The sequence below is a fragment of the Rhodococcus sp. 1R11 genome, assembly GCF_004563845.1.
Classification (GTDB): Bacteria; Actinomycetota; Actinomycetes; order Mycobacteriales; family Mycobacteriaceae; genus Rhodococcoides.
Genome location: NZ_SPNG01000002.1, coordinates 343,922 through 459,264 on the forward strand (window position 1 = coordinate 343,922; position 115,343 = coordinate 459,264).

Sequence of the window (115,343 nt, forward strand, 5' to 3'; positions counted from 1 at the left end):
CGGAGACCGGGCCCAATGCCGCACCCGATCTGTACCGCGCGTCCGTCACCGGCCCGCCCGCCGTGATCGCCCTGCGCAAGAAGTACCGCGACCAGATCATGGTGTTGGCCGCGTACGACCTCGCCGCGACCGTCGAGAACGAACCGGTTCTGCCGTACACGGTGGTGGGAGCCCAACTGTCCGACATGGCAGACGCGGCGCTCACTGCGGCTCTGTCGGTGGCGGTGGCGACCGTGTGTCCCGATGCCCCGTGTCCGACGCGGCTGGCCGTCATCGCCATGGGCAAATGCGGTGCGCGCGAACTCAATTACGTCTCGGACGTCGATGTCGTGTTCGTCGCCGAGCCGGCGGACTCACAGGCGAGTCGGATCGCCGGCGAGATGATGCGCATCGGGTCCTCGGCGTTCTTCGAGGTCGACGCTGCGCTTCGCCCCGAAGGTAAGCGCGGCGAGCTGGTTCGCACGCTCGACTCGCACGTGGCTTACTACAAGCGCTGGGCCAAGACCTGGGAGTTCCAGGCCCTGCTCAAGGCTCGGCCGATGACCGGCGATATCGCCCTCGGCAACGATTACGTCGATGCCGTCAATCCGATGGTGTGGCTGGCCAGTCAGCGCGAGGACTTCGTGCCCGAGGTCCGCGCTATGCGGCGACGGGTCGAGGAGATGGTGCCGACCGAGCTGCGCGAACGGGAGATCAAACTCGGACGCGGCAGTCTGCGCGACGTCGAATTCGCCGTCCAGCTCCTGCAATTGGTGCACGGCCGAACGGACGAGTCGTTGCGCGTACTGGGCACGACCGACGCCCTGACGGCTCTGACCGAGGGCGGGTACGTCGGCCGTGACGACGCCGCGAATCTGACCGCGTCCTACGAGTTCCTCAGGCTGATCGAGCACCGACTGCAATTGCAGCGGATGCGTCGCACACACACCCTGCCGCCGCAGGACGACGAGGAAGCCTTGCGGTGGTTGGCACGCTCGGCGCACATGCGACCGGACGGAAATCGCGATGCGCTCGGTGTGCTCAATGCCGAGATCAAGCGCAACGCGCAGCGCATCCGTCGGCTGCACGCCAAGCTCTTCTACCGACCGCTGCTCGACTCGGTGGTCAAGTTCGACTCGGAGACAGTGCGTTTGACCCCGGACGCGGCGACGCGTCAGCTTGCCGCGCTCGGATACGCGACTCCGCAGAATGCACTGGGCCATCTGCGAGCTCTGGTCGGTTCCGGTACCCGCCGCGGTCAGATTCAGGCTGTGCTGCTGCCGACGTTGCTCGAATGGCTCGCCGACACACCGGATCCCGACGCCGGACTGCTGAACTACCGTCGGCTCTCGGAATCGGCCGGCGAACAGACGTGGTTCCTGCGAGTGCTGCGCGACGAGGGTGCGGTGGCCCAGCGGCTGATGATCGTGCTCGGATCCTCGGCGTACGTGCCGGATCTGCTCATCAAGGCCCCCGAGGTCATCAGGTTGTTCGCCGACGGGCCCACCGGCCCACGCCTGCTGGACGCCGAACCCGAAGAGACCTACCGCGCCATCCTGTCGTCCTCGGCTCGCTACGAGGACCCGGTTCGGGCGATCAACGCTGCCAGGGCGCTGCGACGCCACGAACTGGCCCGGGTGGCCTCGGCCGACATACTCGGCATGCTCGACGTCCCTCAGGTCTGCCGGGCGCTGTCTTCTGTGTGGGCCGCAGTGATCAACGCGGCATTGGCGGCCGCTGTGCGGGCGAGTGAGAAGGAGCGCGGCGAGCCGGCACCGGCGACCCTGGCCGTCATCGGCATGGGACGCCTCGGCGGCGGCGAACTCGGCTACGGAAGCGACGCCGACGTGCTGTTCGTCTGTGAACCGGTGGACGGCGTCGACGAGACCGTTGCGGTCAAGTGGGCCAACACCATTGCCGATCGCATCCGCAAACTGCTCGGAGCGCCGAGCACGGACCCTCCGCTCGAAGTCGACACCGGCCTGCGCCCGGAAGGTCGCAACGGCCCAGTGGTGCGCACGCTGTCGTCCTATGCCGCGTACTACGCCCAGTGGGCTCAAGCGTGGGAGGTACAAGCTCTGCTGCGTGCGCATCAGGTGGCGGGAGATCAGGACCTGGGCATCCGCTTCCTGCTGATGGCCGACAAGGTTCGCTACCCCGAGGGTGGAGTGTCCGCCGACGCCGTCCGTGAAATTCGGCGTATCAAGGCGCGGATCGACTCCGAGCGTCTCCCCAAGGGAGCCGACCCGGCCACCCACACCAAGCTCGGACGCGGGGGACTGGCGGACATCGAGTGGACCGTCCAGCTCATCCAGCTCCGGTACGCACACAAGGTCGAGTCACTGCACAACACGTCGACGCTGCAGTCTCTCGACGCGATCGGTGCCGCCGAGCTGATGAGTGAGACCGACATCGAACTGCTGCGTGAAGCGTGGATCCTGGCGACGAAAGCGCGCAACGCACTCGTCCTGGTTCGCGGTAAGCCGACCGACCAACTGCCGAGACCGGGTGCCGTCCTGTCCGCCGTCGCACAGGTGGCGGGGTGGGAGAACGGCGACGCCGGGGCATTCCTCGACAACTATCTGCGCGTCACGCGTCGGGCCAAGGCAGTCGTGGAGAGGACGTTCGGCGGGCTCTAGTCGCTGCCCGCGGTGACGAAGCCCTGCTCGACCATCCAGTCACGTGCGACGTCCGCGGGTTCCCGGCCGTCGATGTCGACCTGCTTGTTCAACTCCGAAATCGCTTCGTTGGTGAGCGCAGCGGAGATGGGCGCGGTGACCTCGGCTATCTCCGGATAGCGATCCGCGATCTCCTGCCGCACGACGACAGTCGCGTTGTACCGCGGAAAGAACGCCTTGTCGTCCTCGACCACGGTCAGGTTCAGGCCCTTGATTCGGCCGTCGGTGGTGAACACCTCACCGAATCGGCACTGCGAACCGTCCGCTGTTGCCTGATAGATAACGCCGGTCTGCAGAATCTGCACCGAGATGGCGTTGGCGTCGAAACCGTATGTGGCGGCGAGGCCGGGGAGTCCGTCCTGGCGACTGTTGAACTCCGTCTCGACGCACAGCGACGCGGCGGCGGGGTCTCGGTTCACCAGAGCGGCGTAGTCCGACAGCGTGCGCACACCGGTCTCCTGCGCGACCTGCTGATTCATGGCCAGCGCGTAGGTGTTGTCCATCGGCGCGGGATTGACCCAGTCGATGCCGTTGGCCTTGTCCGCATCGCGCACTGCCTCGAACTGTTCCGTGGCATCGGGAATGGGCTTTTCGTTGCCCAGGTAGTTGATCCACCCGGTTCCGGTGTATTCGTAGGCGAGGTCCACCTGGCCGTTCTGCATCGCGAGTCGAACGCTCTGCGAGCCCACGATGTTGGTGAGGTCTCGAACGTCGGCACCGGCTGCGCTGAGAGCGAATTCGAGGATGTAGCCGAGGATGATCTGCTCGGTGAAGTCCTTCGATCCGACGGTGAACTCGGCACCTTCGAGCCCTGCGAGCGGAGTGATGCTGCCGGCCTCGACCGACAACGGCATCGCGCCGCCGGACTGCAATCCGCACCCCGTCAGTCCGAGAGCGGTGGTGGCGCACAGCGCTGCGAGTCGTCGGGTGGTGCGCCGCATCAGCGGAGTCCTTTCGGTCCGAGGTAGGCCTCGGCGAGTGCGCCCAGCCAATCCACCAACAGCGCGAGTGCAACCGCGAGAACGGCACCTACGACGAGAATGAGTGGTTGGTTGAGCTTGTAGCCGGTGTCGATCAGAACGCCGAGCCCGCCTGCTCCGACGAGAAAACTCAGAGTTGCGGTGCCGACGGCGAGCACGAGCGAGGTGCGCAGACCCGCCAGGATGAACGGAACCGCGAGCGGGAACTCGATGCGGCGCAAAATCCCCATGTTCGACATGCCCTGTCCGCGAGCGGCATCGATGTAGTTCGGCTCGACTGTCTGAAAGCCCAGCATAGTGTTGCGCAGAACGGGGAGCAACGAATAGAACGCGATCGGGAGAACGCCGGTCCAGAAACCCGTTGCTCCCGTCCACAGGAACAACAACACCAGCAAGCCGACGGCCGGTGCGGCCTGCCCGATGTTCGCGATACCGATGAACAGTGGAGCGGCTTTGCGATACCCGTTGCGAGTCAACAGAATTCCCAGAGGCACGGCGATGACGAGCACCAACGCGGTGACGACGAAGGTGATCAGCACATGCTCGAGAACCCTGGTAGAGATCGTGCTGATGTTGATCGTCTCGGCCTGCGTCGCGGTGAGGTCTCTGGTCAACGCGTAGACCAACAGAATCGCCACGATCACCAGCACCAGGGCCGGCTGGATGAGAAGACGAATTCGCTCGGCGCGCTTGGCAGTACGCGCGGCATCCTTGGTCTCGTCGCCGGTATCGGCGAGTGTCGTCACGACGGAGTCCCGGCAGCTGCGCGCGGCTCGTCGTGATCGTTCGCGTGTTGCGACCGCAACGACTTGATGGTGTCGATCAGCACGTCGATCGTCACGGTGCCGACGTACTCGCCGCGATTGCCGGTGACGGTCGCCGTCGCATTGCCCTCGGACAACAGAGCTTCCAGCGCGTCCTGCAGGGTGGACTGGGTCGAAACCAATTCTCCCATCGGCACCCCGACGTCACGGAGGCTCCCGACCCCCGCGAGGTGGCGTCGATCCGTCCACCGAATCGGGCGTCTACGGGAATCGACGATGATTCCCCAGGCTTCGGGGTCGGATCCCAGCGCCGAGTTCATCGACTCCACCGAGTCGTCCTCGCCGAAGACCGGTACGTCGGACAGCTCGATGTCGCGTACTCGCATCAACGTCAGCTGCTTCAAAGCGGCTCCGGCTCCGACGAACCCGGCCACGGTGTCGTCGGCCGGGTTGGCGAGCACCGCCTCGGGGGTGTCGTACTGGAGGATCGTGGACTGGTTACCGAGCACGGCGATGCGGTCACCGAGCTTGACCGCCTCGTCGAAATCGTGCGTGACGAACACGATGGTCTTGCCCAATTCTGCTTGCAGACGCATCAATTCGTCCTGCAGCAACCCGCGGGTGATCGGGTCGACGGCACCGAACGGTTCGTCCATCAACAGCACCGGAGGATCGGCGGCAAGAGCGCGTGCGACTCCGACGCGTTGCTGCTGACCGCCGGAGAGCTGCCGCGGATAACGCTGGCGATAGACCGCCGGATCGAGGCCGACGAGGTCCAGCATCTCGTCCGTGCGGTCGTCGATTCGCTTCTTGTTCCACCCGATCAGACCCGGCACCATGCCGACGTTCTGCGCAATCGTCATGTGCGGGAACAGGCCTGCCTGCTGAATGGAATAACCGATGGTGCGGCGCAATTCGTTCGGATCGATCGACAGTGCGTCCTTGCCACCGATCGTGATGCGGCCCGATGTCGGCTCGATCAGACGGTTGATCATGCGCATCGTCGTCGTCTTGCCGCAACCGGACGGCCCGACGAGTACGACGACCTCGCCCGCGGGGATGGTCATCGACACGTTGTCGACGGCAGCGAGCTTCTGCCCCGGATAGCTCTTGGTCACGTTCTCGAGCACGATTTCCGCGCCGGAGACATTCGATGTACGGGTCGAGTCACTCACGGATACCCCTCGAGGTGGTCAGTTTGCCGATCAACACGTAGATCCCATCGAGGATCAACGCCAGCAGGACGATCAGGACAGTGCCGGTCAGGGCCTGCGGTAGAGCTGTGGGGCTACCCACGCGGGCGAGGCCCGAGAAGAGGAGGTTGCCGAGTCCGGGACCCTTGGCGTACGCGGCGATGGCGAGAATGCCCATGGCCATCTGCGTACTGACGCGCATGCCGGTGAGGATCGACGGCCACGCGAGTGGAATCTCGATGCGGCGCAACACCAGAGCGCGGCTCATTCCGATTCCGCGGGCCGCGTCGGCAACGGCCGGATCGACGGCTGCCAAGCCCACCACGGTGTTGCGGATGATCGGGAGAAGCGAGTACAGAACAAGTGCTGTCACAGTGGGTTTGACGCCCAGACCCAGCACCGGAATGAGAACTCCGAGCAATGCGAACGACGGAATGGTGAGAACCGTACTGGCCAGGGCCGTCGCGACTGCGGAGCCCGCAGGGCTTCGGTACACGAGCACACCGATCGCCACCCCGATGACGGTTGCAATGACGACACATTGAATGACGGCCGACACGTGGAGATACGAATCGATCGCCAACTGCCTTCGCCGCCCGACGATGAAGTCCCACAGAGCGTCCATGCAGTTGTAGTCCTCTGTTCGGCTGAGCGCGGATGCTTTTCTGTACCCCGTCGTTACCCATTCAAACGTCAGGTGAACCCTTTTGCAGCGAAACGACGAAATGGTTTCGGCGACAAGCCCATTCGAACCGCAAACGCCCGACCGGGTCAGCCCGGTCGGGCGTTCGTGGACTAACGACGGGTCACCGGCGAAGATGACCCGAGAACTCACACGTCGTAGTAGAGCGAGAACTCGTACGGGTGCGGACGCAGGTTGACCGGAGCGATCTCCTGCTCACGCTTGAGCGAGATCCACGTCTCGATGAGGTCGGTGGTGAAGACGCCGCCCTCGGTGAGGTAGTCGTGGTCGGCCTCGAGACGGTCGATGACCGCGTTGAGCGAGGTGGGTGCCTGAGGAATGTTCTTGGCTTCCTCGGGCGGCAACTCGTAGAGATCCTTGTCGACCGGAGCCATCGGCTCGATCTTGTTCTTGATTCCGTCCAGGCCCGCCATCATCTGAGCGGCGAAGTTCAGGTACGGGTTGCCCGAGGAGTCCGGCGCGCGGAACTCGAGGCGCTTGGCCTTCGGGTTGTTACCGGTGATCGGGATACGCACTGCCGCAGAGCGGTTGCGCTGGCTGTAGACCAGGTTGATGGGGGCTTCGTAGCCCGGCACCAGGCGGTGGTACGAGTTGATCGTCGGGTTCGTGAAGGCCAACAGCGACGGAGCGTGGTGCAGAATGCCGCCGATGTAGTGACGTGCCAGATCGGACAGTCCGGCGTATCCGGCCTCGTCGTGGAAGAGGGGCTTACCGTCCTTCCACAGCGACTGGTGCACGTGCATGCCCGAGCCGTTGTCGCCGAAGAGCGGCTTCGGCATGAAGGTTGCCGACTTGCCGTTCTGCCACGCGGTATTCTTGACGATGTACTTGAACAGCTGCAAGTCGTCGGCCGCGCGAAGCAGCGTGTTGAACTTGTAGTTGATCTCCTGCTGACCGCCGGTGCCGACCTCGTGGTGGGCACGCTCGAGCTCGAAGCCTGCATTCTGCAGGTTGGTCGAGATCTGGTCGCGCAGGTCGACGTAGTGGTCGTACGGCGCGACGGGGAAGTAGCCGCCCTTGAAGCGAACCTTGTAGCCCAGGTTGGGGCTGCCGTCGGCCTCGGTCTCGGCTCCGGTGTTCCACCAACCCGAGGACGAGTCGACCTCGTAGAACGCACCGTTGGCCTGCGAATCGAAGCGAACCGAATCGAAGATGTAGAACTCGGCCTCGGCACCGAAGTACGCGGTGTCGGCAATGCCGGTGCTCGCCAAGTACTCCTCGGCCTTACGAGCAACGTTGCGCGGATCGCGGCTGTAGGCCTCACGCGTGAACGGGTCGTGGACGAAGAAGTCGATGTTCAGCGTCTTGGCGTTGCGGAACGGGTCGACCTGAGCGGTGGCGTAGTCCGGCAGCAGGATCATGTCGGACTCGTGGATCGACTGGAAGCCGCGGACGGACGAGCCGTCGAACGCAAGGCCGTCTTCCAGGGTGTCGGCCGTGAACGCCTTGGCAGCAATGGAGAAGTGCTGCTGCGCACCCGGCAGATCGGTGAACCGGATGTCGACGTATTCGATTCCTTCATCTGCGATGAACTTGATGACCTCTTGGGCCGTGGAAAACGCCACGCTTTTGCTCCTTAGTTGAGTCCGTCGAACTGACGGTATGGACTCGGTGTTGCCCGCCCGTCAAGCTCGTGTTTCGCCCGTGTTACACGTCGTGGTTCACGGTTGGCACGAACAACAGTACGTCCACCCGTTTTTTCGCGTGCCCGACCGCGCCTATCCTGGGAATCATGGCACGAATGACAGGGTCCTGGTTGTCCGGACCGGCGGCCGCGAACCCACGACCGCCGCAGAACTTCCGTGGGGAACAACTCGGTCTGCCCGCACAGGGTGTCGGCGCACTCGCCGGAACCGGTCGTAGAGTCCTGGCGTTGCTGCTGGACTGGACGATGGCCACCGGTGTGGCGTCGCTGATTCTCGGCGGTTACACCACCAGCGGGCTGATCTCGACGATCGTGCTGGCCGTGTGGTTCGTCGTAGGAATCGCTAGCGTCTCGCTGTTCTCGTTCACCCCGGGGCAGTTCATCGTGGGAGTTCAGGTGGGACGCATCGACGCCCATGCGCGAGTCGGTTTCGTCCGGGCATTGGTGCGGCAGCTCATTCTGCTGTTCGTCGTCCCGGCCGTGATCACCGATATGGACGGCCGGGGAATGCACGACCGCGCAACGGGAACAGCCCTGCTGCGGACCCGCTGAGGGGTCGACGCACCAGGGCTGTCGGTCGAAATACGGGTCAGCGACGCTTCATGGTCCGCTGAACGCCCTTCATCTTGGCCCCGCCGGGAATCGGTCCCTTGGGCATTGCCGGGCCACCCTTGGTGCCCAACGCGGCCAGCCGTGACTCGATGGTGTCCATCCGCTTACCGTCGATGTTCTTCGGCAGCTTCGACAGGTACTTCTGCAGACCCGACAGTGGAATCTGGTTCTCCCCGTTACCGACGATGATGTCGTAGATCGGAGTATCGCCCACCAGCCGGGCGGTCTTCTTCTTCTCCTGGGCCAGCAAGGTCTTTACGCGCTGCGGGGCACCCTCGGCCACGAGAATCACCCCGGGCTTCCCGATCACCCGGTGCACGGCGTCGAGATGAGTGGTGCCTGCGATCGCATTGGTGACACGCCACGATCCCTGAAGATTGTCCAGGGCCCACGCCGCAGCACCGGCCTGACCGTCGGCCTTCTTGTACACGGACTTCTGCACCCGTCGGCCGAAGATGATGAACGCGACCAGCACGCCCAACAGAAGCCCGATGGGGAGAAGGAACCACTGAAAGCCGAAGGCCAGGCCGATCAGGAAGCCGATCAGTCCGAGACCGACCACCGCTCCGATCATCAGCGGAAGGAGAGCCTTGTCGTCCTTACGCTGCATCTGGAACGCCTGCCACAACTGGCTGCGCCGTTCCTTCGATGCCTGCTTGCGGGCTGCCTTGGCAGCCGCCTTTGCTTCCTTGCTGGGCTTTGCTGCTTTGCCAGCTTTACTGCCGTTCGCCATACCTCACAGGATACGGCCTGTGCCGACGCTCACGTGCATCGCGCTGCGTCGAGCAGAGCGATCAGCGAGGAGCCAGCCGAGCCATCAGCGAGCTGGCCTCCTGAGAAGCTTCGCCGCCGTCGGTGAGGTGGCTCATGCTCTCGGGCAGTTCGCGACCGTGGTGTGCCATGGCCTGCGCGTAAAGGCGTCCGGCGCGGTACGAGGAGCGGACCAACGGGCCGGCCAGCACGCCGGCGAACCCGACCTCGGTGGCGTAGTCGGAGTGCTCGACGAACTCCTCCGGCTTGACCCACCGCTCGACGGGGTGGTGCCGCGGTGACGGTCGCAGGTACTGGGTGATCGTCAGAATGTCGCAGCCCGCCTCGTGCAGGTCGCGAATCGCTTCCTGGACTTCCTCGGGAGTCTCGCCCATGCCGAGAATGAGATTCGACTTGGTGACCAGACCGTCGTCACGCGCCGCGGTGATGACGTCCATCGACCGCTGGTACCGAAACGCCGGACGGATGCGCTTGAAGATGCGCGGCACCGTCTCGACGTTGTGGGCCAACACCTCCGGGCGGGAGGAGAACACCTCGGCCAGCTGATCGGGCTTGGCGTTGAAGTCGGGGATCAGCAGCTCGACGCCGGTGTTCGGGTTGAGCTTCTTGATGTACCGGACGGTCTCTGCGTAGAGCCACGCACCACCGTCTTCGAGGTCGTCGCGGGCGACTCCGGTGATCGTCGAGTAGCGCAGGCCCATGGCCTGCACACTCTCCGCCACGCGGCGGGGCTCGTCACGATCGAGATCCTCGGGCTTGCCGGTATCGATCTGGCAGAAATCGCATCGACGGGTGCATTGTTCGCCGCCGATGAGGAAGGTCGCCTCGCGATCTTCCCAGCATTCGTAGATATTCGGGCAGCCGGCTTCCTCGCACACCGTATGCAGACCTTCACGCTTCACAAGACCCTTGAGCTCGGTGTATTCCGGGCCCATCTTGGCTTTGGTCTTGATCCAGTTGGGTTTGCGTTCGATGGGGGTCTCCGCGTTTCGGATCTCGAGGCGGAGCAGCTTGCGTCCTTCTGGGGCCACAGTCACCTCAGCAATGCTACGCGCCGAACCGAACCGTCGTGACTTGCGGGTTGACCGTGGCGGTAGTGATCTCCGGGTGCCCGAGCTCGTGGTCTCTGACCGGCATCGATCCGTCCAATGCGGCCAGAACTGCCGTCGTGACCGACTCGAGTACCTCGTCGACCGTCACGTCTCGTCCCAGCTCGAGCGACAGCGACGTCACACCGGCATCGGCGATTCCGCAGGGCACGATCGCGTCGAAGCCCGTCATTGCCGAATTGCAGTTGAGGGAGAAGCCGTGCAGGGTCACGCCGCGCTGAACTCGCACGCCGATGGCCGCGATCTTGCGTTCGGGTAGAAGCACGCCGTCGCGAACCTCGGACGCGAGCCACACCCCGGACCTGCCGTCCACCCGCCCGCACGCGATGCCGTGATCGGACACCACGGAGATCAGCGCTTCCTCGATCCGGCGGACGTACTTGACGACATCGATGGGCTGTGCCAGCGCGACGATGGGGTAGCCGACGAGTTGACCCGGACCGTGCCAGGTGATCTTGCCGCCGCGATCCACCTCGACCACAGGAGTACCGTCGCGCGGCATGTCCTCTTCCGAGGTACGCCGCCCCGCGGTGTAGACGGAAGGGTGCTCGAGCAGCAGCAGCGTATCCGGGCCCCGGTTGTCGGCGCGGGCGTCGGCCACTTCCCGCTGCATAGCCCACGCCTGGGTGTACTCGACGGTGCCCAGCTCTCGCACGACGACCGGCTCGCTGCTGGCCCGGGCCGAGTCGGTGCCGGTGGCCGTAATCGACGGGGCGTTCACGTCACTCATGAGAGGAAACGCTACGCCGGGTCATGAGCCGACAGCCACCCGCAGTGCTTCGCCCACGGTGTTGTGCTCGAAGGTGTAGCCGGCGTCTTCGAGTGCCTTGGGAATGGCTCGCGGCCCGGTCAGGATCGCCTCCTCGGCAAATTCACCGATGACCGCTTTGAGGGCGAACCCGGGCACCACCCACGGGGCCGGACGATGCACCGCTCGGGACATCGCGCTGTTGAACTGGGCGTTGGTCACCGGAGTCGGCCCCACCATGTTGACCGGCCCGCGCAGCGAGTCGTTCTCGATACCGTGCACGATGGCACCGATTTCGTCCTCCAACGAAATCCACGGAAAGTACTGACGGCCACTGCCCAATCGACCACCGAGCGCGAACAGGTACAGCGGGCGCAGCTTGCCCAGCATGCCGCCGCGCTGCGACAGCACCACACCGCTGCGCAACAGAATCGTGCGTACACCGGCCTCCGACGCCGCAGCCGTGGCGTTCTCCCAATCGCGGCACACTTCGGCGAGGAATCCGTCTCCCACTGTGGCGGTCTCGTCGACCACTCGGTCGCCGGTGTCACCGTAGAAATTGACGCCGCTGGCATTGATCAGGGTGGGGACACCCGCGTCGGCAGCAGCCGACGCGATCACCTCGGTGGGCGCTATGCGGCTGTCGCGCACCAGCTGCTTGTACGCACCGGACCATCTCTTGTCGCCGATGCCGACGCCACACAGATTGACGACCGCATCGGCACCGGCCAGCACGGCGGGGTCGATACTGCCGTGCGACGGGTCCCATTGCGACTCGTCCGGACCCGCAGGCGAACGCCGGACCAGTCTGGTGACGTCGTGGCTGCGGCCGCGCAGAGCTGCAACGAGAGCTGTGCCGATCAATCCTGATGAACCTGCAATGACTACGCGCATGTGAACGAAAGCCTCCTTGACGCACTCCGGGGCACCATTCGCGAACGAATGATGCCCCGGATGCTCTGTCCGTGCCCCTGGTGAACGAGACCCCGATGCGAATGTTTCGCGCTCTTACGAGAATACGTGGCGCGACACTCGCCGGTTGTCTACAGACCCAGATCGGCCTCGAACGATGCCACTTCGAGCCGCTGCTTGATGGTCGTCAGGAAGCGACCTGCGTCGGCTCCGTCCACCAACCGGTGGTCGTAGGTGAGCGGCAGGTAGCACATCGAGCGAACACCGATCGACTCGTTGCCCGAGTCGTCCTTGACCACGACGGGACGCTTGACGATCGCACCCGTACCCAGCATGGCCGCCTGCGGCGGAACCAGGATCGGGGTGTCGAACAGCGCGCCCTGGCTGCCGATGTTGGTGATCGTGAACGTGCCACCGGACAGCTCGTCGGGCTTGAGTCCACCCGAACGTGCACGGGTGGCGATGTCGTTGATCGCCCGCGCGAGTCCGGCCAGCGACAGGTCGCCTGCGTTGTGGATGACGGGGGAGAGCAGACCCTGCTCGGTGTCCACGGCGATGCCGAGGTGCACATCGGCGTGGTACGTGATCTCCTTGGCGTCCTCGTTGATGCTCGCGTTGACGTTCGGGTGAGCCTTGAGAGCCTCGACGACCGCCTTCGCGAAGAACGGCAGGTACGTCAGGTTGACGCCCTCGTTCTCGGCGAACTTCGCCTTGGCCTTGGTGCGGAGACCGGCGATCTTCGTCACATCGACCTCGAAGGTCTGCGTCAGCTGAGCAGAAGTCTGCAGCGACTCACGCGTCTTCTTCGCGGTGATCTGACGAATACGGTTGATCTTCTGCGTGGTGCCGCGCAGGTGTGCGAGCTCGGGACGAACTCCCGCGGTCACCGGTGCTGCGGGCTTCGACGCTGCGGCGGGTGCTGCCTCGGCAGCCGGAGCAGCGGGAGCCTTCTTGGCCTCGGCTGCGGCGAGAACGTCCTGCTTGCGGATGCGTCCACCCACGCCGGTGCCCTTGACGGACGACAGATCGACGTCATTGTCCGACGCCAACTTGCGGACCAGCGGAGTGACGTATGGGCTCGAGTCGCCCGACGGTGCCGATTCCTTGGCGGGAGCGGCCTTGGGGGCCTCCTGCTTCGGTTCGGGCTTCGGCTCGGCCTTGGGAGCTTCCTTCTTGGGGGCTTCCTGCTTCGGCTCGGGCTTCGGCTCTTCCTTGGGCTCTTCGGCCTTCGGGGCCTCGGGCTCCGGAGTTGCCTCGGGCTCGGGGGCCTTCTCGGCGGGTGAACCGGAGCCGATGACTGCGAGCTGGCCGCCGACGGCCACGGTGTCGTCTTCCTCGGCGGAGATCTCGAGCAGGGTGCCGGCGACCGGAGACGGAATCTCGGTGTCGACCTTGTCGGTGGAGACCTCGAGCAGCGGCTCGTCCACGGCGACCTCGTCGCCGACGGCCTTGAGCCAGCGCGTCACGGTGCCCTCGGTGACGGACTCACCCAACTCGGGCATGGTCACCGGCGTTCCGGAACCGGAACCCGACGAGCCGGAAGACGAGCTCGCTGCGGGTGCTTCCTGCTCGGCCTGCGGTTCGGGCTCGGCTGCGGGAGTGGGCTCCTCGGCAGGCTCTTCCGGTGCCGCTTCTTCGGCAGGTGCAGAGTCCTCGGCGGGAGCGTCGGACGAGGAAGACTCGTTCGCGTCACCGATCTGAGCGAGCTCGCCACCGATCTCGACGGTGTCGTCTTCCTGAGCGACGATCTTGGTGAGAACACCGGCAGCAGGCGACGGGATCTCGGTATCGACCTTGTCCGTGGAGACTTCGAGCAATGGCTCGTCGACTTCGACGGTGTCGCCTTCTTGTTTGAGCCACCTCGTGACAGTTCCCTCGGTGACACTCTCACCGAGAGCTGGCATCTGGACGGAGAAGGCCATGTCTGTTGACTCCTCGACAGTTGTATGCGGGTGATTTAGTTCGACGACTTGTGGTCGCAGACCATTGTGCTGGCGGAACAGGGTTCATGGACGAGAGTTGGGTGATTCGGTTCGACGGAGGCACCGGTGCGATCGACACTCACCGAGCACGTTCGGCTCGATCCAGCGCCCACGTCGACACTTCCTCTCGGCAACTCACTTACTCACTTCACGAGCCTTGGTTCACAATCAAGAGAGCTGAACCCTCTAATGTCATCCTTCCATTGATGTCGCCTCGCCGTTCCCCTAGGGCGTGTAACACGCCTGTCGAACTGGTGGGTAACAAAGATCCGGCACCGAAACTCGGACTTCGCCGGCCGTACGAAAGAGGAGTTCGCGTGGGATTGTTCGATCGATTCAAGTCGAGCGGCGGGGGCGCGAAACGGGCACCCGAAGGCTCGGTTGCCCAGTACCTGGCCGATTGGACCTCGGCGCGAATCGGCGTCGAGGCCTACGTGGAACCGAAAACGACGGTCACGCCGCTGACGGTGGTTCTGGTCGCGAACGACGGTGAGTGGACGCGTCGACCGCTCGATGAAAAATATGTACGAAAGATCGGATCGGATCTGAAAATTCCGGTGTACGACGTCCGCAAGACGGGTTATCCGCAGAGGATGCGTGATCACGACGCTCGGCAGAAGCTGATTCGGCAGCGCGAACAACAGCAGCGCGACAGCTGACGCCGTCCGTGCGCGAACAGATGGTGCCTCGCGCACGGACGGGAGACGATCAGCCGTTGTCGGCGATGTCCTCGAGAACCGCGAACATGGTTCGAACCGGAACCCCGGTGCCGCCCTTTCCGGTGTAGCCGAAGGGACCACCGGTGTTGTATGCCGGGCCGGCAACGTCGATGTGAGCCCATTCCACGCCGTCGGCGACGAATTCCTTCAAGAACAGAGCAGCGGCGAGCATGCCACCTGCTCGACCGTTGGTGACGTTCGCGAGATCGGCGACCTTGGAGTCGAGTTCGCGGCGAATCTCCTTCGGCAGCGGCATGGCCCAACCGTTCTCGCCGATTGCCTGCGAAATCGCTGCGACGCGGTCACGGAAGTCGTCGGTACCCATCACGCCGGGAGTCCTGTTGCCGAGTGCGACGACCTGAGCGCCCGTCAGCGTCGCAGTGTCGATCAGGTAGTCCGGATCGTCCTCGCAGGCCCGCACGATCGCGTCGGCGAGTACCAAGCGGCCCTCGGCATCGGTGTTGATCACCTCGACGGTGATGCCGCCGTACTGGGTGAGCACATCACCGGGGCGCTGAGCGGTGCCCGACGGCATGTTCTCCGCCATCGGGACGGTGGCGATGACGTCGAGCGGCAGACCGACCTTGGCGGCGAGCACCACGGTGGCGATGACCGCTGCCGCACCGCCCATGTCCGAGGTCATGTTCTCCATGCCGGCAGCCGGTTTGATCGAGATGCCGCCGGTGTCGAATGTGATTCCCTTACCGACGAGGGCAACCTTCTTTGCGCCGCGCTTGCCTCCCGAGTGCGTCAGGCGCACGAGCCGAGGCAGCCGCGACGATCCCTTGCCCACTCCGTGAATGCCGCCGTAGCCACCCTTCTCGAGAGCTTTGTCGTCGAGAATCTCTACCTCGAGACCGGCCGCTTTGCCCAGCGCCTTGGCCTGAGCCGCGAATTCCTCCGGGTAGAGATGACTGGGCGGAGTGTTGACGAAATCCCTTGCCACGGCTACCGATTCGGCAATCGCGATCGACCTCTCCAATTCGCGCTTGGCATCCTTGGAACGAGTGTCGGGCACCAACAACTCGATGCGAGTCACCGGAAGAGCAGACGGCTTCGGTGCCGAGAGAGCCGACTTGAACTCGGCGAACTGGTACGCGCCCAGGAAGAAGCCCTCGGCAGCCGCACCCAGATCGAGCGCCGAGAGCGTCGTGGCCGCCGTCTCGACACCGGACAGCGCGCGAGCCGCGGTGCCGGCCGAGTGACGAATCCGTTCACTGTCGATGTCGGCCGCGTTGCCGAGGCCCACGGCCAACACACTCGCCACGGCCAGGCCGGCCGGAGCCGGAATACGCACTACTTCGTCGGCCTTGCCGGTGGCACCGACGGCTTCGAACGCGTCGAGCAATTCGGTGGCGATCGCGTCGTCGGAAATGTCGTCGGTGATGGAGAGTTCGAGGCCGTCGTCACTCGTGCTCAATGCGACGACGAGGACGTCGACTTTCTTACCGAGCTTGCCCGCGAGAACCAGGTCGGGTCCGAGAGTGCGGGTGAGCGTCGAGGGGGAAGGCACGTGGTTGCTCCTGTAGGGGTTGACGTGTACGTCCCTCGATCCTAATGACGGTCGGCGGCGTCGACGATCGAGGGACGCACCGGGGCGACCGACCCGAGACACCCCGCGTGGTGAGCTAGCGTGGCCGCCATGACCGACACCGAGTTGATCGAAGGACCACTCCACGCCGTGCACACCGAACTCGGCGCGACGTTCGCACCCTTCGGTGGATGGACCATGCCGGTCTCGTACGCCGGCGTCGTCGTCGAGCACACGGCAGTGCGTGAAACGGTGGGTCTGTTCGACGTCGGCCACCTCGGCAAAGCGTCGGTGACCGGCCCCGGGGCCGCTGCGTTCGTGAACTCCGTACTCACCAACGACCTGGCCAGAATCCAACCGGGCAAAGCGCAATACACGCTGTGCTGCACCGAGTCCGGTGGCGTCGTCGACGACCTGATCGCCTACTTCGTCTCCGACGAGGACGTGTTCTTGGTCCCCAATGCTGCGAATACGGCAGCTGTGGTCGCGGCGATGGCTGCCGCTGCCCCCGCCGGGGTCTCGGTGGTGAACCGGCACCGCGAGTTCGGAGTACTGGCCGTGCAGGGGCCCAAGGCGTCCGAGGTTCTGCAGGAACTGGGTCTACCGACCGATATGGACTACATGGCATTCGAGGACGCCACCTGGAACTCTCTGCCTGTTCGGGTCTGCCGGACGGGCTATACCGGTGAACAGGGCTACGAGCTGATCCCGTCTGCCGACGACGTGGAACCGCTGTTCCTGGCGCTGCTGGCCGCGGTGCGGTCTCGCGAAGGGCAGGTGTGCGGGCTCGGTGCCCGCGACACACTGCGCACCGAGATGGGATACCCGCTGCACGGACACGAGTTGGCACTCGACATCTCGCCCCTCGAAGCACGCTGCGGCTGGGCGATCGGATGGAACAAGGCCTCGTTCTGGGGCAAGGACGCATTGACCGCCCAGAAAGCATACGGTCCGGCACGTCTTCTGCGCGGGCTCAAAGCCCTCGACCGCGGCGTTCTACGCCCCGGTCTCACCGTGCGCGCGTCGGGACGCGATCTCGGAACGACGACCTCCGGCACTTTTTCGCCCACTCTCAAGGTCGGTATCGCCCTCGCACTCCTCGACGCGACGGCCGCGCCTGCGGTGGGTTCGGAGGTCGAGGTCGACGTTCGGGGCCGCGCCCTGCGCTGCGAAGTGGTCGCACCGCCGTTCGTCGTCGCCAAGACCAGGTGACCGCGTGAGACCGCCACGAACCCCACGATAGGATTCCCGGCATGACAGGTGTTTCCGAATTCACGTACGTGCAGCATCCTTCGCCCGCAACCTCCGCGGCGCGTGACGCGGTACTCGCTGCGCCCGGATTCGGAAAGCACTTCACCGACCACATGGTGAGCATCGACTACACCCGTGACGGCGGCTGGCACGACGCGAGGATCACCCCGTACGGTCCGATCGAACTCGACCCCGCGGCGATGGTCCTGCACTACGGCCAAGCGATCTTCGAGGGCCTGAAGGTCTACCGTCAACCCAACGGCGATCTGTCCACGTTCCGGGTGCAGTCCAACGCCGAGCGGTTCCGTACTTCGGCCAAGCGGCTTGCCATGCCCGAGATGCCGGACGACCTGTTCATCGGCTCGATCGAGAAGCTGCTCGAGCTCGATCACGAGTGGGTTCCTGCCGCGGGCGGCGAGGACGCGCTCTACCTGCGGCCCTACATGTTCTCCACCGAAGCCGGTCTGGGTGTGCGCCCCGCCGACGCCTACCGGTACATGCTGATCGCCTCACCCGCAGGCGCGTACTTCCCGCGTGGCGTCAAACCGGTGAGCGTGTGGTTGTCCACCGAATACGTCCGGGCAGCACCGGGCGGCACCGGTGCCGCGAAGTTCGCAGGCAACTACGCCGCCTCCCTCCTCGCGCAGGCGCAGGCCAGCGACGAAGGCTGCGATCAGGTGGTGTGGCTCGACGCCACCGAACGCCGCTACGTCGAGGAGATGGGCGGCATGAACCTGTTCTTCGTCTTCGGCTCGGGTTCCGACGCCCGGCTGGTGACCCCCTCGCTGTCCGGATCCTTGCTTCCCGGCATCACGCGCGACTCGCTGTTGGCCTTGGCGACGGACTCCGGCATCCCCGTCGAGGAGCGACGGATCTCCACCGACGAGTGGCGCAAGGGTGCCGAAGCGGGCGAAATCACCGAGGTGTTCGCGTGTGGCACGGCAGCTGTCATCACTCCGGTGGGCAGCGTCAAGTCCACCGACGGTTCCTTCGAGATCGCAGGCGGAGAACCCGGCGAGATCACGCTCGCACTGCGAGACACCCTCACCGGCATCCAGCGAGGCACCTTCGCCGATACCCACGGCTGGATGACCAAGCTCCGCTGATCAGCTGCCGATCAGCAAACCCACCGCGGCCGACGCCGTGGTGGTCTCGATTGCGGCACCGAGAACATCGCCCGAGAGGCCACCGAAGCGTCGGACGCAGTGTCGAACGGCAAGCACCGACAGTGTCAGGACCGTGAGGACGACCAGCGGCCCTTGCCAGGGTCGATCGGGTTGCGCGAAGACCGACGCAGCGGCTGCCGCAAGCACCCACAGCGTGAGAACGGCGTTGGACTGTGTTCCGGCCACGAGCGCGCCGAAGCCGCCCGACGTCGATGCGTCGATTCCCTTGCGGCAGGCCAGGACTGCCGCCACCCGGGCAGTCACCGCGACCACGACGACAGCCCACCACAGTCGCTCCTGCGCGAGTTGACCCAGACTCGCCGCCTGAATCGCTGACGTCAGAGCAATGGCCGCCACCCCGAACGGTCCGGCACTACCGGACTTCATGACCTCCCGCGCACGTTCGGGCGGGCCGTAACAGCCGAGCCCATCGGCGGTGTCGGCCAACCCGTCGATGTGCATACCGCGCGTCAGGAGCGCGGCGGCGGCAACGACGACGAGGCCGCACAGGATTGCCGACAACCCGGCAACCGTCGTCGCCCACAACAGTGCCGAACACACGCACCCGAGGACGAGACCGACCAGGGGAGCGTGCGCCAACGCGCGACCGGCGCGGGCCCTGTCGACCTGCGACGGGCCACGCACGGGCAGCACCGTCAACCACGAGAACGCGAGCGCCAGACCCTCGGCCCGCAGCCTCACGGTCAGCGGACTTCGGTGTCGCCGGTGCTGACGCCGGCGTCGGCGAACGTCGCCATCGAATTCAACGTGTCGACTCCCGCACGAACGAGCGGCAGCGCCGCCAACGCGCCGGAACCTTCACCGAGTCGCATCGACAGCTCCACCAACGGCTCGAGTCGCAAGTGCCGCAAGGCAAGCGAATGGGCAGGCTCGGCCGAACGATGCCCGGCGACCCACCAGGCACTGGCACCGGCCGCACCGTCCTCCGCCACCAGTGCTGCTGCGGTGACGACGAGACCGTCCAGGATCACCGGGGTACGACGGTGGGCCGCCTGGGCGAGGAAACCGGCGAGGGCAGCGATGTCGGCACCACCTGCCACCCGCAGCAGGTCGGTGGGATTCTTGGCGACCGGCCGAGCCCGCCGCATCGCGTCCCGGATCGCCGCGGTCTTCCTGATCCACCCGGCGTCGTCGATTCCGGTGCCACGGCCGACGGCAGCGACCGGTTCGGTATCGGTGAGGGTGGCGATCAATACGGTTGCGGGCGTTGTGTTTCCGATGCCCATGTCGCCTGCGACGAGAAGGTCCGCACCGGCGTCGACCTCCTCGTCCGCGATGGCAGCGCCGACGGCGACGGCGGCGCGCACCTCGTCCTCGCTCAGTGCGTCCTCACGGTCGATCGAACCACTCGAGCGCCGAATCTTGTAGGCGGACACCGATGGATCGGTATCGGCGTCGACAGCGATGTCGACCACTCGAACAGTGGCCCCGGCGATGGTTGCGAGGACGTTGACCGCAGCACCGCCCGCGCGAATGTTCTCGACCATCTGCGCCGTGACCTCGGGCGGGTAGGCAGACACTCCATGAGCGGCGACGCCGTGGTCGCCGGCGAAGACGACGACACGGACGCGCTCGAAGGACCTCGGCGGACTGACATCCTGGCAGGCGGAGATCCACTCGCCGAGCGTCTCGAGACGGCCGAGGCTACCGGCCGGCTTGGTCAACCGGCCTTGCCGCTCGGCAGCTTCGTACCGCGCCGAATCGGAGGGCGAAGGTACCGGACGAAACGGTGAGGGTGCCGGGATCTCGTCCACAGGAGTTGTCACACTGGGCCTTTCGCGGTCAGGGAATCCGCCGGTGGTTCTTTGAGGGTCAGCGCGAGACCCGCGACGACCAGCAGAACCCTGTCACACACGTGCGCGAGACGCGCATTGAGGACACCGAGTTCGTCACGGAACAGTCGACCCGAACGCGACTCGGGAACTACTGACATGCCGACCTCGGGGCTGACGATCACGAGACTCGACCTGCAGTCCGAGACCGCCGCGACCAAGTCGTTCACGGCCGGAGCAATCGTCCCGCGAGGCAGGTCCCAGGCCGCTGCGTCGTCGAGCATTCCCGTCAGCCAGGTGCCCAGATCGTCGACCATCGTGGTGCCGCCCCAAGGCTGAGCCACCACCGTCGCCAGCCCGGTGACGGTTTCGACCGTGGTCCACTCGGGCGGACGCGACGCACGATGGAGTTCGATGCGCTGCTGCCAGTCTTCGTCGGCCGCATCGCGCTGTCCGGTCGCGACGTAGCGGACCGGGCGGGTCGTGACCAACGATTCCGCGTGCGCGGACTTACCGGATCTGGCTCCGCCGAGGACGAGCGTTCGAGACGGCACGACCACCGACGTCAGACGGCCTCGCCGGCGCTCACTCGCGGCTTGGGGGCACGCATCTTACGAATCTGCGACGCCCGTACGAAGGCGTACCAGCCGATCTTGAAGCCGCCGTCGGGGGTGTCGGGGAACCGGACGCGAATGCGGTTGTTGATCATCTTGCCGAGATAGATGCCCTCGCCGACCATGAACAGCATCATCACGAACATGCCGAGAGTGACGTACTGCTGTACCTGCGGCTGCAGGAACAGCGCAAAGATGAGAATGAGAGCGAGCGGCATGAACAAGCCGACAAGATTGCGCCGCGCATCGACGATGTCGCGAACGTAGGCACGCACCGGGCCCTTGTCGCGAGGCAGCAGGTACTTGTCGTCGCCCGCGAGCATGCGTGCCCGACGCTCCGCAGCTGCTGCACGCCGTTCGTTCGAGGCAGCCTTACGGTCTTCCTTGCTGCCTTTGTTCGCCTTGCGGCGCTCTCGTGCCTCTTTGCTCGTCAGAGGAGCCGGAGCGACCGGCCCGCGGCGGCGGGCCTCGGCGTCACGGCGCTTGGGGGTCGGTCGGCCTTTGCCGAGAGACACCGGCGAGGTCGCCTCGCCGGCGGACGCAGTCGACTCGGGCTCGTTCGAGTCCTGTCCGTCCGAATTGTCAGAGTTTCCACGGCGTAGCAGCTTCACGCAACCAGAGTATGGGATGAGCGGAGGCACTCGAACACCGGCCAGGTCAGCGGCGCAGCACCGGATGCTGTTCGGGCACTACGGTCCTACACTTCCGAGAATGCGAGTGATGATTGCGCCGGACTCCTTCGGGGACACCCTGACTGCCGCAGACGCAGCCGCCGCCATTGCCAGAGGATGGGCGGGCGTCAGAAGCGGTGACGAGTTGGAACTGGCACCCCAATCCGACGGTGGACCAGGGTTCGTCGAGGTACTGGCCTCGCGCATCGGCACAATCCACGTCGCCGACGTGGACGGACCGCTCGGGACGCCGGTGCAGGCCCGCTGGCTGCTCGACGGCACGGTGGCGTACATCGAATCGGCTCAGGCCTGCGGGCTGCACCTCGTCGACGGTCCGCTGACTCCGCAGTCGGCGCTGAAGGCGAACAGCTACGGCGTCGGCCAGCTGTTGAGCGAGGCGTTGACCAGTGGCGCGACGTCGATTGTCGTCGGACTCGGCGGGAGCAGTTGCACCGACGGCGGACGAGCGATGATCCGCGCACTCGGCGGGCTGGGGTCGGCAATCGAACGGTTCTCGGGAATCGACCTCGTCGCCGCGTCGGACGTGGAGAACCCCCTGCTCGGCGATGCCGGCGCTGCTCGGGTGTTCGGGCCGCAGAAGGGTGCCGACACCGAGACGGTCGAGCGACTCGAAGAACTGAACGCCGACTGGGCTGCCGTTCTGTCGGCTGCGGGCCACGACGTGGCAGACCGTCCCGGTGCGGGTGCAGCGGGCGGAATGGGGGCGGCCCTGTTCGCGCTCGGTGGCAGGCAGGTGCCGGGTGCTTCCGTCGTGGCGGAACGAACCGGTCAGCGGGAACTCCTGGACTCCGTCGACCTGGTGTTGACCGGGGAGGGAAAGTTCGATTCCCAGTCGCTGGGAGGCAAGTTGGTGACCAGAATCGCCGCTGCAGGCGGTGCCACCGGAATCGAAACCGTGGTGCTCGCCGGCCAGGTGACGTTGAGCGAGCACGACCTGGCGTCGGCCGGTATCTCGGCCGCTCACTCGATCAGCGAGTTCGCCGGGTCTGTGGAGGTGGCCATGACCGATGCGGCCAATCAGCTCGAAAAGCTGGCCGCGCACTTGGCGAGCAGTGCTGTTGCCGGGCCCTCGAACAGGGGCGGCGCGCGCAAGGAATAGAGCAACCCGGAGTACGGTTGAGTTTGTTCACGGGTTTGGTACGACTGATAGGGAGAGCCCATGACCGTTTCGAATGAGACCACAACGACCGAAACCACGGCGCACAAGGTCACCATGACGGAGACCGCTTCGGCCAAGGCCAAGGCGTTGCTGGACCAAGAGGGCCGCGACGACCTCGCGCTGCGCATTGCTGTACAGCCCGGTGGGTGTGCAGGACTGCGCTATCAGCTCTTCTTCGACGATCGAAGCCTCGACGGCGACCTCGCGGTCGACTTCGGCGGCGTCACCCTCGCAGTCGACCGGATGAGCGCTCCCTACGTGGAGGGTGCATCCATCGACTTCGTCGACACGATCGAGAAGCAGGGCTTCACGATCGACAACCCGAACGCGACCGGATCGTGCGCGTGCGGCGACTCGTTCAACTGAGCTGACTCGCTCTCGACTGTGACCGATACACGTATTCGTGTATCGGTCACAGTCGTGTCTGCTCGTCGGTCATCCAGAACTACACTCCGAAAGGCCCTTCTTCGTGACTCTCGCGGTATCCGGCTCGATTGCAACCGACCATCTGATGCGATTCCCCGGTCGGTTCGCCGAGCAGATCGTCGCCGATCAGCTCGCGAACATTTCGCTGAGCTTCCTGGTGGACGACCTGGTCATCCGTAAGGGGGGAGTGGGCGGAAACATCGCCTACGCCCTCGGGGTCCTCGGCGGCTCTCCGCTCCTCGTCGGAGCCGTGGGGCCGGACTTCGCCGAGTATCGGACCTGGCTCGAAGAGCACGGAGTCGATTGCAGTGGCGTCAGCGTGTCCGCCACCGCGCACACAGCACGATTCGTCTGCACCACCGACGAGGACATGGCGCAGATCGCGTCGTTCTATCCCGGTGCCATGAGCGAAGCCCGCGACATCTCCATCGACGCGCTGGCCGCGCAGCACGAGCTCGATCTCGTGCTGATCGGGGCCAACGATCCGGAGGCGATGACCGCCCACACGGACCAGTGCCGCGCGGCAGGTGTTCCGTTCGCCGCCGACCCGTCCCAGCAACTCGCGCGACTCGACGCAGCACAGGCCACCGACCTGATCGATGGGGCGGCATACCTGTTCACCAACGAATACGAATGGGCACTGCTCAAGCAGAAGACCGGGATGTCCGACGCCGATATCGCGGACAAGGTGGACCTGCGGGTCACCACGCTGGGCAAGCGAGGCGTGGACATCGTCGAAAAGGGTGGGAAGCACACCCACATCGGTGTCGTGCCCGAGACGAGCAAGGTCGATCCCACCGGAGTGGGCGACGGGTTCCGTGCAGGGTTCCTCACCGCGCACCTCGCCGGAGCGAGCATCGAACGAGCTGCTCAGCTCGGTTCTCTTGTTGCCGTGCTGGTTCTCGAGACCACCGGAACGCAGGAGTGGAGTCTGAACCGCGACGATGCGATCAAGCGCCTGAGCGCGGCGTACGGTGCCGAAGCCGGCGAGGAGATCGGCGCGCTGCTGCCCGCCTGAGATCGGCTTCCCTCAGCGGGATCAATGCGGCTCTGTTGCAATCTGAGCGACTGAAATCCACATTGATCCCGGGGGGGAGACGGGTGTACCAGTCAGATGTTGACCGGGTACTCCGGTTCGGCGATCTGCGGAACGATGCGCTTCTCCACGAAGATCCCGTGCCACACCATGAAGATGAGCAGCGTCCACAGGCGACGGCTGTGATCCGATTTGCCTGCCCGATGGTCGTCGAGCATGGCGACGATGGCTGCCTTGTTCAGCAGGTGATCGGTCTGTGACTCGGCGATCTGCTGGTGAGCCCAGTCGAAGAGTTCGGTACCGCGCAGCCAGTGGCGCAGTGGCACCGGAAAACCGAGCTTGGCGCGGTGCAGCACATGACCGGGAACGATGCCTTCCAGCGCCTGGCGCAGTGCGTATTTGGTAGTGCTCTTGGTGATCTTCTGCTCCAGCGGCAACTTCTCTGCTACGCGATAGACCTCGGAATCGAGGAACGGGACGCGCAGCTCGAGCGAGTTCGCCATGGTGATCTTGTCGGCCTTGACCAGAATGTCGCCGCGAAGCCAGGTGAACAGGTCCAAATGCTGCATGCGAGCCACGGGATCCCACCCCTGCGACTGCGCATAAATGGGTGCGGTGACGTCCTGATGCGTCCACTCGGATCTGAACTCGCGCAGCACAGATCGCAATTGCGCATCGTTGAAGCTGCGCGCATTGCCGTAGTAGCGCTCCTCGAGGGTCATCGATCCTCGGTGCAGCAAGCTCTTGCCGCGCGTGCCTTCGGGAATGCGCTCGCTCAACGATCCGGCTGCGCGGCGGAGAAATGCGGGCAGAGACTCGAACGGCTTCAACGACAGCGGCTCGCGGTAGATGGTGTAGCCGCCGAACAGTTCGTCCGCACCCTCTCCGGAGAGCACGACCTTGACGTGTTTGCGAGCTTCTTTGGCGACGAAGTAGAGCGGTACGAGCGCCGGATCGGCTACCGGGTCGTCCAGGTACCAGACGATTTCGGGAATGGACGCCGCGAACTCTTCCGGTCCGACCACTTTCACGATGTGCCGAGCACCTATCGCGGCTGCCGACTCCGCTGCAACATCGACCTCGGAGTAACCCTCGCGCTCGAAGCCGGTCGTGAAGGTGATCAAGTTCGGATTGTGTCGAATTGCCAGTGCCGCGATGGCCGTGGAATCGATGCCGCCCGAGAGGAAGGAACCGACGGTCACGTCGGCTCGCATGTGCTTGGCGACCGAATCTTCGAGGGCCTCGGCAATCTCCTGGTAGCGAGCCTTCTCGCTGCCGGGAGCGAAGGGCTTCACCGGGAACGTCGGTGTGAAGTATCGGGTGATCTTCGGCGGCGTACCGGGGGAGAGGGTGGCGTAGCAACCCGACTCGAGCCGCCTGATCCCCGAGTGCAGCGTCTCCGGCTCGGGGACGTACTGAAGCACGGTGTAGTGCTCGATGGCCCGCGGGTCGAGGTCGAGATCGACGCCCAGCAGCTCCATCAGTTCGAGAACGCTCTTCTTCTCACTGCCGAACGCGGTTCCACCCGGGCCCGTGGCGTAGAACAGCGGCTTGATGCCGAATGGATCGCGCGCGATGAACATCTCGCGCGTCTCGGTGTCCCAGATGGCGAAGGCGAACATTCCTCGCAGACGCTGCACGGCGGCAGCGCCCCAGTAGTGAAATGCCGCGACGATCGACTCGCTGTCACCTTCGGTGGCGAATTCTGCACCGTGATCGCGCGCGAGCTCCGCACGCAACTCGAGGTAGTTGTAGATCTCGCCGTTGAACACCAGCGCGTACCGGTCGGGTGAACCGGGAGGCCCCCACCGCATCGGCTGATGCGAGTGTTCGATGTCGATGAACGAAAGTCGATTGAAGCCGTACACGACGTCGTCGTCGTGCCAGGTGCCACCGGCCTCGTCCGGGCCTCGATGGCGCATGCAGTGAGTCGCCGAGCTCACCAGCTCGACGCCGGCGGCGGTCGTTCCGTGAGACGTCAGTACTCCGAGCAGTCCACACACAGCGTCTGCTACCTCTTCTCGCAGTTGGGGACAATGCCGGGGGCCGGATCTCCGCGTGTCGTCAGCGGGACGGTCGATCAGCAACCGAGTATGCCGCAGACACGCTCGAACCTAGGTAACGACCCAAGGGTGGCTCCGCGTCAGCTTTGGTCTACGCTGCGTAGTACTCGGGCATCTCCATGTGGAAGCCCTTATTCTTCAGTGGTGGGCAATCAGGAAGGCGTGAACGTGGCGCATAGTCGGATCCTTCGGCGAGCGGGGCTGACAGCATTTCTCGGTGTAGCCGCGTTGATGCTGTCGGGCTGTTCCATCAGCAGTGACAACGTACTCAATTTCGGTTTCGCTTCGGGCGTCACTCCGCAGGGACGACGCATCGGCGACCTGTGGACCTGGTCGGTCATCGCCGCCCTGGTCATGGGCATCGTCGTGTGGGTCTTGATCTTCTGGGTGGTGCTCTTCCACCGTAAGAAGAAGAGCTCCCCGGAGTTCCCGCGTCAGACCGCGTACAACGTTCCGCTCGAGCTGTTCTACACGGCGGTTCCGTTCGTGATCATCGCCGTGCTCTTCTACTTCACCGTCGTGGTGCAGAACTACGTCGACGAGAAGCAGGCAGATCCCGACGTCCAGGTCGACGTGACCGCATACCAGTGGAACTGGAAGTTCGGATACCGGACCATCGACCTCAAGGACGGTGCTGCCAAGTACGAGGGCACCGACGAAGAGGAGCAGGCCGCCGCGGAAGCCGCCGCAACTCCCGGTGAAGGTGCCGAGGGTAGCGAGGACGGCGAGTTCGTGCCCGGCGCGATCCACGGTGCAATTCCCCAGGATCTGTCCTACCTGCACTACAACAAGATCGAAACGGTCGGTTCCAGCGCCGAGATTCCGGTGCTCGTCCTTCCCACCGGCAAGCGCATCGAATTCGTGTTGGCATCCTCGGACGTCATTCACGGCTTCTGGGTTCCCGAGTTCCTGTTCAAGCGCGACGTCATGCCGAACCCGGAGGAGAACCACTCCGACAACGTGTTCCAGATCAGCGAGATCGAACGTGAAGGATCGTTCGTCGGTCGGTGCACCGAAATGTGTGGCACCTTCCACTCGATGATGAACTTCGAGGTTCGCGCCGTGTCTCCGGACAAGTTCGAGCAGTACATCGAGCTGCGCAAGCCTGTGGCCGAGGGTGGCGAAGCGCTGACCAACGCGCAGGCACTCGAAGCCATCGGTGAGAGCCCGCTCGCGACCAGCACCTCGCCGTTCGAGACCGATCGTACCGTCCGTACCGCCACCGTCGCCGAAGGCAACTGACCAAGGAAGCATGCTGATATGAAAATCGAAGCGAAGATCTTCGAGATCCTCACGGTCTTCTTCCTCCTGGTCGGCATCGTGTATGCGCTTTTCACCGGATTGAGCCGAACCGGCGTCGAGTGGGCAGGCGTCACGGCGATCTTCCTGTCGGTCGGCCTGACGCTGATCGTCGGAACATACTTCCGATTCGTCGCTCGACGGCTCGATACTCGGCCCGAAGACTTCGACGACGCCGAGGTAAGTGATGGTGCAGGCGACCTGGGCTTCTTCAGCCCCGGTAGCTTCTGGCCGTTCGTACTGGCAGTGGCGGCGTCGATCACCGCTCTCGGCTTTGCTTTCTTCCAGCCCTGGTTGATTGCCCTGGGCGTCGTGTGCGTCATCGCCTCGGCCGCTGGATTGGTCTTCGAGTACCACATCGGTGCCGAACGCCACTGACCTTGTAGTCACCCGAAAAGGGCCCCGATCGTTCACGAGAACGATCGGGGCCCTTTTCTGTGCGACCGTGTACACCGGGGACATCGCTCGAGTGCAGAGGCATCTTCAGCCGGCGGGGGTCGAGTGCCTTTCGGCCGGAATTGTGGCGAGCTGACCGATGCGTTCGCGAGCTGCGGCTGGTGTGAGTACCTCGATGTGATCGCCGAACCGAAGTAGTTGACGTACCGACTCGATGTCGTGATAGCGGACGACGACGGTGCACCAGCCGTCTTTCGCTTCGGAGACATCGTGGATGCGACTGGCGAGTACCCGTCGAGCCAGGTCGAGGCCATTTTCCGGCAGGCGGACGGTGACGCTCACGGGACCTCGCCTTTCGGTGCGATCCTTCAACGCTGCCCATTTCGTGCGCCGGGTTGGACAGCGGCTGTTGGCGCGAGTTGTTCGTAGGTCGATAGCCGTTCCAGCGCGAACAGCCGACCGTCTCCTGGACGGGCTAGTCGAGCACTCTGTCCTGAGCACCCCCCGCGCGAGCGAGATCGGACTCATGGTGCCCGGACGCTCGGAGGCAAGCGATGACATGTTCACCGACTGGGTCTCGAAAGGAGTTGCCGTGGCGCAGGAGCCACACGACGCCGTGTTCGGCCGCACGTTCGTGATCGCGGACCCCGACGGCAACCTCATCCGGGTATCGCCGATCGACTGAGACGCACCACGCCCACATGCTGAGGGTCGGTGAAGGACCGGCCGCACACAATGGGTTGGTCTTCATCGTGGCTGCGCATAAACGCCCCCGAGGACCACGGCGCGGATCCGAACCCGTCAGGAGGCGTCGGCCTCGTGCAGCGTCGACGACGCTTCCGCCGTGGATTCGAGCAATGCATCGAGTGAGATCTCCAACGCATCACACAGTGCGGCGACGGTGAAGAACGCCGGGGTTGCGATTCGCCCGGTCTCGATCTTTCTGAGCGTTTCGACGGAGATGCCGGCGGCGTCGGAAACCTCGGTCATGGTCCGGTTGCCCCGGTAACGGCGCAAAGCTGTGCCCAAGCGGGCTCCACGCGCGAGTTCACCGGGACTGAGTGGGATACGGACCATACACCGATACTAATACCGGTCGAGACCGACCGGGCCGATGCTCGCCACCGATGGGTCTGCGGGCGACCGGCAGGTGAGTGCCAATTCAGTCTCAGGCTCTGCCGCGCTTTGCATCGGTCGCTCTCGGCGGGGGAGGGGAGTGGCACCTGTGCGAGTTGCAGCATCTGGTTCGTGGACTCGTACGGTCCCGATCGAGATCCAGCCGGATGGTGTCCGGACATGTGTCGAGCGGGTAGCACCGGCACCACACGAAGAAGGGCGGCACCGTTGCCGGTGCCGCCCTTCAGCGGAGTGCGTTGTCAGGACTCAGTGATCGCGATCACTGTCCTGACGACCCGAAGAAATCGAGGTGTCTTCGTGTCCGTTGGCATGGCCGTTGCCGTCGGCGTGGCCATTGGAATGACCGTTGCCGTTGGCGTGACCGTTGCCGTTCGTATGGCCGTTGCCGTTCGAGTGGCCGTTGCCCAGAATGCCCGCTTGGTAGTTGCGAAGCATTGCCAACTGCTCGTGCTCGCCCTGGTGGAGTGCATCTTCGAGGGCTTTGCTCTGCGCAACGGGGTCCGGGGTGAACAGAGAACCCGAGCCTGGCTTGCCCGCAGAACCGAGCTTGTTCATCTTCTTGGGCACCGCGGCACCCTGGTAATCGAGCGGGATCGGGTGACCGTGGTCGTCGACCGGTCCGAGCGGCTGGTGGATCTCCACGTACTGGCCGTGCGGGAGTCGCTTGATGATTCCGGTTTCGATGCCGTGCTCGAGAACTGCCCGGTCGCTGCGCTGCAGGCCGATGCAGAACCGGTACGCGACGAAGTACGCGATCGGCGGAGCAATGAGCACTCCGATTCGACCGATCCACGTCATCGCATTGAGCGAGATGTCGAACTTGTACGCGATCAGGTCGTTGACGCACGAGAGCGTCAGGACGACGTAGAAGGCGATGGACATTGCGCCGATCGCAGTACGGACCGGCACGTCGCGGGGACGCTGCAGCAGGTTGTGGTGCGCGTTGTCTCCAGTGAGACGCTTCTCGATCCACGGGTAGGCAATCATCACGGTGAAGACGAGGCCCATGATCACGGCCACCCAGAAGACTGCAGGAATCGTGTAGCGACCAGCGATGTAGATGTCCCATGCCGGCCACAGACGCGCCAGGCCGTCGGTCCACATCATGTAGAAGTCGGGCTGCGAACCTGCGGAAACCTGAGACGGGTTGTACGGTCCGAGCGCCCAGATCGGGTTGATCTGCAGCAGTCCACCCATTGCCGCGATGACGCCGAACGTCACGGCGAAGAACGCGCCGGACTTGACGGCGAAGACCGGAAGGATACGAACGCCGACGACGTTGGTCTCCGTACGACCGGGTCCGGGGAACTGCGTGTGCTTCTGGTACCAGACCAAAGCCAGGTGAGCTGCGATCAGCGCCAGGATGATGGCCGGGAGCAGGAGCACGTGCGCCACGTACAGGCGGGGAATGATGATCGTGCCGGGGAAGTCCCCGTCGAAGATCAGCCAGTGCATCCAGGTGCCGACGATCGGGATACTCATCGTGATGCCGGAGAACGCCGCGCGGAGGCCGGTGCCCGAGAGCAGATCGTCGGGGAGCGAGTATCCGAAGAAGCCCTCGAACATCGCCAGGATCAGCAGCAGGCAGCCGATGACCCAGTTGGCCTCACGGGGACGCCGGAACGCACCGGTGAAGAAGATGCGCATCATGTGCACGATGATCGACGCGGCGAACATCAGTGCTGCCCAGTGGTGGATCTGTCGCATGAACAGACCGCCGCGGACCTCGAACGAGATGTCGAGGGCAGTGGCGTACGCACGCGACATGGTCACGCCATTGAGCGGGAGGTACGAACCGTCGTAGACGACCTCGCTGAGCGACGGATCGAAGAACAGAGTGAGGAAGACGCCGGAGATCAGCAGGATCACGAAGCTGTACAGCGCGATCTCACCGAGCAGGAACGACCAGTGGGTGGGGAACACCTTGTTGATCTGGCGGCGCAAACCTGGTGCCAAGTGGTAACGACTGTCTACGTCGTCCGCCTGCTTGGCGGCGAGGGTTTGCAGTGAAGGACTCATGAATCACGCTCCGGTCGACGTTCCCAGAAGGCGGGACCCAGTGCTTCGTGGAAGTCGTGCTGTGCCACTAGGTAACCCTCCTCGTTGACTGTGATGGGAAGCTGAGGCAGCGCGCGCGCAGCCGGTCCGAAGATCGGCTTGCCGTACTCGAGCGCGTTGAACTGCGACTGATGGCAAGGGCAGAGAATGCGGTTGGTCTGCTGCTCGAACAACGAAGTCGGGCAACCCAGGTGCGTGCAGATCTTGGAGTAGGCGTAGTAATCGCCGTAGTTGTAGCTCTCCTGGCCCTTGCGCTTGATGACCGTGCTGGCGTCGTCGGGACGCAAACGGATGAGCATGACTGCGTTACGGATACCGCGGAGTGACATGAGCAGGTCGTGCTCGCTTTCGCGGTCCGCCTCGCGGAACGGGAAGACAGTTTCCATGGCACCAGCGTCCAAGTCCTCGGGCCGAACGAGAACGACATCTTCCGGTCGCCCGGTGTCTCGTCGGAGGTAGATCGTCTCTCCATCGTAGCGAGGCGTCCAACCGGATACCCACAACGGAGAATCTTCGCCCTTGGCCCACGGATTCTTGATCAGGCCGCCGAGGGGGAGCAATGCCATGACGCCGAGAGCGCCACCGCCGAACAAGAGCGAACGCTTGATGACCTTGCGTCGTCCGATGGTCGACGTGTCGAGCGAGTCTCCCAGCTCGGCGACCAAGGTCTTGCGGTCCGTCTCGGACGAGCCTCCGTCGTGGCGGTCCTGGATCGAGACCTCTTCGGGGATGAACTTCTTGGTGAACTGCACGGCACCGACACCGACGGCCAGGATCCAAGACCCATCGTCCCGCCGATCAGTGGCGTGTACAGCGAGTAGAGGTGGTAGTTCTCGTCACCGATGCCTGCGTACTGCCAGGGCCAGAAGAGGTAGACGCCGATGAAGGCGACGGCCGACAGGCCGGCGATGGCGAACCAGACGGCCACACTGCGCTCGGCGCGCTTCTCGGCGCGAGTGCCCTCCACAGCCCAGCGGTTGCGACGGAATGCGACGTCGACGCCGTCGAGGTTGGTACCCAGCTGGACCAACTCGTCCCGGCTGAGCGCCGCCAACTCCTCGTCGGAGTACTTCTTGTCGGGATTCACACCGTCGGCACCCTTGCCGTCGGTGTTGTCGGCGTCCTTACGACCGGAATCGCCGTCGCTCATGATCTTGCTCCGATCCACAGTGTTGCGCCGACGACAGCGGCGATTCCGACAACCCACAACGCGATCGCCTCGGTACCGGGACCGAAGCCTGCGAGTCCCCAGCCGCCTGCGGCCTTGGTTTCCTGAGCCGACTTGACGTACGCGATGATGTCCGACTTCTCCTCGATCGTCAGCTGACGATCGGAGAACTTGGGCATGTTCTGCGGACCGGTGACCATCGCGGTGTAGATCTGCTGCTCGTTTGCAGGTCCGAGGTCCGGAGCGAACTTGCCGGAGGACAGGGCACCGCCCTGACCGGTGAAGTTGTGGCAGGACGCACAGTTCAACCGAAAGAGCTCGCTACCGCGGGCGATGTCGTCGCCGACCAGGGACTCCTGAGCAACCTCGCCGTTCTCGTCGAGGATGACCGTGGGGCCACCGCCGTTGGCCTGGATGTAGGCACCGAGCGCGTCGACCTGCTTGTCGTCGAACTTCGGTGGCTTGCGGAGCGCCTGCGCTTCGTTACGAACAGCGGGCATGCGGCCACTGGACACCTGGAAGTAGACAGCCGCTTCGCCGACGCCGATGAGGCTCGGTCCGCGGTCCTGAACGCCCTGCAGGTTGGCACCGTGGCACGTCACGCACGACGTGTCGTAGAGCTGCTTACCTTCTCGGATCAGCGCTGCCGAATCGGTATCGGCTGTCGCGACCTGCGGCGTAGGAGTGAGGGCCGAAGCGAGAAATCCCGCGCTCAGAAGGCCCATCATCAGGACGAGGGCACCGGTGACGCGGCGGCGCGTCTTGCGCTGACGTCTCGTCTTGGCGGCGGCCTTGCCGTCGTCGGATGCTGCTGGGGGAGATGTACTCATCTTCTATCCCTTGTCGTGTCGGGACTGGCCGAACGTCGGGGGCTGAATCCGTTCGTTCGTTATCTGTGGCTTGCTGACTGTCACTAGCGGATGAAGTAGATCGTCGCGAAGAGGGCAATCCAGACGATGTCGACGAAGTGCCAGTAGTACGAGACGACGATGGCCGCGGTGGCCTGCGCGGGCGTGAACTTACTGACCAGTGTTCGGGTGATCAGGAAGACGAAGGCGATCAATCCGCCGATCACGTGCAGTCCGTGGAAGCCGGTCGTGATGTAGAAGACCGAGCCGTACACGCTGCTGGAGAGCGTCGTGCCCTCGTGGACCAGGTGGTAGTACTCGTATGCCTGACCGGATACGAAGAACGCACCCATGGCCAACGTGACGATGTACCACCGACGGAGCCCGAACACGTCGCCACGCTCGGCAGCGAACACGCCCAGCTGGCAGGTGAACGAAGAAGCGATCAGCACGGCCGTCACCGGAACAGCCAATCCGAGGTTCAGCTCGGTCGGCTCCGGCGGCCAGTTTCCATTCGCCTGCGCGCGTGCGACGAAGTACATCGCAAACAGCCCGGCGAAGAACATGAGTTCACTCGACAGCCACACGATCGTGCCGACGCTGACCATATTGGGACGGTTCAGCGAGTGCACGCGTTGGGTGATTGCCGATCCTTGAGTCCCTACTGCGCTCGTCACAGAAAGAAGTATGACCCGTCGTAGTACGGAAGGCATATCCGGGTCCGGTCTTGGCGCGTCGCGGAAGAACGATTCCGAGCGCGCGGTTGTTCCCGTGCAGGTGAAGGGGGCTGTACGGGCCGGTAAGGTCCAGTCGTGCAAGGCTGGCCTCATGGCAAAGAGCAGTGCAGGTGGGTGGTTTCGGCGGTTGTTCTCGCGGTCGACGGCGCAACGTCTGGACCCCACGCGCGAGGATCTGGTGGTAGTGGCGAGCTGCTTCGACGACGCGCGGGCGTGCTCTGCCGTACTCGACGAAGCGGCCGGCACCGAACCGGTGTGGGTCGAGTCCTCAGAGGTGCTGTTGCGGCATCACCTCGTGCTGCCCGCGCACGAGATCGACGATGCGGCAGCGGTCTCGGCGCAGGACTCGTACGAGGTGGGTCCGCAGGTCGAGTTACCGGACGACGGCGGGTATCGGCCGCGAGTCGACGACGGTGTCCCTCTGGTCCTGCAGCGGGTACAGGTGCTCGACGCGTTGCACTGCTCACAAGAGAGATCTCGTATGGCGGGTCTCGCGCAACGGCGTGGAGGAGTGGTACTGGGGTGGGATGCGCTGCAGCCCGCCTCACCCGTCGACACGTCTGACTAAGCTTCCACCGCACCGAGCGCATCGACAGCAGAAGGGCACGGCACATCCACCATGACCGCAGGGACCAGTGACGAGCAGCCGAGAACGTGGCGTCGAATCCTCGGAGCGTTGACCACGCACGCCGACCTGTCGAGCGCCGATACCGGCTGGGTGATGGACGAGATCATGTCCGACAACGCCACAGCCGCACAGATCGCTGCCTTCGGGGTTGCACTGAAAATGAAGGGCCCGACTCCCGCGGAACTGGAGGGCCTCGCCGATTCCATGCTCGCGCATGCATTTCTGGTCGAGACCGACCGTGACGCGGTGGACGTCGTCGGGACCGGCGGCGACGGTGCGGACACGGTGAACATCTCCACGATGGCCGCGATCGTCGTCGCTGCCAGCGGAATACGCGTCGTCAAACACGGCAACCGTGCAGCGTCGTCCAAGAGCGGTACGACCGATGTGCTCGAGGCGCTGGGCGTGCGGGTCACCCTGGGGCCCGCCGGGGTGGCATCGAGTGTCGAGCAGGTAGGGATCGGGTTCTGTTTCGCGCCGATCCATCACCCGGCACTTCGGTTCTCTGGTCCGGCGCGCAAGGAGATCGGCATTCCGACGATCTTCAACGTGCTGGGCCCACTGACGAACCCCGGCCGCCCACGCGCTGGACTGATCGGCTGCGCATTCGAGAATCTGGTGCCTGTCGTCGCCGGCGTGTTCGCTCGACGCGGCAGTTCGGTTCTCGTCGTGCGCGGTGACGACGGCCTCGACGAAATCACCCTGTCCACCACGACCACCGTGCACGTGGTGTCCGACGGGACCGTCACCGTCGACTCGATCGACCCGGTCGACTACGGAATTGCTCGTGCGCCCATCGAGGCCCTCCGAGGCGGGGACGCGGAATTCAATGCGGCAGTGGCGCATCGCGTGTTCGCCGGCGAACACGGACCCGTCCGTGACGCCGTGCTACTCAACGCCGCCGCAGCTATGGCCGCGCATCGAGGAGTGTCGGGAAACCTGCACGAGCGAATCGAAGCCGGATTGGCAACTGCGGCAACGGTTGTCGACAACGGTTCCGCGGCCCGCCTGCTTGCCGATTGGGCGCGCTGCACTACCGCGCTGGCCGACTGAATCACACCGATTACTCGCCGATCGAGAATCCTGCATCGACGTCGGCACTCGAATACGACTGAAACGCAATATGAGTCGTCGTACTGCGAACACCGCGGACACGATTGATGTGCTTGGTGATGACCTCGGCTATCGACGCATGATCACGCACCTTGACGATGGCAATCAGATCGACGTCACCGGCGCACGAATACACCTCCGATACGCCGTCCACATCGGCAACGGCCTGCGCCGCCTCCGGAATCAGATCGGCCTCGGCGTCGATCAAGACGATGGCATTGATCATCTGTGCTCCTCACGAATCTCCGGGCCCACACACGACGCGAGCTCGACCCAACCGAGACAACACTAGTTGCTCCGCGGGCTCCACTCCTGCCTCATCGGTCGTTCCGCGGGCTCCACTCCTGTCGCGTTGCTTCTCGGGCCGTCCGACACCACTCCTCCCACGAACCCGCAGACCGAGCAGGGCTGCAGTAGCCACTGCTGGTGCGAACGATGCGCACTCCGTCCGTGTGGAGCCACGACGCGATCAGGCCCACCTCTTCCGGCGGCGCACCGCGAAGTGGCGTCGCGTCGGGCAACACCGTCTCCGCCGACGCCGTGATCGCATCGACGACGGGCATCGGGTGCACCCCTCTCGGCGCGACGGCCGCCCCGGCCAAGCGGCCGAAGCGCACCACCATCAGCTCCCAACCACCGTCGGCCGTCCGCCTGGCCGCCACGAGCTCGGCGATTGCCGCAACCGCAGCCGCCCGGTGCATCCTGCGGAGCACGTTCACCGTCACTGCGATTCGATCGCGGAGACGCGCGGCCGTCTCGAACAGTTCGCGGTCGGCGAGTTCGGCGACGCGGCGTCGCATCGCGAACAGCAGCTCGTCGTCGTGTCCACACACGAAGGCGAGAAATTTCGCCGGGGCACCCGAGTACTGCTCGGCCGTCAGGAGCCCGGAGAACGCCGCTGGGCAACCACCCACGTCCGTTGCGGTGCACGCGTCACCGTGTCGAACCGAGCGGCCCAAACGGCGGGTACACGTACGAAGCCGACAGAACTCCGCTGCAAGAGCGGAGGCCTCCGCCGCGTCCGCCCGAACAGCGAAAGGTCCGAGGCTGTTCGGTGCGGGAGTTCGCACGATCGACAGTCGGGGAAACGCTTCGTCGGTGAGGGTGACCCACCACCCTTTGCGAGGAAACTTCGATCGGCGGTTGTAGGGCGGGACGTGAGCCGAGAGCAGCCGTAATTCGCGGACTCCGGCCTCGAGTGCATGCGCGCATTCGACGTGGTCCACGCGTGTGGCGAGCGAGACCATCTCCTTCATTCGCCCACGGGTCTCGGAACCGGTGAAGTAGTTGCGCACCCGACGCTTGAGGTTGTTCGAGGTGCCCACGTACAGGACCTCGTCCGATGGTCCTCGGAAGAGGTAGACACCGGGTGTATCGGGTAGGTGGGCGGCCAGACCGCGTTTGGCTCGTTGCCCCGCCGACACCGCAGGGAGGTAGTCGACCAGTTCCGCGTAGCTGTGCACGCCCTGGTTGCCTACCCGCTCGATCAGGCCGTGCAACACATCCACCGTGGCACGTGCGTCGTCCAATGCCCGGTGAGTCGGCCGAGTGCTGGACCTGAACAGAGTCGACAGGGCCGACAGTTTCACCGAGGGAGCCTCGTCGCGCGTGAGCACTCGCCGGGCGAGTTTGACCGTGCAGAGCACCTGGAAGCGGGGCCAGGCGATGTCGAGTCGACTCGCTGCGGCCTTGAGGAATCCTGTATCGAATCCGGCGTTGTGTGCCACCAGTACCGATCCGCGAGCGAACTCGAGAAAGCCGGGAAGGACGCGTTCGATGCGGGGCGCCCCGATCAGCATCGCCGTCGTGATGCCGGTCAACTCGACGATGTACGGCGGGATCGATCTGCCCGGGTCGACGAGGGTAGCGAACTCGCCGATGATCTCGCCGCCCCTGACCTTGACGGCCCCGATTTCGGTGATTGCCTCTGTGTCTGCGCTGCCGCCGGTGGTTTCGAGGTCGACGACGACGAACGTGGTGGCGTGAAGCGGGGTGTCGAGTTCGTCGAACGTCAGCTGGATCGGCAGGCTCACTGCGACGACGTTAGGGCCGACCTCCGACAAGAACGCCGAACACGGCGTCGGACGTCATCGTGTCGGTCGATGCCGACCGTCGGGTCGCGGAACCTGTCGGTGGCGAACGCTATCTTTCGCTCGATCGGCCGATTACACCGTCCGACCCGACAAAGAGACAAGGATCACAATGATCATCGACTGCAGTGACTGCCTGGTCCGTGACATCGCCTGTGCCGACTGCGTTGTGACGGTGCTTCTGGGGGCTCCCGGTATGCCGGCGAGATCGGATGGGCAATGGGTCGGTCCGCCGTCTCGAATCACCCTCGAGCAGGAAGAACTGGGTGCCATGGGGGTGCTCGCAGAGGTCGGTATGGTGCCCGCGCTCAAGCTCGTCGTGGACGACGACGGCACCGCGGATGTTCCCCTGTTATCGACTCGTGACACACCGGGTGATCAACGTGCCGGGTAGCGAGAACACGACCGAATTCGGTCCGTTCGGCGCGTTGGGGTCGACACAGGGGTATGCCATTTCGTAACCTTCCTGAGACCTTGCGGAGTCTTGCCAGTCCAAACCGGAGTGGCATCGCAAGTCACCGCCTAATCGTTCACTCGCGAGAGTGTTCGTACCGGGAACCCGATATCTACTGGGGTGAATCCCGCCGAGTCGCCGATGGTGGCCGGTGGGTAGGGCTGCTCTTCCCAGCCCGAACCCGTCAGCTAACTCGGTCGGCGGACGAGTGGAAGAAACGGAGCACCATCTTTCGTGGCGTCACAACTTTCCAACCGAACATTGCGGCGAGCTCTCGTAGCCGGAGCGCTCACGGCAGGCGTGGTGATTCTCCCCGCTGCACCGGCAATGGCGGCCCCTGTCACCATCCCCGGCGTCGGAACCTTCGAGATTCCTGACATCCCGGGTCTCCCTCCCCTCAACATTCCGGGCATGCCCGCTCCGGGTGCACCCCTTGCCCCGCAGGTCACCCCGGCTGCCAAGGCCGTCCAGGCTGCGGAGTCCAAGATCGGCGCTCCGTACGTGTACGGCGCATCGGGCCCCGACTCGTTCGACTGCTCCGGACTGGTCCAGTGGGCCTACAAGCAGGCCGGCATCAGCCTCCCGCGGACGAGCTACGACCAGGCCGCTGCCGGCACGCCGGTCTCGCGGGACAGCTTGATTCCGGGCGACGTGGTGTCGTTCTACGGCGGCTCGCACTCCGGTATCTACGTCGGCGACGGCAACGTCGTCCACGCATCGACGTCCGGAGTGCCGGTCAAGGTCGCTCCGCTGGCATCGATGCCGTTCGACGGCGCTCGACGCTACTGAGCCGAGCGCTCCGACCGAAGTTGTGAACCGACCGACAGGGTCGATCCGTTTCGACGGTTCGGCCCTGTTGTCGTTTCCAGGGACGCTTTCCGGGCGACACGCCGGTACGGTGGACAGCGGAGCGCCCGGTTCGTAATCTGATCGAGACCTCTACGACGTTTGGTTTGTGATCTGTCACGTGCAGACTGCGTCGATTTCGGACCGTGTTCACGTCCGCGCCCAGCTGAGCATGGGTATCGTTCGGTTCCGGTCACTTTTTCCAACCGCCACTCCAGCTGGAATGGCATATGTCAGGACGGAGAGTCGCTTTCCGTGGCGATATCGAGAACCACCCGAGTTCTACGGCTAGTAGGTAGCTCGGTGACCACAGCCGTTGCAGCCGCGTGCATCATGGTGGTGCCGATCACGACGGCGACCGCCGATCCGGGCTTCGGTTCGGCTTCCGACGCGCAGGCGAAGCTGGCAGAGCTGTCTCGGGAATCGGAACAGACCAACGAGTCGCTGCACAACGCGCAGATGGATCTGGACGCTCGGGCTCGAGAGCAGCTCGATGCGCAGACCGCCGTCGATGCCAGCCGGGCGGCCCTCGACGCCGCCCAGTCGCAGCTCGCCCAGCTCAAACCCGCCATGGACAAGGTGGCCAACGTCAACTATCAGGGCGCTCGCACCAACCGGTTGTTCGCGGTCATGGTCAGTGACTCTCCCCAACAGTTGCTCGATCAGATGTCGGCCCTCGACGTCATCTCCGCCGAGACAGCCGGTCAGGTCGCCCAGTTCCAGCAGGCCAGCGCGGATGCATCCGCGGCAGAGCAGGCCGCGGCGACCGCCGCAGAACAGGCCAGAATCGCCGCCGAGCAAGCGAAAGCAGTCAGCGACGATCTGCAGGCAAAGCAGAGTGAACTGCAGGGCCAGATCGCCGAGGTCATGGCCGCGTACAGCGCGCTCTCCTCGTCCGAGCAGTTGGCCCTCGCGGGATCAGCGCTTCCGGAAGGTTTCGACCCGTCGACGATTCTGAAGAATTTGACGCCGGGCTCCGGTGCTAGTGCGTTGCAGGCCGGTCTCACACAGATCGGTAAGCCGTACGTCTGGGGAGCAACCGGCCCCGATGGTTTCGACTGCTCAGGGTTGGTCGTGTGGGCCTACAAACAGGTCGGAAAGACGTTGCCGCGGTCGAGTCAGGCTCAGGCTGCCGGCGGAACTCCCGTCGATCAGAAGGATCTGCAGCCGGGAGACGTCGTTCTGTTCTACCCGGACGCATCACACGTCGGTATCTACGCCGGTAACGGCAATGTCCTGCATGCCTCCACCTTCGGGGTACCGGTGAAGGTGCAATCGATGGCGTCGTTCCCGTACTACGGGGCCCGTCGATACTGAGTCTGCCCGGATCGACGACTGACGCCTGAATGAGCGGTACGGAACGGCCGTCCGTCGTCCACGCGCTCACCGCGTCGCGGCGGGCGCGATGGCTGGCAGTCCTGGTCGTTCTTGCGGTGGCGTCGACGCTGCTGCTGGTTTACCGTCACGACGGTCCCGCATCGGCAGCGGAGACCTCGAGCGCAGCGACTTCGTCCGATCGGTCGGCGGCGCAGAATCCGCCCACCTACGACGAGCAGCGCCGCGCCGAAGTCACAGAGCTGCTCGAGCGCTGGGCGTCTGCCGTCCGTTCCGGTGACGAATCGATGCTGCGTGGGTTGATGGATCCGCTGGCAGATCCGACGTTCGTGGATGCGCAGGTACGCCGGGCGACCGTCGTTGCGAGTGTCCCTTTTTCGGACTTCGGCTACGAGATCGGCGACGAGCCCGAGACCCCCGTGCCGTCGTCGATCGCCGAGCAGCTCGATGCCACCGATGTCTGGGCTCCGCCGGTGTACCTGCGTTATGCCGTGCAAGGCCCGGACGTATCGCCGACGCGTCGGCCGGTCTCGCTGGTGGTCGCCGAACGCGACGGCCAGTGGCGACTGGTCGACGATGCCGACCTGCCGGCCTACCGTCGCCACACCTGGCGCGGGCCGTGGGATTTCGGGCCGTTGACGGTGCGCTCGGTCGCCACTGCAGCCGGCACGTCGGTGGTGTTGGGACATCCCGACCGTCAGCAGTTCGTTTCGGATGTGGCCGCCGAGCTGCCCGCGGCGACCGCTGCGGTCACCGACTTCTGGGGGGCCGACTGGGCTCGGGACGGACTGGTGTTCGTCAGTTCGACGGCCGAGGAGTTCGACGAATCGACGGGTTCCTCGCCGTCGACGGACGTGGCAGCGGTGACCGTGTCCGACGCGGTAGCCGGCGGGTCGCGTCCGGCGGGTCAGCGGGTGGTGTTCGGTCCCGATGCCGCGTCGAGGCTGACTCCGTTCACTCTTCGTTCGGTGCTTCGGCACGAGTTGACTCATGTGGCGACGCGGGCGAAGACGGCGGAAGGCACCGCGTTGTGGGTGGCGGAGGGGTTCGCCGACTACTCCGGGTATCGCAGTTCGGGTGCCGACTTTCGGCAGCTCGCACCTACTCTGGCGTCGATCGTGGCTGCCGGCGGCCCGCCGACCGTGCTGCCCAAGGACGAGGATTTCGGTGCCGGCGGCACCCGCTCGAACGTGGCCTACGAGTCCGCCTGGTCGGTCTTCGCGTTCGTGGCAGACCGATTCGGCGAGTTGGTGTTGCGCAGGTTGTACGAGGCGTTGGCGTCCGAACGCGGGTCGGGCGGAGTCGTCGATGCAGCGATCACCTCGGTCCTGAGTCTGAGCCGAACCCAGTTCGTCGCGGAGTGGGGCAGCTGGGTGGCCGCTCGGTCACGCTGACGCTTGTGTCCCCGTCGTCGACACGAGCTGTCCGATCGGGAGCGCTACGGTTGTCGTCATGCGTCGTACTCTTCTGGTGACGAACGACTTTCCGCCCCGGCCCGGCGGAATCCAGTCCTATTTGCACAGCTTCGCCTCGCAGTTGCCCGCCGACGAGCTCGTGGTCTATGCGCCGCGGTGGCGCGGTGATTCGCACGTGAAGTTCGATGCGAGACAACCCTTCGAGGTGATCAGGCATCCGACCACGTTGATGCTGCCGACCCCGTTGGTGGCGCGGCGCGCAGCGCGCATCGTGAAGACCCGAGGGTGCGACTCGGTGTGGTTCGGTGCCGCGGCCCCGTTGGCGGTGATGTCGTCACACCTGCGCAGGGCCGGGGCCGATCGCATCGTGGCGAGCACGCACGGCCACGAGGTGGGTTGGTCGATGGTGCCCGGTGGTCGCGCGACGCTGCGCACCATCGGGGAGAACACCGACGTGGTGACCTATGTGAGCAAGTACACCCGGAGCCGGTTCAGCTCGGCGTTCGGGCCGTCGGCGGCACTCGAGCATCTACCGCCGGGGGTCGACACCGATCGCTTCGTGCCCGACGACGCCGCGAGGACGGAGTTACGGGCGCGGTACGGTCTCGGTGACCGACCTACGGTTCTGTGTTTGTCGCGGCTGGTGCCGCGCAAGGGCCAGGACTTTCTGATCCGGGCGCTACCGGAGGTCCGACGTTCGGTGGACGGGGCGGTTCTGGTGATCGTCGGCGGCGGTCCGTACGAGAACACGTTGCGCGAACTGGTTCGCTCCACCGGGATGGAGCAGCACGTGGTGTTCACCGGGACGGTGCCGTCGGCAGAACTGGCTGCCCACCACACGATCGCCGACGTGTTCGCGATGCCGAGCCGCACCCGAGGCGCGGGCCTCGACGTGGAGGGGCTCGGAATCGTCTACCTCGAGGCGTCGGCGTGTGGCGTTCCGGTGGTTGCCGGGATGTCCGGAGGCGCTCCGGAAGCAGTGCAGCACAACAAGACCGGGCTCGTCGTCGACGGGACTTCGGTATCGTCCATCGCCGACGCGATCGTGACGATTCTGTCCGATCGCACACTGGCGACGCAGATGGGCAACGCCGGTCGGGCATGGGTCGACGCGGAATGGCGCTGGGACGTGTTGACGGAAAAACTGCGCTCGCTGATCTGACAGGCCGGCCCGCTCGCTCGGCCGGCCCGGTCCAGGCGCTTCACCTCGCGTAGATTGCCTCGATCTCATCGGCGTACGACTTGGTGATGACATTGCGCTTGAGCTTCATCGTCGGCGTCAGTTCGCCGCTCTCCTCCGTGAAGTCATGGGGGAGCAGGCGGTACTTCTTGATGGATTCGGCGTGCGAGACCGACTTGTTGGCGTCGGCGACGGCGGCATCGATCTCGGCAACGAGATCGGGATCGGCCTGGAGATCCGCCGCGGTGGCGTCGGAGTTCTTGCCGTGGGCCGACTTCCACTTGTCGAACGCATCCGGATCGAGGGTGATGAGGGCACCGATGAAGGGCTTCTGGTCACCGACCACCACGGCCTGACTGATCAGTGCTCCGGCACGAAGGTGATCTTCGAGGCCCGCGGGGGAGACGTTCTTGCCGCCGGCGGTGACGATCAATTCCTTCTTGCGGCCGGAAATCGTGATGTATCCCTCCTCGTCGAGGGATCCGAGATCGCCGGTGCGGAACCACCCGTCGTCCAGGGATTCCGCGGTCGCCTTCTCGTTGCGCCAATACCCGTCGAACACAACGGGTCCGCGGAGTTGGATCTCACCGTCGTCGGCGATGCGGACGGTGTTCCCGGGTAGCGGGCGGCCGACGCTGCCCACATGTTGGAATCCGATGGTGTTCACCGCGAAAGCCGCAGTGGTTTCGGTCAGGCCGTAGCCCTCGTAGATGGTCACGCCGATGCCGCGGTAGAAGTGACCGAGTCGCGCGCCCAGTGGTGCGCCGCCCGAGATGGCGAGTTCGCATTTGCCGCCCAGAGCAGTGCGGAGCTTCCCGTAGACGAGCTTGTCGAACACGAAATGCTTGGCGCGCAACACCATCGATGGGCCACCGGAATCCTGCGCCTGGCTCCAGGCCACAGCGCACTCGGTCGCGAGGTCGAAGATCTTGCTCTTGCCGTCGCTGTGTGCTTTCTGCTTCGCCGTGTTGAAGACCTTCTCGAACACGCGCGGTACGGACAAAATGAAGTCCGGTCGAAACGTCCCGAAGGTTGCGACCAGATTGGGAATGTCGTTGGTGTGGCCGAGGGTGACTCCGGCATCGAACGACGCGATACTGACCGCGCGAGCCAGAACGTGCGCCAAAGGGAGGAACATCAACGTGCTGCGCCCCTGTGTCAGAAGCGCTTTCAGTGACGTCTGACGAATTCCGAGGGACTCCGCCAAGAGGTTCGCATGTGTCAGTTGCACACCTTTGGGGCGACCGGTGGTGCCCGAGGTGTAGATCAACGTGGCTGGATCGGACGAACGAAGTGCCGAAACACGTTCGTGCACAACGTCCTCTAGGACGTCGGTGCCATTGTCGATCAGAGCCTGCACTGCGCCGGTGCCGGCGGAGGTCTCGATGACGAACGTCCGGCGTACCGACGGTGCCGCAGCTACGACGGCTTCGGTCTCCCGAACGTGCGCGTCGTTCTCGAGAATCAACAGAACCGGCTCGGCGTCCTCGAGAATCCACTCGACCTGGCCCGCCGACGAGGTCTCGTAGATCGGCACGGTCACTCCGCCCGCGGCCCAGATCGCGTAGTCGATGACCGACCACTCGAATCGGGTGGACGACATGAGCGCGACGCGATCGCCCTGCTCGATACCTGCTGCGACGAGGCCTCTGGCCACGTCGACGACCAGTCGCTCGAATTCTGCGGCACCGACATCGGTCCATCGGCCGTCGTCGAGCCGACGGAACACCACGGCATCCGGCGACGTCCGAGCGCGGGCGAAGACGCTGTCGACAGCCGAGTCGGTGTCCGCGATGTCGTACTCGGCGGAAACAGTGAACTCGCGCACGGGATTACCTCCGGATCGAACGGGATGGAGAAAGTCGATAGCTCGGCTTCACAGATACTCTAGACCCGGGGCGCACGGTCCCGAATGTGCCTCGGCGGTCCTGGTCTCGGACCCGATATGTGAAGCTCTGACGATGAGCAGTATTCAAGTTGCGGATCAGACATTCGTGGCGGCGCCCGGTGCGGCGGTGGCGCACGCGTTCGCCTCGCCGGAGCGATGGCGGCGGTGGTGGCCGGACCTGTCGCTGACCGTGACCGAGGATCGCGGCGAGAAGGGCATTCGGTGGGCGGTGCGCGGCGGTGTCGTCGGAACGATGGAGCTGTGGCTCGAGCCCGTGCTCGACGGCGTGATCGTCCACTACTTCCTGCACGCCGATCCGGCCCGAGCACATGACTCTGCCACCGAGCAGCATGCGCGTCGGGTGGCCGGACGCGCCATGACTTTCGAGCTCAAGCGGGAGCTCGAGGCCGGGAGGTCAGCGGGCGAGGCACCCCACCACGTAGCGTCGAGTTCAGCTCCCGAATGAACCGCGCGGTACGGTCGGCCGGTTCGCGTTGTGCGTCGGCGGTTCGATCGTGTGAGATAGGCCTGCCGCGGGTTACACAGCAGGCAGCGAACGAAGCGGATCGAAGTACCCGAGAGGAAGCGGACCAGTAGTCATGGCGGAGAAAACCCAGAGGTCGATCGTCGTCGAAGCCCCACCGAGTCGGGTCATGGACGTCATCGCCGATTTCGACGCGTATCCCACGTGGGTGTCCGCCGCAAAATCCGTCGAGGTCCTCGAGGTCGGTGCGGACGGACGGGGAAGACGGGTCAAGTTCGTGCTGGATGCCGGAATGGTGAAAGACACGTACGAACTCGAGTACGACTGGGCGGCGGACGGTAATTCGGTGTCGTGGAATCTCGTCTCGGGGGAGATGCAGAAATCTCAGAACGGGTCGTACTCGCTGCGTGAGACCGGCAACGGCACCGATGTGACGTACGAGCTCACGGTCGATCTGAACATTCCGATGATCGGCCTGTTCAAGCGCAAAGCAGAGAAGGTCATCACCGACACTGCGCTCAAGGAATTGAAGAAGCGGGTCGAAGGCTGACCGACGCTCGCCCCGAACCCCGCACCACGGTATCGCTGTTCATCGGCAAAGGTGGCGCGGGGAAGACCACCTTGGCGTCTGCATCGGGTCTTGCGCTCGCGGCCTTGGGCCGGAAGGTGCTGATCGCCTCCCTCGACCAGGCGCACTCGCTCCGCGACGCCCTCGGCGCAGACGGTGACACCGACCAGGACTCGGGCATCGGAGCGGCTGCTCCGAACCTGGACGTCGTCGAGATCGATACCTCGCGGCTGCTCGAAGAGCGGTACCGCGGTCTCGGTTCGATGCTGTCGGTGGCCTCGGCAGGCCATGAACACGGCGTGAGTTTCGGCGCGATCGAGCCGGAGGAGCTGATGGGGTTCCCGGGTATCGAGGAGCTGCTGGGGCTACACGAGGTGTCCCGGCTCGTCGACGAACGGCGTTGGGACACAGTGATAGTCGATCTCCCGGCGTCGGGGGACGCGCTGCGAACACTCCAGCTGACCGACACCGTGTCGTCCTACGTCGAGCGCGTGTGGCCGCGCCACGATCGCATGGTCGCCGGCACCGGAACCGACGTGCGGCTCACGCTCGTGGTGGCCATGATCGAGCGGATCCTCGGACAGATCGAATCGGTCCGGGAGCTGATCACCGATCCGGACCGGACCGGCGCAACCGTGGTTGTGACCCCCGAGCACCTATCGATCATCGATGCGGAACGGACGATCTCCGCAGCGGCTCTGTTCGGCGTTCGGGTCGACCGACTGCTGGTGAACAGAATTCTTCCGGCCCTCAATTCCTCGTCGATCGGATTGGTCGGAGCTCATCCCGCAGTCTTCTGGTTCGAGCGATGGCGGGCTGCGCAGGTCGACGCAGTGGCCGAACTGCGACGACGCGTCGGCGCGGTACCGATCGTGGAGGTGGAGCACTGCGAAGTCGAACCGGTAGGGTTGGGCCCCTTGCAAGATGTGGCCGAGCGCCTGGCACCGGACTCCCTCGAACGACCTGCTTCGAGCCCGGCCGCTCGACCGTCGGTGGAACTCGAGTCGGGGAGCGGACTCGAATCCGTGTACGCGATGAGAATGCTGCTGCCGGTAGTCGATTCGACCACGTTGGGTCTGGGGCGAGTGGAGGACGACTTGATAGTGAGTGCCGACGGTAGGCGGCGACGCATCACGTTGGCGTCGGTACTGCGTCGGTGCATCGCTGATTCTGCGGAACTCGACGGACCGTTCCTGGTGGTTCGTTTCCGACCCGACCCCGATGTGTGGCCGCTGTGAGCGGCCGAGTTGTGACCGGAGAGATGCTGTGACGGCCGGGCATTCGGAGTTGGGGGCGGACCTACTGGCGTTGGCCGACACCGTCCTGACACGTCTCGAGCCCATTCTGCGCCGGGTTGCCGAGACTCAGCAGGACCGCGATCAGCAGGGCTGCAGCTGGTGCCCGGTGTGTGCGCTCGCGGCGCTGGTGCGCGGTGAACGGCACGATCTCGTCGAACTCGTCGCCTCCGAAGGGGCCGTAGTCGTAGCACTGCTGCGTCAGTTGTTGATCGACCACACTGCGCCGGGGACCGAACATGCCGCTACGCGCAGCAGCGAGCCCGGTGCCGAGTCGACCGCATCCGCTGCCGAGCGGGTCGCCGCCGCGGACGTGTCGGAGGACACCTCTGCGCCGTCCGCTCGTCGACCGGCGTTCGTACCGATTACCGTTCGGGTCAAGGAGTGACCATCGCCGTGCGGGGGACGGCCGAGGAAGGCATGAACGAATGAAGCGTCATCATCAGCGGTTGACGGTCGGGATCGACGTGGGCGGTACGAGCTTGCGCGCCTCCGTCGTCGACGCGGACGGTCAGGTGCTCGACTCGACTGCAGCACCCACGCCCCACACTGCTCGTGCACTCGAGCGTGGTCTCGACCGAGCCGTGCAGGAGCTGGCCGGCCGACACGACATCGCTGCCGTCGGTCTGGCGGTGGCGGGTTTCATCGATTCCGACCGCACGACGGTCCGGTTCGCCCCGCACCTGCCGTGGGTCGACACGCCGGTCGCAACCGAGATGAGCGAACGCATCGGACTACCGGTCCTGCTCGAACACGACGCCAATTCCGCAGCATGGGCGGAATACCGATTCGGAGCGGCATCGGGTGGCCGCAATGTGGTGATGGTGGCGATCGGAACGGGAATCGGTGCGGCGCTGCTGATCGACGGCCGAATCTATCGAGGGAGCCACGGGGTGGCCCCCGAACTCGGCCACATTCAGGTGGTGCCCGACGGACGAGCATGTCCCTGTGGGAAACGTGGGTGCTGGGAGCGGTATTGCAGCGGTACCGCACTGGTGGATACGGCGGTGGAGTTGCTGGCGGCAGACCCGTCGTCGTCGACGAGGTTGGCGCGTGAGGTCTTCCTCGATCCCGGCTCGTTGACCGGGCGTCGGATCGCGAGTGCCGCGCACGACGGTGACTCGATCGGCCGACGCACCATGGAGGATTTCGCCCACTGGCTCGGCGTCGGACTGTCGATGGTCAGCGATGTCTACGACCCCGACCTGATCGTGTTGGCCGGCGGTGTGGCCACCTCGTCGAGCCAATTTCTCGCTCGTGCCACGGACAAGTACGCCGAGCTCGTCACTGGCGCGGGTCACCGCCCGCTGGCACGCATTCGCAGCACCGAACTCGGTGAGGCCGCGGGGATGATCGGCGCGGCCGAGCTCGCGCGAGCGCAGTTCGTCACCACCGCGCGATGAGGGTTCGGGCCCACCCCGTGTGATGTCGCACGTCTCCTCCTCGCCGATGTGGCTGGTGTCATAAACCCTGGGTACAGTTCACTACGCGGCACGGTTCGAGAACGCACGGCCGCAGTCGGTTCGCTCCGCGCGAGCCGGCACACCATCGGTTGCCGACCATGATCAGGGAGCACGTCAATGTGGTACTGGCTGTTCAAATTCGTCATCGTGGGGCCCCTGCTCATCGCCCTGGGTCGGCCCACGATCGAGGGTGCGGAGAACATTCCGACGCACGGCCCGGTGATCCTGGCCAGCAACCACAAAGCGGTTCTCGACTCGTTCTATCTACCGCTCAAGACCCCGCGGCGCATCACCTTCCTCGCCAAGAGCGAGTACTTCACCGGCTCGGGACTCAAGGGCGCGTTTCAGAAGTGGTTCTTCACCGCGGTGGGTCAGGTGCCCATCGATCGGACCGGAGCCGACGCGGCGCAGGATGCACTCAACGCCGGGGTCCGTGTGATCGAAGCAGGCAAAGTGCTCGGTATCTACCCCGAAGGCACCCGGTCGCCCGACGGCCGGCTCTACAAGGGCAAGACCGGAATGGCGCGCCTGTCCTTGCAGACCGGTGTTCAGGTGGTGCCGGTCGCCATGATCGGTACCGAGAAGATGAACCCGATCGGTTCGCGCGTGTGGCGTCCGGCGAAGGTCACCATTCGCGTCGGCAAGCCCATCGACTTCTCCCGGTTCGAGGGAATGGCAGGCAACCGATTCGTCGAGCGCGCTGTCACCGACGAGGTGATGTACGACCTGATGCTGCTCTCGGGTCAGGAGTACGTCGACGTGTACGCAGCCTCGCTGAAGAAGGTTGCACCGTCCGAAGATTCGGCTTCCTCCGCGGGGCGTATCCCCGACTCGAAGGCCAGCTGACGACTGCGGTCAGCGAACCGCGGTGTCGCTTTCCTTCGGGGTGACCCGATGCGAGAGTCCGACGGCTGCGACGGCCACCACAGATGCCAGCGCCCACCACACATAGGCGGATGCGGCGAGCTGATCGACCAACGGCCAGTCGAGTCCGCTCCATCGACCTTCACCGAGTCTCCAGTGCGGTGCGTACACCAAGATTGCCAGTCCGACGGCAACCAGAGCGAGGAGCACAGCGCTTCGACGGCGGTAGCCGACAGCCGCGAGCGCCATGGTGAACGGTACTGCCCACACCCAGTGGTGTGACCAGGAGACCGGCGAGACCAACAGGCCGAACATCGCGTTCACGGTCAGCGCCAGGGCGACCTCACCGGCTGCGAACGCTTTTCGCATCGCGATTCCCGCAACGAGCAGTACCCCTACCGACAGCGCGATCCACAGAATCGAACGGGGGAGCTCGTCCATTCCGAGGCGGGCCAGAACGCCCGTGATGGACTGATTCGCCGGGTACGCCGGGCCGCCGATCCGATCGGAATCGATGATCGTCTCGGTCCAGTACTTCACCGAGTCCGACCACGTCAGCGCAAACCCGATCGCCGTGAACACCGCGAAGCTCAGTGCCGACACCACCGCAGCGCGAAAGTCCCTGCGCAGCAAGAAGAACAAGACGAAGACTGCGGGCGTCAGTTTGACGGCGGCGACCAGACCGATCAGCACACCCCGAGGCCATGGCGTCTTCTTCGGCAAACAATCGAGCGCGACGAACATCATCAGAACGATGTTGATCTGCCCGTAGTTCAACGTGGACGTGACCGGCTCCAGTACGAGGACGGACACCGCGAACACCGCGCCAGCACCCCACCACACGAGCGTGCGAGGGCGAACTCCCAACGAGATCAGAGTGAGCACAACGGTCGCCAGCAACGCGAGCATGGACAACGACGTCACCGTCATCGACGCGGCGTAGAGCGAGACCTTCGAGAGCGGGCTGAACAGAGCGGCGGCAATCGGGGGATACGTGAACGGCAACGTGGTACCGGTCGCGATGGGAGGAAGCTGGCCGTACAGATCCCCGCCCCGAGCGAACACCTCACCGCCGAGCCGATAGACATCGAGATCCAGTCGGTAATGCTCACCCAACGTTCGCAGCCCGGGAAACCCGTTGAGATGGAAGAGCACACCGACCGCCGCCGCGAAGACAACGACGACCCTGCTCGACGCCACCGCCCAACGCGGCCACCGGCGTCGCGTCGGGCCGGCAGGCTCCGATGCTTCGGCGACCGGACGGTTGGTGTCGGACGAAGTCACAACGTTCCCTTTCAGGGCTTGTTCGGCTCGGTTCTGCGGTGCGTGGGGGACGTGCCGGAGCACGCGCTAGGGTGAGCCGCGTGCGCTACTTCTACGACACAGAGTTCATCGAGGATGGTCGCACAATCGAGTTGGTCTCGATCGGTGTGGTGTCGGAGGACGGTCGCGAGTTCTATGCGGTGTCCTCCGAGTTCGACCCCGAGCGGGCGGGCCGGTGGGTCCGGCGCAACGTCTTACCCAAGCTGCCACCGTACTCGTCGCCGTTGTGGATGAGCCGATCCCGAATTCGCGACGAACTGCTCGAATTCCTCGTTCCGCACTACGGTGCCGAGGTCGAATTGTGGGCATGGGTGGCGGCGTACGACCACGTGGCGCTCTGCCAGCTGTGGGGATCGATGACCGAGTTGCCGCGGTCCCTGCCTCGATTCACCCGTGAGCTCCGTCAGCACTGGGAGGATCGCGGCAGTCCCGAGCTTCCCTCGGTGCCCGACGACGCGCACGATGCGCTCGCCGACGCGCGCCACAACCTGGCCAAGTTCCAGGCGATCGAGGAGTACTCGCACCGCGGGTGAACACCCGTTGTCCTGCGGCGACGGCGGTACGAATATCCTGTAGCGGTGAACTGGACTGTCGACGTACCCATCGATCGCTTGCCCGACCTGCCGCCGCTGTCCCCGACGCTGCGCACTCGATTGGACGATGCGTTGGCCAAGCCTGCTGCGCAGCAGCCGCAGTGGGATCCCGAGCAGGCCGGCGAGATGCGCAAGGTGCTCGAGAGCGTTCCGCCGATCACTGTCGCAGGTGAGGTCGAGGCGCTGTCGGACAAGCTCGCGGCCGTCGCCCGCGGCGAGGCGTTCCTGCTTCAGGGTGGCGACTGCGCCGAGACGTTCGTCGACAACACCGAACCGCACATCAAGGGCAACATTCGCACGCTGCTGCAGATGGCCGTCGTGCTCACCTACGGGGCGAGTATGCCGGTGGTCAAGGTCGCGCGTATCGCCGGCCAGTACGCCAAGCCTCGCTCGTCGAACATCGATGCGCTCGGCCTCCAGTCCTACCGCGGCGACATGATCAATTCGCTGGTGGCCGACGAGAGCGTGCGCGGCCACGATCCGTCACGGCTGGTGCGCGCCTACGCCAACGCGAGTGCGGCCATGAACCTGGTTCGGGCACTGACCGGAGCCGGGATGGCGGACCTGCACAAGGTGCACGACTGGAACCGTGAATTCGTCGCGCAGTCACCCGCCGGAGCCCGCTACGAGGCGCTGGCCGGAGAGATCGACCGCGGCCTGCGGTTCATGGATGCCTGTGGCGTCTCCGACCCCAATCTGCACACCGCCCAGATCTTCGCGAGCCACGAAGCGCTCGTCCTCGACTACGAGCGCGCGATGCTGCGGCTCGACAACACCGACGATCACCCCAAGCTCTACGACCTGTCGGCTCACTTCCTGTGGATCGGCGACCGCACTCGCCAGCTCGACGGCGCGCACATCGCACTCGCCGAACTGATCTCCAACCCGATCGGGCTCAAGATCGGACCCACGACGACCCCCGAGATGGCCGTCGAATACGTCGAGCGCCTCGACCCGACCAACAAGCCGGGCCGCCTGACGCTGATCTCGCGGATGGGCAACGGCAAGGTTCGCGACATCCTGCCCGGCATCATCGAAAAGGTGCAGGCCACCGGACACCAGGTGATCTGGCAGTGCGACCCGATGCACGGCAATACTCACGAGGCGTCCACCGGGTACAAGACACGGCATTTCGACCGCATCGTCGACGAGGTGCAGGGCTTCTTCGAGGTACACAACGGCCTCGGCACCCATCCGGGCGGAATCCACGTCGAACTGACCGGTGACGACGTCACCGAATGCCTCGGCGGAGCCCAGGACATCTCCGATCTCGACCTCGCCGGTCGGTACGAAACTGCCTGCGACCCGAGACTGAACACTCAGCAGAGCATCGAGCTGGCATTCCTCGTCGCCGAGATGCTCCGCGGCTGATCGACGGCACCGCCCTGGCAGGTTCAGGGCAGGGAGACGACCATGACCTCGGAGTCCGGTTCCACCCGTGAACCGGCTCCGGGGCTCTGCGAGATGACCAACGAGCCGTCCGTGTCGACCACCTGACGAACATCGATCGTCAGTCCCAGCGAATCCAGAGTCGTGCGTGCGGATCCCACCGAACGGCCGAGGAGCGACGGCACGGTGACCGCGGTCGACACGTCGAGGACGGCGGTGGTACCGGACTTGACCGTCTGGCCGGCCTTCGGATTCGTGCCGATCGCTTTACCGCCGTCGGTGTCCTCGTCGAACGTCTCGCGGATCTCGTCGACGGTGATGCCGACCGATTCGAGCGTCGTCCGTGCTTGGTCGACGCTCTGCCCGCGGACGTCGGGAACCTGCACCGGCGGTGCACCTTTGCTGCGCAGCACGGTGACTGCGGCACCGGTGTTCAACACCGTTCCCGGCGGGGGATCGAGCGCCGCCACGCCGCCGATCGGTGCAGTGGTGCTGAATGCCTCGCCGCCGTCGACCGGGGTGAAGGTTCTCTCGCGCAACTGCTGCTGCATGTCTTCGACGGAGGCGTCGGAGTCGATGGAGGGGACGGTCGGGCTGCCCAGCGAGACCAGCAGGAACACGGTGTCGCCCTTGGCGATTCGGGATCCGCCGACGGGATCGGTGCCTATGAGCAGATCGGTCGAGACGGTGTCGGAGTACGTTCCCCGAACCGTTGCTTCCAAGCCCGACGCTTCGATCGCGCTCGTGGCACCCGTGGTGTCGAGACCGCCGACCATCGGGACCGCGGTGTATCGGCCCGAGCCCATCCACCAGCCGCCGAAGCCGACCAACACGGCCAACAGCGCAACGACCACCAACCAGACGACGATGGCCCGACGGGACCGTTGGCGATCGGCGGCGAAGTCGGGAAATTCGTAGTGTCGACGACCCAGGGGCGCCGCCGGCTGCGGGTCGTCCGGCTGCGGCTCGTACTCGATTTCCCGGGATGTCGGTGACGTGACCACTCGGGTGTGGTGCACACCGTCGGGCGGCGGTACCGGGGGAGCACTCTGCACCACCTGGGTGCGGGTGGGCGGCTGTCGATCACCGGCGACTGTCGTCGGTGCGCCCGCAGCCGCCGAGCTCAGGTGCTGCGCCGAACGCTGGGGAGCGGGCACCCGATACGCGGGAAGTGCCAGCGCCGACGCGGCAGTGCGCAGCGCGCGGGCCATGTCGTCGGCGTTGCGGTATCGGTGTTCCGGGTCGCGGACGGTGGCGTGTTGGACCACGTCGTCGAACTGTGGTGGCACGCCTGCGATGAGGGTCGACGGGAGCGGTACGTCGTTGTCGATGCGCTGGTAGGCGATGGACAGAGATGTGTCGCCGGTGAACGGGGTGCGTCCGGTGAGTAGCTCGAACAGTACGACTCCGACGCCGTAGACGTCGCTGCTCGCGGAGGCGGAGCCGGTGGTGACCTGTTCGGGAGACAGATACGCGGCCGTGCCCAGAATCACACTGCTCGAGGTGACGGTGGATGCGGCGACGGCTCGGACCAGCCCGAAGTCGGCGATCTTGACGTCTCCGTCGTCGCTGATCAGGATGTTCTCCGGTTTGATGTCTCGGTGCACCAGACCGGCGCGGTGTGCGACGGCGAGAGCCTCGAGCACGGGGCGAACCACGGCGACTGCGGCGTGCGGCGGCATGGGCCCGCGCTCCCGGAGCAGCTCGCGCAGTGTTCCGCCCTCGACGAGCTCCATGACCAAGAATGCGTGATCGCCGTCCCGCCCGTGGTCGTACACGGCCACCAGCCCCGGGTGGCTCAGCCTGGCAACCGCGCGTGCCTCGAACTCGAATCGCTGAACGAACTGCGGGTCCTCGGCGAACTTCGGATCCATGATCTTCACCGCGACAGGTCGATCGAGTCTGGTGTCGAGTCCGCGGTAGACCGTCGACATTCCGCCCCGTGCGATCGGTGCGTCTATTCGATATCGACGATCGAGCATCGAACCCGGTATCACCGAACCTCCCCTCGTCGTCCTCGATGTGTCCGCGCGAAATCCGGACGCCTGACGACGATGGTATCGGCGCCGTGGGTACTCACCGACGATCGTGGTTCGTGTCTTCGGTCTCCGTGGCTGGCCGCGTCACTTTTGAAGTCTGGACGCCGGACCCGTTAACGTTACCCGCGTGAGTGCCATTCCCTACGCCGACGACGTGCTCGATCCGTCGGTTTCTCTGCTGCAGTTCGCCGATGTCGCCAAGATCCTCGACGTCCCCAAGACGCGCGTCGAGCAGCTCGTGCGGGATCGTCAGCTGTTGGCTCTCAAGCGTTCCCGCGTCCCCGGTGTCCCCGAACTGTTCTTCGACACGACGAAGGGCGAAATCGTCAAGGGTCTGCCCGGCCTGCTGGCGGTGCTGCACGACGGCGGCTACGAGGACGAAGAGATTCTGCGGTGGTTGTTCGCCGAGGACGACAGTCTGCCCGGCACCCCGGTCGCAGCGTTGCACGGTGACCTGATGCGCGAAGTGATCAGACGCGCTCAGGCAATGGCCTTCTGACAGCCCGAACCCCACGGGGAAAGCATCGTCAGCGGACCGTGGCGCGCTTCCAGCCGGTGACGGCGAACTGCGGCAGCGCGACGCGTGCGCGAGTCCACTGCGGCACGGTTGCGCGCTGGGAGAGCACCCGGTAGCCCTGCGCCTCGACCTCGTCGAGAATACGGCCGTAGAGAACGGACGCCGTTCGCATGGACGGACGCACTCGCGGATCCAGCATGTCGATCCCGGCGTCCGACGTCCGGTAGATCGACCGGGTGACGGCGATCATGTGGGCAAGGGCGCGGGTGACTCGGGCATCGACCGAGCCGGTGGTCCGGCACCACCGCAACAGATCCTCGTCGACCCCGAACGCGTCCAGTTCGTCGGTCGGAAGATAGATGCGGTCGCGGTCGAGGTCCTCACCCATGTCGCGGACGAAGTTGGTCAGCTGAAACGCCTCGCCCAACGCCGCAGCCGACGGCTCCGCTTCGGCTCGCGGAACCACAGTTCCGAGGATCGGCAACATCTGCAGTCCGATCACTGCGGCCGATCCGTACATGTACTCGTTCAACTGCTCCATCGTTCGGTACCGCGAGACGAACATCGCGCTGCCCGGGATGTCCATGCGCATGGAATGCATGAACGCGAAGAAGTAGTCGTGGGGAATGTCGTACCGAGCGACCGTGTCGCACAATGCGCTCAACACCTGATCGGATGTGCTGTCGGACAAAGGTTTTCCGGCCAAGGCATCGCGCACCCGGGATTCGATGATGTCGAGTTCGACAATTCTGCGGGCATTGAGTTCGTCCGAACCGACCGCGATGTCGGTGCCTTCGAGGTCGACGATGTCGTCGACCATACGAGCGAAACCGTACAGAGCGTGCACGGCTGCGCGCTTGTCGACGGGCAACAGTCTGGTGGCCAGAAAGTAGGTCTTGCCGTGCTGGGCGTTCAGTTCGCGGCAGATGCGATACGCCTCGTGCAGAGCAGGATCGATGTCGGTCAGTTCTCTCGATACGCGGGCACTCATGGCGCGGGACCTCACGGTGTGGCGTCGTCTTCGGTGGAGACTGGCGCGGTCTTGGGGGCGTTGGGTACGGCACGGTGTTCCCGGGAGCGGTCCGATCGCAAACGCAACGGGTCGACTCGGGTCAGCGCGAGCGCGGCAACGACTGCAGCGAAGACTGCGAGGGCCACGTGCACGAACGTGTACAGGCCTATGGATCCGTCGGGTTGGAACACCAGCATCAGCCAGGTCGACAGGCCGGTGAGAACCATCAGCGTTCGGCGGGACAACGCAAAGCCGGCCGCGATCGCCAACGGCCAGGAGTAGTACCAGGGCAGCGCGGCGGGGGAGAGAACGACAGTGGCGACGAGAGCAATAAGGATGCCCTTGACCGCGTCCCGCTCGGATCGGCGGCCCAACCACCACGCCCCGGCCAGGATGACCACCAAGGCGATCGCACACAGCAGCCGGGTGACGTCGAGAACCGGTCCGAGACGCAGATCGAGGAACCACGAGGTGCTGACGGTCACCAGATGCGCGAGGATCGTGGGCAGTGACAGCCAGTTGATGATCTTCGCCGAGCCGGACAACGCCGTGAGCCAGCCGATGCCGACTCCGGCGACCACAGACGCGACGGCGAACACCGCGACGAAGACGGCCGCTCCGATGCCCGCGGTCTTCGTGAACGCCAGAATCGGTGCCGGCGGTGTGCGGCCTTCCTCGCGCGCCTTGTCTCGGAGGTGCAGCATCCAGATCCACACCAGGAACGGCAGAGCGAGACCGGCAGTTGCCTTGATGGCCACGGCGATCGCCACCAGTGCGATGCCGGCCACGTGGCGACGCTCGAGCGCGAGCACGATGCCCGCGGTCATCAGGCCGACCATGAGCAACTCGTTGTGCACTCCGCCGATGAGGTGGATCAGCACCAGGGGATTGAGCACGGCGAGCCACACCGCCGTCGTGGCGCGCCCACCCAGGTGGGTGGCCAGTCGCGGGACGGCCCACATCATCAGAGCGAGCCCGGGAAGCATGGTCAGGCGAAGCAGCATGGTTCCGGCGATCACATTGTCACCGGTCAGGCTCGTGATGCCGCGACCGAGGAGTAGGAACAGAGGCCCGTACGGGGCAGTGGTCGTGGTCCACACGTTGCTGACGTTGTCGAGCAGGATTCCCGGATTGGCCACGGGCCCAACGGCATACGGGTCGAAGCCGTCCCGTAGCAACGCGCCTTGAGCGAGGTACGAGTAAGCGTCGCGGCTGAACATCGGCACCGACAGCAACAGCGGTGCCGTCCAGGCGGGAACGATCCACCGGAGCTCGCCCACCGTGGTGCGGCCGTGCAGCGTGGCTCGGCCGAGCCGAACCCAGGCGGTGATCATCAACAGCACACCGGCCCAGACGATGACGGTCGACAACACGAAGCCGTGGCCGAATCGCAGCCACGACAGATGCATCTCTTCGAGCAACGGGTCACGACGGCGCACGCTGCCCGCGCCGAATCCACCGAACATGATGCAGACCGCACCGAGAACCCCGAGGATCGCTGCTTTGCCTTCGGGGCTTCGCAGGAAGTTTCCGGTGTTCGTCAGTCTCGACGGATGCCGCGCAGGCACCGGTGCAGACCCGTCCGACGAGCGCCCTTCGGAGGTGGAGTGCGACGAAACCGAAGACATTGCCGCCTGCTCCTCCTCTGCTGCGAGTCGTGTGTGTCGAGATGTGGCTCCGTGCCGACGCGTTATCGCCGGCGGCCGAAGGATCATGGTCGCAGCAAAGATCGCGACCGGCAAACGATCGCGCTCAGCTTAGTTGGTCGACGCAGTCGATCGGACGAACCTACCGCCCTCGCGGCCCTGTCACTCGTTCTGCGGCCAGCTTGCCCGAGACCAGGACGGTCGGCACGCCCACACCCGGAGTGGTTCCGGAGCCGGCGAGAACCACGTTGTCGAGGCCGGCGACCATGTTCTTTCTCCGGAACGGCCCGGTCTGCCGGAAGACGTGCGCGGACGAGAACGGCGAGCCCGACAACATGCCTTTGTCCGCCCACGTCTGCGGTGTGTCGATGTGATCGAGCACGAAAGCGTCGGCGAGTCCGGTGTATCCGCGGCCCTCGAGCGTCGCCAGAATCTCACGAAGGTACGGCTGAGCCAGTTCGGCCCAGGCGAGGGGAGCACTGTCGAGGTTGGGGCACGGGGCGAGAATCGAGACCGGCTCGCTGCGCACCCCGTCGCGCACGACCTCGAGGCCAGAATCGCTCACCGACGGCCGCGTGATCAGCAGTGACGGATCGGCCATCAGGGATCCTTTGCCGGCGCGGGCGGTGATCCGGCGAAAGGTCTCGGCCCATTCGTCCCCGAAGTCGATGGTGTGGTGCGCCCGCGCAGGCCACGACGCCGTGAGTTCGAGCGGAACCGTTCCGTGGGCCACGACGGCGGACGGCGACACGACGCCGTACCCGTTGCGCCTGCCCTTCTTCGACACCGAGGCGCGATCGAGCAGGCGATCGACGACGGGCAAGTCGGCGGTGAGAATCATTGCGTCGCATGCGATTCGACGTCCCTCGGCGGTGAGGACAGCATCGGCACGGCCACGGTCGACGGTGATGTCGACGATGTCGGTGCCCAGTTCGAGCGTGCCGCCCGCCGTCACGAACGCGTCGGCCATGGCGCGGCCGATAGCGGCCATGCCTCCCTCGGGGAAGAACACCCCGAGGGAGGTGTCCATGTGTGCGATCGCACCGTAGACGGCGAGTGCCTTCTGCGGTGCCATGCCGGCGTAGAGGGCCTGGAAGGTGAACACTCGGCGCAGTCGGGTGTCCTTCAGGAAACGATCGACTCGTGGCCCGAGGCGACCGAAGCCGCCCAGCTTCGTCAGCGTTGCGGTATCGGTGATGGCGGCCTTGGATCCCACGAGGTCCAGCGGCGAATCGAAGTTCGAGTCGATGAACCGGTCGAATTCGGCGTCGAAGATGTCGGCGAGCCAGCGCCTAAGATCGCGGTAGCCCTGCGCCTCGGCGGTACCGCAGGTCCGCTCGACCTCGGCGGCCATGGCCTCCGGGTCCGAGTAGACGTCGATGGACGTGCCGTCGGCGTACCGCGTGTGGTACGACGGCGACAGGGACGTCAGCCGAATCGGCGGCGTCGTGGACTCGAAGTCCGCACCCACAGCAGCCAACGCCTCGAGCACCAGGTTCGGCATCGTGAGCACGCTCGCACCGTTGTCGATGTCGTAGAGATGCGTTCCGTTCGAGTCGGTCACCGGATACACCCCCACCCGGCCGCCCACGGTTTCGTCACGCTCGACGATCGTGACCTTCTTGCCCGCGCCCAGCAGGTGGAGCCCCGCGGCCAGGCCGGCCAATCCAGCTCCCACGACGACGACCGAGTCGGTGCGGCCGGGAACGGTTCGGATCGTAGACATGACGCTCTCTTTCAGTACTGCCGTTGGATGGCGGCGGTGGCCATGGCGCGAAGGTGTTCGGCGGCGATCGGGTCGATCGAACTGTCGTCCAGCGCCGCAACGGCCCGGGTGCCCAGTTCGTCGATCTGCCGTTCGACGGCGTCGACGGCACCCAGTTCGGTGAGTATCGATCGGATGTCGGCGACCTCGCTCTCGCTGAGCTCGGTACCGAGACTGGCTCGAATCTTCGCCGCGTGATCGGGACGGCTCGCGTCGGCTTGCTGCAAGGCCACGGCGATGAGCACCGTGCGCTTGCCCTCGGTGATGTCGTCACCCGACGGTTTGCCGGTGATCTCGGGGTCGCCGAACACGCCGAGCAGGTCGTCGCGTAGCTGGAAGGCAATGCCGATGTCCGCACCGAAGCTGCGGTACGCAGCAGTCAGTGGTTCGCCGGCCCCGGCAAGAACGGCACCGAGGTGCATGGGGCGTTCGACCGTGTAAGCGGCGGTCTTGTACCGGTTGACGCGCATGGCTGCCGCGACGCTCTCGTCCGTGCCGGCTTCGGCCTCGATGTCGAGGAGTTGACCGCCGAGCACCTCGGTGCGCATCGCGGACCACACAGGCTGCGCCCGCCGCGCCGCGTCCGTGTCGATACCCGACTCGCGCAGCATGTCGTCGGCCCAGCACAGCGCCAGGTCGCCGACGAGAACTGCAGCGGAGACCCCGAAGTGATCCGCCGAGCCCGACCACCCCGCATCGCGATGTCGCTGAGCGAAGCCGACATGCACGGTCGGGAAGCCCCGGCGGGTGCGGGACGAGTCGATGATGTCGTCGTGGATCAATGCGCAGGCCTGGATCAACTCGAGGGCCGAGCACGCACGCAGTACTGCGTCGGCGCGGTCTCCGGTGGGCTCACCGCCCGCGCCGAGCCACGCGGTCCACGCGAATGCCGGGCGCATTCGCTTACCGCCGCGTAGTACGAAGGCCTCGAGGTCGGCCACTGCGGCCGGGTAGCCACCGCCGACGCTGTCGACGACCGCACGACGCGAGGCGAAGAACTCCGCGAGCTTCGCGTCGACGGAGTCCCGCAGCGACGTGGTATTCACAGACACAGAGTTGGTGGGCGCGGACAGGTCTCCGGACAGGACGATCCTCCAAGGTCTTCGTGGGAAAGACGCGTTACAGTCCCACAGTAATAGCCACCCGAACCCGGCACCGACGAGCAGCGAACAACGCCGTCGGGGGATGCCCGGCGGGCCGGCGGTGCAGCGCAACCTATGATCTTCGAGTGAGCGAAGATTCCGTCAGGGGGCGGTCGAGCCGAGGATTCGTGACGAGGACGCCGTCGATCGTCGACCGATTGCGGACCGAACCCGAAGCGAGGATCCCGTTCTCCGTCGAGTTCTCGCCCCCGCGCGACGAGGCCGCCGAGGCCAGGTTGTGGCGAGCAGTGCGAGAGTTCGAGCAACTCCAGCCTGCGTTCGTGTCGATGACGTACGGCGCAGGTGGGTCCACCCGCGATCGAACGGTGCGCGTCACCGGCCAGATCGCCGAGGAGACGACTCTGCTGCCAGTGGCACATCTCACTGCGGTGTCGCACAGTGTCGCCGAGTTGCGCTCGATGGTCGGGTCGTACGCCGACCGCGGCATCACCAACATCCTCGTTCTTCGCGGAGACCCCCCGGGAGATCCTCTCGGCGAGTGGGAGAAGCACCCCGAGGGAGTCGAGTACGCGGAAGAACTGGTTCGTATGGTCCGCGAACTGGGCGACTTTCACGTCGGAGTGGCGTCGTTCCCGGAAGGCCATCACCGCGCCGACGATCTCGAGCAGGACACCAGGTGCCTCGTCGGGAAGCTTCGTGCGGGAGCGGAGTATTCGATCACGCAGATGTTCTTCGACGTGGACGACTACCTGCGGCTGCGTGATCGCGTCAGCGCATACGACCCCGAACAGGGTGCCAAGCCGATCATCCCCGAGATCATGCCCATCACCTCGCTGCGTTCGGTGCGCCGGATGCTCGAGCTCTCGGGCACGACATTGCCGTCGCATCTGGACGAGAAGTTCACTCGCGCAGCAGGATCCGGAGCCGAGGAAGACAAGGCCGCGGTTCGCGAGGTGGGTATCGAGCTCGCCACGAACATCGGCGAGCGACTCATCGCCGAAGGTGCGCCCGGCCTGCACTTCATCACATTGAATTTCGCGCGCGCGACACGTGAGGTCCTGAGCAACCTGGGGCTGGCAGCCGCGCGCGTCTGACCTGTGATCGGCGTTACGACGTCGGAATCGGACGCGACTTCCAGCTCAGCGCGCCGCGGCGTCGTCGCACGTGGGATTCCGCAGCGAGCCCGACGAAGGCGAGAATCGACAGCGGGTGCACCGCGGCGTCGACGACGTCGCGAGCGCCGAATCGGGGTCCCGACTCGCGCCGACGAGATGCAACGCGCGATACGGTCCCGGCGAGGTAACCGACGAGACCCAGTCGCCGCGTCGAACCAGAACCGATGACTGCCGCGACCGGCGGCAACAGGTAGACCGTACCCAGCGCAAGGGCAGCCGTGGCCGAACCGACGGGTCCACCGAACTCGTTCCACAGCCACCGGCTGTAACCCGCCCGGACATCTGCGGCCGAGCGGTACATCCGGCACCGCACGAACCCGGCACCGGAGGCAACCGACGTCGAGAACCCGCGTCGACGCAGGACACGCGCCATGTCCAGATCCTCGGTGGCACTCGACGCGACGCAACTGTGGCCGCCGACGACGCGATACGCGGCGGCATCGAACGCCATGAACTGCCCACAGGCGACGGCCATCGACGGCAGCAGCGTCGCATTGCCCACCGGCACGGGCAGCGTCGACATCCACGACCACGCGAGCAGTGGTTGGACGAGTCGTTCGGCGAGACCACCCGCCACCTGCTCGGGCCAGGGGCACAGCAAAGCATCGCCGCGGCGACGCAACCTTCTGGCAGCGGCGGCGACGGCATCGGGTTCGAGCCTCACATCGGCATCGACGAACACGATGATCGTCGTATCCACGTCGACCGAGTCGGCCAGCTCGGCGCACGCGGCGGCTTTACCCGTCCACCCGGGCGGCGGCGACGCGTGGGAGGTCACGACGCGGAATCGCGGATCGCCGTTCGCCGCGGTGACGGCAGCGGCTGCCGTTCCGTCCGTCGAATCGTCGTCGAGGACGACGACCTTCAGGTCGGTACAGAATCGCTGACGCGTGAGATCGCCGATCAACGCAGGCAGCGTATCGACCTCGTTGCGCGCGGGGATGCACACTGCGACCCGTTCGGTGACGTCGCGGCTCGGTCGACGCAAACCCGGCACGAACAGCGCATTGAACACCGCGACGACAGCGGAGGCGGAGGCGAGAACGGCCGTCGCCCGGGTCGCTCGGGTCAGGACCGTCATTCGGCGAGATCCGTCGTTCGGGACGAAATCGGTTCGATCACACCGACGTTCGGTCGCTCGAATCGCCCGTCGCGGCGCGCTTACGACGGTTGCCCAACGGTGGGTTCCGCGACACCCAGGCCATGGCACCGACGATGGCGGCCACCCCGACGGTCACGCCGCCCACGATGCCCGCCCAGCCGGCGAAGCTACGAGTGTTGGGGTCCGGGTAGTTGACCTCGGCACGCACCGAGGTGACTTCGCCTGCCGGCAGCTTCCACGAGATCGAGTTGTCGCTCTCGCGAGTGCCGTTGGTGGTCCCGATACGGGCCGGAAACGCAATCGTGAACTGCACGTCGGACCCCTGGACCGGTACCGTCGACAGGTCGGCGTTACCGGCGAGCGTCACGGTGTCGCCCGAACGCTGCAGGGTCAGCTGAAACGATCCGGCCGCGTTCTGGAAGATCGAGCCGAGTGTCTGGACATCACCGAACGAGAGGTCGTCGAAGATGGCCTGCGACCCGACGTACCCGTCCTGGTTGTACGGCTCGACGCGAACCTTGTCCTCGATCGAGGAGGGCACCACGAGTTCGGGGCCGGTGTCGGTGTCGGAGGTGGGGACCGTCGCCGCGACGATCTGACCCGCCACCCGGTCGTTGGCCGACACACCCATCGTGACCTGGACTCGCAAGCAGCCGGCCAGCATCGGCGCGAGCAGCAACGTCAGGGCGAGCACCGAGAGAACTCGGCGTCGGCGGGTTCGAGCGGATGTTCGTGATGTCGACTGCACAGCGACATCGTGCCAGGGCATCACGCCGGTGTCAGTCGGCAGGGGTTGCCATCGGTGCGTGTCGGCTACGTAGAGATCCGCGACGACGCGCGATCCACAGCAGCGGGATTCCGACACTACCCATGACGAGAAATCCGTAGACCGCCGAGAATCGTAGTTCGGGGCCGTCGAGGAACACCGCGTGCGCGAGAGCCGAACCCAGCCATGTCCACAGGAACAGCCCGATGGGAACGACGTCGTCGGACGCGCGCGGGGCCACCACGCGGTTCACCGCTTCCATGACTGCGGCCATCAGTGTCGCCACCAACAGCCAACCGGCGTAGTTGGTCAACGGGATCGACGACACCCCCGGCAGTCCGACGGCACCGGACGTCCAGGTCCACTGGCCGTCGGTGACCATCTGAGGATCGAGATACAGGTCCCAGCCCACCATTCCAACGGCGACCGCGGCGATTCGGACTGCAGAGGCGCGGAGCCGCGTCGCACCGAGATGGCCGACGATGAACGTGACCGCGCACCAGATCGGATAGAACCCCGCCGTCCAGGCGAGTGGAACCACCACGGGGACTTCGAACAGGCTGGGTCCGAGTCGATTCTGCGCGTAGAAGTACTCGCCGAAGGGAAATCTGGTGGCCGTGCCGACGAGCTCGGACACGAATCCCGTTCCTGCAGTCAGGACCACGAGGGCCGCCGCCCACAGCTTTCCGCGGTACAGCACGGCGTGCGCGATCGAAGCCAGCGCGAGTAGCGCGACGACCGCGATGGTCACCGCGTCCCGAGTCGAGCCCGATACGAGTGGGTAGCAGATCTGGGCCGCGACGGCACCGATCGCGAAGACCGTCGGGGCAGTCTTCATACTCGTCTCCTGCCGAAGAATGCGCGACGACGTCCCGCGCGTGCGTCCGCGAGTGCGATTCTCGCCGCCGAACGGCCGCTGGCCGCTGTGACACCGCCTCCCGGGTGGGTCGACGCGCCGGTGAGATAGAGACCGTGTGCTCCGGGAACGCGGTGGCCGGCCAGCTGGGGATGAGGACGCCACATCATCATCTGGTCCAGTGACATGTCCAAGTGCATGATGTTGCCTCCGATCAGTCCGAGTTCCTGCTCGATGTCCGGCGGCGACTGTACGTACCGATCGAGGACCGACGCGGCGAATCCAGGGGCGAAACGATCGAGCTCGGCGACGATTCGATCACCCTCGACCTCGGCCAAGGAACGCTGCCCCGGCACATTCGAGCGCCACCGGCGGCCATCGGCGAGAGTGTGCGGATGCCACTGAGACCACAGGGAGATCTGGTGCTGACCCGGCGGCGCGATCGTCGCATCGAGGGCGCTGAACGACATGCCGAGAACAGCGGGTGTCGGCGGCAGCTCACCGGCGAGAGCGTGTCCGTGAGCCAAACGCAACTGCGCGCGGTCGCGAACGAGCAGCGCGAGACCGTGGGTACCGTCCTCGATGCAGTCGGCGCTCGGGTACTGCGGCAGCGCGTCGGTGGCCAACCGAACCGCGGTACCGATCCCCGGACCCACCCGAATGGTCGAGCGCCACCGGGCGATCTGCGCCGCGTCGTGTCCGCCCTCCGCCAGCAGGTCGAGCGTGGTCAGAATGTGACATCCGGCCACGACGATCGTGCTGTCGATCTCCCGTCCCGACGCCATCCTGGTCGTCCAGCCGTGCGCGCGACGCGTCAGCGATACGGCGGCATCGCCGAGCGTCAGCGCTGCCCCGTCCCGGTGCAGCCGGGCGATCATCGCCTCGGTCAGTGCGCCGCTACCGCCGACGGCGCGGCCCGGTGGAAGCGTGTGCATCAGAGCCGCGAAGCCGACCATCGGGGCGGTTCCGGGCTCGGACATCGGCGGGCCGGACTGCGCACCGAACCACGCCAACGCAGCCTTGAGTCGCTCACTCGTGAACATCTCGTCGAGAAGGGAGTCACCGGTGGCGAGAAACTCGCGCGAGAGCGCGCTGCCGCCGTCGGGTGCACCGAGTCCCCAAAAGGATCGGAGCAGCTTGGACCCGGTGGGCGGCCCACCGAATGCGCGCATGGTGCGTTCGCTGCGGGGGCCCCACACCGCGACGAAGGAACGGTAGGCGCGCGCGTCGGCAGGCCCACAGGCGGCAGCGATGGACTCGCACGTCCGATCCAGGCTGCGATGGAAGACGATGGCGCGTTCGGCGGTGTCGACGTCGCCCGGGGCGAAGGCCCACGGATCGCAGTCGATGTAGCGCAGCCCGAACTCCTCCAGTCCGAGCTCTTCGACTATTCCGGTGTGCCTGATCATGATGTGCGCGGACGAGCCGCGGTCGACTCGATGGCCGGGGAAGCGCTCCACCGTCGACACCGCACCGCCCGCGACGCTGTCGCGTTCGACGATCTCCACCGACATTCCGGCATCGGTCAGGTAGCAGGCAGAAGTCAGGGCATTGTGGCCGGAGCCCACCACCACAGCATCGATCACATCTTCAGGCTACGGGCCCGTCGAGCGGCAACCGGCGGCCCAGCACCGCGAAGGGGCGTCGGTCCCCGGCGAACGTGAAGTGCCGTAGTACGTCCTCGAAGCCGAGCCGTCGATACAACCGCCAGGCGCGGTTGTCCTCCTGCGCGACCTCGGGTGTGGACAACATCACAGAGTGCGCTCGAACACCGTCGAGCAACCTGCGACAGAGACGGCCGCCGAGTCCGTGTCCTTGCGCGCTCGGTAGTACGTGCAATTCGGTCAGTTCGAAGTAGTCGCCGAGGGTGGCGTCGACGTGCTGTGTCGAGTGTCCTGCGCGGCGCAATCCGTCGCGGACCTGCTGGTGCCACCACTGATGGTGCGCGCCGTGATACCCGTACGCGACGGCGACCAGCGTGTCCGGTTGCGTCTTGTCGGAATTGGGCACCATGGCTCCCACTGCTCGCCAGCCCGGCCGGTGCAGATGCTCGGTCCACATCGGTGCGCGGCTGTGCTCGGTCCCGCGGGGATATCCCATGGCCTCGACGTAGATCGCCAGTGCTTCGAACAAGCGCCGACGGAATTCCTGGGGCGTCAGATCGACCACGTAGGGGGTTGTCTGCGCATCGGTGACGACGGTTCTCACCCTTTCTTCGGCAACTTGTCGGTGGGCACAGCTATATTGAATGTGTCGAACGGGTGTTCGATGATCGGGGCCGAGCGCGCCGGTGGATCCACTCGACGAACGAGGCGGATTCTTCCGGAGTTCGACTGTAAGGCTTCATCACGGTTCCAGGCGCGTCGGTAGCGCGCCTGGAGATTCGAACTGGAGGTGTTCGAGTATGACGATGACGAAGACATTCGATGTCGGCGTGCGGTCGCCGGTGTCGCGTCAGGCGCAGGTCCTGCTCGGTCGAGCCGATGCGTTGCTGTCCGAGTCCATCGGCGAGCGCGATGCGGGGGACCGCTTCCTCGGGGGCTACATTGCCGCACTCAAGGGTGCTGCCGCAGTCCTGGCATCGCTGCCCAATTCGATCGGCTCGCGGCCACGTTCGCGCAATGCCTGGGTTCTGATGGCGAAGGCTGCGCCGGATCTGGCGATCTGGTCCGAGTACTTCTCGTCCTTCTCCGCCACCCGCGCGGCCGTCGAGGCGGGTGCCTCGTCGGCCGTCGGAGACGTCGATGCCGACGATTTCTATCGACACGTCAGCCGTTTCCTGAACGCGGTCGAGGATCGGTTGGGCGGTCAATCGAGATTCGAGTCCGTCGATCCGATGGCGGCACCACTGTCCGCGTAGCGCGTCTAGCCGGTCCTGCGATGTCCAGACGGATGTGAACAGCCACGTCACGCGGTGTTCGGCCACTGTTTCCGGCACGTCCGTCTCGAAAACTTGGTCGTTTCTCAGGAACACATAGTGCGAGTAGGTGGTAAGCGGCCGATTCAGCTCGTATCATCGTCAGTAGGTAGCCGCCAAGGTCAGCTTCCCGTCGCTTCTGAACCGAAACGACTCTCATTATCTGTGCAGGGGGAGGTACCGTGCCACTCTCCGAGCACGAGCAGCGCATGCTCGATCAGATCGAGAGCGCTCTCTACGCCGAGGATCCCAAATTCGCGTCCCATGTGAGGGGCGGTCGCGTTCGCGCGGCGTCGAGCAAGAGGCGTTTTCAGGCTGCCGCGTTGTTCGTCGTGGGACTCGTGTTGCTCGTCGCCGGTGTAGCACTGTCGACGAACAGTCTGGGCTTTCTCGTCGTCAGCCTCATCGGCTTTCTCTTCATGTTCGGTGCCGGGGCACTGTTCTTGTTCGGCGGCTCCAAGAAGGGAGCTGCCGCGACCGGCGAAGAAGGTAGCGCAAGCGACCAAGCCGGCACGCAAGGTCGTAGTGCTCAGCCGAAATCGAGTGGTGGCCGCAAGGGCGGCAGCTTCACCTCTCGAATGGAAGACCGTTTTCGTAAGCGGTTCGATCAGGAGTGACATGACTCCGCCGTCCGGATCGCCCTGGGCCTGACGGTCACCCACCACAACTTCACCGATTCGATCAGCAGCACCTCACCTTCGGGTGAGGTGCTGCTGTCGTTCCACGGCTGTTCGGTACGCCGAGCCGACTCGGCCCGTGTCCCGCAGCGTTCGTGATCGAGAGCGCCCGAGCGCCGCCCCGGTGCGATGGGTTCCGTGCGGTGGTTCCCGTGCGGTAGTTCCGGGGTGAACTCCCCACTTCCCCCCACTGTGGACCCTGATCCCCACTTCACCCCACTAGCGCCCCACTTCGAGCGCCGAGCTGCGCTTGTCACGGGGACGCCTGGCAAAAGCGCCTGGTCGAGACGCCACAGGCCAGGAGCTGCTGCTGTTGCCGGATCGGAGCCGACGCTCCGCGCCGTGACGACGGCACGCAATCTTGTTGCCTCTGAGCTGCGGATATGTGGTTGTCCACAAAGTTTTCGGGCTGTGAATGGTTCGAAGTGGGGGAGAGTGGGGTAAAGTGGTCCGCAGCGGAGAGTCGAGGCTGGAGGTGGCGAGTGTTTCTCGGTACCTACACGCCGAAGCTCGACGACAAGGGTCGACTCACGTTGCCGGCCAAGTTTCGGGACGCGCTTGCGGGAGGTGTCATGGTGAGCAAGGGTCAGGATTTCAGCCTTGCTGTCTACACTGCGGCGGACTTCGCAGAGCGTTCTCGAAAGTTGACGGCGGCCTCTCGTGCCAACCCCAAAGCTCGTGCCTATGTACGCCAGTTCTTTTCGGGAACCGACGAACAGCGGCCGGACGGACAGGGCCGTATCACCATCAGTCCCGAGCACCGTCGGTATGCGGGACTCGAACGCAACTGCGTGGTGATCGGATCGATGGATTTCATCGAGATCTGGAACGACGAGGCCTGGGCCCGCTACTCCGCCGAGAACGAGCAGGATTTCTCCGACGCGTTCGACGAATCCCTCGGAGGGATCTTGTAGACCACCTGGGCCGGCTGCGAGTGCAGCGAGGCCTCTGCCCGATCAGAACCCTGACGTTCTTCCCCAACGCCAGGTTTCGCAGATCAGGACCCTGACGTTCTTCCCCAACGCCAGGTTCCCTATCGGACAGGGACCTCGAAGCATTCGCACCGGCCGCAGTGGGCGACCCGCAGGGCCCGGACCCGGGCGAGAAGTACGTACACGCAACCGGGAGGGACCATGACGGAGGGAGCCGGGCCGGACGAGAACGACGCGTCCGCCGACCGCACTCACCGTCGTTCCGGCGGCCCGATCCACGTCCCCGTTCGACTCGAGCGTGCCGACGAACTCCTCGGGCCCGCAGTGGAATCGGCGGACGAACCCCACACGACTCGCGTCATGATCGACGCCACGCTCGGACTCGGCGGTCACGCCGAACATTTTCTACGGAAGTATCCCGGTCTGCACCTCATCGGACTCGATCGCGATCCGGACGCGCTCGACAAGGCGGGCGCCAGACTGGCCCCTTTCTCGGATCGAACGACTCTGGTGCACACCACATACGAGGGCATCGCCGCCGCCCTCGACGAGGCCGGGCTTCCCGCGACCTATTCCGTTCACGCCATCCTGTTCGACCTCGGAGTGTCGTCGATGCAGCTGGACGAGTCGGACCGTGGCTTCGCGTACTCCGTCGATGCACCGCTGGACATGCGGATGAATCCGACGCAGGGCATCACGGCAGCCGACGTGCTCAATACGTACTCGCACGGCGATATCGCTCGCGTGCTCAGCACCTACGGAGAAGAGCGGTTCGCAGGCAAGATCGCGTCCGCCGTTCTGCGTCGACGTGAGCACACGCCGTTCACCACGAGCGGCCCGTTGGTCGAATTGCTCTATGCCGCAATACCGGCCGCGACTCGCCGCACCGGTGGGCATCCGGCAAAGCGAACTTTCCAGGCGCTGCGTATCGAGGTCAACGGGGAGCTCGATTCGCTCAAAGCTGCTGTGCCGGCCGGACTCGACGCCTTGGCCGTCGGCGGCCGCGTCGTCTTCATGTCGTATCAGTCGCTCGAAGATCGAGTTGTGAAGCAGGAGTTGGCTCCTCGGATCAAGTCTCGAAGTCCCGAGGGGTTGCCGGTCGAACTTCCCGGGATGGGTCCGGAATTTCGGCTGTTGACCAGAGGTGCGGAACGCGCCTCGGACGAGGAAATCGAAGTCAACCCACGCTCGGCCCCGGTGAGGTTGCGCGCCGCCGAACGGATTGCAAGGAGAGCGGAATGACGGTTCCAGGCACAACTGTTGGAACACAACGCAATCGGGTTCCGGCTACTCGACCCGAGCGGGTCGGCCGCGGTGGTCGGTCCGGAGCCGCATTGCGCGCCTACGAGCGCAGGCAGCAGCGTGCCTCGATACACACGTCGGATTCTGCTCGCGGTTCGGCGGCCTCACTTCGTCCGACGCTCAACGGCAGTGCCATTGCGGCTCGAATCCCGTTCGTAGCCTTGGTCATCGGTCTGCTCGCCCTGGGGCTCGGCTTGACGTTGTTGTTGACGACGCGCTCGGCGGGGGACTCCTACGACCTCAGTGCCGCCAAGGCCGTCAACGCCGAGCTCGCGCAACAGCGTGCCTCCTTGCAGCGTGACGTCGAACTCGCGGAATCTGCGCCCGAGCTGGCGCGCAAAGCGGCGGCGATCGGAATGGTCCCCGCCAAGAACCCTGCCCACCTCGTCGTAGCCCCCGAGGGCGGTGTACAGGTCGTCGGTACGCCCGCTCCCGCCGACGGTGCGCCGGTTGCACCCCTCGATCCGACTCCTGCTTCCGGCTCGGGTGAGGGCTCGGTTCCGAGCGCGCCAACACAGAATCCCGCACAACAGTCGGCGCAGTCGCAGACGCCGAGGAGTGCGTCGCAGCCCACCAGGCCGACGGGCACAGGTGACACCCGTGCCGCCACGCCGAGCGCGCCCAATGGTGCCGGAACTGCCGCGCTTGCTGAACAATTGGTTCCCATGAGCACCCCCTCGGCTCCCGCCGCCGGCGAATCCTCCGGTGACGAGCAGTGACCAGGCCGTCGCCTGCATCACGTCCCCGGCCAGCAGATCGGGCGCGGACGGGACGAAAGCGCTTGGACTCGTCCACTTTTCGTTTTCGGCACGGTACGGGCCGCATCCTGATGTACGTGGCCTTGGCGGTCGTCGCGGCACAGTTGCTGTGGATTCAAGGATTCGATGCGCCGACACTGTCGGCGGAGTCCGCCTCGCAGCGCACCACCACCCTCGTCGATCCGGCGATGCGCGGTTCGATCCTCGATCGCAACGGAAACCCGATCGCGTTCACCATGGAAGCGAAAGCGCTGACGTTCCAGCCGGTGCGGGTACGTAGAGAACTCGACGAGGCACGCGCCAAGGATCCGACGAAGCCGGAAACCGACAAGTACCTCGACGACATCGCCGAGCGGATCCACAGCGATCTCGGAGACGTCGTCAGCAAGAAGGATCTGCTCGCGAAGCTGAAGAGCAACGACGAGTTCACCTATCTGGCACGGGGTGTGGACGCCACCGTGGCGTCGAACATCAGCAAGGATTTCAAGCAGGTCGGGCTCGAACGTCAGGACATCCGCGAGTACCCGGGAGGCTCGCTCGCCGCGAACATCGTCGGGGCCACCGGGTGGGACGGTCACGGTCTGCTCGGTCTCGAGGATTCGCTCGACGCCACACTCGCCGGAACCGACGGATCGCAGACCTACGATCGCGGCTCCGACGGGGCCGTCATTCCCGGCAGCTGGCGCGACAAGCAGCCCGCGGTCAACGGCTCGAATGTGGAACTGACCATCGACGCGGACTTGCAGTACTACGTACAGCAGCAGGTACAGCTGGCGAAGGATCTTTCCGGAGCCAAGAATGCGTCTGCCTACGTTCAGGATTCGCACACCGGCGAAGTGCTGGCCATGTCGAACGACAACACGTTCAACCCCGGCATCGGCGTCGGAAACAACGAGCGGACCAAGGAGATGGGCAATCTGCCCGTCACAACGCCGTTCGAACCCGGTTCGGTCAACAAGATCATCACTGCTGCAGCTGCTATCGAATACGGGCTCACCACACCCGACGAGGTGCTGCAGGTACCGGGCAACATCTTCATGTCCGGTGTCTCGGTCCGGGACGCCTGGGAACACGGAGTCGCGCCGTACACCTCGACCGGCGTGTTCGGTAAGTCCTCCAACGTGGGGACTCTGATGCTGGCTCAACGTGTCGGCGAGGATCGGTACGCCGACATGCTGAACAAGTTCGGCCTGGGCCAGCGCAGCGATGTCGGTCTCCCCAACGAGAGCGCCGGTAGCGTCCCCAGCCGCGATCAGTGGTCTGGCGGCACCTTCGCCAACCTGCCGATCGGGCAGGGTCTGTCGATGACGCTCCTGCAGATGACCGGGATGTACCAAGCGATCGCCAACGACGGTGTGCGTATCCCGCCGCGGATCGTCGCGGCAACGGTAGATGCCAACGGCGAACGAACCGAGACGCCGCGTCCCGACGGGGTGTACGTGGTCAGTCCCGATACCGCGAAGACGGTCCGCAACATGTTCCGGTCGGTCACCCAGGACGACACCGGAAATCAGCGCGGTACCGGCGTCGCCGCGGGCGTCGAGGGCTACCAGATCAGCGGCAAGACCGGGACGGCCCAGCAGGTCGATCCCGAGTGCAAGTGCTACTCGAACTCGAAGTACTGGATCACGTTCGCGGGTATCGCTCCGGCCGACGATCCTCGCTACGTGATCGGAATCATGCTCGACGCTCCGTCCCGCAGTGCCGACGGCTCGGGAGGGCAATCGGCGGCACCGCTGTTCCACAACATTGCCAGCTGGCTGTTGCAGCGCGACAGTGTTCCGATGTCGGCGGACCCCGGTCCAAAGTTGGTCCTTCAGGCCGACTGAGGCCCGAAGCTGCCGATTCGGGAATCGGGGCGGCGGCATGTCGATCACGGTCGCCGGTAATCTGACACATCGGCTCGAGGCGTGTTCGTCGATCAGCCACCGCAGCGTGTTCGAGCTGACGCAGTGTGCGGTGGCAGTACAGAGGAAGGGAGCAGGAGTGACTGTGTCATCGGATTCACAACCCGCTCCGGGGTCTCGGCCGGCGAATCCGCCGCACACCGACGTGTCCGACGTGGCGTCCGCTGTCGGTGCAACGATCGAGTGGGGACACCTCGACGGAGTGCAGGTCACCGGCATCGATCTGCGAGCGCAGTCCGTTCGCCACGGCGATCTCTTCGCCGCGCTACCCGGATCCGCTCGGCATGGAGCCGAGTTCACCGCCGACGCGATCGAGCGGGGTGCGGCGGCAGTCTTCACCGACCCGTCCGGCGCCGACATCGTCCGCCGCGTCCTCGCCACCGCCGATCGCCAGGTTCCCGTCCTCGTACACGACCGACCACGCCAGGTGCTCGGAACCGTGTCCGCCCTCGTCTACGGCAATCCGTCGTCGAAGATGACGGTCGTCGGAATCACCGGCACGTCGGGCAAGACCACGACGGCGTACCTCGTCGAGGCCGGCCTGACAACCGCCGGCCGCCGCTGCGGACTCATTGGCACGATCGAGACCCGCGTGGTCGGCCAGCACGTACCGAGCGCTCTCACCACTCCCGAGGCTCCGCAGTTGCATGCGCTCTTCGCCGTCATGGTCGAGGCCGGAGTCGACACCGTGGTGATGGAAGTGTCTTCCCATGCGTTGTCCCTCGGCCGAGTCGACGGCACCGACTTCGCTGTCGGCGCGTTCACCAATCTGTCCCAGGATCATCTCGACTTCCACGACTCGCTCGAGGATTATTTTCTGGCCAAGAGTCGGCTGTTCGGGGTCGATTCGCCGGTACGGGCAGACACAGCCGTCGTGTGCGTCGACGATGCTTGGGGAGTGCGGATGGCCGATATCGCCCGGTCGGCCGGGTCCACGGTCGTCACGGTCTCCACCGGTGACGACTCGCAATGGACCGTCTCCGAGTGGGCCAAGCACGACGACGGAACGCAGTCGTTCACCGTTGCCGATCCGAACGGAACGTCGTTGCCGGTGTCGGTTCGTCTGCCCGGTCGCTACAACGTCGCCAACGCCGTGCTTGCGCTCGCGACCTGCGAGGCAGCAGGCGTGGACGCCGCTGAGGCTGCGCCGGGAATCGCCACCGTGGACGTGCCCGGCCGAGTGCAACGAATCGATCGTGGCCAGGACTTCCTCGCGGTGGTCGACTACGCCCACAAGCCCGCTGCGGTCGAAGCGGTGCTGGCGACTCTGCGAGAGTCGTCCCGCGGACGTATCGCCGTCGTGTTGGGTGCCGGCGGGGATCGAGACACCGCCAAGCGCCCTCTGATGGGCGCGGCCGGAGCACGCGGTGCCGATCTGCTCGTGGTGACCGACGACAATCCGCGCAGTGAGGATCCGGCAGCGATACGGCAGGCCGTCGAAGACGGTGCACTGTCGGTGCCCGACGACGCTCGTGGCGAAGTACGAAATGTCGAAGGCCGCGCAGCGGCGATAGAACAAGCCGTGGCGTGGGCACGTGAGGGGGACGTTGTGTTGATCGCAGGTAAAGGACACGAGACGGGCCAGGAGGTGGCCGGGGTGAAGTATCCGTTCGACGACCGAGTGGTACTCGCATCGGCCATCGATGCACGCCTGGTCACCACGAGCGCAGGCGCACGGTGATACCGCTCTCGATCGCTCGCATCGCCGAGATCGTCGGCGGCGAACTGCACGACGTGGCAGACCCGACGGCGCTGGTCGCCGGGCCGGTGGAGTTCGACTCACGCAAGGTCACACCCGGCAGTGTCTTTCTCGCCCTGCCCGGTGCCAAGGTGGACGGACACGAGCACGCGGCCGACGCCGTGGCCGCAGGCGCTGCTGTCGTTCTCGCGGCGCGTCCGGTGGGTGTCCCGGCTGTCGTCGTTCGGCCGGCACCGCACTCGAGCCGTGCGATGGCACTCGAACACGACCCGGAGGGCGCCGGTGCTGCGGTGCTGACCGCGCTCGGTGCGTTGGCCCGGGAATCGGTGCTCGAACTGACTGCGCGCCACGATCTGACCGTGGTGGGCGTGACGGGGTCGTCGGGCAAGACGTCGACGAAGGATCTCATCTCGGCGGTGCTGCGTCCGCTCGGATCCGTGGTGGCCCCACCCGGATCGTTCAACAACGAACTCGGGCATCCATGGACTGCTCTGCGGGCCGACGCCGATACCGACTTCCTCGCCCTCGAGCTGTCCGCCCGGGGAATCGGCCACATTGCCGAACTCGCCAGGCTTGCGCCGCCCCGGATCGGGGTGGTTCTCAACGTCGGAACCGCGCACCTCGGCGAGTTCGGTTCACGTGCCGCCATTGCGCTGGCCAAGGGCGAACTGGTCGAGGCATTGCCCGCTGCTGCGGACGGCGGCGTGGCGATCCTCAACATCGACGATCGTCTGGTCGCCGAGATGGCGACACGCACGAAGGCGGCCGTCGTCACCGTCGGACTCAACGCGGACGCCGACGTCCGGGCTGTCGACGTCGTGGTCGACACCGATGCGCGGGCGTCGTTCACGCTCGTGTGTGCGGCAGGCACGGCGCACATCACCCTGGCGGTGCACGGTGAACATCAGGTGGGCAACGCCCTGGCTGCCGCGGCCGTCGCGCTCGAGTGTGGGGCCGGCGTGGCCCAGGTTGCCGAAGCGCTCTCGACTGCGGTACCCACCTCGATCCGCCGCATGGACGTACGCACCCGCGCGGACGGCGTCACCGTCATCAACGACTCGTACAACGCGAATCCCGATTCGATGCGGGCCGCCCTCAAGGCGCTGGTATCGATGTCGCGGCGAGACGACGGTCCGAAGCGGCGCAGTTGGGCGGTGCTGGGGGAGATGGGCGAGCTCGGCGGCGAATCGGTGGTGGAGCACGATGCGATCGGTCGGCTCGCCGTCCGCCTGGACGTAGATCGGCTGATCATCGTCGATTCGGGTCGGCCCACGCGTGCGCTGCATCAGGGCGCCGTCATGGAAGGTTCCTGGGGCGAAGAATCGATGCTCGTACCCGACCGCGAGACCGCCATCGCCGTGCTCGAGGACGAGGTTCGCGCCGGCGACATCGTTCTGGTCAAGGCCTCGCAGTCGGGCGCGATGTGGACCGTTGCCGACGCCCTGTTGGCCGATTCGTCGGCCGACGCCCTGTTGGCCGATTCGTCGGAGGGCGAGCAGTGAGACAAATCCTGTTCGCTGGAGGGATCGCACTTGCAGTGGCAATTCTGCTGACTCCTGTGCTGATCAAGACCTTCTCGAAACAGGGCTTCGGCCAGGAGATTCGGGTCGAGGGCCCGGCGAGCCATCAGTCCAAGCGCGGTACTCCCACCATGGGAGGCGTGGCGATTCTGGTCGGTATCTGGGCCGGTTACTGGGGCTCGCACCTGATCGGCATCGGATACGACGCCGAGGGGCCGTCGGCCTCGGCTCTACTCGTACTCGGCCTGACCACCGTGCTCGGCCTCGTCGGCTTTCTCGACGACTTCATCAAGATTCGTAAGCAGCGGAACCTCGGTCTGAACGCCACCGGCAAATACGTCGGCCAGATCACCGCGGCGGTGCTGTTCGCCATCCTGGTCCTGCAGTTTCGCAGCGAAGACGGATTGACCCCGGGTAGTACTCAACTGTCGTATGTACGCGACATCGCGACCTGGTCGATGTCGGCTGCTGTGTTCGTGTTCTTCGTCTGTCTGCTGGTGATCGCGTGGTCCAACTCGGTCAACCTCACCGACGGCCTCGACGGCCTGGCGGCGGGGTCGATGACGTTGGTCCTCGGGGCGTACACCGTCATCACTTTCTGGCAGTACCGGCAGGCGTGCGCAGGGCCGTCCGGTCCCGCGCCGGGGTGCTACGACGTTCGCGATCCTCTCGACCTGGCCCTGGTGTGCGCATCGGCGGCCGGTGCCTGCATCGGTTTCCTCTGGTGGAACGCTGCGCCCGCGAAGATCTTCATGGGCGATACCGGATCCCTCGCTCTGGGCGGCCTGATCGCAGGACTGTCCGTGGTCACCAAGACCGAACTGATCATGGTGGTCATCGGCGCGTTGTTCGTCGCCGAAGCAGCATCGGTCGTCATCCAGGTAGCAGTGTTCCGGTCGAGTCGGCGACGCGTGTTCCGAATGGCCCCGTTCCATCACCACTTCGAGTTGGCCGGTTGGGCCGAGACGACGGTCATCATCAGGTTCTGGTTGCTCGCCGCGATCGCCTCGGCCGTCGGTTTGGCGCTGTTCTACAGCGAATACCTCGCGGCTGTGGGTGGTTAGGCGATGACCGAAGCCTCGACCGATCTGTCCTGGTTGCGCGGTAGTTCGGTGCTGGTCACCGGTGCGCGCATCTCCGGGCTGGCCGTCGTACGCCCACTGCTTGACCTCGGCGCACTCGTGACCGTCACCGACTCGAACCGAGCTGCGCTCGACGAGGCGTCGGCGCTCGGTGCTGCCGTGGTGGTCCAAGACGATCTGCTCGCCGATTCGGATGCGATCGCGGCCTTTGCACTCGTTGTCACCAGTCCCGGGTTCCGGCCGGACTCTCCGGTGCTGGCTGCGGCCGCCGGCCGCGGCGTCCCAGTGTGGGGCGACGTGGAGTTCTCGTGGCATCTCGACCGCGCCGAGGTGTACGGCCCGCGCGCTCGTTGGCTGGTGGTCACCGGTACGAACGGTAAGACGACCACCACATCGATGCTCGCGTCGATCCTCGACGCTGCCGGAATCGACTCCGTCGCTTGCGGAAACATCGGCCTCCCCATCGCCGACGCGTTGCGCGGTACCCCGCATCCCCGTGTCCTCGCGGTCGAGCTGTCGTCCTTCCAGTTGTTTTGGGCACCGTCGGTTCGGCCCGCGGCGGGGGTGGTGCTCAACATTGCCGAGGATCATTTGGACTGGCACGGGGGCATGGAGGGTTACGTCCAGGCCAAGGCTCGCGCATTGACCGGTGACGTCGGGGTCGTGGGACTCGACGACGCGGTGGCGGCCGGACTGCGGGCGGGGTCACCGGCAGCCACGGTCGTCGGTTTCCGCCTCGCCGAACCCGCTGCGGGCGAGCTCGGAGTGCGGGCGGGAATGCTCGTCGACCGTGCGTTCGGGGACGATGTCGAGCTGCTCCGGGCCGACGAGGTGGAACCGAGTGGCCCGTCCGGTGTGCTCGACGCTCTGGCTGCCGCTGCGCTGGCGCGGTCGATCGGTGTCGACGCCGAGGCCGTCCGAAACGGATTGCGGACGTACCGGGTGGGACCGCATCGGGCCGCAGTGGTGCGTGAACTCGGCGGGGTGACGTTCGTCGACGATTCCAAGGCGACGAATCCGCATGCGGCGCGTTCGTCGATCCTCGCGCACGATCGGGTCGTGTGGATCGCGGGAGGGTTGCTGAAGGGGGCGGTGATCGACGATCTGGTCGTCGAGATCGCCGATCGGCTCGTGGCTGCGGTGGTATTGGGCCGCGATGGGATGCAGATCGCAGAGGCTTTGGCGCGACACGCCCCCGATGTTCCGGTCGTCAGGCTCCCTTCGGGAGACGATGCTGGTGTGACTCATGAGGCTGAAGATGCAGATGCGGTGATGCGAGCGGCCGTCGGCCACGCTGCGGGGTTCGCCGCCTCCGGCGATACCGTCCTGCTGGCCCCTGCGGCTGCGTCGTTGGACATGTTCGTCGATTACGGTCACCGCGGCCGAAGCTTCGCCGAGTCCGTCGAGCGCCTCGACATCGCCGCCCTCGGATCGTCGCGATCGTGACCACCGCAGCTCGACCGGCGCGTCCACCTCGTCGCACCACCACGCCGCGCACCCGAATCGGACTGTGGTTCGGTCGGCCGCTGGCGTCGTTCCACCTCATCGTCACCATCGCGGTACTGCTCACCGTGCTCGGACTGGTGATGGTGCTGTCGGCGTCGTCGGCCGAATCGTTCGCAGCAGACGAGTCCGGATACGCGCTGTTCACGCAGCAGCTCATCGGTGTCGCACTGGGTGTGGTCGCGTTCTACGTGGCTCTTCGGCTGCCGGTGCGATACCTGCGCAAGTTGTCGTTCCCGCTCTTCCTGGTCTCGATCACGATGTTGATGCTGGTGTTGATCCCCGGTATCGGTGCCGAGCGTCAGGGCGCACGACGATGGTTCGACTTCGGTGTCGTCTCGTTCCAGCCCTCCGAGCTGGCGAAGGTCGCGTTGGTTCTGTGGGGAGCGCACCTGCTTGCCTCCCGTCGCAGCGAGCACGGCAATATCAAGTCGCTGTTGGTGCCGTTGCTACCTGCGGGCCTGCTCATGTGTCTGCTCGTCGTGCTCCAGCCCAACCTCAGTACCGCGATCGCCCTGGGCATCATTCTCGTCGCACTGCTGTGGTTCGCCGGCCTCAACGCCCGGCTCTTCGGAGCAGTGCTGGTGACCGGTTTGGCTTTGGCGACCGTGCTCGCGTTCACCGCCGGCTACCGCTCGAACCGCGTCAAGGCCTGGCTCAACCCGGGGGAGGACACCCAGGGTCTGTCGTATCAGTCCACCCAGGCCAAGTACTCCTTGGCCGATGGCGGCCTGTTCGGTCGCGGCTTGGGACAGAGTCGCGCGAAATGGAGCTATCTCCCCAACGCGCACAACGACTTCATCTTCGCGATCATCGGCGAGGAGCTCGGCATGATCGGCTGCCTCGCCGTCATCGGATTGTTCGGTCTCTTCGTCTACACCGGCCTGCGCATCGCAATGCGGTCGGTCGATCCGTTCCTGCGTCTGTTGACTGCAGGCGCAACGTGCTGGGTGTTCGGTCAGGCCATGATCAACATCGGCTACGTGGTTGGGCTGCTGCCGGTGACCGGTCTGCAGCTGCCGCTGGTGTCCTACGGCGGTACGTCCACGGCCATCACGCTGTTGATGTTCGGCATCATCGCCAGTGCGGCCCGACACGAACCGGAAGCCATCGCCGCACTGCACGCCGGGCAAGAGGGTCGTATCGCCCGAGCCCTCAGACTGCCGCTGCCTGCTGTCTTCTCACCGAAGCGGGCCGCGATGGCACGCTCCAAATCCACCCGTCCCACGTTGGCGGCACAGGATCGCAAACGTCTCGAGTCCCGCAAGAACAAGGACAGCCGCGGGGCACGGTCACCCGAGCCCGGACGTACCCGGGTGTCGAGTTCACGGGTGGACACGGCCAGCCCCAACGGGTCGGCCAGGAACGCACCCCGTGGCCACGCCCGCCGTGCCGAGCCCCCACGCCGGGACACCGGCAGCGGGTACGCCGCCGGACCTGGGTCGCCGTATCGGCCGCGTCCCGAACCGCAACCCGGTCGTCCGCCGGTCCGCTCGGGTGAGCGAGGATACCGACGGTGAAGCAGACATCGAGGCCGATATCCGTGGTGGTGGCCGGAGGCGGAACCGCCGGACACATCGAGCCCGCGCTCGCCGTGGCCGATGCTCTGCGTGAGCTCGACCCCACCGTCACCGTCACCGCCCTCGGCAGCAGCCGGGGGCTCGAAACGACATTGGTACCCGCCCGCGGTTATGCGCTGGAACTGATACCGCCGGTGCCGCTGCCGCGCAAGCCCACCCTCGACCTGGTCAAGTTGCCGGTTCGGGTCGCACGGTCGGTACGCCGAACGCGGGAGATCTTCGCCGCCGTCGAAGCCGATGTGCTGGTCGGATTCGGCGGCTACGTGGCGCTGCCTGCGTATCTCGCTGCCCGCGGTCGACTTTTCGGTCGCGGCGGCCGTCTTCCGGTGATCATTCACGAGGCCAATGCCCGCGCCGGCATTGCGAACAAGGTCGGCGCACGCAGCGCGGAACGTGTCCTTGCCGCTGTCGCCGGATCTGGTATCTCTGCACCGGGTTCCGAGGATGCAGAAGTGATCGGAATTCCGGTGCGGCCCACGATCACCGGTCTCGATCGCGCAGCGATGCGGTCGCAGGCTCGCGCCCATTTCGGTCTGCCCGAACACGGCCCGGTCCTGCTGGTGTTCGGCGGTTCACAGGGCGCGCGTTCGCTCAACGTCGCAGTGTCGGGTGCGTCGGCTGCTCTGGCCGCCGCCGGCATCTCGGTTCTGCACGCACACGGTCCCAAGAACACACTCGACGTGGAGCAGAGCAATCCGGATGCGCCCTACGTTCCAGTGCCCTATATCGACCGGATGGACCTGGCCTACGCGGCGGCCGACCTCGCGATCTGCCGGTCCGGGGCCATGACGGTCGCCGAAGTCTCCGCGACCGGGCTGCCTGCCGTGTACGTGCCTCTGCCGCACGGCAACGGTGAGCAGGAGCTCAATGCCCGTCCCGTCGTCGACGCCGGAGGTGGCATCCTGGTAGCCGACGCGACGCTGAGCGCGCAGTACGTGACCGACACGGTCGTTGCGCTGGTGGCCGACACCGAGCGCATCGCCGAGATGTCTCGTGCTGCGGCAGGAGCAGGTCACAAGGGTGCTGCCGCGGCCGTCGCGCAGATCGTGCTCGATACCGCGCACGCGGCGCGGCGCTGAACCGGGCGGCGGCGAGAATGCCACAGAACGAGGGAGACGTCCGCGTGACAACTGAGGGTGCGGCGATGTCGGAGTTGCCGACAGAGCTCGAACGAGTGCACATGGTGGGAATCGGCGGTGCCGGGATGTCCGGGATCGCACGCATTCTGCTGGCGCGCGGTGGTCAGGTGTCCGGATCGGATGCCAAGGAATCGCGCGGGGTGTTGGCGCTGCGAGCCCGCGGTGCACTGGTGCGAATCGGGCACGATGCAAGCGCGCTGGACATGATCGACGGCGGCCCCACCGTGGTCGTGACGACCCACGCGGCCATACCCAAGACCAACCCCGAACTCGTCGAAGCGCGCGATCGCGGGATCCCGGTGGTGTTGCGGCCCGCCGTCCTCGCGTCGTTGATGGAGGGGTACCGCACCCTGCTGGTGTCGGGCACGCACGGAAAGACGTCGACCACGTCGATGTTGGTCGTCGCGCTGCAGCACTGCGGGTTCGACCCGTCGTTCGCGGTCGGCGGTGAGCTCAACGAGGCCGGAACCAACGCGCATCACGGCAGCGGCGACGTCTTCGTCGCCGAGGCGGACGAGAGTGACGGTTCGCTGTTGCAGTACTCGGCGAACGTGATCATCGTGACGAACATCGAGGCCGATCATCTCGATTTCTTCGGTACGACCGAGGCCTACGTGAAAGTGTTCGACGATTTCGCCGCGCTGCTCCACCCGGGCGGTGTGCTGGTGGCATGCATGGACGATCCGGGTTCGGCAGCGCTGGCCCGCCGCGTGCTCGAGAAGAATCTCCCCGGAGTGACGGTGCTCGGCTACGGGTCGTCCGATGTCGACGCCGGACCGGTCGAGATGGCCGTTCGCCTGTTGGCCTGGGAGCCCGAGGACATCGGCGGTGTCGCGCAGTTGCAGATCGCCGGTGAGGACTCTGCCCGCACGGTTCGGCTGGGAGTACCGGGACGGCACACCGCCCTCAACGCCCTGGCGGCGTTCGTGGCTGCCCGCCAGGTGGGCGCGGGGGTCGAGGAGTTGCTGGCCGGGCTGACCGGATTCGGGGGAGTGCATCGGCGGTTCCAGTTCACCGGACGCGAGCACGGAGTCCGAGTGTTCGACGACTACGCCCATCACCCCACGGAGGTGCGGGCCGTGCTGACCGCTGCGCAGGCGTTGGTCGCGGGTCAAGCACTCGAAGGTGGCGAGCGGGGGCGGGTCGTGGTGGTGTTCCAACCGCATCTGTACTCGCGCACTGCGACGTTCGCCGAGGAATTCGGTACCGCACTGTCGTTGGCCGACGAGATCGTGGTTCTGGACGTCTACGGCGCTCGCGAGGAACCCCTGCCCGGTGTGACCGGGGCTCTGGTCGCAGCGTCGGTGACCAAACCGGTGAACTATCAACCGGATCTGTCGTTGGTCGCCAAACAGGTGGCCAATCTCAGCCGTCCCGGCGACGTGGTGATCACGATGGGTGCGGGCGACGTGACCATGCTCGGCGGGCCCATTCTCGACGCCCTTCGTTCCAAGACCGATTTCGGTGCCACGACCGGCCGCGCGGTACCGAAGGATCGGCCGGCGACGTGACTCGTCGGTCCGATCGAGACCGTACTTCGAGATCGGAACCCGTTGCCGAGCAGGGGAATTCGAGCTCTTCGGTCACAGACAGGCAAGCCCGTGCGCAGGCCAGGGAAGAAGAGCGCGCTCGCGTGAAACGGTCACGCCGACGCGCAGCGCTCGCCGTCGTGGCGGTTGTCGCAGTGATTGTCGGATCGGCAGCACTGGTCTACTTCACACCGCTGCTGTCGGTTCGGACGATTTCGGTCGTGGGAGCCTCGTCGGTGTCCGAACAGGAGATCCTCGACCGGCTCGAGGTGCCGTCCGGCCTGCCGCTGGTCCGGGTCGACGCCGCGGCCGCGGCCCAGCGTGTTGCGTCGATACCGGAGCTGGCATCGGTCCGGGTGCAACGGAAATACCCGTCCACCGTGCAGGTCACCGTCGAAGAACGTGTGCCGGTGGCGTTCGTGGATTTTCCCGACGGCACTCACTTGCTCGATGCGACCGGCGTGGACTTCGCCGTCGCACCGCCTCCGCCCGGGGTGGTCCGACTGGTGACCGACAATCCTGTCTTCGGCGATCCGGTGACGAAAGATGCACTGGCTGTGCTCGATTCGCTGCCGCCGCTGATTCGAGGTCAGGTCGGCGAAGTGCGCGCGAGCACGCTGTCCGACATCTCGATCCTCCTGTTGGACGGGCGTACCGTCGTGTGGGGGAACAAGGACAACTCCGAGCGCAAGGGGGCGGTGGCGATCGCGCTGCTGTCGCAACCGGGTCAGATTTTCGACGTGTCCAGTCCCGATCTTCCGACCACGAAATAGCGACGGCACGAAAGGCGCATATTTTCGGCGCGGCATCGGCGCGCCTAATGGCGATCGTGGCCGTCGGTGAATAGCGTTCCGATCAGTCGAGTACTTGACATAACTCTAAGCCTGTGGTTTAGGTTGAGGGTTTTCCACATTTTTCGAGCAACAATCCACGGAAGGCGAGAGCCCATGACGCCCCCGCACAACTACCTCGCCGTAATCAAGGTCGTCGGCATCGGCGGCGGCGGCGTGAACGCGGTCAACCGGATGATCGAACAGGGACTCAAGGGAGTCGAGTTCATCGCGGTCAACACCGACGCTCAGGCCTTGCTGATGAGTGACGCCGACGTCAAGCTCGACGTCGGCCGTGAGCTGACTCGTGGACTCGGTGCCGGTGCCGACCCCGAGGTGGGTCGCCGCGCAGCGGACGACCACAAGGACGAGATCGAAGAGGTCCTCAAGGGTGCCGACATGGTCTTCGTCACCGCAGGTGAGGGCGGCGGAACCGGTACCGGTGGCGCTCCCGTCGTCGCCAACATCGCGCGCAAGCTCGGCGCGCTGACCGTCGGCGTCGTGACGCGTCCGTTCTCCTTCGAGGGCAAGCGCCGTGGTGGCCAGGCCGACACCGGTATCCAGCAGCTGCGTGAATCCTGCGACACGCTCATCGTCATCCCCAACGATCGTCTGCTTCAGCTCGGCGACGCGGCCGTCAGCCTCATGGATGCGTTCCGCAGTGCCGACGAGGTCTTGCTCAACGGTGTTCAGGGCATCACCGATCTGATCACCACCCCCGGGCTGATCAACGTCGACTTCGCCGACGTCAAGGGCGTCATGTCCGGCGCAGGCAGTGCGCTGATGGGCATCGGTTCCTCCCGCGGTGAAGGCCGCGCGATCAAGGCCGCGGAATCCGCGATCAACTCGCCGCTGCTCGAAGCGTCCATGGAAGGTGCCCGCGGAGTGCTGCTCTCCATCGCGGGTGGCTCGGATCTCGGCCTGTTCGAGATCAACGAGGCCGCCTCGCTGGTCCAGGAAGCTGCGCACATCGACGCCAACATCATCTTCGGAACCGTCATCGACGACTCTCTCGGCGACGAGGTTCGTGTCACCGTCATCGCTGCCGGGTTCGACGGAGGAACGCCCACGCGTCGTCCGGTCGAGGCAGCGGCATCCACCCGCGGCCCGATCGGATCGGCACGCTCGGGGGAGGTCTCCTCACGCTCCAACGACAGCTCCGAAGGCGCTGTGTTCCGCGACCCGGTCGGCGCTCCCAGCGGATCGAGCCTGCCCCCGCTCAACTCGTCCAGTTCGTCGAACCGCGAATCGTCCAGCCGCGAGTCCGCAGCCGGTCACGGCCGGGATTCCGGCGGTCAGGGCCGCGAGTCGGTCGGATCCGGACGCCGCGTACCCGTCGCCGAGGACGACGGCGAAGACGAGGTCGACGTACCGTCCTTCATGCGGCGGTGAGTGACTCCTTTCGGGTCAGGCGGGTGTCGACGACGCGAGCCGGCGGCGTGTCGGCCCCGCCGTTCGACACCTTCAATCTCGGTGACCACGTAGGCGACGACCCGGCTGCTGTCGAGGCCAACCGTCGACGCCTCGGTGACCGGTTGGGTATGGGCATCGAACGCATGGTGTTCATGGAGCAGGTCCACGGCCGCACCGTCACGGTGGTGGATGGGCCGGTGTCCGAGCCCGTTCCCATGACCGATGCGTTGGTGACGACGCAGCGCGATCTCGCGCTCGTGGTGTTGACCGCCGACTGTGTCCCGGTATTGCTGTCCGACGAAGAGGCGGGCGTGATCGCCGCGGTACACGCCGGCCGCGTCGGTGCCCGCATCGGCATCATTCCTCGGGTACTTGCGTCGATGGTCGAGCTGGGCGCGGTCCCGGAGAGGATCGGGGCCTTCCTCGGCCCGGCGGCCAGTGGGCGTCAGTACGAGGTGCCCGCACACATGCGTGCCGACGTCGACAAGCATCTACCCGGAAGCGCGACGACGACGGTTCGGAACACTCCCGGTCTCGATATCCCGGCTGGTGTGCGCGCGCAGCTGATCGCCGCCGGACTGCACGGAGTGGCACAGGATCCCCGGTGCACCATCGAGGACCGGACCCTCTTCAGCCATCGCCGGGAAGGGTCGACCGGCCGTATCGCGAGCGTCGTGTGGATGGATTCCGCATCCGCAGACGAGGTTCCCGACTCCGGCCAGGAGAGGATGTCGTGAGCGAGCCCACCGACCGAGCTGCCGAGATCGCCGCCGCGTTGGCGTCGGTCCGCGAACGACTGGCGCGAGCATGTAGGGACGCAGGTCGAGAAGACTCGACCGTGACTCTGCTGCCGGTGACGAAGTTCTTCCCCGCGTCCGACGTTCGGATCCTGTACGAGCTGGGCTGCCGTGAGTTCGGCGAGTCCAGAGAGCAGGATGCGTCGCCCAAGGTGGCCGAGACCGCCGAAGAGTTCCGCGGTGATCCGCCGCGGTGGCACATGATCGGGCATCTCCAGCGAAACAAGGCGAAGTCCATCGCTGCGTGGGCGCATTCCATTCACTCGGTGGACAGCGCTCGATTGGTCACCGCCCTGTCCAAGGCCACCAAGACAGCACTCGACGACGGCACTCGGGCGACGCAGCTCGACGTCCTCGTTCAGGTCAGTCTCGACGGCGATGTGCACCGCGGCGGCGTCGAACGCGGGGACTTGCGCGAGTTGGCCGACGCGGTGTCGACCGCACCCGGCTTGCGTCTGGCCGGACTGATGGCCGTACCTCCGTTGGACGCCGATGCGGACGCTGCGTTCGGTGATCTCGAGGAGCTGCATCAGCGACTTCTGCGTGATCATCCCGATGCCCGCGAGTTGTCGGCCGGCATGACGGGGGACCTGGAAGCTGCTGTGCGACACGGATCGACGTGCGTGCGTGTCGGTACCGCAATACTCGGTGCGCGGCCGATAGCCTCCCAATAACAGTCCACGGATCACATCAGTCACAACAGACACTTGCGAACCTGGAGATGGACAGTAGACACGGCCACGGAAGGCAGAACGATGAGCACCCTGCACAAGTTCAAGGCGTACTTCGGCATGGTTCCGCTCGCGGACTACGAGGACGACTACCTCGACGATCCGGACACCCGCCGCAGTCCCCGTGGTGGCCGTGACGGTTACGACGACATCGACGATCGTGACTTCGTCAAGCCGTCGTTCGGTGGCTCGCGGCACGCGCAGGCCGACGACGACTACGACGATTACGAGGCTCCTCGCCCCGCTGCCACGCTCGCTCCGATCGGTGGACGCGCACGCGGTACGGCAGGACCGTCGACCCGAGGCGCAGCCACCCGTGGCGCGCTGGCGATGGACACCCGCATGGACGTGCGGGCCGAGACGCGACGCAGCCCGATCGTCGACGACGGCGGCCCACTGTCGAAGATCACCACGCTGCGCCCGAGGGACTACAGCGAGGCGCGCACCATCGGTGAGCGTTTCCGCGACGGCACGCCTGTCATCATGGATCTCGTCGAAATGAGCAACGCCGACGCCAAGCGACTCGTGGACTTCGCTGCCGGATTGGCCTTCGCGCTCCGCGGATCGTTCGACAAGGTGGCCACGAAGGTGTTCCTGCTTTCGCCCGCCGATGTCGATGTATCCCCGCAGGAGCGCAGGCGAATCGCGGAAACCGGCTTCTACAGCCAGCAGTGATCGTTTCTCCCCTTGGGGTGGCAAGTCGGGGCTGTGACCAGCGCACTTTGCTCAGCCCGGCGAAGTCAGGCAGAGTACAGCCGTGATCGTGTTCACGGTGATCAACATCGTATTGTTTCTTTTTTGGCTCCTTCTCATCGGTCGAATCATCGTCGAGTTCATCAGGACTTTCGCGAGAGATTGGCAACCGACCGGGCTGGTCGTCATCCTTCTGGAGGCGATCTTCACGGTCACCGACCCGCCCGTGAAGTTCCTGCGCAGGATAATTCCGCCGCTCAACCTCGGTGGTGTGCGACTGGACCTCTCGATCATGGTCTTGCTGTTCGTCGTGTTCATTCTGTGGAATGTGACCAGCAGCCTCGCGGCCTGAGGCCGAAGATGGAATGTTAGAACTCGGGACCCAGCGCAAGCTGCGTGTCCCGTGTGACAGAATGGACGCCAGTTACAGTTTGATTGTTCTGCACTCGCGCGGAATGGCATATAACTGAATGCTTGCTCTACCGCCCCAAGACGCGTGAAGGGATCCTTCCATGCCGCTGACTCCAGCTGATGTGCACAACGTTGCGTTCAGCAAGCCGCCCATCGGTAAGCGCGGTTACAACGAAGACGAGGTCGACGCATTTCTCGACCTCGTCGAGCAAGAGTTGTCCCGACTGATCGAAGAGAACGCCGACCTGCGCCAGCGTGTCGGTGAGCTCGACCAGGAGCTTGCGGACGCCAAGAACTCTGCGCGCCAGAGCCCGCAGTCGGCTCCGGTTGCCGCACCGAAAGCCGAGCCGCAGCGGCCGGTCGATCCCCCCAAGCCGCCACCGGTTGTTCAGCAGCCCGCGCCGGTCGCTCCCGTGGCCGCAGCACCGCAGCAGAGCGGCGACTCCAACATGCAGGCCGCGAAGATTCTCGGTCTCGCGCAGGAGATGGCGGACCGCCTCACCGGCGATGCGAAGACCGAGTCCGAGCAGCTGCTCGGCAATGCGCGCACCAACGCCGAACGTCTGGTGTCGGATGCCCGCGCTCGCTCGGAGTCGATGATGTCCGAAGCGCGGCAGAAGTCCGAGTCGCTGCTCACCGATGCACAGACTCGCTCCGAGACCCAGCTTCGCCAGGCCAAGGAGAAGGCCGACGCATTGCAGGCCGACGCCGAGCGCAAGCACACCGAGATCATGGCGACGATCAACCAGCAGCGGTCCGTGCTGGAAGGTCGCATCGAGCAGCTCAAGACGTTCGAGCGCGAATACCGGGTGCGCCTCAAGTCGTACCTCGAATCGCAGCTCGAAGAGCTCGAGAACCGTTCCTCGGCGCTGCCGGTGGACAACGGCCAGGACAACTTCAACCAGGACAACCAGACGTCCGGCTACAGCCAGTCGTACGCCAAGGGCAACAACTGACGCGATCGTTCTCCGACGCTGCCTCTTGGGGCAGCGTCGGGCTCGGTTGTAGCGTCGAGTGGTGAGCGAGGAATCCTGTGCTGATTCTGACTCTCGGCGCGGCGGCTGTCGGGTTCGGGTTCCTGGTGTTGGCCCTGATGACCGGATCGGTCGTCTGGGCCTGGGCCTGCATCGTGATCTGCATAGTCGGGGCGGTGCTGCTCCTGGTCGGGGCCCTGCTCGGGCGACGGCCACCGCCCGAGATCGACAGGTAGCATCTACGCGGTAGTGCATCAGGCGGTAGTGCATCAGTTCGACGGTTGTCAGACGAAAGAACAATCAGGCGTCGATCCGGCCATCACCGGGGAGCCTTCGGAAGAACGACAGTGACGATTCGGTCTGCAACGACCGAAGTGGGCTGTTCAGTAGAACCGAACGGGTGAGCCCGTCACAGCTCGTGTGGAGAGGCTCGGTCCGACGAGTTCCATCGGTCCGAGCAAGCGGGGTGGTACCGCGGTACTCGGCGTCCCCATCGCCGAATGTCGTCCCCGTGCCAATCGATGTCGCGTCCTGTACGCGTCCGGCACGGAGGAGACAGACATGACAGATTCGAGCGCACGCCCCGAGAACGCGTCGTACCCGCTGGTGGATCTGGCCGAGGGCCGATCGGGAAGCGTTCCGTTTCCCGATCTCGAGCGCATCGTGCTGCACGAATGGGCCGAGGACGGCACGTTCCGCGCCAGCATCGACAACCGCGCCGATGCCGAGGAATTCGTTTTCTACGACGGACCTCCGTTCGCCAACGGCCTGCCGCACTACGGCCATCTGCTCACCGGGTACGTCAAGGATCTCGTGCCCCGGTTCCAGACCATGCGCGGCAAGAAGGTCGAGCGTCGTTTCGGGTGGGACTGCCACGGCCTTCCCGCCGAATTGGAAGCGGAGAAGCAACTCGGCATCAAGGACAAGTCCGAGATCGACGAGATGGGTCTGGCGAAGTTCAACGCCTACTGCAAGCAGTCGGTGTTGCAGTACACCGACGAGTGGCGGGATTACGTCACTCGGCAAGCGCGGTGGGTCGACTTCGACAACGACTACAAGACCCTCGACGTCGACTTCATGGAGTCCGTCATGTGGGCGTTCAAGACGCTCCACGACAAGGGTCTGATCTACCAGGGCTACCGAGTGCTGCCGTACAGCTGGTACGAGCAGACGCCGCTGTCCAACCAGGAGACCCGGCTCGACGACGCGTACAAGATGCGTCAGGACCCCGCGGTCACCGTCACCATGCCCCTTACGGCGCCGGGCACACCCCTGGACGGCGCGAACGCACTGATCTGGACCACCACTCCGTGGACGCTGCCGTCGAACCTTGCGATCGCGGTGCATCCGGAGGTGCACTACGTTCAGGTCCGCGGTGCCGACGGTGAGCGGTACGTGCTCGCCTCTGCCCGACTCGCGCACTATGCGAAGGAACTGGGGGAGCAGCCGGAGGTGCTCTCGGAGCACACCGGCGCGGAGTTGGTCGGCCTCGCCTACGCACCGCCCTACGACTTCTTCCTCGGCCACGAGAATGCGCATCGCGTTCTGGAGGCCGATTACGTCACCACCGACTCCGGCACCGGAATCGTCCATCTCGCACCGGCATTCGGTGAGGAGGACATGGACGTCGCCACCGCGAACGGTATCGAGGTCGTGCAACCGCTCGATGCGGGCGGCAAATTCACGTCGTTGGTGCCGCCCTACGAGGGCCTGATGGTGTTCGACGCCAATCCGGTGATCATCAAGGATCTCAAGGCCTCGGGCCGCTTGCTGCGGCACGAAACCATCGAGCACTCGTACCCGCACAGTTGGCGTAGTGGTCAGCCGCTGATCTACATGGCGGTTCCGTCGTGGTTCGTCGCGGTCACCAAGTTCCGCGATCGGATGGTCGAGCTCAACCAGGAGATCACCTGGGTGCCCGAGCACATCAAGGACGGCCAGTTCGGCAAGTGGCTCGAAGGTGCCCGCGACTGGAACATCAGCCGTAACCGGTACTGGGGCAGCCCGATCCCGGCGTGGACGTCCGACGACCCCGCCTACCCTCGTCTCGACGTGTACGGCAGCCTGGACGAACTCGAGCGTGACTTCGGTGTGCGTCCCACCGATCTGCATCGGCCGTACATCGACGACCTGACGCGTCCCAACCCGGACGACCCGACCGGCAAGTCCACGATGCGTCGCGTTCCCGAGGTGCTGGACTGCTGGTTCGAATCGGGCTCGATGCCGTATGCGCAGGTGCATTTCCCGTTCGAGAACGAGGAGTGGTTCCAGACACACAACCCGGGCGATTTCATCGTCGAATACAACGGTCAGACGCGCGGCTGGTTCTACACCCTGCATGTGCTCGCGACTGCACTGTTCGACCGGCCTGCCTTCAAAACCGTTGCCGCCCATGGCATCGTGCTCGGTGACGACGGTCTGAAGATGAGTAAGTCGAAGGGGAACTACCCGGACGTCAAGGAGGTCTTCGACCGCGACGGCTCGGATGCCATGCGGTGGTTCCTGATGTCGTCGCCGATCCTGCGCGGTGGCAACCTGATCGTCACCGAGCAGGGCATCCGCGAGGGAGTACGGCAGGCGCTGTTGCCGATCTGGAACGCGTGGAGCTTTCTGCAGCTCTACGCGTCGACGCCGGGGCAGTGGCGGACCGATTCTCCGCACGTGCTCGATCGGTACGTGCTGGCCAAACTGTCGGCCACGCGGGATGCGATCACCGACGCGCTCGAAGGGAACGACATCGCCGGGGCGTGCGACGAATTGCGTACGTTCTGTGACGCACTGACCAATTGGTATGTGCGACGGTCGCGTTCACGCTTCTGGGGCGAGGACGCCGACGCGATCGACACCCTGCACACGGTGCTCGAAGTGCTCACCCGCATCGCCGCTCCGTTGTTGCCGTTGATCAGTGAGGTGGTCTGGCGCGGATTGACCGGTGGCCGATCGGTGCACCTGACGGATTGGCCGACGGCCGACGAGTTGCCGTCCGACCCGGAGCTGGTCGACAGCATGGACGAGGTTCGTACCGTGTGCTCCACGGTGCTCGGTCTGCGCAAGGCACAGAATCTGCGCGTGCGGCTGCCGCTGCCCGAGGTGACCGTCGCGGCCGCCGACGCCGAGCGGCTGCGTCCGTTCCTCGACATCATCGCCGACGAGGTCAACGTCAAGAAGGTGGATCTGACCGAGGACGTTGCCGTGCACGGCAAATTCGAGCTCGTAGTGAACGCACGCGCTGCCGGGCCGCGGATCGGCAAGGATGTCCAGAAGGTCATCAAGGCAGTCAAGGCCGGTGACTGGTCCGAGGACGAAGACGGCGTCGTGAGCGCCGCAGGCATCGCGTTGCTGCCCGAGGAGTACACCCGCAGACTCGTTGCCGCGGAGCCGGAATCGACGGCACCGCTGCCCGGGAACGCGGGGCTCGTGGTGCTCGATTCGGCGGTCACCGAAGAGCTGGAGGCCGAGGGTTGGGCCAAGGACCGCATCCGTGAGCTGCAGGATGCGCGTCGTAGCCACGGACTCGATGTGTCCGACCGTATCGACATCGTCATCGAGGTACCCGAACATCGACGGGCGTGGCTGGACGCTCATCGGGATCTGATCGCGCGCGAGGTACTCGCGTTGTCGCTGGTGGACGGCTCGGTCGGCGACGACGGCAGCGATCTCGGTGAGGGAGTCCGGGCAGCGATCACGAAGTCGTCGTGACCGAGGGCATATGAGCGAGGGGCACCGGGGCGTCGTGACCGAGGAGGAGGTGGTCGATGCCGTCCACGAGTGTCTCTCCGAGGCTCGCGGCGGCGTCGTTCCCATCGTCGCCGCCGGTCATCCGGTGCTGCGTTCCCCGGCGCTGCGCTACACCGGCCAGCTCGAGCGTGAAGTGTTGACGGAGTTGATCGAGGTGATGCGTGCGACGATGCACGATGCGCCCGGTGTCGGCCTTGCTGCACCGCAGATCGGAATTCCGTTGCAGATCGCAGTGATCGAGGATCTCTTCGATGTCGCGGTGGACGTCGCCCGGGTCCGGGAGCGGACCCCGTTGCCGTTCCGAGCGTTGATCAATCCTCGGTACACCCCGGTGGGACGACGCATTGCTTCGTTCTACGAGGGCTGCCTCAGTGTGCCGGGGTATCAGGCCGTCGTCACTCGCGCCGCGGACGTCCGGCTTCTGTGCACCGACGAGACCGGCCGAGAGATCGACGAGGTGGTGCGTGGCTGGCCCGCACGGATCGTGGCCCATGAGAGCGATCACCTCGCCGGCACGCTGTACATCGATCGTGCGCACACACGGTCGCTGACCACGACGGAGCAGTACTCGGCACTGTGGTCCGATCCCGGACCGGAGCGTGCCGCACGTGTGCTCGGCTTCGGTGCCGACGCCCCGTCCGAGTCGCCCGACAGCTGTCGTTGACCATGCCCGACAGTGTCGATCGGACTCTGCGGAGCCGGCGTTGGGTGTTGCATCTGGACATGGACGCGTTCTTTGCGTCCGCCGAGCAGCTGACGCGGCCGACACTGCGGGGTCGGCCGGTGCTGGTCGGGGGTGCAGGCGGCAGAGGCGTCGTGGCCGGGTGCAGCTATCAGGCCCGGGCGTTCGGGGCCCGTTCGGCGATGCCGATGCATCAGGCCCGTCGACTCGTCGGTGCCGGCGCGGTGGTCCTGCCGCCGCGGTTCCCGCTGTACTCGGAGCTGAGCAGACGTGCCTTCGAGGCGCTTCGCGTGCGCATGCCCGTACTGGAACAGCTCTCGATCGACGAGGCCTTCGGCGAGCCGCTCGAGCTGGCGGGCGCGACGGTGGCCGAGGTCGAGCGTTTCTGCGCCGATCTGCGGGCGCTGGTATTGGCTGAGACCGGGCTCGTCGCCTCCATCGGTGCCGGGTCCGGGAAACAGATCGCCAAGATCGCGTCGGGTCTGGCCAAACCCGACGGCGTCACGGTGGTAGCGCCCGGAATTCAGGCCGAGTTGATGGCGGATCTGCCGGTGCGCAAGTTGTGGGGGATCGGCCCTGTTGCCGGAGAACGGTTGCATCGCTTGGGAATCGACACCATCGGCAAATTCGTGGCCACGCCCGAGTCGGAGGTGGCGTCGATTCTCGGTGCCACCATGGGTCCGAGCCTGCATCAGCTGGCGCGCGGCATCGACAACCGGGTGGTGGCCGAGCGGGCCGAGGCCAAGCAGGTCAGTGCGGAGACGACGTTCGCGAACGACCTGACGACTCTTGCGCAACTACGCCCGGCGATCGAGTCCATCGTCGAGTCGACCCATCGCCGTTTGCTGAAGGACGGCCGGGGTGCCCGCACGGTCGTGCTCAAATTGCGTAAGTCCGACATGAGCATCATCACCAGATCGGCGACTTTGCCTTACGCGACGGTGGACAAGCAGACGATCGTGGCCACTGCTCAGCGGTTGGCGGTCGATCCGGTCGATGTCGGACCGATCCGGCTCGTCGGCGTGGGCCTCGCCGGTCTGTCCGCGGTTCGGCAAGGATCGTTGTTCCCCGAACTCGAGTACGAGCCGGTTGCTCCGGTCCCGGACGAGCCGCTACCGGCGACGGAAGAGGCCGCGAGCCTCGCCGTGGTCGAGGACGGCCCGCGGTGGCAACCGGGTATGGACGTTCGGCACGTTCGGTACGGTCACGGCTGGGTGCAGGGCGCGGGACATTCGGTGGTGACGGTCCGTTTCGAGACGCGGACCACCGGTCCGGGAACGGCCCGCACCTTTGCAGAATCGGACACCGACCTGGTCGCGGCCGATGTTCTGGACAGCTTGGCCTGAGTTGTGGCGCGGCTGAGGAAACTCTGTGAGGTTTCACAGGTATGCCCTTCGCGTTGTGACTCGGGCGAGTCGAGCTGACATAGTGGACTCGGTCCGAGACGACCCCCATACAGACGACCGACGAGTCACAGAACGATCGATACGTGACTCAGAGTGAAAAGGACAAGCACTTGAAGCTTCGCAACACCCGACGGGCCATGGTTGCCGGTATCGCCATCGCCGGTGCACTGACGATGTCCGCCTGCAGCTCCGGTGGCGGCGACGAGCCGACCGCCACGACGACGACGGCTGCCACCACCACCGCTGCGCCACCCGCGGGCGGGGACTACCCGCCGGTGCCCACCGTCGAGCAGCTCAACACCGAACTCAACCGCGGACTCGATCCCAACGTGCCGGTCGAGGAGAAGGCTGCTCTGATCCAGGGTGCTTCCGAGGATCCGGGTCTGATCAACCAGGTCGCCGCCGCTGCAGTGGCCAACAACGCACAGATCGAGATCACCAGCATCGACGATCTGGGCACCGGTGAGCTCAACGCCGGTATCACCATCACGCTCAACGGCCAGGCCAACCCCGGCACGTTCAAGTTCGTCCCCGAGGACGGTGTGTGGAAGCTCTCCAAGGAGAACGCCTGCGGCATCGTTTCTCTCGCGCAGCTGACCAGCCCGGCGTGCCCCGCACCCTGAGTCCTGCCGATCGTCTCTGACCAACCCCGAACTGCCGGTGCCACCTTCTTTCGAGAGGGAGTCACCGGCAGTTCGTCTTCTGTAGGGACATCGGTCAGGCGCTGGGCACTGCCGATCGAATGCGATCCGCTGCCGACCCCGCGACGGCGGTGACGGTCTCCGGTTCCAGTCCGCTCTGATCGGAGACGACGATCTGCACCACGGTCGAGTCGACCACCGCCACCACGACGTCGGAGACAAGAGTGAATCCCTCGCTCGTGGTGGTCAGTCGAATCGATGCTGACGCGTCGCCGATCGTCGTCTGATCGCGCCCCGCCACCGAATAATCGACGCCGATACCGTCCGCGTCGGTTCCGGTGAACGTCGAGCACTCGGCCCACGCTCGCTGAATGTTCGCGAAAGCCTCGGCGGCTCCCGGCGCGGGATAGCTCGCCGCGTCCTCGTCGATCGACGAGAAATTCGGACCGGAGAAGCGGACCACCGCGCTCGATGCGGCTCCGGCCTGCTGTTGCGATACCGGCGCGAGGACGGCGGCGCACTCGGCCGGGTCGGTGCTCGAGCGATCCGGTGAGTCGTACTCCGGTGCCGGATCCAATCCCAGATCACGAACCGGATCGGGAATCGAGGAGAAGCCGTCCGGCAGGTCTGCGAGCCCCAGCATCGCTGCAGTCAGCGCCGCCGGGTCGGTGATGGGCGGGCCGCGCAGCGGGTCGGGAGCCGCGACGGTGGTGACGGTAGGCGTGGCCGTTTCGGCAGGCTCGTCCGTGCTGCATCCGGTGGCGGCAGCGATCCCGAGAATCGACAACGTCGCCAGTACCCGGGTGGCGCCGCGCGTCATCGGGCAGTCCAGGTGATCGAATCGCCGACGGTTTGCCGAAGCACCGTGGTGCTGTCGGGGTCGGTGTACATCTGCTCGCCGCCTGCGGTGATCGAACCTCCGACCGGAAGTGGTCGGGAGAGATCGACGTCGAGTGTTCCCGCGCCCGTGAAGGTGTAGGACGCGATGTTGAGCGTGCCCGCGTTGTCGGGCAGATTCCATACCGACGATTCGGGCGTCTGGGTGATGGCCACGTCGAGGGTCGCGCGGTCGCCGTCGAGGGCGCGCAAGGTGACCGTGGTGCGCTGGTTCAGTGTGATGCCGCTGAGCACTTGCTGATCGACGGTCCAGACCGCGCCGACCCCCACTTCCGCGTCGGGAAAGTCGATGGATCGGTACACGGCCGCGTTCAAGGAGCGCTCGATCGCGGCTCGGGCGGTGTCGAGGGCATCGTCGGCCGGCGTGATGTGCAGAGCGGTGATCGCTCCGGAATCTGTCCTGGCCAATCGCGCAGTCGATCCCTCGGATGCGGAGAGTGCGTCGGTCAGTCCCGCATCCGGTGACGTCGCGGCACCGATGGTCAGCTCGACGGAGGTCGTGGCCCCGCTCGACGCGTCCTCGTCCGGGACGGTGTCGGACGCCGAGGCAGTCAGTGGCACGGTCAGTTCCGGACTGGAGAAGTCCTGCGGCGCAGCAGCATTGATCTGCTGCTGCACGGTCGAGGTGGTGGTGAGGTCGACGCGCTGGTTCTGCGCGTCCGCGTCGGAGTTGTCGAAGGTGAGCGCGCGCCGTGGCTCGCTACCCGGATCGACGACGGTGGTGGTCGTGGGCGTCACTGCGATCGTGACCTCGTTCGAGGACGGGGTCTGCTCGGGTGCAGGATCCGAATCACCGCTCGAGCATCCGGCCAGTAGAGCCACTGCGCAGGATGCGGCCACGAAGCCGGAGCGGACGGTGCGGGTGCGTTCGGTCGACTTCACGGGCACCAGGCTACTGATGACACCGGGTGCGCAGACCGCTACCACGCGGCTCGGATGCGGACCGACGGTTGTCGATGCGCCATGATGGACGGGTGAGTGACGACCGACCCGACGATCCGACCACCGAGACCAGTGCAACCCCCGACCCCCACGAGGCTGCAGACGAGCAGGTGTCCGGTGCCGACAGTGCTGCGGTTCGGCCCGCCGCACCTCTGCGGACCCGACTCCTGGTGGCGATCGCGGCAGTGATTCTGCTGTTCGACCTGATCACGAAGATCGTGGTGGTGCACTTCGTGAAGCCGGGAAACCCGATCGAGATCATCGGCGACGTCGTGACTCTGCGGCTGGTGCGCAATCCCGGTGCGGCGTTCTCGATGGCCACCGGAATGACGTGGTTGCTGACGCTGGTCGCCGTGGCCGTGGTGATCGGGGTCGTGAAGATCGGTCGAACGCTGCGTTCGCCGTGGTGGGCGTTGGGGCTGGGTCTGGTTCTCGGCGGCGCTCTGGGCAACCTGATCGACCGGTTCTTCCGCGCACCGGGCCCGTTCCAGGGTCATGTGGTCGATTTCGTGTCGGTGGGCTGGTGGCCGGTGTTCAACGTCGCCGACTCGTCCATCGTGTGCGGGGCCATCCTGCTCGTCGCGCTCAGCCTGTTCGGTTTCGAGCCCAACGGCGAACGGGTGACCAAGTCCACGTCCGATGCCTCGCAGAAGGCCGACTCGTGAGGGAATCGCGTTCCATGCCGGTGCCCGACGGCTTGGACGGCATGCGCGTCGACGCCGGCCTGGCGCGACTTCTCGGGCTCTCGCGCACGGTCGCCGCAGCCTTGGCCGAAGAGGGTTCGGTGCTGGTCGATCACAGTGCCGTCGGGAAGTCCGATCGCCTCTCGGGTGGGTCGTGGCTCGAAGTGACTCTGCCCGAACCTGCACGTGAGTTGACGATCGAGGCCGAGCCGGTCGAAGGCATGGAGATTCTCTATGCCGACGACGACGTGGTGGCAGTCGACAAACCGGTGGGCGTCGCCGCGCACGCCAGTGTGGGCTGGACCGGGCCGACCGTCATCGGCGGCCTCGCGGCCGCCGGTTTCCGAATCTCCACGTCCGGCGCGCACGAGCGTCAGGGCATCGTGCACCGACTCGACGTTGGAACGTCCGGGGTGATGGTGGTCGCGACGTCGGAGCGGGCATACACCGTGCTCAAGCGGGCGTTCAAGGCTCGTACGATCGACAAGCGTTACCACGCCCTGGTGCAGGGACATCCGGATCCGAGCAGTGGAACCATCGATGCTCCGATCGGACGGCACGGCAGCAACGACTGGAAGTTCGCCGTCCGCGCGGACGGCAAGCCCAGCGTCACCCACTACGACACGGTCGAGGCCTTCCAGGCCGCGAGCCTGCTGGACGTCCACCTGGAAACCGGACGCACGCACCAGATCCGCGTGCACTTCTCGGCGCTGCGGCACCCGTGTTGCGGCGACCTGACCTACGGGGCCGACCCTCGGTTGGCCGAACGGCTGGGCCTGGAACGTCAGTGGCTGCACGCGCGTTCGCTCGGCTTCGCGCATCCGTCCGACGGCCGCTGGGTCGAGATCGAGAGCAAGTACCCGGCAGACCTCGAACACGCTCTCGAGGTGCTCCGGAAAGCGTGATGCGCGGATTTTCGGGTGTGGTCGGTGCCGTCGTCACGATCGCTCTGGTGGTCGGTGGCCTGGCCGTCGTCGGCCATCTGAACCCGCAACGGCAACTGCGTGTGGGCACCGACCGCCTCGGCCCGGACAGCGGCGAGCAGGTGACCGACTATCTGGCTCGCGCCGAGGCGAGCCTGCCCGGCGACGATGCCGAACCTCGCTGGGGATCGGTGTCGTTCGATCGTGAACTCACCGCCGAACAGGCCTACGCCGCCGCGAACGGCGTGCGCATCTCGATGGTGCTCCTTCGAGTACCTCTCGATCGCGTGCAAACTCCGATCCTCACGGTCGGTGTTCCAGGCAGTGAACGGTCGGTACTGAATGCGACCGCGCGCGCGGCCGGCCAGATCCAGGAATCGATCGGCGTGGAGGACCGGCAGGCGCAGACAGACGCGGTGTCGCAGCGCCGGTTGCTGAACGGATGCGCATGCGTGGTGACGTTGGTCTTGCGGGGCACCGCGGCCGAGTTGAGCGAAGTAGCAGGCCGCGACGGGGTGCGAGCGGTACAGGCACTCCCGCCCGACGCGGTGTCCGGGAAGTTCGCCGTCGAGCCGTTGCTTCCGCAGTACATCGACGTCGTCGGGCCGCTGCCGGACGACGGGCCGGTTCCCGCCGAATGAGGCAACTTCAGTCTCGTTCGTCACACCCGTCACGTCCTCCCAGGACACACCGTCGGCCTGAAAAATCTGTCGGTTTCACCGCCTAGAGTGGGTGCATTCGCGGCTCGTAATTTCGAAAACGCACGACCTTCAGGAGAGAACCTTCGTGGCCGATTCGTTCGTTCATCTGCACAACCACACCGAATATTCGATGCTCGACGGTGCCGCCAAGATCGGGGCCATGTTCGCCGAGGCGGCGCGGTTGGAGATGACGGCGGTCGGCATGACCGACCACGGCAACATGTACGGAGCCAGCGAGTTCTACAACGAGGCCAAGAAGGCCGGCATCAAGCCGATCATCGGCATCGAGGCCTACATCGCTCCCGAATCCCGGTTCAACAAGAAGCGCGTGCTGTGGGGCGATCGTAGCCAGAAGTCCGACGACGTCTCCGGTAGCGGTGCGTACACGCACATGACGATGGTGGCGGAGAACGCGACCGGCGTGCGCAATCTGTTCAAGCTGTCCTCGCTCGCGTCCATCGAGGGTCAGCTCGGCAAGTGGGCCCGCATGGACGAGGAGATCATCGCTCACCACGCCGAGGGCATCATTGCCACCACCGGATGCCCGTCCGGTGAGGTACAGACGCGCCTACGTCTGGGCCAGGACCGCGAAGCCCTCGAGGCCGCGGCCAAATGGCAGGAGATCTGGGGACCGGACAACTTCTTTCTCGAGTTGATGGACCACGGTCTGTCCATCGAGCGGCGAGTCCGAGAAGGCCTGCTCGACATCGGCAAGAAGCTGTCCATTCCGCCGTTGGCCACCAACGACTGCCATTACGTCACGAAGGACGCCGCCGAGAACCACGAGGCTCTGCTGTGCATCCAGACCGGTAAGACGCTCAGCGATCCCACTCGCTTCAAGTTCGACGGCGACGGTTACTACCTCAAGTCCGCTGCCGAGATGCGTGCACTCTGGGACGACGAGGTGCCCGGTGCTTGCGACAGCACGCTCCTCATCGCCGAGCGAGTCCAGCCCTACGACGAGGTGTGGGCGCACCGCGACCGGATGCCCATCTTCCCGGTTCCCGAGGGACACACGCAGGGGACGTGGTTGCGGCACGAGGTCATGACCGGACTCGAACGGCGGTTCCCCGACGGTCCGGCCGAGGATTACCTCGCGCGGGCGGAGTACGAGATCAAGGTCATCCTGGAGATGGGCTTCCCGGCCTACTTCCTCGTGGTCGGCGACCTGATCAACCACGCGAAAGCCGTCGGCATCCGCGTCGGACCGGGCCGTGGTTCCGCCGCCGGATCGTTGGTTGCCTACGCCATGGGCATCACCAACATCGATCCGCTCCCGCACGGGCTGCTCTTCGAGCGATTCCTCAACCCCGAGCGCGTCTCGATGCCCGATATCGATATCGACTTCGACGATCGTCGTCGCGGCGAGATGGTGCGCTACGCAACGGAGAAGTGGGGTAGCGACCGGGTTGCGCAGGTCATCACCTTCGGCACCATCAAGACCAAGGCTGCCATCAAGGACTCCGCACGTGTGCAGTTCGGCCAGCCCGGTTTCGGCATCGCCGATCAGATCACCAAGGCTCTGCCGCCGCCCATCATGGCCAAGGACATCTCGGTGGCCGGCATCACCGATCCGTCGCACGAGCGCTACAAGGAGGCCGTCGAGGTCCGGGCGCTCATCGACTCCAACCCCGACGTGGCGACGATCTACAAGACGGCCAAGGGCCTCGAAGGCCTGATCCGCAACGCGGGCGTACACGCCTGCGCGGTCATCATGTCCTCGGAGCCGCTCACCGACGCCATCCCGGTGTGGAAGCGCGCCCAGGACGGCGCGATCATCACCGGCTGGGACTACCCGTCGTGCGAGGCCATCGGCCTGCTGAAGATGGACTTCCTCGGTCTGCGAAACCTCACGGTCATCGGTGACGCGATCGAGAACATCAAAGCCAATCGCGGCATCGACATCGATCTCGACGCATTGCCGCTCGACGATCCGGCGACCTTCGAATTGCTCTCTCGCGGAGACACTCTCGGTGTCTTCCAGCTCGACGGCAGCGCGATGCGAGACCTGCTGCGCCGCATGCAGCCCACCGGTTTCGAGGACATCGTCGCCGTGCTGGCGCTGTACCGCCCGGGTCCGATGGGCATGAACTCGCACAACGACTATGCCGACCGCAAGAACGGGCGGCAGGAGGTCAAGCCGATTCACCCCGAGCTTGAAGAGCCGCTCAAGGTGATTCTCGGCGAGACGTACGGTCTGGTGGTCTACCAGGAGCAGATCATGCAGCTCGCACAGAAGGTCGCCGGGTACACCCTGGGCCAGGCCGACCTGCTGCGTCGTGCCATGGGAAAGAAGAAGCTCTCCGAGCTCGAGAAGGCGTACGCCGGATTCCGACAGGGCATGTTGGACAACGGCTTCTCCGAGGCCGCGATCAAGGCGCTGTGGGACACCGTGCTCCCGTTCGCCGGCTACGCGTTCAACAAGTCGCACTCGGCCGGATACGGCCTGGTCTCGTACTGGACGGCGTACCTCAAGGCCAACTATCCGGCCGAGTACATGGCCGGCCTGCTCACCAGTGTCGGTGACGACAAGGACAAGGCCGCGATCTACCTGGCCGACTGCCGCAAGCTCGGTATCACGGTGCTGCCCCCGGACGTCAACGAATCCGAGCTGAACTTCGCGTCGGTGGGCAAGGACATCCGGTTCGGTCTCGGTGCGGTGCGCAACGTCGGCACGAACGTGGTCGCGTCGATCATCAGAGCGCGGTCGGACAAATCCAAATACACAGATTTCTCGGACTACCTGGGCAAGATCGACGCGATCGCGTGCAGCAAGAAGGTCACCGAATCTCTCATCAAGGCAGGCGCTTTCGACTCTCTCGATCATCCGCGCAAGGGTCTGATGTTGATCCATGCCGACGCGATCGATGCGGTGATGGGCACCAAGAAGGCCGAGGCGATCGGTCAATTCGATCTGTTCGGCGGTGAGGACGCCGACGAGTCCATTTCCTCGGTGTTCAACGTCCGCGTGCCGGACGAGGAGTGGGAGTCCAAGCACCGTCTGGCCCTCGAGCGCGAAATGCTGGGCCTCTACGTGTCGGGTCACCCGCTGCTCGGTGTCGAGCACATGTTGGCCGCGAAGTCCGACTGCAACATCCCGACCATTCTCGAAGGGGACATCAAGGACGGCACCCAGGTCACCGTCGGCGGCATTCTGGCTTCGGTGAACCGGCGGATCAACAAGAACGGCCTGACGTGGGCGTCGGCTCAGCTCGAGGATCTCGCAGGCGGCATCGAGGTGCTGTTCTTCCCGCAGGCGTACTCGGTGTTCGGTGCCGACGTCACCGAGGACTCGGTGGTGCTCGTCAAAGGGCGCGTGTCGGTGCGTGACGACCGGGTGTCGTTGATCGCGAACGATCTTGCTGTGCCCGATCTTTCGGCGATCGGTATCGACAAGCCTCTCGCGGTGAGCCTGCCTACGCGCCTGTGCACGGCAGACAAGGTCGGTGCGCTCAAGCGGGTTCTGATCAGCCACCCAGGGACCTCGGATGTCCATCTGCGTCTGGTCAGTGGCGACAAGATCACCACGATGAAACTCGACGACAGTCTGAGGGTGACGCCGACGTCGGCGTTGATGGGAGACCTGAAGGCGCTACTGGGGCCCGGCTGCCTGACGGGGTGAGCCGGTCCGAGCGGGGTGGGCCTCGGTCAACCGGAGAGTCCACCACGCGGCGACTGCCACTGCTGCGCCGCCGAGGACGGCTGCCTGCAGCGATCCGATCAGGGCGAGCGTGGCGACGAACACGACCAGCCCGATCGCCAAGGCCTCGAGCTTGTACAGAGGCCATTCGACGCCGGCGACATCGATCGTGCGCAGAACGGGGACAGTTCGACCGCTCACCTGGTTGCTCGTGTAGGTCATCGCGTCCTCCTCGGGTACGCCCGCCCGATTCGATGATTCGGGTGTCCGGCGGGTGAAGTTCAGACTATACCCACGCAAAGATTCGGTCCACCGAACTCACTGCGTCGAGCAGGGAACCGTCGAGATTCGGTGGCGTCTCCGCGGCCGTGGGTGTTGACTGAAACCATGCCATTGACAGGAGAATACGAACCGAGTTCATCCGACTGGGCCCGAAAGCAGGCCGAGCTGTACGAGAACTCCGGCGGAACCGAAGGCACGACGATGAACGGGATGCCGGTCGTGCTGCTGACCACCAAGGGAAACAAGAGCGGAAAGCTGCGCAAGTCGCCGTTGATGCGGGTGGAACACGATGGGGAGTACGCCATCGTGGCCTCCCTCGGTGGCGCACCGAAGCACCCCGTCTGGTACTTCAACGTCAAGGCCGAGCCGCTGGTGGAGCTCCAGGACGGACCCGAAAAGCATGATTACGTCGCTCGGGAGGTGACCGGCGACGAGAAAGCCGTGTGGTGGGAACGCTCGGTCGCGGCCTACCCCGATTACGCGGACTACCAGAAGAAGACCGACCGGGAGATCCCGCTGTTCGTCCTCGCCCGCGCCTGAGCGCAGCCGGCCGGCCCGTGGAACGGTCCCGAGTGGGTGACCGTTCCACGCTGGTGGCAGCATGTGCTGGTGTCTTCATCACCTGAGCTCGCCTCCCAGCACCCGTCGTCGGTAGCCGTCACCGCGGCCGACATCGATGCAGCTGCGACGCGAATCTCCTCGGTGGTCGCTGCGACACCGCTCCAGCTGTGCGAGCGCCTGTCGGCAGAGACCGGAGCGACCGTCTACCTCAAACGCGAAGACCTTCAGATCGTCCGCTCGTACAAGATCCGCGGCGCGTACAACCTGATGGACCAATTGACCGACGCCGAGCGCAGCGTCGGTGTCGTGACGGCGAGCGCCGGGAACCACGCGCAGGGTGTGGCGTTCGCATGTCGGTCCATGCAAGTGCGAGGTCGGATCTACGTGCCGGCCAACACCCCCAAGCAGAAGCGTGACCGAATCAGGGTCCACGGAGGCGACTTCGTGGAGCTGATCGTCATCGGCGACACGTTCGACGCGGCAGCTGCCGCGGCTGCCGCGGACGTGGCCCGCACCGGTGCCACGATGGTCCCACCGTTCGACGATCCACGAACGGTGGCGGGCCAGGGGACGATCGCCAAGGAAATCGTCGATCAGCTCGGCGGCACACCCGATGTGGTGGTGATGCCCGTCGGCGGGGGAGGCTGCATCGCGGGCATCTCGAGCTATCTGCGTGAGCGCGCTCCGCAGACATCGTTGGTCGGCGTCGAACCATCCGGTGCTGCGTCGATGACCGCTGCGTTGGTGGCCGGTGGGCCGGTGACGCTGTCCGATATCGATCCGTTCGTCGACGGGGCAGCGGTCCGGCGCATCGGCGATGTTCCGTACGCGGCGCTGCAGTCGTTGGGCGCGACGGTGGTGTCCCATGCATCGTTGCCCCTGATCACCGCGCCGGTGTTCGAGAGTTCCGGCCCCGGTGCGTTCCTGATCACCCAGATCGACGAGGGCGCGGTCTGTACCGCAATGCTCGAGCTTTACCAGAACGAGGGGGTCATCGCCGAGCCCGCAGGCGCGTTGGCGGTAGCCGCGCTCGAGCACCTCGACATCGCACCGGGAAGTACCGTCGTGTGCCTTGTGTCCGGGGGAAACAACGACGTCTCACGGTACGGCGAGATTCTCGAACGATCGCTCGTCCACCTCGGCCTCAAGCACTACTTCCTCGTGGACTTTCCGCAGGAGCCCGGCGCATTGCGTCGCTTTCTCGACGAGGTACTCGGGCCCGAGGACGACATCACCTTGTTCGAGTACGTCAAGCGAAACAACCGGGAGACCGGTGCCGCGCTCGTCGGCATTCAACTCGGTGCGGCGCACGGCCTTTCGGCCCTCCTCGAACGTATGCGGTCCTCGCACCTTCAGGTGGAGCAGCTGGAGCCGGGCTCGCCGGTCTACCGCTACTTGACCTGAGTCACCGGCCCAGCAGGCGGTCGACTACCCGCTTGTGCAGTTCGGGGTCGACGGCGGGCAGGTCGAGGACGGCTCCGAGGTATATCCCGTCGCCGACGAGTCGGATGATCTCGGCCTGCACCGGATCGTCGATCTCGGTGCGTAAACCCTCGTCCCACTGCTGCATCATGTCCGTGACGGCGTCTTGCACCTCGCCCGAGTTTCCGTCGACGCTGCGCAGTGCCGCCAGCGTGGAGCGGTAGAGCGCGATTTCCTTCTCCGAAATGCAATCGGGTGGTTGCAGATACCACTCCGCGACGGAGGTGCCACCTGCGCCGGCGTCGGCTCGTTGCTGATCGGCTTGAACGGCGAGCCGTCGGACCATGGCAGCGACCAATGCGTCCTTGGTCTTGAAGTGATACAGCAAGCCGCCCTTCGATACCCCGGCTGCGGCAGCGACGCTGTCCAGGGTCACTTTGGTCATGCCGTGTTCGAGGAGCAGCGTCTCGAGTGAATCCAGAATTCGGTCGCGGGTGTCCGATGACATGAAACTCACTTTACCGGCTGGACGGTTCGCTGTAGTCTTCAGTGCTGTACCGGCTGGACGGTTGGTATCGAGAACGAGCCCGGTCGCGAACCGGGCGGGCGAAACGGAGTGATGGTGAGCGACGTGCGAACCGGTGCGGTGCACGAGATCGACGGCGGATCGGCCCCCAAGGCCACCGCGCGCGACTGGTTCGGGTTGGTGGTGCTCGCGTTTGCCGTACTTCTCATCGCGGTCGACGGGACCGTGCTCGACCTCGCCCTGCCGTTCATCAGCGCCGATCTGGCACCGTCGAGCAATCAGCTGCTGTGGATCATCGACGTGTACTCGTTCGTACTGGCCGGCTTGCTCATCACGATGGGCACGCTCGGTGACCGGATCGGTCGGCGTCGCCTACTGCTGATCGGAGCCGCGGGCTTCGGAATCGCCTCTCTCGTTGCGGCTGTCTCGACCAGCCCGGAGATGCTCATCGCGGCGCGAGTTCTGCAGGGTATCTCCGGCGCGACCTTGATGCCCGCCACTCTCGGCTTGATTCGCACGATCTTCCTCGATCCGCGCCAACGGGTGACCGCTATCGGCGTCTGGGGCGCAATGGCGGGCGGCGGCGCAGCCGCCGGTCCTCTCGTAGGCGGGTGGTTGCTCGAGCACTTCTGGTGGGGCTCGGTGTTTCTCATCAACATTCCCGTCATGATCGCGCTGATCGCGCTGGGGCCGTTGGTGATTCCCGAGTCCAAGGATCCGAACCCGGGCCGATTCGACCTACCCAGCTCGGCGTTGTCGATGCTCGCTATCGTTCCGATCGTGTTCGCGGTCAAGGAGATCGCAGCGCACGGCCTTCATCCGGCCTACGTGGTCTCCGCCGTCGTCGGCGTGATCGCCGGTGTGGTGTTCGTGCGACGGCAGCGACTATTGGACGCCCCGATGATCGATATCCGGCTGTTCGCCAACCGTGCCTTTTCGACGGGTGTGGCGACGAACTTCCTGTCCGTGTTCGCACTCGCCGGCGTGCTGTTCTTCGGTTCGCAGTACCTGCAGCTCGTCCTGGGCAACAGCCCGCTCGAAGCCGGACTGCTGTTGCTGCCGGGCACGGCCGCCAGCATCGTGACCTCACTGCTCGCGGCGGTTCTGGTTCGGTACTTCACCGCTGGCACGGTCCTCGGCGCAGGCATGATCGCCGCCGCTGCGGGCGCGGGCATCCTGGTCGGTCTCGGCACGGACACCAGCCCTGCGTTGTTCATCGCCGGATTCGTCCTGGTGGGTGCCGGCGTCGGCTTCGCGCTCACTCTGACATCCGACCTGGTGGTCAGCGCCGTCGAACCCGAGCGAGCCGGGGCTGCGTCCGCGGTGTCCGAAACCGCGTACGAGCTGGGCATTGCGCTGGGAGTGGCGATCCTCGGCACGGTCGTCATGGCCATCTTCCGACGCGGGATCGACACCTCGCAGCTCACACCCGAGCTCGGTGCCAGGGCAGCCGAAACGCTCGGCGGCGCGGACGCGGTGGCCCGGGATCTACCGGACTCGGTGGCGACGGTCCTCCTGGACTCCGCGCATGCCGCGTTCGTCTCGGGCATGCACTTTGCGGCCGTCGCCACCGCGGCTGTCCTTGCGGTCACGGCCGTGTTCGTGCTGGTGAACCTACGGCACCGTCAGGATTCGAGCACCGCGAAGGAGTGACCGGGAACCGTGGTGGCAGAACCGGTGTCGTTCGAGGTCGTCGGCTCCCACTCGAGCAGTGCGGAGCCGCCGACCGGCACCGTCACCGCGGACTCGGACAGATTGCACACCACGCTGACGCGGCCGCGGCGAACCGCGATCCACTGGGAATCCTCGTCGTACTCGACCTTCACGTGGTCGAGCCACGGGTCGGTCAGTTCGGTCCTTTCGCGGCGCAGGGCCAGTAGGTCTCGGTAGACAGCCAGTAGCCGAGCGTGATCGCCGTCGCCCAGTTCCGACCAGTTCAATTTCGATCGCGTGAACGTCTCGGGATCCTGTGGGTCGGGGATGTCGCTCTTGTCCCAGCCATGTGCGGCGAACTCGGCTTTGCGTCCTTCCGCTGTGGCCTTGCCCAATTCGGGTTCGGGATGCGAGGTGAAGAACTGGAACGGAGTCGACGCTCCCCATTCCTCGCCCATGAACAGCATCGGAGTGTAGGGCGAGGTGAGTACCAGAGCTGCCTTGATCGCGAGCTGCCCGGGGGAGAGGTAGAAGCCGGGGCGATCTCCGATCGCACGGTTGCCGACCTGATCGTGGGTGGTCGTGTAGGCCACCAGAGAGCTCGCGGGAATGCGGCGGGTGTCCAATGGTCGCCCGTGGATTCGGCCGCGGAAGCTGGAGTACGTTCCGGCGTGAAAGAAGCCCTGCCGCAACGTGTTCGCCAGGCCCTGCAACGACCCGAAGTCGCCGTAGTAGCCCTGCCGTTCTCCGGAGACCGCAGCATGGATCGCGTGGTGAATGTCGTCGTCCCACTGTGCGTCGAGTCCGTAGCCGCCACCCGACCGCGCCGTGATCAGCGACGGATCGTTGAGGTCGCTCTCGGCGATCAGGGTCAGTGGACGGCCGAGATGCGCTGACAGGGTGCGCGTTTCGATCGAGAGCTGCTCGAGGAGATGCACCGCGGTGTGGTCGACGATGGCGTGCACCGCATCGAGACGCAACGCGTCGATGTGGAACTCGGAGAACCAGCGCAACGCGTTGTCCAGGGCATATCGACGCACCTCGCCCGAGTCTGCATCGGCATAGTTGATCGCCTGGCCCCAGCTGTTGGCCCCCTCGGTCATGTAGGGACCGAAGCGTTCCAGGTAGTTCCCGGACGGGCCGAGATGGTTGTAGACGACGTCGAGAACCACACCGATCCCGCGGCCGTGGCATGCATCGACCAAGCGCTGCAACCCTTCCGGGCCACCGTAGGCCTCGTGCACGGTGTACCAGAGGACGCCGTCGTAACCCCAGTTGTGCACGCCGTTGAATCCGTTGACCGGCATGATCTCGACGAAAGACACGCCGAGGTCGACGAGGTGATCGAGCTTGTCGATCGCCGCGTCGAACGTTCCCTCGCGGGTGAAGGTACCGATGTGGAGTTCGTAGATCGACGACCCGGGGAGTTGACGACCGGTCCATGCGGAGTCGGTCCACAACGACGGATCGACCTCGAACACCTGGGACAATTCGTGCACACCGTCGGGTTGCCGAGGCGAGCGTGGATCCGGCAGCGCCTTCTCGGCGTCGTCGAGGAGAAATCCGTAGCGACTGTCCGCGGCGGCGGCCACCTCTGCTCGCCACCAGCCGTCCGAGGATTGCTCCATGTCGTGGATCGAGTCGTCCAGTTGCAGCCGTACTCGTTCTGGGGTCGGTGCCCACACTGCGAATTCACGGGTCGTGGCCGGGGATGTAGTGGTCGAGGATGTCATCGTGCTGACTCTCCTTCGTTGTCGCGCACCAGAAGTGCAACCGGCAGGGAGGCGAACAGCTCGGCGACCGCAACGGTCCCGCTGTGTTCGACGTCGGTGATGCGGTCGCGCCACCGACCGTCGGGCAGCGTCACGGTCGTCTCGCCCCACCCTGTCTCGGCGAGGCCGAGGGACAGCCTCGTGGCCAGCGCAACCACATCGGAGTTGCCGGGCAACGGACCTCGGGCAAATCCGACGACATGCTCGGCCGCGGTCCCGTCCGCGACGATAGGCGTGTAACCACCGCCGACGAAGCTCGCAGGCCGTTCGCGTCGTACCGTCAGTGCGGAACGAACCACGGCCAATTTCGCGGCACCGGTATCGACCGACGGCGCGGATCCGTTGAGTCCGGCCAGAACCGAGCGGCGTACCGAGTAGTCGACGGGTCTGCGGTTGTCGGGGTCGACGAGCGAGTCCTCCCACAGCTCGGTGCCCTGATACACATCCGGGATTCCGGGACCGACGAGTGTGAGCAACTTCTGACCGAGTGCGTCGGAGTGTCCATGGGGCGAAAGCTTTTCGACGAGCATCGTCATCGAACGCGCCACCGGGCCGTCCATGATCGCGTCGAGCCACGTGTGTACGGCAGTCTCGAACTCCTCGTCCGGATCGGTCCACGTGGTACGGAGAGCGGCCTCGCGGATGGCCTTCTCGGCGTATGCGTGTAGCCGTTCCCGCAGGGTCGAGGTGATCACCCCGTCGACCGGCCAGACACCGAAGACGTTCTGCCACAAGAACATTCCGGTGGTGCCATCGGGGCTCGGGGTCAGCTCCTCCCAATCGGCGATGGACCGGGCCCACAGCTCCGGCGTCTGCGAGAGCACGCCGATACGCGCCCGGACGTCCTCACCGCGTTTGGTGTCGTGAGTGGACAGTGTCGTCATCGCGGCGGGCCAGCGCTTCGCGCGGTCGGCGTTCTTCAGATGGAAGTACGCTGGGCTGCAACCGAACCGAGCGGGATCGCCGCCGACCTCCTGCAGCGAGATCAACCGGTTGGCGCGGTAGAACAGGCAGTCCTCGACACCCTTGGCCGTGACGGCGCCGCATACCTGATCGAACCGCACGGGGGATTCGGTACCGGCGATCAAGGCTGTTGTCAGAGCGTCGAGACCACCAGCCAGTTCCGGTTGCTCTTCACCGACAGCGGCGACGACACCCGGAAGCACACCGGCCAGCGGTGCGTAATCGGTGCGGTACACCGGAACTGCGGCAACAACGGCGACGATGGCGTCGATCACCGATTCGAGCTCGATGGAGGTACCCGATTCACGAACCACGGCGCGGGCGAGCCGTCGCACCTCGGGGGACAGGTCGCCGCGCGCGACAGCGGTCTTGAGATCGAGTTCCGACTCGTGCAACGTCTCGTCGTCGTAGGCGATGCCGGAGCGTACCTGCGACAGTGCGGTCAGTGCCGGTGCCCCTTCCGGGTCGACGAATATCCCGCCCACGGCCGCCAACGCGTCGTACCCTGTCGTGCCGTCGACGGGCAGCGACTCGTCCAACGGTTCGCCGTCGGCCAAGATCTTCTCGATCACCAGCCAGCGGTCGGGACCGAGCAGCCCGCGTAGTTCGGTCAGATATCCGGCAGGATCGGCCAAGCCGTCGGGGTGATCGACGCGTAATCCGTCGATCAGCCCGTCCTCGATCCAGCTCGCCACCTGGCGATGCGAGTCGGTGAAGACGTCGAGGTCTTCCTGTCGGACACCGGCCAGGCCGTTCACCGAGAAGAAGCGCCGGTAGCCGATCAGCCCGGCGGACCAACTGACGAGGCGGTAGGCCTGACGGTCGTGCACGGCCTGGGCGTCGTCGCCGTCGGTACCGTCGGCGATGGGGAAGCGGTGTTCGTAGAACGCCAGCAGAGGCTCGTCCTCGGAGCGGTCGACGGTGAGCTCGGCGACATCGCTCGCGCTGCCGAGCACGGGAATGGCGATCTTTCCGTCCACTCCGTTGTCGGCTGCGAAGTCGATGTCGAAGTAGGTGGCGAACTCCGAGTCACGACCGCGCCGCAGAACGTCCCACCACCACGCGTTCTGTCGTGGATCCTCCACCCCGACGTGGTTGGGAACGATGTCGACGATGATCCCCATGCCCACCTCGGCAGCCCGAGTGTGCAAGCGGGTCAATGCATCTCGCCCGCCGAGGGCGGCGGAGACGGTCGAGGTGTCGGTGACGTCGTACCCGTGCGTCGAACCGTCGGTCGCGGTCAGTATCGGTGAGAGATAGAGATGGCTCACTCCGAGGTCGTGCAGGTAGTCGACCACGTCCGAGGCGTCGGCCAGGGTGAAGGCATCGCCCCGCAGTTGTAACCGGTATGTGCTGGTGGGCAGCGGCATGAGTCAGGCAGTCTTTCGTAGAACGAGTAGGGATCGAGCGGTGACCTCCACCGGTGTACCCGCTTCGATCGATTTCTCACCCGCTCCCGTGCGCGCTGCCGTATCGAGGGCGACCGTCCATTCCTTGGCGTAGTTTCCGTCCGGGGTGACGAATTCGATCGTCTCGTGATGTGCGTTGAAGCACAACAGGAACGAGTCGTCGACCACCCGCTCCCCGCGCTGATTCGGCTCGGGAATGCCCTCACCGTTGAGGAACACGGTGAGCGACTTGCCGAAACCGCTGTCCCAGTCCTCGGGAGTCATCTCCTCGCCTGCGGGGGTGAGCCAGGCGATGTCACGTGCCTGTTCGCCCGACCGGATGGGCCTGCCCTCGAAGAATCGGCGACGGCGGAACACCGGGTGCTCGTTGCGCAGCGCGATTGCGTTGCGGGTGAACTCGATCAGGTCGGCGTTGGTCTCGGCCAGGGACCAATCCATCCAGGCCAGTTCCGAATCCTGGCAATAGACGTTGTTGTTGCCCTGCTGAGTTCGGCCGAGTTCGTCGCCGTGCGCGATCATCGGCGTGCCCTGACTGAGCAGCAACGTGGCCATGATGTTGCGAATCTGGCGGGCACGCAGATCGAGGATCTCGGGATCGTCGGTCGGGCCTTCGACGCCGCAGTTCCAGGACCGGTTGTGGCTCTCGCCGTCGTTGTTGTCCTCGCCGTTGGCCTCGTTGTGCTTGTCGTTGTACGAGACCAGGTCGTGGAGGGTGAAGCCGTCGTGTGCGATGACGAAGTTGATGCTGGCACCGGGGCGACGGCCCGTCGCCTCGTAGAGATCCGACGATCCGGTCAGGCGCGACGCGAACTCGCCCAGCGTCGCGGGCTCACCGCGCCAGTAGTCGCGAACGGTGTCGCGGTACTTGCCGTTCCACTCGGTCCACAGACCGGGGAAGTTACCCACCTGGTATCCGCCCTCGCCGACATCCCACGGCTCGGCGATCAGCTTGACCTGGCTGACGACCGGGTCCTGTTGCACCAGATCGAAGAACGCGCTCAGCCGATCGACGTCGTGCAGTTCACGGGCCAGGGTGGACGCGAGGTCGAACCTGAATCCATCGACGTGCATCTCGGTGACCCAGTAGCGCAGCGAGTCCATGATGAGCTGCAACGTGTGCGGGTGTCGAGCATTGAGACTGTTGCCCGTCCCGGTGTAGTCCATGTAGTGCTCGAGATCGCCGTCGACCAGTCGGTAGTAGGCCGCGTTGTCGATGCCGCGGAAGCTGATGGTGGGGCCCATGTGGTTTCCCTCGGCGGTGTGGTTGTAGACCACGTCGAGGATCACCTCGATGCCGGCGGCGTGGAACGAACGGACCATCGCCTTGAATTCGGTCACCGCGGCACCGGGCGACTGATGCGAGGAATACTCCGCATGAGGCGCGAGGAATCCGAAGGTGTTGTAGCCCCAATAGTTTCGCAGTCCCTTGTCCAGAAGTACCTGGTCCTGCATGAACTGGTGCACCGGCATCAGCTCGATCGCGGTGACGCCCAGGTGCTGCAGATGCTCGATGATCACCGGATGTGCCAGACCGGCATAGGTGCCGCGCTCGGCCTCGGGGATGTCGGGGTGGGTGATCGTCATGCCCTTGACGTGGGCCTCGTAGATCACCGTCTCGTGATATGGCCTCTTCGGTGCGCGGTCGGCCTGCCAGTCGAAGAAGGGGTTGATCACCACGGTGGTCATGGTGTGTCCCAGCGAATCGTGCTGCGGGAAATCGTTGTTCGGCTCGTCGTCGTGGGCGATCGGTGCCTCGTCTACGATCTCGCCGTCCGGATCGGCGAGGTCCGCCGCGTCCTCGAACTGGGCCTCGGCATCGAGTGGATCCGCGGCTGCGGAGTCTTCGGACTCCACGGGTTCGGGTTCGGCGGCCGGGATGTCGATGTTGTACGAGAAGAGCGATCGGTCTCCGTCGAACGACCCTTCGAATGCTTTGCCATATGGATCGACCAGTAACTTGCTGGGATCACAACGGTGTCCGGCAGCGGGATCCCACGGCCCGTGGACGCGGTAGCCGTAGCGCTGTCCCGGCACCACCGTGGGCAGGTACGCGTGCCAGACGTAGCCGTCGGACTCCTCGAAGCGAACACGAGTTTCGGTGCCGTCCTCGGCGATCAGGCACAGGTCCACGGCCTCGGCGACCTCGGAGAACAAGGCGAAGTTGGTTCCTGCTCCGTCGTAGGTCGCTCCCAGTGGATAGGGGGATCCCGGCCATACGGCGATGGCGGGCGTGTCGTCGGAGGCGTCGTGCAGCATGGATCAACCCTACTGTGACGGGTGGGACCAGGCTTACCGAGCGCGAGCCGCTCCGCTCACGGTCCGGCCCACCAGCCGGTCGCAGATCCGAGCTGCCGGCCGAGCTCGGTGGTCAGGGTTCGGATGTAGGTGGCGGTCAGATGATGCTCGTCTCGATAGATCAGTACGTTCCCCTGCTCGACGCGACAGACGGTGTCGTCGCACACCGCGTCCGAGAGATCGAGTGCGGAGAATCCGCTCAGCTGGAACGAGGACGCCAGAGCGGGGTTGACCGAGTCGAGCGCCTCGTCTCGCGGGATGCCGCACGAGGTGGCGGAGCCGCCGTCGGCCAGGCAGTCGATGGCTCGATACGCGAGCCACGGGGTGTCCCTGATACCGAGGACGCCGACACCGTCGGCGATCAACTGCTGCCAGACCGAGACGTACCAGGGTGGGGTGAAGTCGCCGGGGAAGTCGTCGCGGGGCCGGGTGGCCGTGGTGAACACGTATTCCGGCTGCATCGACGCGACGTCGTCGAGCACGGTCCGGGTCCAGTCCAGACAATCCGGGTACTCGTTCTGCCCGAGCATCGGCATCGTGTCCAGGCTGAGCGGGCACCCCATCTTCACGAACGTGACCACCTTGAAGCCGTGCCGCTGCCCCAGAGTGTCGAGTGCCGTCACCCAGTGCTCGGCGTGTGAGCTCCCCGCCAGCACGATCGTTCGGGCCGCATCGACGTCGCCGTAGGTACAGGACAGAGCGTCGCGAGTCTCGAAGTCCGCGATGCAGCCCTCG

102 protein-coding genes, 1 pseudogene and 1 riboswitch (2 of these 104 running past the window's edge) are annotated in these 115,343 nt (G+C 65.4%); of the genes and pseudogenes, 59 read left to right on the plus strand and 44 right to left on the minus strand.

Annotation, left to right across the window (positions count from 1 at the left end):
* Positions 1 to 2,618 carry the 3' portion of a bifunctional [glutamine synthetase] adenylyltransferase/[glutamine synthetase]-adenylyl-L-tyrosine phosphorylase gene (locus E4P29_RS04860; protein WP_135042411.1) on the plus strand. 430 nt of this gene lie to the left of the window's left edge, so 2,618 of the gene's 3,048 nt are visible here — the last part of the coding sequence; its start codon lies off the left edge, out of view; the stop codon is at positions 2,616 to 2,618.
* Here E4P29_RS04860 and E4P29_RS04865 read toward each other — a convergent pair.
* The 5 genes from E4P29_RS04865 to glnA form a co-directional block, all read right to left on the minus strand.
* Entirely contained in the window at positions 2,615 to 3,598 is a 984-nt protein-coding gene (locus E4P29_RS04865; protein ID WP_135042413.1) for a glycine betaine ABC transporter substrate-binding protein, read from the minus strand. The genes E4P29_RS04860 and E4P29_RS04865 overlap by 4 nt on opposite strands.
* Positions 3,598 to 4,383: an ABC transporter permease gene (locus E4P29_RS04870; RefSeq protein WP_027497409.1), complete on the minus strand. Its 786-nt coding sequence runs from the start codon at positions 4,381 to 4,383 to the stop codon at positions 3,598 to 3,600. The genes E4P29_RS04865 and E4P29_RS04870 overlap by 1 nt, the downstream gene beginning before the upstream one ends.
* Positions 4,380 to 5,576: an ATP-binding cassette domain-containing protein gene (locus E4P29_RS04875; RefSeq protein WP_135042415.1), complete on the minus strand. Its 1,197-nt coding sequence runs from the start codon at positions 5,574 to 5,576 to the stop codon at positions 4,380 to 4,382. The genes E4P29_RS04870 and E4P29_RS04875 overlap by 4 nt, the downstream gene beginning before the upstream one ends.
* On the minus strand, positions 5,569 to 6,219 hold the full coding sequence (locus E4P29_RS04880) for an ABC transporter permease (protein ID WP_027497407.1): 651 nt from the start codon (positions 6,217 to 6,219) through the stop codon (positions 5,569 to 5,571). Before E4P29_RS04880 ends, E4P29_RS04875 begins: the two co-directional genes overlap by 8 nt.
* 206 nt (positions 6,220 to 6,425) lie before the next feature.
* Positions 6,426 to 7,862, minus strand: coding sequence for a type I glutamate--ammonia ligase (gene glnA / locus E4P29_RS04885; protein WP_032368128.1), 1,437 nt, complete (start codon positions 7,860 to 7,862; stop codon positions 6,426 to 6,428).
* 167 nt (positions 7,863 to 8,029) lie between these two features.
* On the opposite strand from glnA, the gene E4P29_RS04890 reads away from it, so the two are divergent.
* Positions 8,030 to 8,494, plus strand: coding sequence for an RDD family protein (locus tag E4P29_RS04890; RefSeq protein WP_032368127.1), 465 nt, complete (start codon positions 8,030 to 8,032; stop codon positions 8,492 to 8,494).
* 37 nt (positions 8,495 to 8,531) lie between these two features.
* Here the strand turns inward: E4P29_RS04890 and E4P29_RS04895 are convergent, their stop codons facing one another.
* From E4P29_RS04895 to sucB, 5 genes are all read right to left on the minus strand, one after another.
* Positions 8,532 to 9,287 carry a DUF4191 domain-containing protein gene (locus E4P29_RS04895; protein ID WP_027497404.1) on the minus strand — a complete coding sequence of 252 codons (756 nt, stop codon included), beginning with the start codon at positions 9,285 to 9,287 and terminating at the stop codon, positions 8,532 to 8,534.
* Between the two features lie 61 nt (positions 9,288 to 9,348).
* On the minus strand, positions 9,349 to 10,362 hold the full coding sequence (lipA, locus tag E4P29_RS04900) for a lipoyl synthase (RefSeq protein WP_176456727.1): 1,014 nt from the start codon (positions 10,360 to 10,362) through the stop codon (positions 9,349 to 9,351).
* A gap of 10 nt (positions 10,363 to 10,372) precedes the next feature.
* The gene (lipB, locus tag E4P29_RS04905) at positions 10,373 to 11,164 is read right to left on the minus strand and encodes a lipoyl(octanoyl) transferase LipB (RefSeq protein WP_135042417.1); all 792 of its coding nucleotides are present in this window, start codon (positions 11,162 to 11,164) and stop codon (positions 10,373 to 10,375) included.
* Positions 11,165 to 11,185: 21 nt separating this feature from the next.
* Positions 11,186 to 12,076: a TIGR01777 family oxidoreductase gene (locus E4P29_RS04910; protein ID WP_135042419.1), complete on the minus strand. Its 891-nt coding sequence runs from the start codon at positions 12,074 to 12,076 to the stop codon at positions 11,186 to 11,188.
* Positions 12,077 to 12,225: 149 nt separating this feature from the next.
* Entirely contained in the window at positions 12,226 to 14,016 is a 1,791-nt protein-coding gene (gene sucB / locus E4P29_RS04915) for a 2-oxoglutarate dehydrogenase, E2 component, dihydrolipoamide succinyltransferase (protein ID WP_135042421.1), read from the minus strand.
* 377 nt (positions 14,017 to 14,393) lie between these two features.
* Between sucB and E4P29_RS04920 the strand changes: the two genes are divergently transcribed.
* Positions 14,394 to 14,735, plus strand: coding sequence for an oxidoreductase (locus E4P29_RS04920; RefSeq protein ID WP_135042424.1), 342 nt, complete (start codon positions 14,394 to 14,396; stop codon positions 14,733 to 14,735).
* Between the two features lie 49 nt (positions 14,736 to 14,784).
* On the opposite strand, the gene E4P29_RS04925 is transcribed toward E4P29_RS04920, so the two are convergent.
* Positions 14,785 to 16,308: a leucyl aminopeptidase gene (locus tag E4P29_RS04925; RefSeq protein WP_032374372.1), complete on the minus strand. Its 1,524-nt coding sequence runs from the start codon at positions 16,306 to 16,308 to the stop codon at positions 14,785 to 14,787.
* Between the two features lie 129 nt (positions 16,309 to 16,437).
* Between E4P29_RS04925 and gcvT the strand changes: the two genes are divergently transcribed.
* Together gcvT and E4P29_RS04935 are read left to right on the plus strand one after the other, a co-directional pair.
* Positions 16,438 to 17,538 carry a glycine cleavage system aminomethyltransferase GcvT gene (gene gcvT, locus E4P29_RS04930; protein ID WP_135042426.1) on the plus strand — a complete coding sequence of 367 codons (1,101 nt, stop codon included), beginning with the start codon at positions 16,438 to 16,440 and terminating at the stop codon, positions 17,536 to 17,538.
* Positions 17,539 to 17,579: 41 nt separating this feature from the next.
* Positions 17,580 to 18,683: a branched-chain amino acid aminotransferase gene (locus E4P29_RS04935; protein WP_135042428.1), complete on the plus strand. Its 1,104-nt coding sequence runs from the start codon at positions 17,580 to 17,582 to the stop codon at positions 18,681 to 18,683.
* Here E4P29_RS04935 and E4P29_RS04940 read toward each other — a convergent pair whose 3' ends face one another.
* From E4P29_RS04940 to E4P29_RS04955, 4 genes are read right to left on the minus strand one after another with little or no spacing between them, the layout of a single operon-like run.
* Entirely contained in the window at positions 18,684 to 19,445 is a 762-nt protein-coding gene (locus E4P29_RS04940; RefSeq protein ID WP_135042430.1) for an adenosylcobinamide-GDP ribazoletransferase, read from the minus strand. It abuts the gene before it with no gap.
* A 2-nt stretch (positions 19,446 to 19,447) separates the two neighbouring features.
* Complete coding sequence (gene cobT, locus E4P29_RS04945; protein WP_245154183.1) at positions 19,448 to 20,509, minus strand: nicotinate-nucleotide--dimethylbenzimidazole phosphoribosyltransferase; 1,062 nt, start codon at positions 20,507 to 20,509, stop codon at positions 19,448 to 19,450.
* Positions 20,510 to 20,526: 17 nt separating this feature from the next.
* Positions 20,527 to 21,096, minus strand: coding sequence for a bifunctional adenosylcobinamide kinase/adenosylcobinamide-phosphate guanylyltransferase (cobU, locus tag E4P29_RS04950; protein ID WP_135042434.1), 570 nt, complete (start codon positions 21,094 to 21,096; stop codon positions 20,527 to 20,529).
* Positions 21,097 to 21,101: 5 nt separating this feature from the next.
* Positions 21,102 to 21,761 (minus strand): DUF3043 domain-containing protein, encoded by a 660-nt coding sequence (locus E4P29_RS04955; protein ID WP_135042436.1) that lies wholly within the window; start codon positions 21,759 to 21,761, stop codon positions 21,102 to 21,104.
* Positions 21,762 to 21,861: 100 nt separating this feature from the next.
* Between E4P29_RS04955 and E4P29_RS04960 the strand changes: the two genes are divergently transcribed.
* The 3 genes from E4P29_RS04960 to E4P29_RS04970 all read left to right on the plus strand — a co-directional run bounded on the left by E4P29_RS04960 (position 21,862) and on the right by E4P29_RS04970 (position 24,445).
* Positions 21,862 to 22,941 (plus strand): glycerate kinase, encoded by a 1,080-nt coding sequence (locus tag E4P29_RS04960; protein WP_135042438.1) that lies wholly within the window; start codon positions 21,862 to 21,864, stop codon positions 22,939 to 22,941.
* A 60-nt stretch (positions 22,942 to 23,001) separates the two neighbouring features.
* Positions 23,002 to 23,367, plus strand: coding sequence for an iron-sulfur cluster assembly accessory protein (locus E4P29_RS04965; RefSeq protein WP_027497390.1), 366 nt, complete (start codon positions 23,002 to 23,004; stop codon positions 23,365 to 23,367).
* A gap of 103 nt (positions 23,368 to 23,470) precedes the next feature.
* Positions 23,471 to 24,445, plus strand: coding sequence for a carbohydrate kinase family protein (locus E4P29_RS04970; RefSeq protein WP_135042440.1), 975 nt, complete (start codon positions 23,471 to 23,473; stop codon positions 24,443 to 24,445).
* A gap of 92 nt (positions 24,446 to 24,537) precedes the next feature.
* Here the strand turns inward: E4P29_RS04970 and asnB are convergent, their stop codons facing one another.
* Positions 24,538 to 26,466: an asparagine synthase (glutamine-hydrolyzing) gene (gene asnB / locus E4P29_RS04975; RefSeq protein WP_135042442.1), complete on the minus strand. Its 1,929-nt coding sequence runs from the start codon at positions 26,464 to 26,466 to the stop codon at positions 24,538 to 24,540.
* A gap of 222 nt (positions 26,467 to 26,688) precedes the next feature.
* Between asnB and E4P29_RS04980 the strand changes: the two genes are divergently transcribed.
* Both E4P29_RS04980 and E4P29_RS04985 read left to right on the plus strand, forming a co-directional pair.
* Complete coding sequence (locus E4P29_RS04980) at positions 26,689 to 27,768, plus strand: cytochrome c oxidase subunit II (RefSeq protein ID WP_167735393.1); 1,080 nt, start codon at positions 26,689 to 26,691, stop codon at positions 27,766 to 27,768.
* Positions 27,769 to 27,786: 18 nt separating this feature from the next.
* Positions 27,787 to 28,203 carry a cytochrome c oxidase subunit 4 gene (locus E4P29_RS04985; protein ID WP_027497386.1) on the plus strand — a complete coding sequence of 139 codons (417 nt, stop codon included), beginning with the start codon at positions 27,787 to 27,789 and terminating at the stop codon, positions 28,201 to 28,203.
* A gap of 105 nt (positions 28,204 to 28,308) precedes the next feature.
* Here E4P29_RS04985 and E4P29_RS26510 read toward each other — a convergent pair whose 3' ends face one another.
* The 6 genes and pseudogenes from E4P29_RS26510 to E4P29_RS05020 all read right to left on the minus strand — a co-directional run bounded on the left by E4P29_RS26510 (position 28,309) and on the right by E4P29_RS05020 (position 34,109).
* On the minus strand, positions 28,309 to 28,782 hold the full coding sequence (locus E4P29_RS26510) for a WYL domain-containing protein (RefSeq protein ID WP_348539759.1): 474 nt from the start codon (positions 28,780 to 28,782) through the stop codon (positions 28,309 to 28,311).
* A 240-nt stretch (positions 28,783 to 29,022) separates the two neighbouring features.
* Positions 29,023 to 29,298 carry a helix-turn-helix transcriptional regulator gene (locus E4P29_RS05000; RefSeq protein ID WP_135042444.1) on the minus strand — a complete coding sequence of 92 codons (276 nt, stop codon included), beginning with the start codon at positions 29,296 to 29,298 and terminating at the stop codon, positions 29,023 to 29,025.
* Between the two features lie 306 nt (positions 29,299 to 29,604).
* Positions 29,605 to 31,377 (minus strand): cytochrome bc complex cytochrome b subunit, encoded by a 1,773-nt coding sequence (locus E4P29_RS05005; RefSeq protein WP_135042446.1) that lies wholly within the window; start codon positions 31,375 to 31,377, stop codon positions 29,605 to 29,607.
* Positions 31,374 to 32,566: pseudogene (locus E4P29_RS05010) on the minus strand (ubiquinol-cytochrome c reductase iron-sulfur subunit). Before E4P29_RS05010 ends, E4P29_RS05005 begins: the two are co-directional and overlap by 4 nt.
* On the minus strand, positions 32,563 to 33,414 hold the full coding sequence (locus E4P29_RS05015; protein WP_135042448.1) for a cytochrome c: 852 nt from the start codon (positions 33,412 to 33,414) through the stop codon (positions 32,563 to 32,565). The pseudogene E4P29_RS05010 and the gene E4P29_RS05015 overlap by 4 nt, the downstream one beginning before the upstream one ends.
* Positions 33,415 to 33,497: 83 nt before the next feature.
* Positions 33,498 to 34,109: a heme-copper oxidase subunit III gene (locus tag E4P29_RS05020; RefSeq protein ID WP_057476090.1), complete on the minus strand. Its 612-nt coding sequence runs from the start codon at positions 34,107 to 34,109 to the stop codon at positions 33,498 to 33,500.
* Positions 34,110 to 34,260: 151 nt separating this feature from the next.
* Here E4P29_RS05020 and E4P29_RS05025 point away from each other — a divergent pair, with 151 nt between their 5' ends.
* Both E4P29_RS05025 and trpD read left to right on the plus strand, forming a co-directional pair.
* Positions 34,261 to 34,737, plus strand: a complete 477-nt coding sequence (locus E4P29_RS05025; RefSeq protein ID WP_135042450.1) for a hypothetical protein — start codon at positions 34,261 to 34,263, stop codon at positions 34,735 to 34,737.
* 51 nt (positions 34,738 to 34,788) lie between these two features.
* The gene (gene trpD, locus E4P29_RS05030) at positions 34,789 to 35,850 is read left to right on the plus strand and encodes an anthranilate phosphoribosyltransferase (RefSeq protein ID WP_135042452.1); all 1,062 of its coding nucleotides are present in this window, start codon (positions 34,789 to 34,791) and stop codon (positions 35,848 to 35,850) included.
* Between the two features lie 10 nt (positions 35,851 to 35,860).
* Here trpD and E4P29_RS05035 read toward each other — a convergent pair whose 3' ends face one another.
* Positions 35,861 to 36,136, minus strand: a complete 276-nt coding sequence (locus E4P29_RS05035; RefSeq protein WP_027497377.1) for an Lrp/AsnC ligand binding domain-containing protein — start codon at positions 36,134 to 36,136, stop codon at positions 35,861 to 35,863.
* A 91-nt stretch (positions 36,137 to 36,227) separates the two neighbouring features.
* Positions 36,228 to 37,943 (minus strand): DEDD exonuclease domain-containing protein, encoded by a 1,716-nt coding sequence (locus E4P29_RS05040; protein WP_135042454.1) that lies wholly within the window; start codon positions 37,941 to 37,943, stop codon positions 36,228 to 36,230.
* A gap of 169 nt (positions 37,944 to 38,112) precedes the next feature.
* Here E4P29_RS05040 and E4P29_RS05045 point away from each other — a divergent pair, with 169 nt between their 5' ends.
* The 5 genes from E4P29_RS05045 to E4P29_RS05065 all read left to right on the plus strand — a co-directional run bounded on the left by E4P29_RS05045 (position 38,113) and on the right by E4P29_RS05065 (position 43,212).
* A complete protein-coding gene (locus E4P29_RS05045; protein ID WP_135042456.1) occupies positions 38,113 to 38,394 on the plus strand; it encodes a hypothetical protein in 282 nt (93 codons plus the stop codon).
* Between the two features lie 115 nt (positions 38,395 to 38,509).
* A riboswitch (cyclic di-AMP (ydaO/yuaA leader) is annotated at positions 38,510 to 38,670 on the plus strand.
* Between the two features lie 18 nt (positions 38,671 to 38,688).
* Positions 38,689 to 39,243 carry a C40 family peptidase gene (locus tag E4P29_RS05050; RefSeq protein WP_209205303.1) on the plus strand — a complete coding sequence of 185 codons (555 nt, stop codon included), beginning with the start codon at positions 38,689 to 38,691 and terminating at the stop codon, positions 39,241 to 39,243.
* Between the two features lie 390 nt (positions 39,244 to 39,633).
* Positions 39,634 to 40,617, plus strand: a complete 984-nt coding sequence (locus tag E4P29_RS05055; protein ID WP_135042749.1) for an NlpC/P60 family protein — start codon at positions 39,634 to 39,636, stop codon at positions 40,615 to 40,617.
* Between the two features lie 29 nt (positions 40,618 to 40,646).
* Positions 40,647 to 42,029: a hypothetical protein gene (locus E4P29_RS05060; RefSeq protein WP_135042457.1), complete on the plus strand. Its 1,383-nt coding sequence runs from the start codon at positions 40,647 to 40,649 to the stop codon at positions 42,027 to 42,029.
* Positions 42,030 to 42,087: 58 nt separating this feature from the next.
* On the plus strand, positions 42,088 to 43,212 hold the full coding sequence (locus tag E4P29_RS05065; protein WP_135042458.1) for a glycosyltransferase family 4 protein: 1,125 nt from the start codon (positions 42,088 to 42,090) through the stop codon (positions 43,210 to 43,212).
* A 40-nt stretch (positions 43,213 to 43,252) separates the two neighbouring features.
* On the opposite strand, the gene E4P29_RS05070 is transcribed toward E4P29_RS05065, so the two are convergent.
* A complete protein-coding gene (locus E4P29_RS05070) occupies positions 43,253 to 45,058 on the minus strand; it encodes a long-chain fatty acid--CoA ligase (RefSeq protein WP_135042459.1) in 1,806 nt (601 codons plus the stop codon).
* 133 nt (positions 45,059 to 45,191) lie between these two features.
* Between E4P29_RS05070 and E4P29_RS05075 the strand changes: the two genes are divergently transcribed.
* The 6 genes from E4P29_RS05075 to E4P29_RS05100 all read left to right on the plus strand — a co-directional run bounded on the left by E4P29_RS05075 (position 45,192) and on the right by E4P29_RS05100 (position 49,774).
* Positions 45,192 to 45,584 carry a polyketide cyclase / dehydrase and lipid transport gene (locus E4P29_RS05075; protein ID WP_135042461.1) on the plus strand — a complete coding sequence of 131 codons (393 nt, stop codon included), beginning with the start codon at positions 45,192 to 45,194 and terminating at the stop codon, positions 45,582 to 45,584.
* A 133-nt stretch (positions 45,585 to 45,717) separates the two neighbouring features.
* On the plus strand, positions 45,718 to 46,152 hold the full coding sequence (locus E4P29_RS05080) for an SRPBCC family protein (protein ID WP_135042464.1): 435 nt from the start codon (positions 45,718 to 45,720) through the stop codon (positions 46,150 to 46,152).
* 41 nt (positions 46,153 to 46,193) lie between these two features.
* Positions 46,194 to 47,408: an ArsA family ATPase gene (locus E4P29_RS05085; RefSeq protein WP_280634526.1), complete on the plus strand. Its 1,215-nt coding sequence runs from the start codon at positions 46,194 to 46,196 to the stop codon at positions 47,406 to 47,408.
* Positions 47,409 to 47,436: 28 nt separating this feature from the next.
* A complete protein-coding gene (locus tag E4P29_RS05090) occupies positions 47,437 to 47,853 on the plus strand; it encodes a hypothetical protein (RefSeq protein ID WP_135042468.1) in 417 nt (138 codons plus the stop codon).
* A gap of 40 nt (positions 47,854 to 47,893) precedes the next feature.
* Entirely contained in the window at positions 47,894 to 48,868 is a 975-nt protein-coding gene (locus E4P29_RS05095) for an ROK family protein (RefSeq protein WP_027497367.1), read from the plus strand.
* 177 nt (positions 48,869 to 49,045) lie between these two features.
* Complete coding sequence (locus tag E4P29_RS05100) at positions 49,046 to 49,774, plus strand: lysophospholipid acyltransferase family protein (RefSeq protein WP_135042470.1); 729 nt, start codon at positions 49,046 to 49,048, stop codon at positions 49,772 to 49,774.
* Between the two features lie 9 nt (positions 49,775 to 49,783).
* Here the strand turns inward: E4P29_RS05100 and E4P29_RS05105 are convergent, their stop codons facing one another.
* Positions 49,784 to 50,992 (minus strand): glycosyltransferase 87 family protein, encoded by a 1,209-nt coding sequence (locus E4P29_RS05105; RefSeq protein ID WP_135042751.1) that lies wholly within the window; start codon positions 50,990 to 50,992, stop codon positions 49,784 to 49,786.
* 164 nt (positions 50,993 to 51,156) lie between these two features.
* Between E4P29_RS05105 and E4P29_RS05110 the strand changes: the two genes are divergently transcribed.
* Together E4P29_RS05110 and E4P29_RS05115 are read left to right on the plus strand one after the other, a co-directional pair.
* The gene (locus E4P29_RS05110) at positions 51,157 to 51,648 is read left to right on the plus strand and encodes a polyadenylate-specific 3'-exoribonuclease AS (RefSeq protein ID WP_032379547.1); all 492 of its coding nucleotides are present in this window, start codon (positions 51,157 to 51,159) and stop codon (positions 51,646 to 51,648) included.
* Between the two features lie 45 nt (positions 51,649 to 51,693).
* Positions 51,694 to 53,079 (plus strand): 3-deoxy-7-phosphoheptulonate synthase class II, encoded by a 1,386-nt coding sequence (locus E4P29_RS05115; RefSeq protein WP_032406704.1) that lies wholly within the window; start codon positions 51,694 to 51,696, stop codon positions 53,077 to 53,079.
* Between the two features lie 23 nt (positions 53,080 to 53,102).
* On the opposite strand, the gene pknB is transcribed toward E4P29_RS05115, so the two are convergent.
* Positions 53,103 to 55,079, minus strand: coding sequence for a Stk1 family PASTA domain-containing Ser/Thr kinase (gene pknB / locus E4P29_RS05120; protein ID WP_135042753.1), 1,977 nt, complete (start codon positions 55,077 to 55,079; stop codon positions 53,103 to 53,105).
* A gap of 184 nt (positions 55,080 to 55,263) precedes the next feature.
* On the opposite strand from pknB, the gene E4P29_RS05125 reads away from it, so the two are divergent.
* Positions 55,264 to 55,635 carry an Rv2175c family DNA-binding protein gene (locus E4P29_RS05125; RefSeq protein ID WP_135042472.1) on the plus strand — a complete coding sequence of 124 codons (372 nt, stop codon included), beginning with the start codon at positions 55,264 to 55,266 and terminating at the stop codon, positions 55,633 to 55,635.
* Between the two features lie 28 nt (positions 55,636 to 55,663).
* Here the strand turns inward: E4P29_RS05125 and E4P29_RS05130 are convergent, their stop codons facing one another.
* From E4P29_RS05130 to E4P29_RS05145, 4 genes are all read right to left on the minus strand, one after another.
* A complete protein-coding gene (locus E4P29_RS05130) occupies positions 55,664 to 56,644 on the minus strand; it encodes a phytoene/squalene synthase family protein (RefSeq protein WP_135042474.1) in 981 nt (326 codons plus the stop codon).
* 11 nt (positions 56,645 to 56,655) lie between these two features.
* Entirely contained in the window at positions 56,656 to 58,293 is a 1,638-nt protein-coding gene (locus E4P29_RS05135) for an alpha-(1->6)-mannopyranosyltransferase A (RefSeq protein ID WP_135042476.1), read from the minus strand.
* A 160-nt stretch (positions 58,294 to 58,453) separates the two neighbouring features.
* Positions 58,454 to 60,037 (minus strand): phytoene desaturase family protein, encoded by a 1,584-nt coding sequence (gene crtI / locus E4P29_RS05140; RefSeq protein ID WP_209205304.1) that lies wholly within the window; start codon positions 60,035 to 60,037, stop codon positions 58,454 to 58,456.
* A gap of 11 nt (positions 60,038 to 60,048) precedes the next feature.
* On the minus strand, positions 60,049 to 61,122 hold the full coding sequence (locus tag E4P29_RS05145) for a polyprenyl synthetase family protein (RefSeq protein ID WP_245154165.1): 1,074 nt from the start codon (positions 61,120 to 61,122) through the stop codon (positions 60,049 to 60,051).
* A gap of 224 nt (positions 61,123 to 61,346) precedes the next feature.
* Here E4P29_RS05145 and metF point away from each other — a divergent pair, with 224 nt between their 5' ends.
* Positions 61,347 to 62,273, plus strand: coding sequence for a methylenetetrahydrofolate reductase [NAD(P)H] (gene metF / locus E4P29_RS05150; protein ID WP_032368108.1), 927 nt, complete (start codon positions 61,347 to 61,349; stop codon positions 62,271 to 62,273).
* A gap of 13 nt (positions 62,274 to 62,286) precedes the next feature.
* On the opposite strand, the gene E4P29_RS05155 is transcribed toward metF, so the two are convergent.
* From E4P29_RS05155 to E4P29_RS05175, 5 genes are read right to left on the minus strand one after another with little or no spacing between them, the layout of a single operon-like run.
* Positions 62,287 to 63,435 (minus strand): glycosyltransferase family 2 protein, encoded by a 1,149-nt coding sequence (locus E4P29_RS05155; protein WP_135042478.1) that lies wholly within the window; start codon positions 63,433 to 63,435, stop codon positions 62,287 to 62,289.
* Positions 63,436 to 63,472: 37 nt separating this feature from the next.
* Entirely contained in the window at positions 63,473 to 64,225 is a 753-nt protein-coding gene (locus E4P29_RS05160) for a DUF3153 domain-containing protein (RefSeq protein WP_209205305.1), read from the minus strand.
* Between the two features lie 10 nt (positions 64,226 to 64,235).
* The gene (locus E4P29_RS05165; RefSeq protein ID WP_135042483.1) at positions 64,236 to 65,060 is read right to left on the minus strand and encodes a carotenoid biosynthesis protein; all 825 of its coding nucleotides are present in this window, start codon (positions 65,058 to 65,060) and stop codon (positions 64,236 to 64,238) included.
* Positions 65,057 to 66,664: an NAD(P)/FAD-dependent oxidoreductase gene (locus tag E4P29_RS05170; protein WP_135042485.1), complete on the minus strand. Its 1,608-nt coding sequence runs from the start codon at positions 66,662 to 66,664 to the stop codon at positions 65,057 to 65,059. The genes E4P29_RS05165 and E4P29_RS05170 overlap by 4 nt, the downstream gene beginning before the upstream one ends.
* A gap of 4 nt (positions 66,665 to 66,668) precedes the next feature.
* Positions 66,669 to 67,286, minus strand: coding sequence for a GNAT family N-acetyltransferase (locus E4P29_RS05175; RefSeq protein ID WP_135042487.1), 618 nt, complete (start codon positions 67,284 to 67,286; stop codon positions 66,669 to 66,671).
* A gap of 202 nt (positions 67,287 to 67,488) precedes the next feature.
* Between E4P29_RS05175 and E4P29_RS05180 the strand changes: the two genes are divergently transcribed.
* From E4P29_RS05180 to E4P29_RS05295, 25 genes are all read left to right on the plus strand, one after another.
* Complete coding sequence (locus E4P29_RS05180) at positions 67,489 to 67,938, plus strand: SAV_6107 family HEPN domain-containing protein (protein ID WP_348539760.1); 450 nt, start codon at positions 67,489 to 67,491, stop codon at positions 67,936 to 67,938.
* 239 nt (positions 67,939 to 68,177) lie between these two features.
* Positions 68,178 to 68,612, plus strand: coding sequence for a DUF3040 domain-containing protein (locus E4P29_RS05185; RefSeq protein ID WP_135042491.1), 435 nt, complete (start codon positions 68,178 to 68,180; stop codon positions 68,610 to 68,612).
* 542 nt (positions 68,613 to 69,154) lie between these two features.
* A complete protein-coding gene (mraZ, locus tag E4P29_RS05190) occupies positions 69,155 to 69,586 on the plus strand; it encodes a division/cell wall cluster transcriptional repressor MraZ (RefSeq protein ID WP_027497352.1) in 432 nt (143 codons plus the stop codon).
* Between the two features lie 219 nt (positions 69,587 to 69,805).
* Positions 69,806 to 70,846, plus strand: coding sequence for a 16S rRNA (cytosine(1402)-N(4))-methyltransferase RsmH (rsmH, locus tag E4P29_RS05195; protein WP_245154166.1), 1,041 nt, complete (start codon positions 69,806 to 69,808; stop codon positions 70,844 to 70,846).
* Complete coding sequence (locus E4P29_RS05200) at positions 70,843 to 71,625, plus strand: hypothetical protein (protein WP_245154167.1); 783 nt, start codon at positions 70,843 to 70,845, stop codon at positions 71,623 to 71,625. Before rsmH ends, E4P29_RS05200 begins: the two co-directional genes overlap by 4 nt.
* Positions 71,626 to 71,687: 62 nt before the next feature.
* Positions 71,688 to 73,493 carry a penicillin-binding protein 2 gene (locus E4P29_RS05205; RefSeq protein ID WP_135042493.1) on the plus strand — a complete coding sequence of 602 codons (1,806 nt, stop codon included), beginning with the start codon at positions 71,688 to 71,690 and terminating at the stop codon, positions 73,491 to 73,493.
* Positions 73,494 to 73,650: 157 nt separating this feature from the next.
* On the plus strand, positions 73,651 to 75,252 hold the full coding sequence (locus E4P29_RS05210) for a UDP-N-acetylmuramoyl-L-alanyl-D-glutamate--2,6-diaminopimelate ligase (RefSeq protein ID WP_135042495.1): 1,602 nt from the start codon (positions 73,651 to 73,653) through the stop codon (positions 75,250 to 75,252).
* The gene (murF, locus tag E4P29_RS05215; RefSeq protein WP_135042497.1) at positions 75,249 to 76,772 is read left to right on the plus strand and encodes a UDP-N-acetylmuramoyl-tripeptide--D-alanyl-D-alanine ligase; all 1,524 of its coding nucleotides are present in this window, start codon (positions 75,249 to 75,251) and stop codon (positions 76,770 to 76,772) included. The genes E4P29_RS05210 and murF overlap by 4 nt, the downstream gene beginning before the upstream one ends.
* A complete protein-coding gene (gene mraY / locus E4P29_RS05220) occupies positions 76,769 to 77,854 on the plus strand; it encodes a phospho-N-acetylmuramoyl-pentapeptide-transferase (RefSeq protein WP_135042498.1) in 1,086 nt (361 codons plus the stop codon). The genes murF and mraY overlap by 4 nt, the downstream gene beginning before the upstream one ends.
* 3 nt (positions 77,855 to 77,857) lie before the next feature.
* Complete coding sequence (murD, locus tag E4P29_RS05225; protein ID WP_135042500.1) at positions 77,858 to 79,318, plus strand: UDP-N-acetylmuramoyl-L-alanine--D-glutamate ligase; 1,461 nt, start codon at positions 77,858 to 77,860, stop codon at positions 79,316 to 79,318.
* Positions 79,315 to 80,895 carry a putative lipid II flippase FtsW gene (gene ftsW, locus E4P29_RS05230; protein WP_135042501.1) on the plus strand — a complete coding sequence of 527 codons (1,581 nt, stop codon included), beginning with the start codon at positions 79,315 to 79,317 and terminating at the stop codon, positions 80,893 to 80,895. Before murD ends, ftsW begins: the two co-directional genes overlap by 4 nt.
* On the plus strand, positions 80,892 to 82,034 hold the full coding sequence (gene murG / locus E4P29_RS05235) for an undecaprenyldiphospho-muramoylpentapeptide beta-N-acetylglucosaminyltransferase (RefSeq protein WP_209205307.1): 1,143 nt from the start codon (positions 80,892 to 80,894) through the stop codon (positions 82,032 to 82,034). Before ftsW ends, murG begins: the two co-directional genes overlap by 4 nt.
* Positions 82,035 to 82,099: 65 nt before the next feature.
* Positions 82,100 to 83,605 (plus strand): UDP-N-acetylmuramate--L-alanine ligase, encoded by a 1,506-nt coding sequence (gene murC / locus E4P29_RS05240; RefSeq protein WP_135042765.1) that lies wholly within the window; start codon positions 82,100 to 82,102, stop codon positions 83,603 to 83,605.
* Positions 83,606 to 83,727: 122 nt separating this feature from the next.
* Positions 83,728 to 84,396, plus strand: coding sequence for an FtsQ-type POTRA domain-containing protein (locus E4P29_RS05245; protein ID WP_245154168.1), 669 nt, complete (start codon positions 83,728 to 83,730; stop codon positions 84,394 to 84,396).
* Between the two features lie 174 nt (positions 84,397 to 84,570).
* Positions 84,571 to 85,845: a cell division protein FtsZ gene (gene ftsZ, locus E4P29_RS05250; protein WP_027497341.1), complete on the plus strand. Its 1,275-nt coding sequence runs from the start codon at positions 84,571 to 84,573 to the stop codon at positions 85,843 to 85,845.
* Positions 85,842 to 86,603, plus strand: coding sequence for a peptidoglycan editing factor PgeF (gene pgeF, locus E4P29_RS05255; protein WP_052074054.1), 762 nt, complete (start codon positions 85,842 to 85,844; stop codon positions 86,601 to 86,603). Before ftsZ ends, pgeF begins: the two co-directional genes overlap by 4 nt.
* A complete protein-coding gene (locus E4P29_RS05260) occupies positions 86,600 to 87,337 on the plus strand; it encodes a YggS family pyridoxal phosphate-dependent enzyme (RefSeq protein WP_135042503.1) in 738 nt (245 codons plus the stop codon). The genes pgeF and E4P29_RS05260 overlap by 4 nt, the downstream gene beginning before the upstream one ends.
* Positions 87,338 to 87,418: 81 nt before the next feature.
* Positions 87,419 to 88,069, plus strand: coding sequence for a cell division protein SepF (locus E4P29_RS05265; RefSeq protein ID WP_027497339.1), 651 nt, complete (start codon positions 87,419 to 87,421; stop codon positions 88,067 to 88,069).
* Positions 88,070 to 88,151: 82 nt separating this feature from the next.
* Positions 88,152 to 88,439, plus strand: a complete 288-nt coding sequence (locus E4P29_RS05270) for a YggT family protein (RefSeq protein WP_027497338.1) — start codon at positions 88,152 to 88,154, stop codon at positions 88,437 to 88,439.
* A gap of 160 nt (positions 88,440 to 88,599) precedes the next feature.
* Positions 88,600 to 89,454 (plus strand): DivIVA domain-containing protein, encoded by an 855-nt coding sequence (locus E4P29_RS05275; RefSeq protein ID WP_027497337.1) that lies wholly within the window; start codon positions 88,600 to 88,602, stop codon positions 89,452 to 89,454.
* A 77-nt stretch (positions 89,455 to 89,531) separates the two neighbouring features.
* Positions 89,532 to 89,708 (plus strand): hypothetical protein, encoded by a 177-nt coding sequence (locus E4P29_RS25860; RefSeq protein ID WP_027497336.1) that lies wholly within the window; start codon positions 89,532 to 89,534, stop codon positions 89,706 to 89,708.
* A 325-nt stretch (positions 89,709 to 90,033) separates the two neighbouring features.
* On the plus strand, positions 90,034 to 93,171 hold the full coding sequence (gene ileS, locus E4P29_RS05280) for an isoleucine--tRNA ligase (RefSeq protein WP_135042504.1): 3,138 nt from the start codon (positions 90,034 to 90,036) through the stop codon (positions 93,169 to 93,171).
* A 10-nt stretch (positions 93,172 to 93,181) separates the two neighbouring features.
* Positions 93,182 to 93,874, plus strand: coding sequence for a peptide deformylase (locus E4P29_RS05285; RefSeq protein ID WP_167735383.1), 693 nt, complete (start codon positions 93,182 to 93,184; stop codon positions 93,872 to 93,874).
* 2 nt (positions 93,875 to 93,876) lie between these two features.
* The gene (locus E4P29_RS05290) at positions 93,877 to 95,238 is read left to right on the plus strand and encodes a DNA polymerase IV (RefSeq protein ID WP_135042505.1); all 1,362 of its coding nucleotides are present in this window, start codon (positions 93,877 to 93,879) and stop codon (positions 95,236 to 95,238) included.
* Positions 95,239 to 95,435: 197 nt separating this feature from the next.
* Positions 95,436 to 95,921 carry a hypothetical protein gene (locus E4P29_RS05295; RefSeq protein ID WP_174557287.1) on the plus strand — a complete coding sequence of 162 codons (486 nt, stop codon included), beginning with the start codon at positions 95,436 to 95,438 and terminating at the stop codon, positions 95,919 to 95,921.
* Positions 95,922 to 96,015: 94 nt separating this feature from the next.
* On the opposite strand, the gene E4P29_RS05300 is transcribed toward E4P29_RS05295, so the two are convergent.
* Positions 96,016 to 96,759, minus strand: a complete 744-nt coding sequence (locus E4P29_RS05300; protein WP_135042506.1) for a hypothetical protein — start codon at positions 96,757 to 96,759, stop codon at positions 96,016 to 96,018.
* Positions 96,756 to 97,718: a hypothetical protein gene (locus E4P29_RS05305; RefSeq protein WP_245154169.1), complete on the minus strand. Its 963-nt coding sequence runs from the start codon at positions 97,716 to 97,718 to the stop codon at positions 96,756 to 96,758. The genes E4P29_RS05300 and E4P29_RS05305 overlap by 4 nt, the downstream gene beginning before the upstream one ends.
* Positions 97,719 to 97,810: 92 nt before the next feature.
* Here E4P29_RS05305 and lspA point away from each other — a divergent pair, with 92 nt between their 5' ends.
* From lspA to dnaE, 4 genes are all read left to right on the plus strand, one after another.
* The gene (lspA, locus tag E4P29_RS05310) at positions 97,811 to 98,443 is read left to right on the plus strand and encodes a signal peptidase II (RefSeq protein ID WP_245154170.1); all 633 of its coding nucleotides are present in this window, start codon (positions 97,811 to 97,813) and stop codon (positions 98,441 to 98,443) included.
* Positions 98,440 to 99,366: an RluA family pseudouridine synthase gene (locus E4P29_RS05315; protein ID WP_027497328.1), complete on the plus strand. Its 927-nt coding sequence runs from the start codon at positions 98,440 to 98,442 to the stop codon at positions 99,364 to 99,366. Before lspA ends, E4P29_RS05315 begins: the two co-directional genes overlap by 4 nt.
* A complete protein-coding gene (locus E4P29_RS05320) occupies positions 99,366 to 100,025 on the plus strand; it encodes a hypothetical protein (protein ID WP_135042771.1) in 660 nt (219 codons plus the stop codon). Before E4P29_RS05315 ends, E4P29_RS05320 begins: the two co-directional genes overlap by 1 nt.
* Positions 100,026 to 100,170: 145 nt before the next feature.
* Positions 100,171 to 103,707 (plus strand): DNA polymerase III subunit alpha, encoded by a 3,537-nt coding sequence (gene dnaE / locus E4P29_RS05325; RefSeq protein ID WP_135042510.1) that lies wholly within the window; start codon positions 100,171 to 100,173, stop codon positions 103,705 to 103,707.
* Here the strand turns inward: dnaE and E4P29_RS05330 are convergent.
* Positions 103,678 to 103,947 carry a hypothetical protein gene (locus E4P29_RS05330; protein ID WP_135042512.1) on the minus strand — a complete coding sequence of 90 codons (270 nt, stop codon included), beginning with the start codon at positions 103,945 to 103,947 and terminating at the stop codon, positions 103,678 to 103,680. The genes dnaE and E4P29_RS05330 overlap by 30 nt on opposite strands.
* Positions 103,948 to 104,112: 165 nt before the next feature.
* Here E4P29_RS05330 and E4P29_RS05335 point away from each other — a divergent pair, with 165 nt between their 5' ends.
* Together E4P29_RS05335 and ilvA are read left to right on the plus strand one after the other, a co-directional pair.
* Positions 104,113 to 104,547 carry a nitroreductase family deazaflavin-dependent oxidoreductase gene (locus tag E4P29_RS05335; RefSeq protein WP_135042514.1) on the plus strand — a complete coding sequence of 145 codons (435 nt, stop codon included), beginning with the start codon at positions 104,113 to 104,115 and terminating at the stop codon, positions 104,545 to 104,547.
* 69 nt (positions 104,548 to 104,616) lie between these two features.
* Positions 104,617 to 105,972 carry a threonine ammonia-lyase IlvA gene (gene ilvA / locus E4P29_RS05340; protein WP_135042515.1) on the plus strand — a complete coding sequence of 452 codons (1,356 nt, stop codon included), beginning with the start codon at positions 104,617 to 104,619 and terminating at the stop codon, positions 105,970 to 105,972.
* 1 nt (position 105,973) lies between these two features.
* On the opposite strand, the gene E4P29_RS05345 is transcribed toward ilvA, so the two are convergent.
* On the minus strand, positions 105,974 to 106,498 hold the full coding sequence (locus tag E4P29_RS05345; RefSeq protein WP_027497323.1) for a TetR/AcrR family transcriptional regulator: 525 nt from the start codon (positions 106,496 to 106,498) through the stop codon (positions 105,974 to 105,976).
* Positions 106,499 to 106,612: 114 nt separating this feature from the next.
* Between E4P29_RS05345 and E4P29_RS05350 the strand changes: the two genes are divergently transcribed.
* Positions 106,613 to 108,169: an MFS transporter gene (locus E4P29_RS05350; protein WP_245154171.1), complete on the plus strand. Its 1,557-nt coding sequence runs from the start codon at positions 106,613 to 106,615 to the stop codon at positions 108,167 to 108,169.
* On the opposite strand, the gene treZ is transcribed toward E4P29_RS05350, so the two are convergent.
* The 4 genes in view from treZ to E4P29_RS05370 are tightly spaced (at most 56 nt apart) and all read right to left on the minus strand, a layout consistent with a single transcriptional unit that may run on beyond the window.
* Positions 108,142 to 109,902, minus strand: a complete 1,761-nt coding sequence (treZ, locus tag E4P29_RS05355) for a malto-oligosyltrehalose trehalohydrolase (RefSeq protein ID WP_167735384.1) — start codon at positions 109,900 to 109,902, stop codon at positions 108,142 to 108,144. The genes E4P29_RS05350 and treZ overlap by 28 nt on opposite strands.
* Positions 109,899 to 112,274 carry a malto-oligosyltrehalose synthase gene (gene treY / locus E4P29_RS05360; protein WP_135042520.1) on the minus strand — a complete coding sequence of 792 codons (2,376 nt, stop codon included), beginning with the start codon at positions 112,272 to 112,274 and terminating at the stop codon, positions 109,899 to 109,901. The genes treZ and treY overlap by 4 nt, the downstream gene beginning before the upstream one ends.
* A gap of 3 nt (positions 112,275 to 112,277) precedes the next feature.
* Positions 112,278 to 114,569 (minus strand): glycogen debranching protein GlgX, encoded by a 2,292-nt coding sequence (gene glgX / locus E4P29_RS05365; RefSeq protein ID WP_135042522.1) that lies wholly within the window; start codon positions 114,567 to 114,569, stop codon positions 112,278 to 112,280.
* A gap of 56 nt (positions 114,570 to 114,625) precedes the next feature.
* Positions 114,626 to 115,343 carry the 3' portion of an acyltransferase family protein gene (locus E4P29_RS05370; RefSeq protein WP_135042523.1) on the minus strand. 1,409 nt of this gene lie beyond the right edge of the window, so the window shows 718 of its 2,127 coding nt (coding positions 1,410-2,127); its start codon lies beyond the right edge, outside the window; the stop codon is at positions 114,626 to 114,628.

What these genes read in the sequence shown, in the direction of transcription:
- E4P29_RS05200 (WP_245154167.1), top strand. Translation starts at nt 70,843, where the DNA reads ATGACGGTTCCAGGCACAACTGTTGGAACACAACGCAATCGGGTTCCG.
- E4P29_RS05330 (WP_135042512.1), bottom strand. Translation starts at nt 103,947, where the DNA reads ATGACCTACACGAGCAACCAGGTGAGCGGTCGAACTGTCCCCGTTCTG.
- E4P29_RS05335 (WP_135042514.1), top strand. Translation starts at nt 104,113, where the DNA reads ATGCCATTGACAGGAGAATACGAACCGAGTTCATCCGACTGGGCCCGA.
- E4P29_RS04965 (WP_027497390.1), top strand. Translation starts at nt 23,002, where the DNA reads ATGACCGTTTCGAATGAGACCACAACGACCGAAACCACGGCGCACAAG.
- E4P29_RS05275 (WP_027497337.1), top strand. Translation starts at nt 88,600, where the DNA reads ATGCCGCTGACTCCAGCTGATGTGCACAACGTTGCGTTCAGCAAGCCG.
- E4P29_RS05130 (WP_135042474.1), bottom strand. Translation starts at nt 56,644, where the DNA reads ATGAGTGCCCGCGTATCGAGAGAACTGACCGACATCGATCCTGCTCTG.
- E4P29_RS04985 (WP_027497386.1), top strand. Translation starts at nt 27,787, where the DNA reads ATGAAAATCGAAGCGAAGATCTTCGAGATCCTCACGGTCTTCTTCCTC.
- E4P29_RS05180 (WP_348539760.1), top strand. Translation starts at nt 67,489, where the DNA reads ATGACGAAGACATTCGATGTCGGCGTGCGGTCGCCGGTGTCGCGTCAG.
- E4P29_RS05025 (WP_135042450.1), top strand. Translation starts at nt 34,261, where the DNA reads ATGGCAAAGAGCAGTGCAGGTGGGTGGTTTCGGCGGTTGTTCTCGCGG.
- E4P29_RS05165 (WP_135042483.1), bottom strand. Translation starts at nt 65,060, where the DNA reads ATGAAGACTGCCCCGACGGTCTTCGCGATCGGTGCCGTCGCGGCCCAG.
- murC (WP_135042765.1), top strand. Translation starts at nt 82,100, where the DNA reads ATGTCGGAGTTGCCGACAGAGCTCGAACGAGTGCACATGGTGGGAATC.
- crtI (WP_209205304.1), bottom strand. Translation starts at nt 60,037, where the DNA reads ATGTCTACGATCCGAACCGTTCCCGGCCGCACCGACTCGGTCGTCGTC.
- E4P29_RS05345 (WP_027497323.1), bottom strand. Translation starts at nt 106,498, where the DNA reads ATGTCATCGGACACCCGCGACCGAATTCTGGATTCACTCGAGACGCTG.
- E4P29_RS05080 (WP_135042464.1), top strand. Translation starts at nt 45,718, where the DNA reads ATGGCGGAGAAAACCCAGAGGTCGATCGTCGTCGAAGCCCCACCGAGT.
- E4P29_RS05265 (WP_027497339.1), top strand. Translation starts at nt 87,419, where the DNA reads ATGAGCACCCTGCACAAGTTCAAGGCGTACTTCGGCATGGTTCCGCTC.
- sucB (WP_135042421.1), bottom strand. Translation starts at nt 14,016, where the DNA reads ATGGCCTTCTCCGTCCAGATGCCAGCTCTCGGTGAGAGTGTCACCGAG.
- gcvT (WP_135042426.1), top strand. Translation starts at nt 16,438, where the DNA reads ATGACCGACACCGAGTTGATCGAAGGACCACTCCACGCCGTGCACACC.
- E4P29_RS05285 (WP_167735383.1), top strand. Translation starts at nt 93,182, where the DNA reads ATGAGCGAGGGGCACCGGGGCGTCGTGACCGAGGAGGAGGTGGTCGAT.
- trpD (WP_135042452.1), top strand. Translation starts at nt 34,789, where the DNA reads ATGACCGCAGGGACCAGTGACGAGCAGCCGAGAACGTGGCGTCGAATC.
- E4P29_RS05095 (WP_027497367.1), top strand. Translation starts at nt 47,894, where the DNA reads ATGAAGCGTCATCATCAGCGGTTGACGGTCGGGATCGACGTGGGCGGT.
- E4P29_RS05075 (WP_135042461.1), top strand. Translation starts at nt 45,192, where the DNA reads ATGAGCAGTATTCAAGTTGCGGATCAGACATTCGTGGCGGCGCCCGGT.
- murD (WP_135042500.1), top strand. Translation starts at nt 77,858, where the DNA reads ATGACCGAAGCCTCGACCGATCTGTCCTGGTTGCGCGGTAGTTCGGTG.
- pknB (WP_135042753.1), bottom strand. Translation starts at nt 55,079, where the DNA reads ATGCTCGATCGTCGATATCGAATAGACGCACCGATCGCACGGGGCGGA.
- treZ (WP_167735384.1), bottom strand. Translation starts at nt 109,902, where the DNA reads ATGACATCCTCGACCACTACATCCCCGGCCACGACCCGTGAATTCGCA.
- E4P29_RS05300 (WP_135042506.1), bottom strand. Translation starts at nt 96,759, where the DNA reads ATGACGCGCGGCGCCACCCGGGTACTGGCGACGTTGTCGATTCTCGGG.
- E4P29_RS05055 (WP_135042749.1), top strand. Translation starts at nt 39,634, where the DNA reads ATGGTGGTGCCGATCACGACGGCGACCGCCGATCCGGGCTTCGGTTCG.
- E4P29_RS04910 (WP_135042419.1), bottom strand. Translation starts at nt 12,076, where the DNA reads ATGCGCGTAGTCATTGCAGGTTCATCAGGATTGATCGGCACAGCTCTC.
- E4P29_RS05100 (WP_135042470.1), top strand. Translation starts at nt 49,046, where the DNA reads ATGTGGTACTGGCTGTTCAAATTCGTCATCGTGGGGCCCCTGCTCATC.
- glgX (WP_135042522.1), bottom strand. Translation starts at nt 114,569, where the DNA reads ATGCTGCACGACGCCTCCGACGACACGCCCGCCATCGCCGTATGGCCG.
- E4P29_RS04935 (WP_135042428.1), top strand. Translation starts at nt 17,580, where the DNA reads ATGACAGGTGTTTCCGAATTCACGTACGTGCAGCATCCTTCGCCCGCA.
- E4P29_RS05035 (WP_027497377.1), bottom strand. Translation starts at nt 36,136, where the DNA reads ATGATCAATGCCATCGTCTTGATCGACGCCGAGGCCGATCTGATTCCG.
- rsmH (WP_245154166.1), top strand. Translation starts at nt 69,806, where the DNA reads ATGACGGAGGGAGCCGGGCCGGACGAGAACGACGCGTCCGCCGACCGC.
- E4P29_RS05135 (WP_135042476.1), bottom strand. Translation starts at nt 58,293, where the DNA reads ATGTCTTCGGTTTCGTCGCACTCCACCTCCGAAGGGCGCTCGTCGGAC.
- E4P29_RS05015 (WP_135042448.1), bottom strand. Translation starts at nt 33,414, where the DNA reads ATGAGTACATCTCCCCCAGCAGCATCCGACGACGGCAAGGCCGCCGCC.
- E4P29_RS05290 (WP_135042505.1), top strand. Translation starts at nt 93,877, where the DNA reads ATGCCCGACAGTGTCGATCGGACTCTGCGGAGCCGGCGTTGGGTGTTG.
- E4P29_RS04880 (WP_027497407.1), bottom strand. Translation starts at nt 6,219, where the DNA reads ATGGACGCTCTGTGGGACTTCATCGTCGGGCGGCGAAGGCAGTTGGCG.
- E4P29_RS26510 (WP_348539759.1), bottom strand. Translation starts at nt 28,782, where the DNA reads ATGTCATCGCTTGCCTCCGAGCGTCCGGGCACCATGAGTCCGATCTCG.
- E4P29_RS05000 (WP_135042444.1), bottom strand. Translation starts at nt 29,298, where the DNA reads ATGGTCCGTATCCCACTCAGTCCCGGTGAACTCGCGCGTGGAGCCCGC.
- E4P29_RS04865 (WP_135042413.1), bottom strand. Translation starts at nt 3,598, where the DNA reads ATGCGGCGCACCACCCGACGACTCGCAGCGCTGTGCGCCACCACCGCT.
- E4P29_RS05065 (WP_135042458.1), top strand. Translation starts at nt 42,088, where the DNA reads ATGCGTCGTACTCTTCTGGTGACGAACGACTTTCCGCCCCGGCCCGGC.
- ftsZ (WP_027497341.1), top strand. Translation starts at nt 84,571, where the DNA reads ATGACGCCCCCGCACAACTACCTCGCCGTAATCAAGGTCGTCGGCATC.
- ileS (WP_135042504.1), top strand. Translation starts at nt 90,034, where the DNA reads ATGACAGATTCGAGCGCACGCCCCGAGAACGCGTCGTACCCGCTGGTG.
- E4P29_RS05155 (WP_135042478.1), bottom strand. Translation starts at nt 63,435, where the DNA reads ATGACGGTCCTGACCCGAGCGACCCGGGCGACGGCCGTTCTCGCCTCC.
- E4P29_RS05320 (WP_135042771.1), top strand. Translation starts at nt 99,366, where the DNA reads ATGCGCGGATTTTCGGGTGTGGTCGGTGCCGTCGTCACGATCGCTCTG.
- treY (WP_135042520.1), bottom strand. Translation starts at nt 112,274, where the DNA reads ATGCCGCTGCCCACCAGCACATACCGGTTACAACTGCGGGGCGATGCC.
- E4P29_RS04890 (WP_032368127.1), top strand. Translation starts at nt 8,030, where the DNA reads ATGGCACGAATGACAGGGTCCTGGTTGTCCGGACCGGCGGCCGCGAAC.
- E4P29_RS04960 (WP_135042438.1), top strand. Translation starts at nt 21,862, where the DNA reads ATGCGAGTGATGATTGCGCCGGACTCCTTCGGGGACACCCTGACTGCC.
- E4P29_RS04895 (WP_027497404.1), bottom strand. Translation starts at nt 9,287, where the DNA reads ATGGCGAACGGCAGTAAAGCTGGCAAAGCAGCAAAGCCCAGCAAGGAA.
- E4P29_RS05295 (WP_174557287.1), top strand. Translation starts at nt 95,436, where the DNA reads ATGGTTGCCGGTATCGCCATCGCCGGTGCACTGACGATGTCCGCCTGC.
- E4P29_RS05045 (WP_135042456.1), top strand. Translation starts at nt 38,113, where the DNA reads ATGATCATCGACTGCAGTGACTGCCTGGTCCGTGACATCGCCTGTGCC.
- lipB (WP_135042417.1), bottom strand. Translation starts at nt 11,164, where the DNA reads ATGAGTGACGTGAACGCCCCGTCGATTACGGCCACCGGCACCGACTCG.
- E4P29_RS05060 (WP_135042457.1), top strand. Translation starts at nt 40,647, where the DNA reads ATGAGCGGTACGGAACGGCCGTCCGTCGTCCACGCGCTCACCGCGTCG.
- E4P29_RS05005 (WP_135042446.1), bottom strand. Translation starts at nt 31,377, where the DNA reads ATGAGTCCTTCACTGCAAACCCTCGCCGCCAAGCAGGCGGACGACGTA.
- E4P29_RS05160 (WP_209205305.1), bottom strand. Translation starts at nt 64,225, where the DNA reads ATGCCCTGGCACGATGTCGCTGTGCAGTCGACATCACGAACATCCGCT.